Here is a 101,256-nt window from a genome sequence, read left to right on the forward strand (position 1 = left end):
GAAAAAGCGCACGGGACGGCGCAGGCTCGCAGGCGTGTGCTGCGCCACGCGCGCCGCGCCCGACTGCACACGCGTACGTCGCAGCGTCGCGCGCTTGTACCAGACGGGTGTCGTGGCCTGCTTGACGCGCCAGTTCTTGCGTTTGGGGGCAACGGCGCCCGCATTGCCGGAGCGCCATGCGCTGGCGCCGGAACCGTCGGAAATGCCGGGGATATCGAGCGCTGCACCTTCGAGCGAAGGAGAAGCGAGCGCCGGATCGGCGCCGCCGGCGATGCTCGGCGACACGCTCGTGCCGGCGCTCCAGGCGTCGTTCAGTTCGGTCTCATGCTTGCGCAGATTCTCGTGAACGTTCTTCTCGACGTTCTGCGCCGCCTGCTCGAACTCGCCCTTCATGCGGCGCAGTTCGTCCAGTTCGATCTCGCGCGTGACTTCCGCCTTGACGTCGTTGATGTAGCGCTGTGCGCGGCCAAACAGGGCGCCCGCCGTACGCGCGACGCGCGGCAGCCGCTCCGGTCCGAGAACGACCAGCGCGACGACGCCGATCAGCGCCATCTTGGTTAAACCCAGATCGAGCATGAATGGAGCTTTCCGTCAGCCTTTAAGCCACACAAACAGGAATACGCAGGAACACGCGAAACGACGGCTACGCGCTTAGCGGTAGTCGTTCGAACGCGGGGTCTTGTCCTTGGCGTCGACGTCGACCGTGCCGCCGTTCTTGGGCAGCTCGCGCTTTTGCGCATCCGCGCCCGGCTCTTCGCCGTCGCGCATGCCTTCCTTGAAGCCCTTCACCGCACCGCCCAGATCGCTGCCGATATTGCGCAGCTTCTTCGTCCCGAAGACGAGCGCCACGATCAACAACACGATCAGCCAATGCCAGATGCTCAACGAACCCATGATCAAAACTCTCCTTAACCCCGACGCCGCGCGTCATGCACGGCGAGAAAACGTTGGCGCGGCGACGCGCTTCACGCCTGGAATGGTGCCTGCAAGGTATTTCGGCTGCGTGGCATTCTGCCCTTTTTCAGCCGCCTTTTCAGAATCGCCTGTGGCTCAGCCCATGCGCTGCCACGGACGTGGCCCGGCCAGCAGATGCGCGTGCAGGTGATAGACCTCCTGACCGCCGCCCGGGCCCGTGTTCACCACGGTGCGAAAACCGGTCTCGCCGCCGGTGTAGGACACGCCCAGATCGCGGGCGAGCCGCGCCACCAGCACGAACATTCTACCAAGCAGCGGAGCCTCGTTTTCACCGCAATCGGCGAGGGTCGGTATATGTTCGCGCGGGATCACCAGCACGTGGGTCTGCGCGGCGGGCCGGATATCGCGGAACGCGACGAACTCGTCGTCTTCATAGACGCGCGTGCTCGGAATCAGGCCATCGGCGATCTTGCAAAAGAGACAGGTGCTGCGGTCGTGACTCATGAGACTCCCAGACGGCCGGGCACGACTGCGCGCAAGCGGTTAGAACCACGCGCGCGGATCGGCCAGCGGCTTGTTGTCGTGCAGATACAGCCAGCCTTTGATGATACGGTACAACGTCCAGATCGCGACAGCCCACAAAATTGGAATGCCGATCACCACGACGAACAGCGCGATGCCGATCAGGTGCCCCGCAAGACCGTACCAGAAGGTGCGGATCTGCCAGGTGAAATGCTGCTCGTAGGGCGTGCCCGCCGCTTCGTCGCGCTTGAGATAGTTGATGATGATCGCCACGAGCACGGTCACGCCGCCCGTGAGCCAGTAGAACGCGTAGAGCCCGTAGAGGATGTGCGTGAGGGTGCGCAGGCTGCGCAGACGATCCGCGTCGAGCGGATCGCGCAAGGCGGGAGGCGGGTAACCGCCGGACGTGGACATGCGTGGCGTCTCCTGATGGGCGCTCATCCGGAAGCGGACGAGCCTCATTGCTTTCGACAAGCCTGCACGCGTTCAGTTGCCCGGGCCAGTTCCACATCCCGCCGCGCATGCGGCGCGTGCCGCTCAGTCGCCGCTCGCCTCGCGCTCGCGGCTCTTGCGCAGCGCCTTCTCTTCGAGACCCGAGAGGCCTTCGCGACGCTCCAGCTCCGCCAGCACGTCGGCGGGGCTCAGGTCGAAGTGCGACAGCGTGACGAGGCAATGGAACCACAGGTCGGCCATCTCGCCGACCAGCGCCTTCGGCGCGCCGCCCTGGCGCACGTCCTTCGCGGCCAGCACGACTTCGGTCGCCTCTTCGCCGACCTTCTTGAGCACGGCGTCATCGCCCTTGTGGAACAGGCGTGCGACGTAGGACGAGTCCGGATCGCCGCCCTTGCGGCTGTCGATCACGGCCGCGAGGCGCAGCAGCGTGTCGTTGGTGTTCAGTTGCGTCATTTGTAGATGTGTTCGGGGTCTTTCAGCACGGGATCGACGGCGACCCAGCGGCCTTCATCGACGGTGCCTTCGAATTGCTGGAAAAAGCACGAGTGGCGGCCCGTGTGGCAGGCGATGCCGGAGACCTGCTCGACCTTGAGCAGGACCACGTCCTCGTCGCAGTCGAGGCGAATGTCGTGCACGTGCTGCACGTGGCCCGACTCCTCGCCCTTGAACCACAGGCGCTGGCGCGAGCGCGAGAAGTACACGGCGCGGCGCAGCTCGACAGTCTTCGCGAGCGCCTCGCGGTTCATCCACGCGAACATCAGCACGTCGCCCGTGGTGTGTTCCTGGGCGATCACCGGCACGAGGCCATTGGCGTCCCAGTTGATCTTGTCGAGCCAGCCCGCGTTTTCACTGGAAGTCGTGGTCATCGCCTTACATCCTCACCGAAATGCCCTGCTCGGCCATGAAGCGCTTGGCCTCGCCCACGGTGTGCTCGCCGTAGTGGAAGATGCTCGCCGCCAGCACGGCATCGGCGTGGCCCTTGACCACGCCGTCCGCCAGATCCTGCAGGCCGCCCACGCCGCCCGAGGCGATCACCGGAACCGGCACTGCGTCCGAGACGGCGCGCGTGAGATCGAGGTCGAAGCCGCTCTTGGTGCCGTCGCGGTCCATGCTGGTCAGCAGGATTTCGCCTGCGCCAAACTCGGCCATCTTGCGCGCCCATTCGACGGCGTCGATACCAGTGGCCTTGCGCCCGCCGTGCGTGAACACTTCCCAGCGTACCGGTTCGCCCGGGGCCGAGGTGCGCTTGGCGTCGATCGCCACGACGATGCACTGCGAGCCGTACTTGTCGGCCGAATCGCGCACGAGTTGCGGATTCGCGACCGCCGACGAGTTCATGCCGACCTTGTCCGCACCCGCGTTGAGCAGGCGCCGCACGTCGGTGACAGCGCGCACGCCGCCGCCCACCGTCAGCGGAATGAAGACCTGCGAGGCCACCGCTTCGATGATCGGCAGGATCAGGTCGCGCCCGTCGGAGGTCGCGGTGATGTCGAGGAAGGTGAGTTCGTCGGCGCCCTGCTCGTCATAGCGGCGCGCGATTTCGACGGGGTCGCCCGCGTCGCGCAGTTCGACGAAGTTGACGCCCTTGACGACCCGTCCGGCGGTCACGTCGAGACAGGGGATGATGCGTTTGGGTAGAGCCATGATCTTGCCGATGTTGCCAGTCGGTTGAGGTCGGTCGAGGCGGCGCGGGTCCGGGAGCACGGCCGTTCGACGCGCCGCTCCACGGGGTCACCGCGGGTGCCCCATTCTCGCGCTTTGCCGCTGACTCGCGAAATTCGCCAATCCGCAACAAAGCGGGCGAACCAGAGGTTCGCAGGCGGCACGCTCGCCGGCCGCATAAAAGCAAAAGGCCTCCGGTGACGGAGGCCATCTGCGCGACGCTTACGCGTCGTCGGATTCGCGCAGGCTGTCTGCGCGCGTTTGCGCTGCCGCGAAATCGAGGTCGCCCGAGTAGATCGCGCGGCCACAGATCACGCCTTCGACGCCTTCATCTTCGACTTCGCACAGCGCGTCGATGTCGGCGAGGTTGGACAGGCCGCCGCTCGCGATGACCGGAATCTTCACCGCGCGCGCGAGGCGCACCGTGGCTTCGATGTTGATGCCTTGCAGCATGCCATCGCGGCCGATGTCGGTGTAGATGATCGATTCGACGCCGTAGTCCTCGAACTTGCGCGCGAGATCCACGACTTCGTGGCCCGTGAGCTTGCTCCAGCCGTCGGTGGCGACCTTGCCATCCTTGGCGTCAAGGCCAACGATGATGTGGCCCCCGAACGCCGTGCACGCTTCCTGGAGGAAGCCCGGGTTCTTCACGGCAGCGGTGCCAATGATGACGTACGAGAGGCCGTCGTCGAGGTAGCGTTCGATGGTGTCGAGGTCACGAATACCGCCGCCCAGCTGGACGGGGATCTGGTCGCCCACTTCGCGAATGATCTCGCGAATGGCGTCTTCGTTCTTCGGCTTGCCTGCGAACGCGCCGTTCAGGTCGACGAGGTGCAAACGACGCGCGCCGCGCTCGACCCAATGTCGGGCCATCGCCGCCGGTTCCTCGGAGAAAATAGTCGCCTGGTCCATATCGCCTTGCTTGAGGCGCACGCAGTGACCGTCTTTGAGATCGATGGCCGGAATCAGCAGCATAGCTATCGGGTATGTCTGGGAATGGGGTTGAAATCGGCCGGCGTCGACGGAAAAAAGGCCCGATCCGACGCCGTTTCGCTAGTTTAGTACAACTCTTTCGGCGGCCTTGCCGATGAAAGTCGGCTCAGGCGCACTTGAAGGTGGCCCGACCGGCAGCGCCGCCAGTGAATTACGGGTTCCAGTGGACGAAATTGCGGTAGACGCGCAAGCCCGCAGCGGCGCTCTTTTCCGGATGGAATTGGGTGGCGAAGATGTTATCCCGCGCCACGGCCGAGGTAAAGGCAGCGCCATACGGCGTCTCGCCTACGGTGTGCGCCGCGTCGGCGGGCACCACGTAGTAGCTGTGCACGAAGTAGAAGTAGCTCTCGTCGGGCACACCGTCCCAGAGCGCATGCGCGCGCGACTGGCGCACGCGGTTCCAGCCCATCTGCGGCACCTTGAAGCGCGAGCCGTCGTCCTGCAACTGACCTTCCAGGTCGAAGCGCAGCACCTTGCCCGGCAGCAGACCCAGACCCGGGGTGTCGCCTTCGGCGCTCCAGTCGAACAGCATCTGCTCGCCCACGCACACGCCCATCAGCGGCTTGTTGCGCGACGCTTCGATCACCGCATCCTGCAGGCCCGATTCGGCGAGGCTGCGCATGCAGTCGGGCATCGCGCCCTGCCCCGGCAGCACCACGCGGTCAGCCGCGCGGATCGCTTCCGGACGCTCGACTATCTGCACGTCGGCTTCCGGGGCCGCCTGTTTCAGCGCCTGGGCGACCGAACGCAGGTTGCCCATCCCATAATCCACAATCGCAATTGAAGTTTTCATCTCGATTCAGGACCATCCGTCCTGGCTTTCTGACTATCTGGCGTCTTTGCCCATCCGGCATAACGGCGATGCGCAAGACCCATGCGTGAGCGTCCAAACCCGTCAATGTACGCCCTGGCGGCATTGCCTGCACGCCGGGTGCGATGCCGTGCGCGCCGTGAGGGCACGCACGCTCGGTGCAACGGGATGCGTTCGCCGCTTAGAGACTGCCCTTCGTCGACGGAATCTTGCCTGCCTGACGCTCGTCGAACTCGGCGGCCTGACGCAGCGCCCGGCCAAAGGCCTTGAACACGGTTTCCATCTGATGGTGGGCGTTCAGGCCACGCAGGTTGTCGACGTGCAGCGTCACGCCAGCGTGATTGACAAAGCCACGGAAGAATTCGATCGACAGATCGACGTCGAAGGTACCGATACGCTCACGCGTGAACGGCACGTGGAATTCGAGGCCCGGACGGCCCGAGAAGTCGACCACCACGCGCGAGAGCGCTTCGTCGAGCGGCACGTAGGCATGGCCATAGCGGCGGATGCCCTTCTTGTCGCCGATCGCCTGCGCGACGGCCTGGCCGAGCGTGATGCCGACGTCTTCCACCGTATGGTGGTCGTCGATATGCGTGTCGCCATGCGCCTCGACTTCGAGATCCATCAGACCGTGTCGAGCGATCTGGTCGAGCATGTGATCGAGAAACGGCACGCCGGTCGCGAGCTTTTGCTCGCCGGTGCCGTCCAGATTGATCTTCACGCGGATTTGCGTTTCGCTGGTGTTGCGAACGACTTGCGCGACGCGCATGGCAATTTCCTTCAAACAGCCCGTAACAGGAGGGATTACAGAGGGGGCTCGCTCAGGACACGTGGGGACGGTTCACTTGAGAACAAGCTTCAGGGCGGCGAGCAACTGCGCATTTTCGTCGGGGGTCCCAACGGTCAGGCGCACGCAATTCGCCAGCAATGGGTGCATTTTACTCACGTTTTTGACCAAAACCCGCGCCGTCAACAGGGTATCGAACACAGCGGGCGCATCCGGCACGCGCACGAGCAGGAAATTGCCGGCGCTTTCGAACACTTCGGCGCCCGGCAGTTTCGCCACATCGGCGGCCAGTTGGGCACGGCCCGCACGCAGTTGCGCGGCCTGCGCGTCGAGCACATCGAGGTGGTCGAGCAGGAAATCGGCGGCGGCCTGGGTGAGCACGTTGACGTTGTACGGCGGGCGCACCTTGTCGAATTCGTTGAGCCAGGACGGACGACCCGCGAGATAACCGAGGCGGATGCCCGCCAGGCCGAGCTTCGACATCGTGCGCATCACGACCACGTTGTCGAACGCACCGGCGCGCGCCATCCAGCTCTGTTGCGCGAACGGCTGATAGGCCTCGTCGATCACCACGAGACCGCGCGCTTCGGCCGCGGCGGCGATCACGCGCTCGACGTCGGCGTCGGCGAACAGCGTGCCGGTCGGATTGTTCGGATAGGCCAGCCAGACGACAGCGGGCTTATGCTCGCCGATCGCGGCGACCATGGCGTCCGTGTCGAGCGTGAAATCGGCGTTCAAGGGCACGCCCACGAACTCCACCTGGGCGAACTTCGCCGACATCGCATACATCACGAAGCCCGGCACCGGCGCGAGCACCTTGGCGCCCGGCTTCGCGCACGCCATCGTGATCATGCTGATGATCTCGTCCGAGCCGTTGCCGAGCAGCACGTCGCACTCGGGCGGCACGTGCATCGCCACCTTGAGCTTCGCCATCAACGCTTCGGGTCGCGGCGCCGGATAGCGGTTGAGCGCGACGCCCGCGAGACGCTCGCCCAGGCGCGAGGCCAGATCGGCGGGCAGCGGGAACGGGTTTTCCATCGCGTCGAGCTTCACGAAGCCGGTTGCGTCGGGCACCGGATAGCTCGTCATCGCGAGGACGTCGGAGCGGATGATGTCTTGAGGTGTCGTCATGTCTGGGAGGCTCGCACGCTCGAGGCGGCAAGCCGGATCGGACGGCTCAGGGGCAGCGTGAGCCGCTCTGGTGGCTGTCCTGGTTATTGTCGGTCTCTGGCGTGCGGTTACTTCGGTGTTCCAGGCATCGGACCCAGCCACCAGACGCACTCGCGCCTGGCGCGGCCGCATCCGAAAGTCGCCTGCGATGCTTGCAAACGTTCCGTCCTTCACGCGCGGCAAAGCCGCGCCAGCACGCCGCCCGGACACACCGGGCGGCGCGCGACGGATCAGTTCTTCATGCGGTATTCGGCGCTGCGGGCGTGCGCCTGCAGGCCTTCGCCATAGGCAAGTTCCGCCGCGATCTCGCCAAGCGTCTGCGCGCCTTCCGCGCTCACTTCGATCAGGCTCGAACGCTTGATGAAATCATAGACGCCGAGCGGCGACGAGAAACGTGCGGTACGAGACGTAGGCAGCACGTGATTCGGCCCCGCGCAGTAGTCGCCGAGGCTTTCGCTCGTGTAGCGGCCGAGGAAGATCGCACCGGCGTGGCGGATTTCGGCGCCCCACTTCTGCGGCTCCAGCGCCGAGATTTCGAGATGCTCGGGCGCGATGTCGTTGGCGATCGCGCAGGCTTCCGCCATGTCGCGCACCTTCACGAGCGCGCCGCGATTGGTGAGCGAGGTCGCGATCACGTCCGCGCGCGGCATGGTCGGCAGCAGTTCGTTGATGGCGTCTTCCACGCGCTTGATGAAGGCGTCGTCCGGGCACAGCAGGATCGACTGCGCGAGTTCGTCGTGCTCGGCCTGCGAGAACAGGTCCATCGCCACCCAGCGCGGGTCGGTCGTGCCGTCGCACAGCACGAGGATTTCCGAGGGCCCGGCGATCATGTCGATGCCGACCGTGCCGAACACGCGACGCTTGGCCGACGCCACATAGGCATTGCCGGGGCCGCAGATCTTGTCGACAGGCGGGATCGTGGCGGTGCCGTAGGCGAGCGCGGCCACGGCCTGCGCGCCGCCGATCGTGAACACGCGATCGACGCCGCCCAGCAGCGCCGCCGCCAGCACGAGCGGGTTCTTCACGCCGTCGGGCGTGGGCACGACCATGATGATCTCGCGCACGCCCGCGACGCGCGCCGGAATCGCGTTCATCAGCACCGACGACGGATACGCCGCCTTGCCGCCCGGCACGTACAGGCCGACGCGGTCGAGCGGCGTGACCTTCTGGCCGAGCACCGTGCCATCCGATTCGGTGTACTGCCAGCTATGCGAGCCGCACTCGATACGCTGCTTCTCGTGGTAGCCGCGCACGCGCGCCGCCGCCGCTTCGAGCGCCGCGCGTTGCTTCGGCGGCAGGTTTTCGAGCGCCTCTTCGAGTTCGCTGTACGGCAGTTCGAGCGCCGCGACGCTCGCCGCGTTCAGGCGGTCGAAGCGTTGCGTGTAGTCGAGCACGGCGGCGTCGCCGCGCGCTTTCACGTCGGCGAGGATCTGCGCCACCGAGCGCTCGATCGCCTCATCTTCGCTCGCCTCGAACGCGAGCACCGCGTGCAGCGCCTTCTTGAAACCTGCCGCGCTGGAGTCGAGTTTGCGAATCGTGATAGCCATGCTGATATCCATCCGTGTCAGTAATGCGCGTGTTGCGGGCGCGGCGCCTCTTTTGAGATACGCAGCGCGCGGGCGGCGCCCTGGCGCGCGAGTGGTGAACGCTCGCGCGCGGCTTGTTGCCTTGAAAGCGCCTTTATAGCGTTTGATAGCGCCAGATAGCGCTTCGACAACGCCCTAAGCGGCCAGTCAGGCGGCCTGTTCGCCGCGCGATGCGCGTTCGAAGGCGTCGAGGAAGGGCCGCAGCGCGGCGCGCTTCAGTTTGAGCGCCGCCTGATTCACGACGAGGCGCGACGAGATCTCCATGATCTCCTCGACCTCGACCAGATCGTTCGCACGCAGCGTGCCGCCCGTGCTGACCAGGTCGACGATCGCATCGGCGAGACCGACCAGCGGCGCGAGCTCCATCGAGCCGTACAGCTTGATCAGGTCGACGTGCACGCCCTTGGCCGCGAAATGCTGACGCGCGGCTTCGGTGTACTTGGTCGCGACGCGCAGGCGCGCGCCCTGGCGCACTGCGCTCGCATAGTCGAAGCCGTTCTTCACGGCCACCGACAGACGGCAACGCGCGATGTCCAGGTCGATCGGCTGATACAGACCGCCGCCGCCATGCTCGTTGAGCACGTCCTTGCCCGCCACGCCGAAGTCGGCCGCGCCGTACTCCACGTAGGTCGGCACGTCGGTTGCGCGCACGATGATGACGCGCAGGTTCGGATCGGTGGTCGGCAGGATCAGCTTGCGCGAGGTTTCCGGATCTTCGGTCACGTGCACGCCCGCGGCGGCGAGCAGCGGCATCGTTTCTTCGAAGATGCGGCCTTTGGAGAGCGCGAGCGTCAGCGGCGCGCCCGCAGCGGCCGCCGGCGTGGGTTGGGAGACGACCGTACTCATGCTGCGTTCCCCTTGATGCGTCGCACGTTGGCGCCGAGCTTCGTGAGCTTGGTTTCCATACGGTCATAGCCGCGATCGAGGTGGTAGATGCGGTCGATCAGCGTTTCGCCGTCGGCGCACAGGCCCGCGATCACGAGGCTCGCCGAAGCGCGCAGATCGGTTGCCATCACCTTCGCGCCCGAGAGCTTTTCCACGCCCGCCACGAGCGCGGTCTTGCCGTCGATCGTGATGTGCGCGCCCAGGCGGTTCAGTTCCTGCACGTGCATGAAGCGGTTTTCGAAGATCGTTTCGACCACTTGCGAGGTGCCGTCCGCGATCGTGTTGAGCGCCATGAACTGCGCCTGCATGTCGGTCGGGAACGCCGGGTATTCGGAGGTGCGCAGATTCACGGCGCGTGCGCGCTCGTGCATGCGAACGCGCATCCAGTCGTCGCCCTCTTCGATCGACACGCCCGCTTCGCGCAGCTTGTCGGTGACGGCGTCGAGCGTGTGCGGACGCACGTGGCGCAGCGTGACGTCGCCGCCCGCGGCCGCGACCGCGCACAGGAACGTGCCCGCTTCGATGCGGTCGGGAATCACCGTGTGTTGCGCGCCGTGCAGCTTCTCCACGCCTTGAATGACGAGGCGGTCGGTGCCGATGCCTTCGATCTTCGCGCCCATCGCGACCAGCAGGTGCGCGAGGTCGCCCACTTCGGGTTCGCGCGCGGCGTTCTCGATGACGGTCTCACCATCGGCGAGGACAGCGGCCATCAGCAGGTTTTCCGTGCCCGTGACCGTGATCATGTCGGTGACGATGCGTGCGCCCTTCAGGCGCTTCGCGCGGGCTTCGATGAAACCGTGCTCGATGTTGATCTCGGCGCCCATCGCCTGCAGGCCCTTGATGTGCTGGTCGACCGGACGCGCGCCGATCGCGCAGCCGCCCGGCAGCGACACCTTGGCCTCGCCGAAGCGCGCGAGCAGCGGACCGAGCACGAGGATCGAAGCGCGCATGGTCTTGACCAGCTCATACGGCGCCACAAGGCTGGTGACGTTCGAGGCGTCGAGCTGCACGCGCGCACCATCCTGTTCGGTGCGCACGCCCATCTGGCTCAGCAGCTTGAGCGTGGTGCGCACGTCCTGGAGGTCGGGCACGTTGTCCAGATGAACGGGTTCGGCGCTCAGGAGGCCCGCGCACAGAATCGGCAGCGCGGCGTTCTTCGCACCGGAAACGATGACTTCCCCCGCGAGCTTCTGCCCGCCGACGATGACGAGTTTGTCCATGCCTGAAGTTTCCTGATCGATGCGGCCGGCTTGATGGGTCGCGTCTTGATGAGCGGCGCCGCTGGCTGCGGCGCCTTTATCCTGGGTGATTCGCACTGAGATTCCAGATTATGCGTTCTGCCATTCGGCGGGCGTGAGCGTCTTCATGCTGAGTGCATGAATTTCCTGGCGCATACGATCGCCGAGCGCCGCATAGACGAGCTGATGGCGCTGGATCAGACGCTTGCCGTCGAACGCCGTCGAAACGATCGTCGCGAAGAAGTGCTGACCATCACCCTCGACTTCGAGATGCTCGCACGCGAGTCCTGCCGAGATGTACTGCTTGACCTGTTCCGGAGTCGGCAACATGGTTAATGCTCCTGCCTGATATACGCTTAGTGGCGCAGCTTGTAGCCGCTTGCGAGCAGACGCATCGCGAGCGTGGCCAGCACCACGAAAAAGACGAAAACGATCGCCAGACTTGCGAGCGGGTTGATATCGGACAAGCCGAAGAACCCGTAACGGAAGCCGTCGATCATGTAGAAGAACGGGTTAAGCCGTGACACTTCGCGCCAGACCGGCGGCAGCGTATGCGTCGAATAGAACACGCCCGAAAGGAACGTGAGCGGCATGATAAGAAAGTTCTGAAACGCCGCGAGCTGGTCGAACTTCTCGGCCCAGATCCCGGCGATCAGGCCGAGCGTGCCGAGAATCGCCGAGCCGAGCACCGCGAAGGCGATGATGTAAAGCGGCGCGGCGAAGCTCATCGGAATGAACCAGATCGTCACGACGAACACGCCCGCGCCAACGGCGAGGCCGCGCACGATCGAGGCGAGCACGTAAGCCCCAAACATCTCCCATGCGGCCAGCGGCGGCAATAGAACGAATACGAGATTGCCCGTGATCTTCGACTGGATCAGCGAAGACGACGAATTCGCGAAGGCGTTCTGCAACACGCTCATCATCACGAGGCCCGGAATCAGGAAGCTCGTGTACTCCACGCCCGGATAGACCTCGACGTGACCGCGCAGCGCGTGGCCGAAGATCGTCAGGTAGAGCAGCGCGGTGATGACTGGCGCCAGCACGGTCTGGAAAGCGACCTTCCAGAAACGCAGCACTTCTTTGTAAAACAGCGTACGGAAACCGCTCATGCGAGCCCCTCGATCACTTCCGGACCGTTCATCACCTGCACGAAGACGTCTTCGAGATCCGCCTTGCGCACTTCCATCTCTTCGAGCTTGCAGCCGTTGGCGCGGCACAGCGACAGGATGCGCTCGACCTCGTCGTAGCTCGACAGGCGCAGCAGATGCTGGTTGCCGTTGCTGTTGGGCAGGTTCGAGATGTCGACTTCGAGCGAACGCAGCTCCGTGGGCAGCGCGCCTTCCGAGAAGCGCAGATACAACTGCGTGCCCGCGAAGCGTTGCAGCAGCGAACTGGTGCGCTCGAGCGCCACGACCTCGCCACGCCGCAGCATGGCGATGCGGTCGCACAACTCTTCGGCTTCTTCGAGATAGTGCGTGGTGAGCACGATCGTGTGCCCTTCGCGATTCAGGCGCGCGATGAACTTCCAGAGCGTCTGGCGCAATTCGACGTCCACACCGGCGGTCGGCTCGTCGAGCACGATCACGGGCGGACGGTGCACCAGCGCCTGCGCGACCAGCACGCGGCGCTTCATGCCGCCCGACAGCGCGCGCATGTTGACGTCGGCTTTCTCGGTGAGGTCGAGATTGGCCATGACCTCGTCGATCCACGCGTCGTTATTGCGCAGGCCGAAATAGCCGGACTGGATGCGCAGCGTCTCGCGCACCGTGAAGAACGGATCGAATACGAGTTCCTGGGGCACGACGCCCAGATTGCGACGAGCGTTGCGGTAGTCGCCGACGACATCGTGACCGCGTACCGCGATCGTGCCCTCGTCGGGCCGTGCAAGGCCTGCGAGGCAACTGATGAGCGTCGTCTTGCCCGCGCCGTTCGGGCCGAGCAGCCCGAAGAACTCGCCTTCTTCGACCGTGAAGCTGACGCCCTTGAGCGCCTGAAGCTCTTTGTAGCGCTTCTTGACGTTGCGGATTTCTATGGCTGGCATGACTCAGACGCCGCCCGTCTTGAACGGCGCGGCCGGTAAGTGCATCAATGCTGCGGGGAAGACCGCGGGGAAACCTTATTGGGGACGGCTTGAAGCCGTTTTCGCCACCCACGCAAACCGGGGGCAACGCCCAAAAAACGTTTGATTATAGGCCAAGTCGGAAAGCCCGACCCGACCTCGGTCTGAACAGGGAGATTGGGATGCGTCGGCTTGCGGTGACAGCGGCCCACGGCAAGGTGTCGGGGCTGCGCGCCGCAAGACCGGCGCGCGTCAATGTCGCTCGTGCAAGAGCGTATCGACGCCGTAAGCGCGCGCGAGAGCCGCGAGCGCGGTGGGCAGATTGAGGACGCTGAGGGTGGCGCCGCGTTCGCGCGCGGCGCGCTGCCAGGCGATCAACACCGCGAGTGCCGACGAGTCGAAGTGCGTAAGCGGCGTGCAATCGACGGCGGTGGCGCCCGCCTTGATCTGCGCGAGGCCCGCCGAGAGCGCGGCGTTCGCGCTCTCGTGGGTCAGCGTGGCGCCGATGGCGAAGCGATCGCTCACGAAGCAGCCTTGCCCGAAGCGAGCTGCTGGTTACGCTGCGTCAGGAACGAGATCAGGCCTTGAACGCCGCCTTGCTGGATCTTTTCCTGGAACTGCTGCTGGTACGCCTGGATCAGCCATGCGCCGAGCACGTTGATGTCATACACGCGCCAGCCTTGCGGCGTCTTGTAGAGACGGTAGTCGAGCTCGATCGGCTGGCCGTTGTTCAGCACCGTCGAACGGACCACGACGTCGGTGTCGTCCGGGTTCGCGCGGAACGGCTTGTATTCGATCTGCTGGTCGCGGACCTGGGCGAGCGCGCCCGAGTACGTGCGGATCAGCAGCGTCTTGAACTGTTCGATGACCTGTTGCTGCTGGTCCGGCGTGGCGGTGCGCCAGTTGCGGCCCATCGCGAGTTGGGTGGTGCGGCGGAAGTCCGTGTACGGCAGGATCTTCTCGTTCACGAGTTGCGTGATCTTGCTGATGTCGCCGGACTGGATCGACTTGTCGCCCTTGATCTGGTCCATGACCTGCTGGGTGATGGTCTTGACCATCGCGTCAGGGTTGCTGGTGTCGACCGTTTGCGCGGACGCGGTGCCGGCAAACGCAAAGAACATGGCGAAAAGCGGAAACAGAAGGAATTTTTTCATATCGAGTCCTGCAAGATGGGGAGATACGCCCCGTTGGACGCCAACAATATCACGCGAGTTCTATCGCACTGAGTCAAGAAGTGCCAGGAAACTGCGACAAGCGTTTCGACTTGTTACGTCACATGTATGACCCAGGGATGGCAAGCGCCGCGCGTGAATGTACACGGCGGCGCAGCATCCGATGACGGGTTCAGCTCGCGCTCAATGCAGTTTCAGCATCCCCGGATAACCGATGCGCGCCGGCGGGATCATCTGATCGCCGGGGACGCTGGTCGCCGAAGCACCCGACGGCGCTTCCGCTCCGGAGGCCTGCACGGGCGCCGCGGCGCCAGCCGGTCCTTCGAGCGTGGCGGGCGCGCCATTCGGGTAAGCCGGCGGCATGCTGGCCGCGCTCGGCGTAGCCGCACGCGCAGTGCCCGATGCCGGCGCGGCCGCGCCCGCAGCACCGGCCGCACCGTCGTCGGGCTCGCCGTAGTTCGGCGGCGGCGCGCCATCGCCGTAATCGGGCAGATTCGACGACGTGTGGCCGTCCGAGAGCTGATAACGGCGGCGTTGCAGGTAGGTGTTACGCACGAACGAGTACTTGTCGATCGCCGCGCCTTCGAGCAGGTCGCTCGCGCCCAGCAGATTCGCGCGCGTGCTGACGACGTTCAGGCCGTAGAGACCCCACGACAACGCCGCCGGATCCACATAGGTCAGCGGGTTGATGAAGTAGTTACCCACGAGGCCCACGCCGTCACGCACCGTGCTCGGGCCGAACAGCGGCAGCACGAGATACGGACCCGCCGGCACGCCATAGTGGCCGAGCGTCAGGCCGAAGTCCTGGTTGTGCTTGGGCAGCTTCGCGAGCGTCGCCACGTCGAACAGGCCGCCCACACCGAAGACCGTGTTGATCACGATCCGCATGATGTCCTCGACACCATCGGTGATCTTCAACTGCATGAAGTTGTTGGCCGCGTTGTAGACGTCGCCGATGTTGGCGAAGAAGTTCGTCACGCTGTCTTGCACCGGCTTCGGCGTGATCTTCACGTAACCTTTCGCGACCGGCTTGAGCGCGTACTGATCCACCTTGTCATTGAAGGTGTAGATCGTACGGTTGAAGCCTTCCCACGGATCGTCCTTCGACGGCGTCTGCACCGTCGAGCATGCCGTCAGCGCGAGCGCCGCTACGCCGATCGTGATGGCGCGCATGCGTGTGGTGATCATTTTTTTCTCCTTATTGGGCAGCCGCGCCGGACCCGGCCGGCGCCGGTGCGGCGCTCTCGCCGCCTGCCGCCCCGTTCGCGGCCCCGTTGCCTGCGCTACTACCCGCGCTGCTGCCTGATTTCGAGGCGCCCGAATCGGCCGCCTTACTGTAGAGGAACTGACCGATCAGGTTCTCGAGCACGATCGCCGACTGCGTCATGGAGATCGTGTCGCCACCCTTGAGCATTTCCGTGTCGCCGCCCGGCTCCAGCCCGATGTACTGTTCGCCGAGCAGGCCCGCCGTCAGGATCTTCGCCGACGTGTCCTTCGGGAACTGGTACTGCTGGTCCAGATTGATCGTGACGAGCGCCTGATAGGTGTTGGAGTCGAAGCCGATCGACGTCACCCGGCCCACGGTCACGCCCGCGCTTTTCACAGCCGCGCGCGGCTTGAGCCCGCCGATGTTGTCGAATTTGAGCTTCACGGCGTAGGTCGGCTGAAACGAAAGCGAGCTCATATTGCCGGCCTTCAGCGCGAGAAACAGCAGCGCAACGAAGCCCAGCACCACGAACAGGCCGACCCAGAAGTCGAGAGCAGTCTTTTTCATCGTCATCCCAATGAGAATCCGTTGCGGCGGCGCCCGACCCGGGCGTCTGCCGCGTGGCCCGGACGCCGCACCGCGATGGGGGCGTCCCTGGCCGAAGCCTTAGCTGAACATCAGCGCAGTAAGCAGGAAGTCGAGGCCGAGCACCGCAAGCGATGCGTACACGACAGTCTTGGTGGTCGCGCGCGACACGCCTTCGGGCGTGGGCTTCGCTTCGTAACCTTGATACAGCGCGGTGAAGGTGACGGCGAACCCGAACACGATGCTCTTGATCACGCCGTTACCCACATCGGCCCAGACGTCGACGCCGCCCTGCATCTGCGACCAGAACGCGCCCGCGTCGACGCCGATCAGCAGCACACCCACGACATAGCCGCCCAGAATGCCGACCGCGCTGAAGATGGCCGCGAGAATCGGCATGGCGATCACGCCCGCCCACATGCGCGGCGCCACCACGATGCGCACGGGGTCGACCGCCATCATCTCCATGGCCGTCAGTTGCTCGCCCGCCTTCATCAGGCCGATTTCGGCCGTGAGCGACGTGCCCGCGCGGCCCGCGAACAGCAGCGCCGTGACCACGGGGCCAAGCTCGCGCACGAGCGACAGCGCCACCAGCAGCCCGAGCGCCTGCTCGGAACCGTAGCGGTTGAGCGTGTAGTAACCCTGCAGACCCAGCACGAAGCCGACGAACAGCCCCGACACCGCGATGATCAGCAGCGAATAATTACCGACGAAGTGGATCTGCTTCGTGACAAGACGCGGACGGCGCAACAGCGGGAAGAATTCCAGCACGAGGCGCACGAAGAAACGCGTGGCATGGCCCGCGCGCGAAATCGAGTCGAGCACCGAGCGGCCGACCGAGCTGATAGCGCCGATCATGAACGGCCTCCGCCAATGCCGAAGTCCGCGTCGAGCGGCACGTTCGTCGGATAGTGAAAGCGGAACGGGCCGTCCGGCGCGCCGTCGATGAACTGGCGCACGATCGGATCGGTCGAGGCGCGCAGCTCGGCAGGAGTACCCTGCGCCTGCACTTTGCCGTTCGCGACGAAATACACGTAGTCGGCAATGGCGAACGACTCCGGCACGTCGTGCGTGACGAGGATGGACGTCGCGCCGAGCGCGTCGTTCAACGTGCGGATGAGGTTCGCGGTAATGCCGAGTGAAATAGGGTCGAGACCTGCGAAGGGCTCGTCGTACATCATGAGTTCGGGGTCGAGTGCGATCGCGCGCGCCAGCGCCACGCGGCGCGCCATGCCGCCCGAGATCTCCGAAGGCGCGAGATCGCGCGCGCCACGCAGACCCACGGCGTTGAGCTTCATGAGCACGAGGTCGCGGATCAGCTCTTCGGGGAGATCGGTGTGTTCGCGCAGGGCAAAGGCGACGTTTTCGAACACGGACATATCCGTGAACAGCGCGCCGAACTGGAACAGCATGCCCATTTTGCGGCGCAGCGCGTAAAGGCCTTCGCGCGACTGCTTGCCGACGTCCTGGCCCTGAAACAGCACCTGGCCGCGCTGCGCGCGCACGAGGCCGCCGATCAGGCGCAGCACCGTGGTTTTGCCGCCGCCCGAGCCGCCCATGACCGCGACCACCTGACCGCGGCCAAAGCGCATGTTCAGTCCGGACAGGACGAGCCGATCGCTATAGCCGAAGTCGACGTCGCGCAGCTCCAGAAAGGTCTCAGAGGATGAGGGCACGTAAGCTGACAGGTCCATTTACACGAAGGCGGGATTATAGGGCCATCGTGGAATTGCTGCCTTGACGCGCCCAGTACCGCGGATACAGGCCGCGGGCGCCCGAAGCGCCCGTGCCTGCTCGCTCCCCGCCGCTTCGCGCCCCGATTTACCGGGAGCGCGACATGCTGCGAGGCCGGGCCATTATTGCGTAAACGCTTTGCGCAGCGCAGCAACGGCGGCAGCCGGGTCGGCCGCCTCGGTCACCGCGCGCACCACTGCGGCACTGCCCGCGCCAGTGGCGAGGACTTCCGGCAGCACTGCGCCGTCGATGCCGCCAATCGCGACCATCGGCACCACGCCGTCAAGCAGCTGCACATAGCGCGCGAGGCGCTTCATGCCCTGCGGCGCGGTCGGCATCGACTTGGTCGTGGTGGCGAACACCGCGCCGCAAGCGATATAGCTCGGGCGGAAGTGCAGCGCCGTGAGGATTTCGAAGAAGCCATGCGTCGACAACCCGAGGCGAACGCCCGAGGCCGCCAGCGCGTTCAGATCGGCTTCGCGCAGATCTTCCTGGCCGAGGTGCACGCCATATGCGCCCGCGGCCATCGCCGCCTGCCAGTGATCGTTGATGAAGAGCTGCGCGTCGTGCTTGCGGCCCGCCGCGACGCAGCGCTCGATCTCGCGCGTGAGTTCGGGAGATTCGGGCTGCTTGCTGCGCAACTGCACGGTCTTCACGCCGAAGTCGAGCACGCGCTCGACCCAGTCGGCCGTCGGCAGCACCGGATAGAGGCCGAGCTTCTGCGGGCAGGTCGCAAAAGGCCGCGCGGGCGCGTCGGGCAGGCCGAGCACGCGCGGGAAGCGCGCGATATCGACCGGCCAGGCGTCGTCCTTCTGTTCGTCGCCGTCGCGCCAGGCGAGCGCCAGCACGAGCGCGTCGTGCGGATCGAAGCCGCAGTCGAGGAAGGCCGCCAGCGCCGGGATCCAGTCCTCGGCCAGCGTGCCTTCGAGCGCATAGCGTTCGCCGCCCAGATGCAGCGTGACCTGCGCAGCAGCCGGATCATCGCTTTTCGCCTCGATCACGCCCGCGCCTTCGGTCATCCAGCGCGCGATGTCCGCCAGATGCGGCGCGGCGTCGGTCACGACGATGAGGTCGCCGCCATTGGGTGTATCAGGCGCCGTGAGGCACAGGCGCCACGGCGCGAGCGTCGCCGGCCAGTCGCCCAGCTTCGCGCGGATGCGCTCGGTGGTTTCGGTGAGTTCGTCGGCGGGCGGCCAGAACAGTTCGCGGTCCTTCAGTCGTAGCGTGTCGGTCATCACTTGCCTCCATCCTGGTGCCAGAACGGCATGCCGACCACCGGCGTGCTCGCCACAGCGGCTTCGCGCTCGGCCATCGGCCCGGCGAGATACGCGGTGCGGCCCGCCTCCACGCCCAGCGCGAACGCGCGCGCCATCGCCTCGGGATGCGTCGCCTGCGCCACGGCCGTATTGAGCAGCACGCCGTCGAAGCCCCACTCCATCACTTGCGCGGCGTGCGACGGCAGGCCGAGCCCCGCATCGACGATCAGCGGCACATCGGGCAGCCGTTCGCGCAGCACGCGCAGGCCATAGGGATTGATCACGCCCTTGCCGGTGCCGATGGGTGCGCCCCACGGCATCAGCGCTTCGCAGCCCGCGTCGAGCAGGCGGCGGCCGATCACGAGATCTTCTGTGCAGTACGGCAGCACCTTGAAGCCGTCCTTCACGAGGCGCGCGGCGGCTTCGATCAGGCCGACCGGGTCGGGCTGAAGCGTGTAGTCGTCGCCGATCAGTTCGAGCTTGATCCAGTCGGTGTCGAAGACTTCGCGCGCCATGTGGGCCGTGGTCACGGCTTCGTTGACTGTGAGGCAGCCCGCCGTGTTCGGCAGGAGCGGCACGCCGTGGCGCTTGAGCAGATCGAAGAAGCCGGCTTCGGCCGTGCCGTCGTTCATCTGGCGGCGCAGCGCAACGGTGATCATGCCGGGGCGCGCGGCTTCCATCGAATCGGACAGCGATTGCAGCGACGGATAGCGCGAGGTGCCAAGCAGCACGCGGCTCTGGAAGGTTTCGCCGTAGAGCGTGAGCGCGTCGGCGGTGGGTCGGTTGGTCATGGCGTGGAATCCTTGGCGGGTGGCGAGGGCGATGGTTCGGCGCGAGCCGGGGATCAGCCGCCGGCCACCGGGCTCACGACGTCGAGGCGGTCGCCCGCCGAAAGCGTGCGCGCACCATGCTGGCCGCGCGCGACGAAATCGCCATTCACGGCGACGGCGAACGGCGGACGCGCGCCGAAGGCGGTAAGCGCATCGGCGACGGTCGCGCCCTCGGGCAGCGTGAGCGGCTTTTGGTTGATCTGAATGTCCATGGCAAATCGTCTGACTTCGTGTGAATCGTGCGAGGCGCAAATCGCGCGCCCCGGTCTCTGTATTTCAGTGTTGGCGCCTCGAGGCGCTCGCTCAAACGCTCGCGTGAGTGCGCTGGGTTTCGCTTGCGTGCAGCATCGAAGGCCAGCGCGAATCGCCGCGCAGCGCCTCGAAAGTGTCGGCATCGGCAAGACGTCCCGCCAGCAGCGCTTCGGCCATGCGTACGGCTTCGTCGGCCACAGCGGGCGCGATCATGAAACCGTGGCGGTAGAGGCCATTCACGCGCAGCGTCGCGCCGCCGTCCCAGATGAGCGCGGGGCGATGGTCAGGCAACGTCGGGCGGCACTGCGAGTTGAGTTCGAGAATGCGCGCCTCGCCGAACGCCGGATGCACGGCGAAGGCCGCGCTCAGCAGTTCGAGCGCCGAGCGCACGCTCACGGGCGAACGGTCCTCGCCCTCGATTTCAGTGGCGCCGATCACGTAGAGATCGTTCTGCTTCGGCGCGATATAGAGCGGATAGCGCGGATGCAGCAGTCGCACCGGGCGCGTGAGGCCAATGCCCGGGGCGTGCACGCGCGCGACTTCGCCGCGGATGCCGCGCAATGCGGGCAGCGCGGGCTTCGCGCCCAAGCCCCGGCAATCAATCGTCACGCGCGCGGGCGGCAGGTTGGCGTCGTCCACGCTGGTGTGCCAGTGCGTTTCCACGCCGCGCTGCGCGAGGCCTGCGGCCAGCGCGGCCAGCGCCTGGCGGTTGTCGAGCTGACCTTCGCCGTCGAGCAACCAACCGCGCGCGAAGCGCCCGGCGAGCGCCGGCTCAGCGGCGTCGAGTTGCGCGCCCTGGAGCGTCGTGAAGTGCGCATCGGCGAGTTCGCGCGGCGCGTTGGCGCGCACACGGCGCTCGAAGAGCGGTGCTTCGGTGCGATCGGCGTGATGCCAGACCACAAGCGTGCCATTGCGCTGGAAGAAAACCGGCTCGGGCAACTCGGCCAGGATGCGCGGCCAGGTTTCGAGCGAGGCGACGCCCAGTTCGGTGATCAGCAATTCGGCGACGGCCGCTTCCGCGAGCGGCGCGAGCATGGCCGCGGCGACCCAGGCCGCCGCTTCCCCGCCCTCGGGGCCGCCACGCTCGTAGAGCGCCACGCGATGTCCCGCGCCGGCGAGCCGCCAGGCGACGAGACGCCCGCTCAGCCCGCCGCCGAGAACGGCGAAATCAGGCGGCGCGGACGTGCGAACGCCAGCAACTGGGGAATGATCGGAGTGCAAAGAAGAAGAGGCGGTCATCGTATCCTTTCCGTACGGCAACAAGCATGCGTACCCAAGGACGAAACCGGCTGGCAAGGCCGGCCGTGCAACCGATGCGACGCGCGAAACTGCCTGTGCGCGGCACGGAATGCCCGGCGGGAATCTGGACGCCCGAACAATGGAAAACGCGGTTCGCCTGAGCGACCCGCTTCGATTGATCGAAAGCGCCTGCAAGACTTTCCGGAAACTTCCCGCGCCGGTATTACCCGGATCGGGTGCGAAGGGTCTCTCTCAGCCTCACTGCGGCATGCCCGGCATACCGGTGAAGCACCCCTGTTTCGTCAACGGCCATTAGACCACAAAAGGCGCGCGCGCCGCAAACCGCGGGGGCGGGCGCACAATCACTGCTCTGGCACAATGCGCTGAGCCGGGGACAAGCTGCATGGCGGCGGCGGACAGTGGGAAAATGAGCCCCCGATCGCCGCGCGGGCGCAAATCCGATTAAGACTGGCTTAAGCGCTGCGCGACAGAATCGCAGCGCCAACATGCCACGGCGCACGCACTACGCCAGGTTTGGCGGGCATCGTCGACTCCGGCCGCGGGCCGGCACAACATCAGGACGCACATGACCAACCTCACTCCCCGCGCCACGCCCGATCAGGACGAGCATCACCGGATCACGGCCTGGAGCCTGATCAAGCCCTACTGGGTCTCCGAGGAACGCTGGATCGCCTGGGGCCTGCTCGTCGCGATCATCGTGATGAACCTGCTCGTCGTGTGGATCAACGTGCGGCTCAACAGCTGGAACGCGGACTTCTACAACGCCCTGCAGAACAAGGACGTCAAGCAGTTCCCGCATCTGCTGATGATCTTCACCGTGCTCGCGTTCGGCTTCATCATTCTCGCGGTGTACGGGCGCTACCTGCGCCAGATGCTCGGCTTTCGCTGGCGCCAGTGGCTCACCACACGCTTCCTGAGCGAGTGGCTCGGCCAGGGCGCGTTCTACCGCATCGAGCGCGACCGCCTCGCCGACAACCCCGACCAGCGTATCAGCGACGACCTGCAATCGTTCGCCACGACCACGCTCTCGCTCACGCTCGACCTGCTCTCCACGGTCGTCACGCTGGTCTCGTTCATCACGATCCTGTGGTCGCTCGCGGGCGCGCTCACCTTCGCGCTGGGCAGCACGCCCATCACGATTCCGGGCTACATGGTCTGGGCCGCTGCGCTCTATGCGGTGTTCGGCTCGCTCGTGATCCAGAAGGTCGGCCATCCGCTGGTGTCGATCAACTACCAGCAACAGAAGGTAGAAGCCGACTTCCGTTTCGGCCTGATCCGCCTGCGCGAAAACGCCGAGCAGATCGCGCTCTACGACGGCATGGACACCGAACGCGGCAATGCCCAGGGCCTGTTCGCGCACATCCGCGAGAACTGGTGGCGCGTGATGAAGTACACCAAGCGCCTCACCTTCGTGCTGAGCTTCTACGGCCAGATCGCCATCATTTTCCCGCTCGTGGTGGCCGCTCCCCGCTACTTCGCGGGCGCCTTCACCTTCGGCGTGCTGATGCAGATCTCGCAGGCCTTCGGCACCGTGAGCGATTCGTTCTCCTGGTTCATCAACAGTTACGCCACCCTCGTCGAATGGCGCGCCACCGTGAACCGTCTGCGCGAATTCGTGCGCGTGGTCCACTCGCCGCGCCTGAAGGAAAGCGTTTCGCCCGCCACGGAGCACGGCGGCATCAACCTGCATTACGTCGATGCAACTGAACTCTCCACCGAACATCTGAAGCTCTCGCTGCCGAATGGCAAACCGCTTTCGGAAGTGCGCGACGTCGCCATCAAGCCCGGCTCGCGCTGGCTCGTGCGCGGCCCGTCGGGCGCAGGCAAGAGCACGCTGATGCGCGCGCTCGCCGGCCTCTGGCCGTTCGGCGAAGGCTCGATCGACGCGCCCGTGGCCGCACGCATGATGTTCATCCCGCAGCAAAGCTATCTGCCGATCGGCACGCTCAAGGCGGCGCTCACTTACCCCTCGCCCGCCGCCGACTACAGCGACGAGGACTGCCGCGAAGCGCTGCGCGCCTGCCGTCTGGAAGAGTATGCCGACCGCCTGAACGAGTCGGCGCACTGGTCGCGCGTGCTCTCGCCGGGCGAGCAGCAACGGCTTGCGGGTGCGCGCGTGCTGCTGCACAAGCCGGACTATCTGTTCCTCGACGAAGCGACCAGCGCGCTCGACCCGGACAACGAAGGCCGTCTCTACAAGCTCTTCGTCGAACGCCTGCCCAAGGCGGCGATCGTGAGCGTCGCGCATCGCGAGTCGCTTGAGGCGTACCACCACGAAACGCTCGAAATCGAGCGCATGCCCGAAGAGCGGGTCGCGGCATGAGTGACGCGCGGCGCGTCGTGCTGATCACTGGCGCGGGCTCCGGCATCGGGGCCGCGCTGGCCCGCCGACTCGCCGCATCGGACGTTGCGTCATCGCTCGCGCTGATGCTGCACGCGCGTGGCACCGACGACGCTTCGCGCGAACGTCTCGCCGCCATCGCGCGCTAGTGCGAAACACACGGTGCGATCTGCGCGACGGCCTATGCGGATCTCGCCGAAGCGGGCGCCGCCGCGCATCTGGTCGACACCACGCTCGCGCACTTCGGCGCGCTCGATCAACTCGTCGCCAACGCGGGACATGCGCAGCGCCAGGCATTGGCGACACTCGAAGACGACGCACTCAGTGCTGCTTTTGCCGCCATGCCAGCCGCGTTCGCTTCTCTCGTGCGCACCGCCCGACCCGCGCTTGTCGATTCGGCGCGGGGCCGCGTGGTGGCGCTCAGCTCATTCGTCGCGCACCGCTATCGCGCCGATGCGCCTTTCGCGGCCACTGCCGCCGCCAAGGCCGCACTCGAATCGCTCGCCCGAACGGCCGCCGCCGAACTCGCGCCGCACGGCGTGACCGTGAACTGCGTCGCGCCGGGCTACACGCGCAAGGACGCTGGGCCGACAGCTGAAAACGCACCCGCATGGGCGCGCGCGGCCGAACTCACGCCGCTCGGCCGTGTGGCCGATCCCGCCGACATCGCCGAACTCATCGCCTTCCTGCTTTCCGACGCCGCACGTCACATCACGGGCCAGACGATCCACGTCGATGGCGGCCTGACGCTCGGCTAACACGCCGCTAAAGCGTAGCAGCACGCGCACTTTCATTCGCTCGCTACCGAATTTTCTGACGTGGGCCGCGCCCTGCGAGACGCCGCCCGACATCCCGCTTTCAAAGCCCCTCGCCTACGCGGCACATCGCACCGTAGAATAGGCGCCATCCTGCCGCCGGCACGCCGGACACCGCAGCAGATGCACAGCCGCCACCCGCCGCCCCACCCGGCCGTGGCACGCACAACAAACGAGGGGGAGACGACGCGCGATGGGCTCATTCCAATGGTTCAGTGAACTGAACGTACGCGAGCGCCGCACGCTGTACGCCGGCTTCGGCGGCTATGCGGTGGATGCGTTCGACTTCATGATCTACTCGTTCCTGATCCCATCGCTGATCGCCGCCTGGGGCATGACCAAGGGCGAAGCGGGCATGATCGCGACGAGTTCGCTGATCTCGTCGGCCGTCGGCGGCTGGCTCGCGGGCGTCCTGGCCGACCGCTACGGCCGCGTGCGCGTCTTGCAGTGGACCATCGCCACCTTCGCGCTTTTCACCTGTCTTTCCGGCTTTACGCACTCGTTCTGGCAGTTGCTCGTCACGCGCACCTTGCAGGGCATCGGCTTTGGCGGCGAATGGTCGGTCGTGACGATCATGATGGCCGAGACGATCCGCTCGCCGCAGCATCGGGCCAAGGCCGTGGGCACCGTGCAGAGCAGCTGGTCGTTCGGCTGGGCCGCCGCCGCGATCCTCTACTGGGCGTTCTTCGCGCTCCTGCCCGAAGACTACGCGTGGCGCGCGTGCTTCTGGATCGGCATCCTGCCCGCACTGTGGATTCTCTACGTTCGCCGCAATGTGAGCGACCCCGAGGTGTTCCTCGCGACGCGTGAGGCGCGCGAACGCGGCGAAACGCACGGCCACTTCCTGCAGATCTTCGCACCCGCGCATCTGAAGACGACGCTGCTGGGCAGCGCGCTGTGCACCGGCATGCTGGGCGGCTACTACGCCATCACCACCTGGCTGCCCACCTATCTCAAGACGGTGCGCCATCTGTCCGTGTTCAACACGAGCGGCTACCTGATCGTGCTGATCGTCGGCTCGTTCACGGGCTATATCGTGGGCGCGATCCTGTGCGACAAGATCGGGCGGCGCGCCTCGTTCATCCTGTTCGCGATCGGCTCGTTCGCGCTCGGCATGGCCTACACGATGCTGCCGATCACCGACACCGCGATGCTCATGCTCGGCTTCCCGCTCGGCATCGTCGTGCAGGGCATTTTCGCGGGCATCGGCGCCTATCTCTCCGAGCTTTACCCGAACGCGATCCGCGGCTCGGGTCAGGGCTTTTGCTACAACCTCGGGCGCGGTCTCGGCTCGTTCTTCCCGATTCTCGTCGGCACGCTCGCGCACACCACCACGCTCGTCAAGGCGATCGGTACGGTGGCCGGTGCGGGCTATCTGCTCGTGATTGTTTCCGCACTGTGCCTGCCCGAAACCAAAGGCAAGGTGCTGGAGCTTTCCCCCCATCCGGGCCACGCGAAAGCGAGCGCTCAACCTTCTGCGGATTCCACTGCACAATGAGCCTGAACGTGCTGCAATACCGTCCGTCCCCTACGCTACGACCGGCATGAAAACGATCGTCCTCGGCGCCGGTGTAATCGGCGTCGCCACTGCGTGGTATTTGAGCGAACGCGGCTGCGACGTCACGGTCATCGAGCGCGAGCCGGGCGTCGCGCTCGGCACGAGCTTCGGCAACGCGGGCGTGATCGCGCCCGGCTATGTCACGCCGTGGGCCGCCCCCGGCATGCCGGCCAAGCTCCTCAAGTACCTGCTCAAGCCCACCTCGCCGCTGATCTTCCGGCCCGCCCTCGATACGGCCCAATGGCGCTGGATCGCGCGCTGGCTGCGCGAATGCGACCTCGCGCGCTTTCGCGTCAACAAGCAGCGCATGCAGCGCATCGCGTACTACAGCCGCGCTTGCCTGCACGCGTTTCGTGCGCAGCATGCGTTCGAGTACGGGCGTAGCCAGGGCTATCTACAACTCTTTCGCAGCGACGCCGATCTCGAACTCGCCCAACCGGCGCTCGGCGTGCTGCGCGACGCGGGCATCGCGTATCGCGAGCTGGACGCCGCCGCCTGCGCACAGGTGGAGCCTGGTCTTGCGTGGTCGCGCATCAAGCCGCTGGCCGGCATCTATCTGCCCGACGACGAAGCCGGCGACTGCGCGCGCTTCACGCGCGAGTTGCGCGCCGTGTGCGAGAGCAACGGCGTGAAGTTCGTGTTCGATACCGAGGTGCTCGCGCTCGAAGCCGCGGGCGGCAAGGTGACCGGCGTACGCGTGCGGCCCGTGCCAGGGCGCGAAGCGCGCAACCGCCGCGAGCAGCGCCGCGCGCCCGCCGAAGTGCTGCGCCCCGCCGATTTGAGCGAGCCAGCGAGCAACCCCGCGCCACAAACCTTGAGCGCGGACGCCGTGGTGGTCGCGCTCGGTGTGGAGAGCGCAGCGCTGGTCGCGCCGCTCGGTGTGCGCGTGCCGCTTTATCCGGTGAAGGGGTATTCGGCCACGCTGCCCGTGGTCGATGAACAGAAGGCGCCACGCGCCGCACTCATGGACGAATCGCTCAAGACCGCGATCACCCGTTTCGGGCCGTATCTGCGCGTGGCGGGTACGGCGGAACTCGGCAACCATCGCACGACGCTGCGCGAGCAGGCCTTGCAGACGCTCATGAAGGTGCTCGACGACTGGTTCCCGCACGCCGCCACGCCTTCGTCGGCGCAGTTCTGGGTCGGGCGCCGGCCGATGGTGCCGGACGGTGCGCCGCTGCTGGGCGCGTCGGGTGTGGACGGCCTTTGGCTCAACGTCGGTCATGGCTCGACCGGCTGGGCGATGTCGATGGGCTCGGGCCGCGTGCTAGCCGATCTCGTCACGCAGCGTGCGCCGGAGATAGATCTCGATGGGCTGACGTTGACGCGATATCGGCGGTGAAATTCATGCGCCGAGGCTAGACCCGGCGCGCTAAACCGGCATGCTCGCGAGCGCCTGGTAGCGCGCGCCCTGCTTCGCGAGCGTGCTCGAATACAGCACGAGCGAGGTGAACCGCAACGGCGGCAGTGCCGCGCCGTTGCTCGCAGGTGGCCCGCCGTGCGCGTCCCGCGCGAAGCGGGCGAGCGTCACATGCGGGCGAAACGCGCGTGCATCGAGCGACAAACCGACCTCCCCCATCGACGAACGCACCCGCCAGTCAAGCGCCGTGAACGCATCGGACATCGCCAGCACGGCCACCAGCAGGCGCGGTTGCGCATGGCCCGGCCAGCATTCGATCTTCGTCACCGACGCGGGCGGCAGCGGCGCAAGACCTTGCGCCATCGGTTCCGCGAGTCGCTGCACGAGCGCTTCGCCCTGCGCGAACGACATCGCACCGATGAACGCTACCGTGAGATGAAGTTGCGCGTAGGGCACGCGCCGCGCGTTGGGCGGCACATCGAGTGCGGCCAGCGCGTCGCGCGAGGGCGCATCGGGCGTAAGCGCGACGAAGCAGCGCTTCCACTCCTGCGCCTCGGCGGGGGGCTCACTACGGGTCTCGCGCGCTTCGGACATGATCGGCAGCCTCGCAGAGTCGAACAGTCGGGCAATCAGTCGGCCAATCGCGTCATGGTAACCCTGCCGTCAGACGTAAAAAAGCCGGGTCATCCTCACGGATGCCCGGCTTTTTCGCGTTGTGTCTCCTGCCGTCTCCCGCACGTTCTGTCGAAACCGACAGAACGCACCGGATTTAACGGGGCAGCTCCGTGCTGCCCATCAGGAACGCATCGACGGAGCGTGCGCATTGACGGCCCTCGCGGATCGCCCACACGACGAGCGACTGGCCACGGCGCATGTCGCCTGCCGTGAACACCTTGTCCACCGACGTGTAGTACGCCTTCTCGCCTTCGGTCGAAGCGCGCACGTTGCCGCGCGCATCCTTCTCGACGCCGAACGCTTCGAGCACCGGCGACACCGGCTGCGTGAAGCCCATCGCGAGCAGCACCAGATCGGCCTTCATTTCGAATTCCGAATCCGGCACTTCGACCATCTTGCCGTCCTTCCACTCGACGCGCGCGGCGATCAGCTTCTCGACCTTGCCGTTCTTGCCTTCGAGGCGCTTGGTCGCGACCGCCCAGTCACGCGAGCAGCCTTCCTCGTGCGAGGACGACGTGCGCAGCTTGACCGGCCAGTACGGCCACACGAGCGGCTTGTTCTCGGCTTCCGGCGGTTGCGGCAACAGTTCGAACTGCGTCACGTTCTTCGCGCCGTGACGGTTCGACGTGCCCACGCAGTCAGAACCCGTATCGCCGCCGCCGATCACGACGACATGCTTGCCCTTCGCGAGCAGCTGGTTCGGCAGCTTGTCGCCGGCGTTGACCTTGTTCTGCTGCGGCAGGAAGTCCATCGCGTAGTACACGCCTTCGAGCTCGCGACCCGGCACCGGCAGATCGCGCGGCGTTTCCGAACCACCCGCGATCACCACGGCGTCGAACTGTTCCTTCAGCTCGTCCGGCGAAATGGTTTCCTTCGCCGTGTTGCCGATGTAAGCCGGCAGTTCGCCCTTGCCGATGAAGACATTGGTGCGGAACGTCACGCCTTCGGCTTCCATCTGGCGCATGCGGCGGTCGATCAGCCACTTTTCCAGCTTGAAGTCGGGGATGCCATAACGCAGCAGGCCGCCGACGCGATCGTTCTTCTCGAACACGGTCACGTCGTGACCGGCGCGCGCGAGTTGCTGCGCCGTAGCCAGACCCGCCGGGCCCGAACCGACGACGGCGACCTTCTTGCCGGTCTTGTGCTTCGCGACTTGCGGCGCGACCCAGCCTTCGGCCCAGGCCTTGTCGATGATCGCGTGCTCGATCGACTTGATGCCGACCGGGTCGTTGTTGATGCCGAGCGTACACGCTGCTTCGCAGGGTGCCGGGCAGATGCGGCCCGTGAACTCGGGGAAGTTGTTGGTCGAGTGCAGGACTTCGATCGCGTTCTTCCAGTCTTGATGGAAAACGAGGTCGTTGAAGTCCGGAATGATGTTGTTGACCGGGCAGCCGTTGTTGCAGAACGGGATGCCGCAGTCCATGCAGCGTGCGCCCTGGACTTTCGCGTCGGCGTCGGAGAGTGCCGCGACGAATTCCTTGTAGTGCTTCACGCGCGTGAGCGGTGCTTCGTACGCCTCATGCTGGCGCTCGAACTCGAGAAAACCGGTTGCCTTACCCATTTGGTTCTCGTCTATCTAATCTATTCGGTGAGGGGGACCGCGCCCGCCGCTGCGTTTTCAAGTCGCGCAGCGGGCGCTTCGTCATGGAGTCGTCGTCGCGTGAATCAGGCGGCCAGGCTTTCCTGGCTGGCCTTCTTCGCGCCAATCTCGCCCAGTGCGCGCTTGTATTCCGTCGGGAACACCTTCACGAACTGGCGGCGCGACGCATCCCAGTTTTCCAGCAGCGCCTTCGCACGCGGCGAGCCGGTGAACTGGAAGTGACGCTCGATGAGACCCTTGAGCAGCGCTTCGTCGGTCTGGCCCGCGTGCCACAGCGCGCGGTCCACGGTGCGTTCCTGTTCGGCCTGTTGCAGCACCGGGTCGAGCGCGACCATCGAGCGGTTGCACTTGCCGGCGAACGAACCGTCCGGATCGTAGACGTAGGCGATACCACCCGACATACCGGCCGCGAAGTTACGACCCGTCTCGCCGAGCACCACCACCGTGCCGCCCGTCATGTATTCGCAGCCGTGGTCGCCCGTGCCTTCGACGATCGCCGTCGCGCCCGAGTTACGCACCGCGAAACGCTCGCCCGCCACGCCGCGCAGGAAGGCTTCGCCTTCGAGTGCGCCGTACATCACCGTGTTGCCGCAGATGATGTTTTCTTCGGACTTGCCGCGGAAGTCGTTGGTCGGACGGATGATGATGCGGCCACCCGACAGGCCCTTGCCGACGTAGTCGTTACCGTCGCCCACCAGATCCAGCGTGATGCCGCGTGCGAGGAACGCGCCGAAGCTCTGACCCGCCGTACCCTTCAACTGGATATGGATCGAGTCTTCCGGCAGACCGTCGTGGCCATACTTCTTCGCGACCATGCCCGAGAGCATTGCGCCAACCGTACGGTTCACGTTGCGCACCGGCTGGATGAACGAGACGTGCTCGCCCTTGTCCAGCGCGGCCTTGGCCTTCTCGATCAGGGTGTGATCGAGCGCCTTGTCCAGACCGTGGTCTTGCGTATCGACGTGCTTGCGTGCGACGTCTTCGCCCACCGACGGTTGATAGAACACGCGCGAGAAGTCCAGACCCTTCGCCTTCCAGTGTTCCACGCCACGGCGCGTGTCGAGCAGGTCCGCGCGGCCGACCAGATCGTCGAACTTGCGGATACCCAGATTCGCCATGATTTCGCGCACTTCTTCAGCGATGAAGAAGAAGAAGTTGACGACGTGCTCGGGCTGACCCGAGAACTTCGCGCGCAGCACCGGATCTTGCGTCGCGACGCCGACCGGGCAGGTGTTCAGGTGGCACTTGCGCATCATGATGCAGCCCTGGACGACGAGCGGCGCCGTCGCAAAGCCGAATTCGTCCGCGCCGAGCAGCGCGCCGATCACCACGTCGCGGCCCGTCTTCATCTGACCGTCGGCCTGCACGCGGATACGGCCGCGCAGCTGGTTCAGCACCAGCGTTTGCTGCGTTTCCGCCAGACCGAGTTCCCACGGCGTGCCAGCGTGCTTGAGCGACGAGAGCGGCGACGCGCCCGTGCCGCCGTCGTGACCGGCGATCACGACGTGGTCGGCCTTCGCCTTCGCCACACCCGCTGCCACCGTGCCCACGCCCACTTCCGAAACCAGCTTCACCGAGATCGACGAGACCGGGTTCACGTTCTTCAGATCGTGAATCAGCTGTGCCAGATCTTCGATCGAGTAGATGTCGTGGTGCGGCGGCGGCGAGATGAGACCCACGCCCGGCACCGAGTAACGCAGCTTGCCGATGTATTCCGACACCTTGTGGCCCGGCAGCTGACCGCCTTCGCCAGGCTTGGCGCCCTGCGCCATCTTGATCTGGATCTGGTCGGCCGACGACAGGTACTCCGCCGACACGCCGAAGCGGCCCGACGCCACCTGCTTGATCTTCGAGCGCAGCGAGTCGCCATCCTTGAGCGGGATGTCCTTGATGACTTCGTCGCCGATGATCGAACGCATCGTGTCGCCGTTCTTGATCGGAATGCCGCGCAGCTCGTTGCGGTAACGCTTCTCGTCTTCGCCGCCTTCACCCGTGTTCGACTTGCCGCCGATGCGGTTCATCGCAACGGCGAGCGTGGCGTGCGCTTCGGTCGAAATCGAGCCGAGCGACATCGCGCCAGTCGCGAAGCGCTTGACGATTTCCTTGGCCGGCTCGACGTCGTCGATCGAGATCGCGCGCGCCGGGTCGATACGGAATTCGAACAGACCGCGGAAGGTCATGTGACGCTTCGTCTGATCGTTGATCAGGTGCGCGTATTCCTTGTACGTCTGGTACGAGTTGCTGCGCGCCGAGTGCTGAAGCTTGGCGATCGCGTCCGGCGTCCACATGTGGTCTTCGCCGCGCACGCGGAACGCGTACTCGCCGCCCGCGTCGAGCATGTTAGCGAGCACAGGGTTGTCGCCGAATGCATCGTGGTGCGAACGAATCGCTTCTTCCGCCACTTCGAACAGGCCAATGCCGCCGACCTTCGAGGCCGTGCCCTTGAAGTACTTGTTGACCAGCTCGTCGGCGAGGCCGACTGCTTCGAAGATCTGCGCGCCCGTGTACGACATGTACGTCGAGATGCCCATCTTCGACATCACCTTGAGCAGGCCCTTGCCCACTGCCTTGGTGAAGTTGTAGACGGCCTTGTCCGCCGACAGATCGCCCTTCAGGCCCTGCGCCATCTGCGCGAGCGTTTCCATCGCGAGGTACGGGTGCACGGCTTCCGCGCCGAAACCCGCGAGCAACGCGAAGTGGTGCGTTTCACGCGCCGAACCCGTTTCCACGACGAGACCCGTGCTCGTGCGCAGGCCGTGTTCGACCAGGTGCGAGTGGATCGCCGAAGTGGCGAGCAGGGCGGGAATCGCGACGTTGTCGCGGTCCGCGCGGCGGTCCGACACGATCAGGATGTTGTAGCCCGACTTGACCGCATCGACGGCTTCCGCGCACAGCGACGCGAGACGCGCTTCGATGCCTTCCTTGCCCCAGGCCACCGGATAGCAGATGTTCAGCTCGTAGCTGCTGAACTTGCCGCCCGTGTACTGCTCGATCGCGCGGATCTTCGCGATGTCCTTGAAGTCGAGCACCGGCTGCGACACTTCGAGACGCATCGGCGGGTTGATGTTGTTGGTGTCGAGCAGGTTCGGCTTCGGGCCGATGAACGACACGAGCGACATCACCATGTTTTCACGGATCGGGTCGATCGGCGGGTTGGTGACCTGCGCGAACAGCTGCTTGAAGTAGTTGTAGAGCGTCTTGTTCTTGTTGGACATGACCGCCAGCGGCGAGTCGTTGCCCATCGAACCGACGGCCTCTTCACCCGACATCGCCATCGGCGCCATCAGGAACTTCAGGTCTTCCTGCGTGTAGCCGAACGCCTGCTGACGGTCGAGCAGCACGGCGGCTTCGGCGCGCGCGGTCGCGACGTCTTCCGCCTTCGGCTCGATCTCGTCGAGCTTGATGCGCACGGCGTCGATCCAGCTCTTGTACGGCTTGGCGTTGGCGAGGTTGTCCTTGAGTTCCTTGTCGTCGATGATGCGGCCGTGTTCCATGTCGATCAGGAACATCTTGCCCGGCTGCAGGCGCCACTTCTTGACGATCTTCGACTCGGGGATGGGCAGCGTGCCCGCTTCCGACGCCATGATGACGAGGTCGTCATCCGTGACGATGTAGCGCGCCGGACGCAGACCGTTACGGTCGAGCGTCGCGCCGATCTGGCGGCCGTCCGTGAAGGCGATCGCGGCGGGGCCGTCCCACGGCTCCATCATCGCTGCGTGGTATTCGTAGAACGCCTTGCGGTTCTCGTCCATCAGCGTGTGCTGTTCCCACGCTTCCGGGATCATCATCATGACCGCGTGGACGAGCGGATAACCCGCCATCACCAGCAGTTCGAGGCAGTTGTCGAACGATGCGGTGTCCGACTGGCCCGGGTAGATCAGCGGCCACAGCTTCGGCAGGTCGTCGCCGAGCACGTGCGAGGCGATCGCGCCGGTACGGGCGTTCAGCCAGTTCACGTTGCCCTTCACGGTGTTGATTTCACCGTTGTGGGCGATCATGCGGTACGGGTGAGCCAGCTCCCATGCCGGGAACGTGTTGGTCGAGAAGCGCTGGTGCACGAGCGCCAGCGCCGACACGACGCGCTCGTCCTGCAGGTCGCGGTAGTACACGCCGACCTGGCCCGCCAGCAGCAGACCCTTGTAGACGACCGTGCGCGCCGACATCGACGGCACGAAGTATTCCTTGCCGTGCTTGAGCTTGAGCGCCTGGATGCGGTGGCTCGCGGTCTTGCGGATCACATACAGCTTGCGCTCCAGCGCGTCCGTGACCATCACGTCCTTGCCGCGACCGATGAAGATCTGGCGGATCAGCGGCTCACTCGCCTTCACGGTGGGCGAGATCGGCATGGCGTGGTCGACCGGCACATCGCGCCAGCCCAGCACGACCTGGCCTTCTGCGCGCACCGTGCGCTCGAGTTCCTGCTCGCATGCGAGACGCGATGCGTGTTCCTTCGGCAGGAAGATGATGCCGACGCCGTACTCGCCGAACGGCGGCAGCGTCACGCCCTGCTTGGCCATCTCTTCGCGGTAGAACGCGTCCGGAATCTGGATCAGGATGCCCGCGCCGTCGCCCATCAGCGGATCGGCGCCGACGGCGCCCCGGTGGTCGAGGTTTTCGAGAATCTTCAGACCTTGCTGAATGATTTCGTGGCTCTTCTTGCCCTTGATGTGGGCGACGAAGCCGACGCCGCAGGCGTCGTGTTCGTTTTGCGGGTCATACAGACCCTGCGCGGCGGGCACCGCGGCGCGCTGCAGGCGATCGTTCATGGGGACACCGTCCAAGAGGGGCCAGGGGATGGCCGTTGATTCCGTACTTTGTTTTCCCGCCGCTTGCGTGACCGCTGTACGGCGTTGCGCGGGCGATGCTGGCTTCCCGCGTTGTGCGTCCAGGAGAGCCGAAAGGCGAATATACGCGACGAATCAAGGGCATGCAAATAAAACTGCATGTTTAGACCCCAATTATCATCATGGTGCATTGCGTCGTATTTTTATTGGGGCCGTATCATAATTGGGCAAAAGAAAACGGCACCCGAAGATGCCGTTTGTTTTTTAAGTCGTTGATCCGTAACGGGATCAGTGTGTGCCAGTGCCTGGCTTGTGCTCCTGATGGGCCGTGGGCGAGCTGGGCGTGCTTCCCGGGCTCGAAGGCGACGAACCCGCAGAATGGCCGCTCGAACCACCCGGATTTGCCCCTGGCGTTGCGCCGCTACCACTACCGACCGGTGTACCGGCGTGGCCCGCCGCGTTCGAACCGGGTTGCGTGGCGGGAGCTGGCGATGAAAAGGGGCCAGAATGACTGCCGTGCGTTGCACCCTGCCCGCCCGCATTGCCGCCTGCCGCGACAGCGCCGGCACTGGCCGTCCCCGCACTCGCCGTGTGCGCCGCGCCGAGCGCAGCTGCACCGCCTGCCGCCGCAACCGGCGCCGCGGCCGCACCAGGCGCTTCGCGCACCTTGCGGGGCCGCCCACGCGGCAACGGCGAGACGCGCCGGTTCGCGGTGCGCGAAGCCCAGTCGCGGTAGGTATCGCTGCCGAGCACCCAGCCCTTGAGGGTGGCCTGCATCAGCTGATTGGTTTCGCGCTCGTCGAACGGCTGCTCGCAGAGTTCGCGATAGGCGCGCTGGCGCTCGAACGGCGTGTTGCCGAGCGCCCAGTAGAGCGGATGGTCGGTGATGAGGCTATCGACGGTGAGCCCGATGTGATGCCGGTAGCTCGACCATCGGTAATCCTCCGCCGCCGTGACGAGGTGGCTGCGCAGCGGCGCCAGCTCGACGACGCGGCTCGCCAGCAGAAAGAAGCGCTCGCCCTCGATCACGGTCGCGCGGTAGCGCCCTTCCCAGAGCGTGCCGCGACGCGCGTAACGTCGGTTGAAGTGCGCCACATAGCGCCTGCCGACCGCCTGCATCGCCTTGGGAAGGCTCGCTTCGTCGGATGGCGTGACGAGCAGTTGCACCGCGCCGGGCATCAAGACCCACGCATGAACCGCAAGATGGTGATCGCGCGCCGCTGCCTTCAGGCAGTCGATGAACAGTTCGTAGTCCTGGTCGTCGACGAATGCGGGCTGCTGATCCAGTCCGCGCAGAATCACATGCTGCGGCTGGTCGGGGACATAAAGACGTGCAAGCCGTGCCATGCTCGATTTTCCTGGTCCGTTGGTGATTACCCGCAGACCCGCCAAGGCCGCGCCAGCGCTTGTTCTCGCGGGCGTACGACTTAAGCGGAGACCTCGCGGCGCTTAGGGAAAAAGCTCTAACGGTCGCATATGGTTTGTTGCAAACGTTGTGTTCATAATGGGCGGGCCTTTAATGGAGGAGCACATATATGAAATTAAAACAGGCGCTGGCAGCGCTCGGCGCGCTCGCCTGCATGTCGGGGGCTCACGCGCAATCGGCCAACACGTTCTACGTTACAACGGGGTGGTTCCATTTCATGCCGCAAGACGGCAGCGATGCGCTCAAGATCGACAGCGTCGGCGGCAATCCCGTCAACCAGTCATTCCCGGGCACGGGTGCCGGCATCAGCAGCTCCGACACGTTCGGCTTCAGCCTCGGTTACTTCATCACCGACCACCTGGCCACCGAAGTCGAGCTGGGCATTCCCCCCAAGTTCGACCTGGACGGCGAAGGCTCGCTCAGTACCTACGGCAAGATTGGCACCGCCAAACTCTGGAGCCCTGCGCTTCTCTTCAAGTACTACTTCAACAAGCCTGAGGCGAAATTCCATCCGTACCTTGGCATCGGCGTAACGCATGTTTCGTTCTCCGACGCGAAGATCACCAGTAACGCCTTCCTCCAAAGTGCTGCTGTTGGGGGTCCGACCAGCGTTTCGACGGACAGTTCCTGGGCGCCGGTGTTCAACGTTGGTTTTAACTACAACTTTACGAAGCACTGGTTCGCGGGTTTCTCGCTTTCGTACATTCCGGTCAGCGTAATCGCAACGCTCAACACGCAGAAGCAGACGCAAGTGGGTGTGCTCGCGCAGAAGGCCGAAGCGAAGATTCACCTGAACCCGCTCGTCACGTACCTGAAGGTCGGTTACATGTTCTGAAGCGCCTCGCGCTTCGGGGCACGTCCACCGCCTTCCCCGGCCGCCTCCGCCCTGCCCTCGCGGCATCCGGCGGAGTGCGGCGTCTGCCGTCTCCCGCTCCACGTCCTCCTACCACCCTCCTACATCAGCACTGGTTGTTCCTGACAATCAGATCGGCTTTTCTTGATTCTATGCCTCTGGGAAAAACCGTGCTGTCCCCGTAATCATTTATCGCAAACAAAGCGCGTCGAAAAACCGCAAAAGGCCGCCACGCCGCCCGCAAAGCCCCGCCGGATGGACCTGTAGGCGTTTTCCCTTGCGCACCTTGGCGATCCGGGCACCCGATTTGCGCAATACTCGGACTCCTTCTCGAGCGTCCCGCCCTTTTTCGTGCGGACGCCGCGAGCCCCAGAACCTGAGATTGCCAAAACGGAGCCATTTCATGAGCGCATTCCCGAACACGCGAGACGCCCTCGGAGAATCCTGGACCCGCACGGGCCGCCATGCGAAGCGCATTGCGCGCCGCGGCCGCAGCGCCGCCGCCGACATCGCCGACGAACTGAGAGAGCTGCTCGGCGAGCTGGAAACCACGCTGGGCGACGGCACGCAGGCCGACGCCGCCGCCCTGCGCGCGGACGTTCGCAAACGCCTCGATGCGGCGCGCGAACGCCTCGAAGTCGCCCGGGTCGCTGCGCGCGAACGCGCGGGCGAAGCGATGGATAACGCCGACGATTACGTGCACGCCAACCCGTGGCAAGCGATCGCCATCGTGGGCGGCGTCGCGCTGGTCGCAGGCGCGATCCTCGCGCGTTGCCGCTAAGACGAACCTTTCGTTTTGCAGAGGCCGCGCGCGCTGCCTGGCTTGCGCGCTGGAGAGCCGGGCCGGCCGGGCCGCGACTTAGCCGCCGAGCGAGTGCGGCCCGATCAGATCGATACGGTCGGTGCAGATCGTGTCCACACCCCAGCCAGCCAGTTCGCGCGCGCGCTCAAGCTCGTTCACCGTATAGGCGAGGATGAACAGTCCCGCTTCCTTGACGCGGGCAACGAGCGCCTGATCGAGATGCCGATGGTTCGCGTGCAGCGAGACGCAGCCAAGCGCGCCCGTCTGCTCGCGCCAGTCGTCGGGCACCCGGTCGAACAGCAAGCCGCGCGGCAAGTCAGGCGCGATCTCTTGTGCGGCCGCCAGCGCCTCGTACGAGAACGACGACAGCAACGGCGGCACGCCCGCCGCCGCTTTCTTGCCCAGCCAGAGCTTTGCCGTTTCCGCACCGACGATACGGCCCGTCTCCTTTTCCCGCCCCGGGCACGGCTTGATCTCCACATTCGCCGCCAGCCCTTCCTCGCGACAGCATTGCGCGGCCTCGGCGAGCGTCGGCATGTGCTCGCCTTCGAAGCGCGGATCGCACCAGCTGCCCGCGTCGAAAGCCGCGATCTGCGCGTAACGCAGTTGCGCCGCCGCGCCGCGCCCGTTCGAGGTGCGCTCGACGGTGTCGTCGTGCAGCAGGAAGGCGATGTTGTCGGCGGAAAGCTTCGCGTCGAACTCCACCATCGTCTGCCCGAAGCCCGCGCCCACGCACAGGCCTGCAAGGGTGTTCTCGGGCGCGAGCGTGCCGCCGCCACGATGAGCGGCGACGCGCGGATACGGCCAGGTTTTCATTGAATCGACTCCAGATGTTCAGGTGAGCGTAGCGACGCCCGGCGTACCGACGCCCGGCATCTCAAACCTCGTCTCCCACCACGAACAGACGCCGATACTCCTTGAGCGCGTATCGGTCGGTCATGCCCGCGATGTAATGCGCGATCAGGCGAGGCTGCGCCGCTTCGTCGTGCGTCTGGTAGGCAGGCGGCAGGAGACGCGGATCCTCGCTGAACGTCTCGAATAGCCCCTTCACGACGCGCCGCGCCTTGTTCGCCATGCGCATCACCCGGTAGTGGCGATACAGATTGCGGTACAGAAAGCGCTTGAGCGCGGCCGCCTGCGCCGCGACGCGCTCGCTATGCGCGACGATGGGGGGTGCTGCGCGCACGTCGTCGAGCGAGCGCGGCGCATGCACGGCGAGATTGCGGCGCGTCTGACCGATCAGATCGACGATCAGCGTGTTGATGATGCGCCGCACGGTCTCGTGCACTAGCCGCCGCCCATCGATGTGCGGATACTCGGCGCGCGCGGCATCGTAGTGATCTTGCCAAAGCTCGACTTCGGCAAGCTGCTCGATGGTGAGCAGGCCGGAGCGCAGCCCGTCGTCCACGTCGTGATTGTTGTAGGCGATTTCGTCGGCGATATTGGCGATCTGCGCCTCGAGCGAGGGCTGGCGTCCGAGCAGAAAGCGCTCGCCCAGTTCGCCGAGATGGCGCGCATGTTCGCGCGAGCAATGCTTGAGAATGCCCTCGCGCGTCTCGAAACAGAGATTCAGCCCGTCGAACGCGCCATAGTGCTCTTCCAGCTCGTCGACGACCGCGAGACTTTGCAGGTTGTGTTCGAAGCCGCCATGCTCGCGCATGCATTCGTTGAGCGCGTCCTGGCCCGCATGGCCGAACGGCGTATGGCCGAGGTCGTGGGCCAGCGAAATCGCTTCGACGAGGTCTTCGTTCAGGCGCAGGTTGCGCGCCACCGAACGCGCGATCTGCGCGACTTCGAGACTGTGCGTGAGCCGCGTGCGAAACAGATCGCCTTCGTGGTTCACGAACACCTGGGTCTTGTATTCGAGCCGGCGGAACGCCGTGGAGTGAACGATGCGATCGCGGTCGCGCTGGAATTCGCTGCGCGCGGCGGGCGGGGGTTCCGCGAAGCGGCGGCCGCGCGACTGCGAGGAATGCGCCGCATAGGGCGCGAGGCCAGGTTCGAGTGTGGATTCGATATCGGCCTGGGTATCGGCTTCAAATCCGCGTGCAAGCCCGGCTTCGCTCGCGTGACGCGCGAACGCCGGACGGTCTGCCTGAATGCCTGCGGCGCGTGCTTCGTCGTCTGCCGCGCCTCGGATGTCGCTGCGGGTGTCGCTCAACGGGTCCTCCGCAAGGATCGCAAAGTGGACGGCCGCGGCCTCGTGGGCGTGGGCCGCCGTTCAGCTTTACATCGGCACTGCATGTTGTCCGCCGTGTTCGCGCGCCATGTCTTCAGCGCGCGCAGCACGCCAGGCGGCTGACGTCAGCCCTTGACCGTGGCCGCCAGCGTAGCCTGCACGGCGTCGTCGGGCGCAAGGCCAATATGCGTTTCGCCGAAGCGCTTGAGCAGGATGAACTTGATCGCGCCGCCTTCGGCCTTCTTGTCCACCTGCATCAGCTCGACGTAACGCTCGGCGCCCAGCGCCGGCGCCTCGTGCGGCAGATGCGCCGCCTTGACGACATTGACGAGCCGCGCGCGCGAGTCTTCGTCGAGCATGCCCATGCGCACCGACAGTTCGGCCGCCATCACCATGCCACAGCCCACGGCCTCGCCGTGCAGCCACTCACCGTAGCCGAGACCCGCTTCAATCGCGTGACCAAAGGTGTGACCGAAGTTGAGAATCGCGCGCAGGCCGCCTTCGCGCTCGTCGGCCGCCACCACCGACGCCTTGATCTCGCACGAGCGCTTGACCGCGTGCGCGAGCGCAGCAGGCTCGCAACGGTTGAGCGCGTCCACGTTCGCCTCGATCCAGTCGAAGAATCCCGCGTCGGCGATCGCGCCCGTCTTGATGACTTCGGCCACGCCCGCTGCCAGTTCGCGCGCGGGCAGCGTGCGCAGCGCGCCGATGTCGGCGATCACGGCCTGCGGCTGGTAGAACGCGCCGATCATGTTCTTGCCAAGCGGGTGGTTGATCCCGGTCTTGCCGCCCACCGACGAATCCACCTGCGAAAGCAACGTGGTCGGCACCTGGATGAAGGGCACGCCGCGCATGTAGCAAGCCGCCGCGAAGCCCGTCATGTCGCCCGTCACGCCGCCGCCCAGCGCGATCAGCGTGGTCTTGCGGTCGGCGCGCGACGTCAGCAGCGCGTCGAAGATCTGATTGAGCGTTTCCCAGTTCTTGTGGGCCTCGCCGTCGGGCAGCACGACGGTGTTGACGTCCTTGCCGAGCGGCGCGAGCGCACCGCGCAGTTTGTCGCCATACAGCGGATCGACGACGGTATTGGTGACGATCGTCACCGACTTGCCGGCGATATGCGGCGCGAACAGCGCCGTCTGGCCGATCAGGTCGGAGCCGATGTGGATGGGGTAGGCGCGGTCGCCCAGTTCGACGTTGACGGTAATCATGCCAGGCAATAGTTCAAAGTGTGGGGCGCAACGGTGAGGCTCGGCGATGTAGGGCGACGGCGCGGGAAAAACGCTACTCGGGCGCCGGGGAACGCAGAACGCCCGCCATGTCGAGCTGCATGAGCACCATGTTGACGAGACCGTTCACCGACGGCCGGCCAGTCTCCAGCACGAAATCCGCGACTTCGCGATAGAGCGGATCGCGCTGTTCGTAGAGCGCCTCGAGACGCCCCTTGGGATCTTCGGTCTGCAGCAGCGGCCGGTTCTTGTCGCGGCGCGTGCGCAGCCACAGGTCGTGCGGATGGGCGCGCAGATAGACGACGAAGCCGCGCTCCTTGAGCGCCGTGCGGTTTTCGGGCCGCAACACCGCGCCGCCACCGGTGGCGAGCACGATACCTTCGCGCGCGCTCAGCTCATCGATCATCTGGGCTTCGCGCTCGCGAAAACCCGCCTCGCCTTCGAGTTCGAAGATCACCGGGATGCGCGCGCCGGTACGCGCCTCGACCTCGTGATCGGAGTCGAAAAACGGACGCTCAAGCCGGCGCGCGACCGCCCGGCCCACGGTCGTCTTACCGGCGCCCATGAGCCCTACGAAAAATACATTGGCGTTTGCGTCCCGCACTTGCAGCGTTTCCTACGAAAGGTTGGTGCCGCAGCTTACTGGCAAAGCGGCGGCGTTGTCGAGCCTGCGGGCCGCACAGTCCGGCCCCTTTTGGACCCGCTGCGCGACATTTCACTCATTCGGGGACACATTGCGCGCGACATTTGCACGCGTCGCGCGAGCGGTGCTCATTCCGCGCTGACGACACGCGGCGTGATGAACACGACCAGTTCGCTACGTTTGTCCCAATGGGCGCGATGTGAAAAAAGCACGCCCAAAAGCGGTATTTTGCCCAGGAGCGGGACGCGCGTCACATCATCGCGATCATCGCTCGCGTCGATCCCTCCAATCGAGACCGTACCGCCGTCCTCGATTTCCACGCGCGTCTGCACGTGTTTGGTGTTGATCGCCGGCCCCGCGGCGGTTTGCTCGCCCACACTGTCCTTGGCCACGTCGAGGTCGAGGATCACGCGGCCATCGGGCGTGATCTGCGGCTCGACCTCCAGTTTCAGGCTGGCGCGTCGAAATTGCACGCCCGACACGCCCTGCCCGACCTTGGCCTGATACGGCAGTTCGGTGCCCTGCTCGACAACCGCCTTGGTCCGGTCGGCGGTAACGACGCGCGGGCTCGACACGACGCGCCCGCGCCCCTCGGCTTCGAGCGCGCTCAGTTCGATGTCGAGCAGGCGCGTGGCGCGCGCGGCAAGCAAGGTGAGACCCAGTTGCGCGGCCTCGAAACCGTTCAGCGCGCCCGCACCGAGGTCGAACATCTTACCTTCGCCGTCGCCTGTTCCGCCGCGCAACCCGCGCACGGTGCCGTCCACGTTGTACGGACTCACGCCAAGCCGCACGCCCAGCTCGCGCGACAGGCCTTCGTCCCCTTCGACAATGCGCGCTTCGATCAACACCTGGCGCGCCGGTGCGTCGAGTCGCTGGATCAGCGCAGCGATCTGGTCCAGGCGCGCGGGCAGATCCGTGACGAAGAGCAGATTCGTGCGCGTATCGGCCACGGCGGCACCGCGTTTGGACAGCGCGCGCTGCGTGCCCGATCCGCTCAGCAGCTTGCGCAGATCCTCGGCGCGCGCGTACTGGAGCTCGAAGGTGCGGCTCACGAGCGGTTCCAGGTCGGCGGCGCGTGCATGCGCCTCGAAGCGCTGGCGCTCGCGAGCGGCGAGATCCGCGGCGGGGGCGACCCAGAGCACGTTGCCGGTGCGTTCGAGCGCGAGACCGTTCGAGGCCAGCAGCAGATCGAACGCCGCGCGCCACGGCACGCGATCGAGCCGCAGCGTCACCTGACCGCGCACGCGTTCGCTCGCGACGATGTTGAGCTTCGTGAACTGCGCGAAGGCGTGCAGGACGGCCGTGAGCTCGGCGCGCTGGAAGTTGAGCGAGATCGGCCGGTCGGGCGGCAAACCGTCGTCGCCTGGCTTCGCATCGCTCAGACGTGCCGCCGCGGGCAGCGGCGTGGGCGGGCCTTCGAGCGGTTCGGCGGCGGGTGCTGCGGGAACGGTGGCTGCGGTCGGTGCGGCCGCCGTTTCCGATACCGGAGCCGCGACTGCGCCGCCACTGGCGCCGTCGTCAGCACCACTGCCGGACGCGAACGGATTTGCGACCCAGCCGGTGGACGCGGCAGGTTCACCCTCGGGCAACGGCGGCACCTCGGAGCGTGCGACCGACGCCGCAGCCGTGCGCCACACGGGAAGCGGCGGCGGCACGGCAGCCTGCGCGGCCGACGAGGATAGCGCCAACGCGAAGGCAAGCGCACGCGGCATCATCGATCCGCCCCCGCCCAATGCAGCGTCTGGGTCGCACCGTCGAGCGCGAGCACCACACGCGCCGGATTCACTTCCAGCACGCGTGCGCCCGCGAGCGTGGTGCCAGCCTGTACCGCCGTCGTGCCCGAGGCGGTCTCTACCAGCGCAACAGCGCGACCGCGCTCCACCAGCACGCCCGCGAGCCGCATCGCCGCGTCTTCCGTAGCGCCCGAAGCACGCCCCAACCGATCCGCAAAGGGATCGGCCAACGCACCGCCGTCCTGCGCATCTTGCGCAAACGCGATCGCGGGCAAGCCGTCGAACACCTGGAGCGTCGCCGATATCGCGAGACCGCCCGCGCCGCGCCTGAGCGTCAGCTCCACGGGCACGGCGAGTTCGGGCAGTTCCGCGAGGCCATCGAGGAAATCACGCAGTTGCGCAAAACTGCCCTGCGCCATGAGCTTCGTCCCGCGCGACACCGGCATCTTGCCGCTGCCCGGCGAAACGGGTTCCAGAGCGACGAGCGCGAGCCCCGCCTGCGCGGCGAGTTGCGAGACGTCGCGCATGTCGTCGGCGGCGCTGCCGTGGCGCGGGCGCTGCGGCCAGTCCTGCGCGTCGCGCCGCAGGGCAGGCAGGCGTGCCAGCGTCTGGCGCGCCGACACCAGCCGCGCCTGAGCGTCGGCCAGCGCGACGCCCGCGGTTTCGCGCCCACCCACATCCATCGTCACGCAGGCGGCCCCCGTCAGCACGGCGGCGACCACGCCCAGCGTCAGCGCGAAGGCCGCACGGCGGCGCGCGCTCCAGGCATGCAAGGGCCGCCAGCCGCGCAGGCTCGCGCTGAAAGCGCCCCGGCGCCCGCGCGAGAACGCGGGCACACCCATCAACGGCGCAGCGGAACTCAGCTCGGTCATTTCGCCCCCTTTGCATCGACGGTGCGCACCGCGACCGTTTTGTTCGCCACGCGCGCTGCGGCCCCCTTCCATACGAGCCGCGCCACCACCTTGATCGGCGCGCCCTGTGTCATGCGATCGCGCGCGGCAGTTCGGGTGCTACCGGCGTCCTGCCCTCGCGTCATCTCCCGCACATTGACCGCCTCGATGCCGCCGAGCGCGTGCAGGCGTCCGAGCCACGCGGCCGCCGTGGCCTCGTCGGTCGCGCTCGCATGGAGTTCGGTTTCGTCGGCGTGCTGAATGAGTTGATCGAGCACCACGCCGTCCGTGCGCACCTGCGCCAACGCCTCGACGAGCGCGAACAGTTGCGTGAGCGGCCGCGCCTTTTGCTGTGCCTCTCGCAACGCGGCGGCACGTTCGTCGGCTTCGCGGGCGAGCCGCCGGGCCTGCGCGAGCGGTGCGCCCAGTTGCGCCATCTGCTGTTCGATGCTCGCGCGCCGCGCTTCTGCCCGGGCTCGCTCGAACACCTGCCAGCCCGCCACGACCGACCCGAGCACACAGCCGATCGAGAGCGCCGCCAGCCATTCGAGCGCGCGCCGCCTGTGAAGCCGCCGCACGGCGGCGAGGCGCCACGGCAACAGGTTGAAGCCGTCATCCCGGATTCGCGCGCTCATTCGTGCACCCCGCGCATCGCGAGCCCGAACGCCACCGCGCACGCCGGGTCATGCAGTAGATGGGTTTCGAGCGGGTGGTCGGCGTCGGCAAGCGGCGCGCATTCGAACGGCAGCACCGGGCAGCCGAGCACGTCGCCGATATCGGCGAGCGAAAAGTGAACGCCACGCAGCAAGGCGAGATCGCCCGCCACGAATGCGCAACCGGTCTGCTCGCTGCCCGCCAGATCGCGCAACGCCTCGACGAGATCGGTGTGCTCCAGCGCCGGAAAACGCATCGTACGCACGATGGAATCATCAGCGAGGAACCAGCCGTGCACGCCGTCCGATCCCACCCAGAGCGCCGCCCAGGCCTCATGCGGCGGCAGCTCGAAGGCCGCCGCATGACGCATCGCGCGCAGCGCGGCGTGGCCTTCGTCGTCGAGCGCGCAGAGCGCGATGCCCGCCATCGCCGCGCATTCGACGCGCGACTCCAGATAGGCGCGCGCCGTGGCCGCGATCATCACCTTGGCCTCCTGCGCGCAGGCGAGGTTGCAATCGAGCGCAAGCGGCCCCACGCGCCAGTCCACGGCAAGTTCGTGCCGCTCGATCCCGGCGACCCGTTCCGCCTCGGCCAGCACCAATGGCTCCAGTTGCGTGTAGAGGCCCGAGGCGTCGGCGGGTTCCGCAACCCCGTGCGGGTGCGCCGCCAGACGCGCGAGCGGCACGGACGCGAGCAACGTCGCGCCCGTGGGCAGCGCCATCGCGCAGCGCAGCGAGGCCTCGGCGCAGGCGCGCGGCAAGGCGCCGAACGCGGCCTGAAGCGCCGCCACCAGCGCCGCGCGATCGACGATCTCCGCGCCCGCGAGCGCTTCGCGCGCGAGCGGCACGCGACCCAGCCACTCGATGCGCAGCGGCCCGCCGCCGAATACCCGCTGGCTCAGCACGACCAGCGTGACGCCGCGCGCGTGCACATCGACACCCGCCGCGTAACGGCGTGCCCCCAACAACAGTGGATTGAGCAGGCTCATCGCCACCCTCCCTTGTGCGTGGCGCCGCGAACCATTCGCGGCGCGCCCTGGGGGAAATTGTGCGAAGCGGCGCCTGCGGCGAATACTCGGCCAGATGGCCAATCTTCACGGCAAGTTTGCGGCAGGTCCCGCCGCCGATCTTCTCGCGCATTCGAGACGCAGCTAGAGTGCTCCTATATTTCAGTACCCCTGCGCAGCCCCCGCGCGCAACCCGGCCCCGCATTGCTTCAGGCGTAAGCATTTCGAAAGCGCGCCAGGGTGGACGGCTATAATCGCGGGACTGTTTTTCCGGTGTCCGTATGCAAGAAGCCCAGCCTCCCTCGTCCGTCCCGCCGTCCACGCCGCCCGAGCCCGCCGCGCCGAAGAAGCGCCGTCGGCCCTGGTGGTCGCGGCTGCTCATCGGCTTCTTCGTATTGATCGCGGGCGGGCTCGCCTGCGTGGCGCTCGTGCTCGGCTATGCGCTGATCGTCGCCACGCCCAATCTGCCGTCGCTCGACGCGCTCACCGACTATCGCCCCAAGGTGCCGCTGCGCATCTACACGCGCGACCACGTGCTGATCGGCGAATTCGGCGAGGAGCGGCGCGACATCGTCCATTTCCAGGACGTGCCGGACAACCTCAAGAAGGCGATCCTCGCGATCGAGGACGCACGCTTCTACGAGCACGGCGGCGTCGATCTCACGGGCATCGCGCGCGCGGGCATCGTGGCGCTCACCAACGGCCACGCCTCGCAGGGCGCGAGCACGATTACCATGCAGGTGGCGCGCAACTTCTTCCTGTCGAGCGAGAAGACCTACACGCGCAAGATCTACGAGATGCTGCTCGCCTACAAGATCGAGTCGAAGCTCTCGAAGGATCAGATCCTCGAGGTCTACATGAACCAGATCTATCTGGGACAACGCGCCTACGGCTTCGCGAGCGCGGCGCGCGTGTACTTCGGCAAGGATCTGAAAGACCTCACGCTCGCCGAATGCGCGATGCTCGCGGGTCTGCCCAAGGCGCCGTCGGCCTATAACCCGGTCGTCAATCCGAAGCGCGCCAAGGTGCGTCAGGAGTACATCCTGGAGCGCATGCTGGAGCTGCACTACATCACCCAGCAGCAGTACGACGAAGCCGCCGCGCAGCCGCTCGTGGTCAAGGGCCAGGGCAAGGAATTCAGCGTACACGCCGAATACGTGGCGGAAATGGTGCGCCAGATGATGTACGCGCAGTACCACGAGGAGGCCTACACGCGCGGCCTGAACGTCGTCACGACGATCGATTCGGCCGATCAGGACGTGGCCTACCGCGCGCTGCGCAAGGGGCTGATGGACTATGAGCGCCGGCACGGCTATCGCGGACCCGAGGCCTTCATCGACCTGCCCACCGACGCCGACGACCGCGAACAGGCCATCGACGACGCGCTGCTCGAACACCCGGACAACGGCGAGCTGGTCGCGGCCGTGGTCACGGCGGCGAGCCCGAAGGCCGTGCAGGCGACCTTCATGGACGGCAACAATGCCAGCATCACCGGCGACGGCCTGCGCTTCGCGCAGTTCGCGTTGAGCACGCGCGCGCAGCCGAGCCAGAAAATCCGGCCCGGCGCGATCATCCGCGTGGCGCGCAACAACGCAGGCGAATGGTCGATCACGCAGTTGCCGCAGATCGAGGGCGCGTTCATTTCGGTCGTGCCGCAGGACGGCGCGATCCGCGCGCTGGTGGGCGGCTTCGACTTCAACAAGAACAAGTTCAACCACGTGACCCAGGCGTGGCGCCAGCCGGGTTCGAGCTTCAAGCCGTTCATCTATTCGGCCTCGCTCGACAAGGGCCTCGGGCCCGCCACCGTCATCAACGACGCGCCGCTCTTCTTCAGCGCCGCAGAAACCGGCGGCCAGGCGTGGGAGCCGAAGAACTACGGCGGCGGCTTCGACGGGCCGATGTCGATGCGCACGGCGCTCATGAAGTCGAAGAACCTCGTGTCGATCCGCATCCTCAACCACATCGGCACGAAGTACGCGCAGCAGTACATCACGCACTTTGGCTTCGACGCGGATCGCCATCCGGCCTATCTGCCGATGGCGCTGGGCGCGGGTCTCGTGACGCCGCTGCAGATGGCGGGCGGCTACTCGGTGTTCGCCAATGGCGGCTACCGCGTGAACCCGTATCTGATCGCCGAGGTCACCGACCAGCGCGGTGGCGTCGTTGCGCAGGCGCAGCCGCTCGTAGCGGGCGAAAACGCGCCGCGCGCGATCGATCCGCGCAACGCCTACATCATGAACAGCCTGTTGCAGAGCGTCGCCCAGCGCGGCACGGGCGCGAAGTCGAACGTCCTCAAGCGCACGGATCTCGGCGGCAAGACCGGCACGACCAACGATTCGCGCGACGCATGGTTCGCGGGCTATCAGCACACGCTCGCGGCCATTGCGTGGATTGGCTACGACAACCCGCGCAGCCTTGGCGACAAGGAAACCGGCGGCGGCCTCGCCCTGCCTGTGTGGATCGACTACATGCAAACGGCGCTCAACGGCGTGCCCGACTACAAGATGCCGATGCCCGACGGTGTCGTCACGCTCGGCGACGAGCTCTATTACGCCGACTCCACTCCGGGCCACGGCTTTGTCTCGACCGTGGGCATCAGCCAGGCGGCGCTGCAGGCGGCTGCAAGCGGCGACTCTTCTTCAGGCTCGGGCGGCGAGGCCGGCACGGGTGCCGCACCTGAGCCCCAGCAGGTCAACGCCAAGGAAAAGGAAGACATCATGAACCTGTTCCGCGGGCACTGAGCCCGACTCCGCGCAGGCTTCAAAAAGCAGAACGGGCACCCTGGGGTGCCCGTTCTGCTTTCTGGCGCTCATTGCTGCGCGCGCAAAGTCACCCCGTCATCACGGTGCGAACTTCACCGGCTCGCCGGCCTGCTCGGTCGCATACGCCGTGAGCGCCGAGAAGAACTCGGTGCCCGTGCGCGTGTCGTGCCACACGCCGTCGATGAAGCGGTAATGGAAACCACCCGCCTTCGCGGCGATCCAGATCTCTTTCATCGGCGGCTGCAGATTGATGATGATCTTCGTGCGGTTCTCGAATTCGAGCGTCAGAACGTTGCCGCTGCGTTCGAGTTCGATGTCGGCATCGGCCTCGTCCACGGCGCGTTCCACCGCCGCCAGCACGGCCTCCGCGCGGCTCAGGTAGTCACTATCGGGCATGCTAAACTCCACCGGTTAATCATTCAGGGACAATTATGCGTGTCAATTCCCGGATGCGCGCACGGGCATCCCGCGTTTCGACGTCCGCCGCGATTCTAGCCGCTTTCGCGCTCGGCGCAGTGACGCTCACGGGTTGCGGCCAGAAAGGCCCGCTCTACATGCCGACGGTGCCGCCGCTGCCGCAGAAGCCCAACTTCGAAACGCAGCCCGACGATCAGGCGCGCGCAGCCTCGGACGCCCAGACCGGCTCGATCCCCGACACCTCGGGCACGCCGCTTTCGCTGTCCCCGGACCCCGAACTGAATTCCGCACCCGCATCCGCCGCCAGCGCACAGCCGGCGTCCGCCGCGGCACCGGCCCAGTAAGCACCCGCGCCTTCGCGCGCTCAACCTGATTCTTCGCATGACCCAGCCCGCTTTTCACCGCGTCGACGGCCAGCTCTTCGTCGAAGGCGTGTCCGCCGCCGATCTCGCCGCACAACACGGCACGCCGCTTTACGTCTACTCGCGCGCCGCGCTGCTGGCCACGTGGCACGCGTACGCCGACGCCTGTTCGGGTCGCCGCGCGGCGGTCCACGTCGCGGTGAAAGCGAACAGCAATCTCGCCGTGCTCAACGTGTTCGCCCGCGAAGGCGCGGGCTTCGACATCGTTTCGGGCGGCGAGCTCGCGCGCGTGCTGGCTGCAGGCGGCAAGGCTGCAAACACGGTGTTTTCGGGCGTGGGCAAGCATGCCGACGAAATGAAGACGGCGCTCGAAGCAGGCGTGAAGTGCTTCAACGTCGAATCCATTCCTGAACTCGATCGCCTGAACGCCGTCGCGGGCGCGCTCGGCAAGAAGGCGCCGGTGTCGCTGCGCGTGAACCCGGACGTCGATGCGAAGACGCATCCCTACATCTCCACGGGCCTGAAGTCGAACAAGTTCGGCATCGCCTTCGAGGACGCCCGCGCGACCTACCGCGCGGCTGCCGCCATGCCGAACCTGCAGGTGGTCGGCATCGACTGCCATATCGGCTCGCAGATCACCGAAGTGGCGCCGTACCTCGACGCCATCGACAAGGTGCTCGAACTGGTCGACCAGATCGAGTCGGACGGCATTGCGATTCATCACGTCGACGTGGGCGGTGGCCTCGGCATTCGCTACGACGACGAAACGCCGCCGGATATTGGCGCGTTCGTGACCACGGTGCTCGATCGCATCGACGCGCATGGCGCGAAGACGGGCAAGACACGCGAGGTCTGGTTCGAGCCGGGCCGCTCGCTGGTTGGCAATGCGGGCATCCTGCTCACGACGGTCGAGTTCCTGAAGCCGGGCGCGGAAAAGAACTTTGCCATCGTCGATGCGGCGATGAACGATCTCGCACGCCCCGCGATGTACGAGGCGTATCACGCAATCGAGCCGGTCGCGCCGCGCGCGGGCGACGCGCACGCCTATGACATCGTCGGCCCGGTGTGCGAGAGCGGCGACTGGCTGGGCCGCGACCGTACGCTCGCGCTCGAAGCGGGCGACGTGCTGGCGATCCGTTCGGCGGGCGCCTACGGTTTCACGATGAGCTCGAACTACAACACGCGTCCGCGTGCTGCCGAAATTTTGGTCGACGGCACGCGCGCGCATGTCGCGCGCGAGCGCGAGACCGTGCAGCAACTGTTCGCCGGCGAGCATCTGCTGCCCGACTAAGGGCGAACTGCCTCATACGATGAAAAAAGCGACGCCAGGTGCGTCGCTTTTTTGTTGCCTGCGGCGAGCGCGAACGTTCAGGCGCCCAAGGTCTGCCGCGCCTTCACGCGCCCCACGAGCCACACGGCCACGCGCCAGCCCAGCAGCGCCAGCATGATCGCGCCGTAGATTTTCGGCAGCACGAGATCGTGCTTGCCCGACTTCAGCCACCAGAAGTGCAGGATCGCGAGCACGCCGATCGCGTAGATCAGCCGGTGCAGCGTCTGCCAGCGGCGGCCCAGCTTGCGCACCATCGCCTTCGTCGACGTCACGGCGAGTGGGAGTAAAAGCACGAACGCCGCAAACCCCACCGTGATGAAGGGCCGCTTGCCGACGTCCTTGAGCATCGCGGCCACGTCGAACCACTTGTCGAACCAGATGTAGGTGGTGAAGTGCAGCGCCGCATAGAAGAACGCGTACAGCCCTAGCATGCGGCGAAAGCGCAGCAGCGCGTTCCAGCCCGTAAGCCGCCGCAGCGGCGTCACGGCCAGCGTGATGCAGAGAAAAACGAGCGTCCAGAGGCCGGTCGAGCGCGTGATGAATTCGATGGGATTCGCGCCCAGCCGGTCCGTCACGCCGAACAACACCAGACGTGCGAGCGGATACCACGCCGCGACGAACACCGCGACCTTGGCCCAGCGCAGCCAGCGCGAGCCATTCGCCGCCGATGCAGCGGCGGCGGCACGGGCGGACGGTGCGCGTCTGGCGGTGCCGCTTGCGGGTGTGGTCGTCGATTCCATCGTCGGGCTCCGTTGCTTGCTCTAGCTATCCATCAAAAGTTCTTGCGCAGATCCATGCCCTGATACATCGACGCCACCAGATCGCCGTAGCCGTTGAACATCATCGTCTTGCGCTTGGGCGTGAAAAAGCCGTCCTCGCCGATGCGTCGCTCGGTTGCCTGGCTCCAGCGCGGGTGATCGACGTTCGGATTCACGTTCGAATAGAAACCGTATTCGTTCGATGCGTAGGTGTTCCAGCTCGTCGACGGCTGCTTCTCCACGAAACGGATCTTTACCAGCGACTTCGCGCTCTTGAAGCCGTACTTCCATGGCAGCACCACGCGCACCGGCGCGCCGTTCTGGTTCGGCAGCACCTGCCCGTAAAGACCCACGGTGAGCAACGTGAGCGGATTCATCGCCTCGTCCATGCGCAATCCTTCGGAGTACGGCCAGTCGAGAATCGGCTCCGCGAGGCCGGGCATCTGCGAGTGATCGGCGAGCGTGACGAACTGCACGTAGCGCGCGTTGCCGGTGGGCTGCGCGCGCTTGATCAACTCGGCCAGCGGCACGCCGATCCACGGAATCACCATCGACCAGCCTTCCACGCAGCGGTGGCGGTACACCCGCTCCTCCAGCGGCGCGAGCTTGAGAATCTCGTCGATGTCGTAGACCTTGGCGTTCTTGACCTCCCCTTCCACGCTCACCCGCCACGGGCGCGGCCGCAACGTGTGCGCGTTCTGGGCGGGGTCGCCCTTGTCGGTGCCGAACTCGTAGAAGTTGTTATAGGTCGTGACGTCCTTGAACGGCGTGGCCTTGTCGGGCGCGACGAACTTCGCGTTGGTCTTTGCCGCGAGCTTCATGGCCTTCGGGTCGGGCGAAGCGTAAGTGGCGAACGCGTCGCGCGGATCGAAAAGGCCCAGTCCTGCGCCCATCCCGCCGAGCGCGAGCGCGCCCGCCGCCTTCATGAAGCGTCGGCGTTGTTCGAACACTTTTTGCGGCGTGATCTCATGCGCGGCGATATCGTCGCCGTTGAGGATGATCCTGCTGCTGCGCTTGACCCACATGTCGAGACTCCTGTCGATCCGATGATTCGAAGACCTGTAAGCGGGCTAACGCGCGCCAGGCGCAATCCTTCCCGTCACCACGAAAAAAAACCGCCGGTGCGCGAAGCATCCGGCGGTTAGTTCGTTCTGGAGTCTGATCCGGTTACAGCTTGCCGTAACTATGCAGGCCCGACAGGAACATATTGACGCCCAGGAAGGCGAAGGTCGTGACCAGCAGGCCCGTGAGCGCCCACCAGGCCGCCACGCCGCCACGCAAGCCCTTCATCAGGCGCATGTGCAGCCAGGCTGCGTAGTTGAGCCAGACGATCAGCGCCCAGGTTTCCTTCGGGTCCCAGCTCCAGTAGCCGCCCCAGGCCTGCGCGGCCCACAGCGCACCCAGAATGGTGGCGATCGTGAAGAACGCGAAGCCCACGGCGATCGACTTGTACATGACATCGTCGAGCACGTCGAGCTCGGGCAGGCGATCCGCCAGCACACCACGCTCCTTCATGATGTACGCGACGCCCACCATCGCCGAGAGCGCGAAGCTGCCGTAGCCGATGAAGTTCGCCGGCACGTGGATCTTCATCCACCAGCTCTGCAGCGCGGGCACGAGCGGCTGGATCTGCTGCGCGTCGCGCGAGATCGAGTACCACATCAGGAAACCCACGGCCGCGCTGATCACGAGCAGCACGAAGGCGCCGAGCGCACGCGTGGCGTAGTGCTTCTCGTAGTACAGATAGAAGAGCGCCGTGATCAGGCTGAACAGCACGAACACTTCGTACAGGTTCGAGATGGGAATGTGGCCGACGTCCGCGCCAATCAGGTAGGACTCGTACCAGCGCACCATCAGGCCGGTGAAGCCCATCAGCACCGCCGCCCAGGTAAGCTTCGTGCCGATCGCGCCACCCGTTTCCGAGCGGGAAAGCAGGCCGATCCAGTAGAACAGCGTGGCGAGCACGAAGAGCGCGCTCATCCACAGAATGGCCGACTGGCTGGAGAGGAAGTACTTGAGGAAGAAGGCCTGGTCGGCGCGCGCGAGGTCGCCCTGATAAATCTGGATCGCGCCGATCGACATCACCGCGATGGCCGCCATCAGGAGGCGCGAGGGCTTCCAGCGCCAGCCGAGCACGACGAGCGCGGGCACCGTGCCGCACAGCACCAGCTTGTCGTAGTAGTTCATGTGCGCGTGGTAGCGCGAGAGCGCGAAACCCGCGCCCGCCACCATCGCCAGCGCGAACAGCCAGTCCACCACCGTCAGGCGGCGCAGGAAGGGGCGTTCGTCGAAAAGTGTGTCGTGAAGACCGGACGCGCCGTGCGCGTCGTGAGCCGCTGCTGCCGCCGCGCGGTCGGCGCGGCGGGTCTTTGCGGAAGAGGAAACCTGAGTCAAGTCCATGGGCTTACCGGTGTTGATCTTGAGTATCCGAAAAATGCGCGTGGATCGCGTGGATCAAGGGGTACGGTCCGTCCCGCCGTCGCCTGCGCCGGGAGTCTCGGGCCTGGTGCCCAGGGCGCGCGAGACCGCTTCGCGGGTACGGGCAAACTCTTTCTCGAAGTCGAGCGTACGGCGCGCGGTCGACATCGCCATGATGACATCGACGCCCTTGCCGTCCGTCCCGCTACGCTCCTTCAGCCAGAACCACAGACGCCGCTCGCGCACATAGAACATCGAGAAGATGCCGAGCACGAGTAACAGGCTGCCAAGATACACGACTTTCTTGCCCGGCGCGCGCGTCAACTGAAATACCGAAGCTTGCACCTGCTTGAATGAATCGAGCTGTAGATAGACAGGCGATCCGTACAGGAAGCTGTCCGAAACGGCATTGATCGAGTCCTGCACGAAGCGCGCGGATTCGGCGTCGGGCGCGAGCGCGGGCTCGCCCGCCTGGGCGCGCGCGAGCTGCCAGAGGTCCCAGGTCGCGCCTTCGAGCATGCGCAGCAGGAGGCCCGCGGCCTTTTCCTGCTGATCCTTGGGCACCGATTTATCGATGAACGCCGCCACGGCCTGGAAGCCGCCCATCTGCGCCTTCGGTGCGCCTTGCATGGTCGGGTCGGTGCCCGAGAACAGGGTCAGCACGCGCGACGCGCTGTCTTCCAGATGCTGCTGCAACTCACGATTCGAATCGGGGACCGAACGCACCGCGAACTGGTGCGCCGCCTGGGCGCGCAGCGCCGGATCTTCGAAGGCCGCGCGCAACAACATCCACTCCTTCATCGTGCCGCCGCTGTCGGCGGGGATGCGCACGTAGCGGAACGCCTCGTCCGGATTCTCGCGCATGCCCGCGAGGAACATGCGCGCGCCGCCCACATCGACGGGCAGCATGTAGTTGTTGTACTCGCGCGCCTGGCCGTCCTTGTCGCGCACCTTGTATTGCACCGACGGCCCGACGTTATGCAGGTCGAGCGGCTTCGATGTCTTGGCGCCCGAACCCAGACGTTCGTCGAACGCTTCCTTGAGCGTCTGATGCGCCACGCCGCGCACGTCGTTCTGGCCACTGCCGTTCGAGACGTTTTCGACGTTGATCGCACGGAAATCGGCGAATTCGATGGTCTGACCGTCGACGCCCGGCACGCTCTCGCCCGCTGGCAACTTGAGCGGCGCCGAGTTGCCGATGGTGCCGCCGAACGGGAAGCTCTTCGCGGTGGCGCCCGCCATCGGCCAGGCGGTCATCTGCATCTGCGAGCCGCCGTCCTGGAAGCTCGACTGGTAGATCGACACGCCGTCGTATTCGAACGGCTCGTTCACCTCGATGCGCGCCGGGATGCGCTGGCCCGTCTTGTGGTCGATCACGACGATGTCGCTCGCAAACAGCTTGGGCATGCCCGTCGAGTAGTAATCGACGATGAACTTGTTGAGCTGGATGGAGAACGGCAGATCCTGGATGAGCGAGCCGTCGGGCTGATTGAGGATCGCCGTGGAAACGTACTGGCCCTCGGGCACCCACGCGTAGCCGCGGAAGGTCGGATTCGACAGTGACAGGCGATGCTCCGGCGCGATGTCGTTGATGACGGCATTGCTGCGGATCGGCGTCTTGTCGAACAGCCACATCTGGAATTTGATCGGCAGATTGCTGTCCAGCAGCCCGCCGATACAGATCACCACGATCGCGAGGTGGGCAAAGATGTAGCCGATCTTCGTGAGCGCGCCGCGCTTGGCCGCGATCAGCGTCGCGCCTTCGCTCTCGCGCGTGACGAACCGGTAGCCGAGGCGCCCCGCCAGCTTGCCGAGCGTCGCCGCGGTCTCTGCGCGCGTCGTGCCTTCGAGCGCGAACTCGCCCTTGTGATGGAACGCGCGCAGGCTGCCTTCGCGCACCTTGTCCTTCCAGCTCTTCGTGTCGGCGATCATCTTCGGGCCGTTGCGGATCACGCACAGCGAGATCGACACCACCAGGAAGCCGAGGATGGTCATGAACCACCACGCGCTATAGACCGTGTAGAGGCTCAGCGAGCGGAAGATGTCGGCCCAGAACGGGCCGAACTGGTTGACGTAATTGGGATACGGGTCGTCCTGCGTGAGCACGGTGCCGATGATGCTCGCAATCGCCAGCACCACCAGCAGCGAAATGGCGAAACGCATCGAACTGAGCAGCTCGACCGCACTTCTCACCGCCTTCTGGCGGACATTCAACTGCAAACCCTGCGTGGTGACGCTCATTCAAACTCCGCTTCTGGTTCCAACCCGCTGCCATGCGTGGGGGCGCATTGTGGCAACGCATGACAGCAAAAAAGGGTGCAGGACCGCCGCATCCTCACGGCGCCCACACCCTTTTCTTGTTCTTCGACCGACCGCCTGCCTGCCTCGCGCGAGCGGCTCAATGCAGACCGGCTGCGTAATCGGCGACGGCCTTGATTTCGTCATCCGAGAGACGGTGCGCGATCTGGCGCATCGGCTCGTTGTTATTGCGCGTGCCCTGCTGGAACGCCTGCAACTGCGCGACGATGTATTCCGACCATTGACCCGACAGACGCGGATACTGGATCGGAATGCCCTGGCCGGTCGGCCCGTGGCAGGCCGCGCAGGCCGGCACGCCTTTGTCTGCGACCCCGGCGCGCCAGATCTTCTGGCCTTCCGGCACGGTCTTGGCGTCGCGCGCGAAACCGGGCTTGGGCGTCTGCGAGGCGAACCAGGCCGCGACGTTGATCATATCCTGATCGGAAAGCGCGCTGGCGAAGCCGGCCATAATTGCATTATTACGTGCAGGGGGCTTGCCACCGGGCTGCGACTTGAAATCCTTGAGTTCTTTGACGAGATATTCGGCGTGCTGGCCCGCCAGTTTGGGATAGGCGCCGCCCGCGCTGTTGCCGTCGGCGGCGTGGCAGGCGGCGCACACTTGCGCCGCGATGGCCTGCCCGCGGGCGAGGTCGGGTTTGGCCGGGGTCGCCGGGTCCGCCGCCATCGCCATGATCGAAACACCTGCTGTGAGACCTGCCGCTATCGCAAATTCGAGTGCTTTCAATGACTTGCTCAGTCGATTCATTCGCGCACCTTGTTTCGTCTTGTGGGAATCAGGTTCTGCAAACTACGACAGCGACCGATCTGCTCGAAAGGCCCGCGCCGGCCTCACGGGTATTCAGTAAACCGTCGCATTGTACAATAGCGCGCAAGGCGCAACGGCGCCAGTCGGGCCTCTCCCCGATATCTCCAGATCCTTCCCGGGCTCCTCCGGGCCTGGCGGACCCGCCGCCTCGCTTTTTTCTACTGTGGTCCTCACGATGGCCTTCCTGCTGCATCAAGCCCGTTTCTTCATAACGGTGAATCATTTGCGCGACCTGCCCGCCACGGCGCGGCCCGAGGTCGCGTTCGCCGGGCGCTCGAACGCAGGCAAATCCACCGCCATCAATCTGCTGTGCAATCAGAAGCGCCTCGCCTTCGCCTCGAAGACGCCGGGCCGCACGCAGCACATCAACTATTTCTCGGTGGGCCCGGCCGACGAGCCGTCCGGCTACCTCGTCGACCTGCCGGGCTACGGCTACGCCGAAGTGCCGGAAGCGGCCAAGCAGCACTGGCAGCAACTGCTTTCGCTCTATCTGCAAACGCGCGCGCAACTCAATGGTCTCGTGCTGATGATGGATGCACGCCGCCCGCTCACCGAGCTCGACCGCCGCATGATCGAGTGGTTCGAGCCGACCGGCAAACCGATCCACGCGCTGCTGACGAAGTGCGACAAATTGACTCGCCAGGAAAGCGTGCTGGCGCTGCGCGAGACGAACAAGGCGTTCGACGAGTATCGCAAGCAGGGTTATCAAGGCAAGCTGAGCGCGCAGCTCTTTTCGGCGCTCAAGCGCGTTGGGCTCGACGAAGCGCACGCGGTCATCGAAAGCTGGATCGTGCCTCAAGCCGATACCGGCGCCACGGAAGAATCCGCCTCCTGAGGCCACGCGCGGCGGGCGCCAGATTCCTCGACGCATCCTGGGGAATCGGGCGCCAGGCCCGCGCACATGCGCCTTCCGGATCGCCCCTTCGCGGTCAATTCTGACCGCCCTCTCCCCTCTCAGCAGCTTTTTGCTCGCGAGCGTGCGCAAGCCCACATAAGGGGGCAGTACGCGGCGCGGACTCGCCCGTTTTCGGCAGCAAATTGCATGCAAAACGCAAATTTTGGCCGCGCATAAAAAAACCCGCCGTAAGTGCCGGCGGGTTAAACAGCCTTATCGAAAAACGACAGGCACCCGCTCAGGGAGGAGAAGCGGGGAGTCTGGCGCAAGGCGCCTCGCTCGATCGGTATGATATACCATTGTCCTGAAAAGTTTCCTGCGCTCCAAAAGCGCGTTTTGTTTCAAGATAATCCGCCGCCATGAGCTTCTACCCGCATCATCGTCCGCGCCGCATGCGCCGTGACGACTTCTCGCGCCGCCTGATGCGCGAAAACATCCTCACCACCAACGATCTGATCTACCCGGTGTTCGTCATCGCGGGCGAGAACGTGCGCGAAGCCGTGCCGTCGATGCCCGGCGTCGAGCGCGTGTCGATCGATCTGCTGATGGGCGTGGCCGAGCAGTGCGTCGAGTTGGGCGTGCCCGTGCTCTCGCTCTTCCCCGTTGTCGATCCGGCGTTGAAGACGCCCGACGGTATCGAGGCGACCAATCCCGATGGCGTGATCCCGCGCGCGGTGCGCGAGCTCAAGAAGCGCTTCCCGGATCTGGGCGTGCTGTGCGACGTCGCGCTCGACCCGTACACGAGTCACGGTCAGGACGGCGTGCTCGACGAGAACGGCTACGTCATCAACGACGAAACCATCGAGATCCTCGTTGCGCAGGCACGCGTGCAGGCCGAAGCGGGCGTCGATATCGTCGCGCCGTCGGACATGATGGACGGCCGCATCGGCGCGATCCGCGAGATGCTCGAAAGCGAAAACCACATCCACACGAAGATCATGGCCTACTCGGCCAAGTATGCTTCGGCGTTCTACGGTCCGTTCCGTGATGCGGTGGGCTCGGCTTCGAATCTGGGCAAGAGCAACAAGATGACCTACCAGATGGACCCGGCCAACACCGACGAAGCGATGCGCGAAGTGCGCCTCGATATCGAGGAAGGCGCCGATATGGTGATGGTCAAGCCCGGCATGCCGTATCTCGACATCCTGCGCCGCGTGAAGGACGAGTTCCGCTTCCCGACCTTCGTGTATCAGGTCAGCGGCGAGTACGCGATGCTCAAGGCCGCCGCGCAGAACGGCTGGCTCGATCACGACAAGGCGATGATGGAATCGCTGCTCGCGTTCAAGCGCGCGGGTGCGGACGGCATCCTCACGTACTTCGCGCTCGACGCAGCGCGTTTGTTGCGTGCGCAGAAGTAAGCTTCGCTGAGTCGGACGCCATGTGAAAAGGCACGTCGCGAGACGTGCCTTTTTCGATTGTGCTGCCGTGACGGGTGACGATCGTGCGGTCTGCTTACGATTGCCCGCCGGGCAGGTTGAACAGGCTGCGCGGCGGCACCGTCGAGGCAGAAGGAGTCTGTGCATCGGCGCCCGCGCCCGGCGTCGCCACGCGATCGAGACGTGCGAGGAATTTATCGGCGTTCTCATAGCCGACCACGCGCAGCACTTCGTTGCCCTTCGCGTCGAAGAAGATGATGCCCGGCGGCCCGAACAGGCCGAAACGTTTGAGCAGCGCCTGATCGTCGGTGCTATTGGCGGTGACATCGGCGCGCAGCAGCCCCAGTTGCGCGAGGCGCGCCTGCACGCGCGCGTCGCTGAACGTGAACTTCTCCATCTCCTTGCAGCTCACGCACCAGTCCGCGTAGAAGTCGAGCATCGAGGGCTTGCCCGCCGTCTTGAGCGCCGCATCGAGCTGCGCGGACGAACGCACCGGTGCGAAGCTGAGCGCATCGGCCTGGGCGCTCGCGGTCTGCGACGCGCCTGCCCCACCCTCGTGTGCCGCCAGCACCGCCAGCGGGCGCAACGGATCGGTCGAGCCCGCCGCGAGCCCGACGATCAGCGTGGCGGCCCAGATGGCGAACGCCGCACCCACGCCACGGCCGAGACGGCGCCAGACATTGGCCGGCCCCGCATTCGGCGTGAATAGGCCGAGTGCTGCGGCGGCCAGCAGCAGCCAGAGCGCGGCCAGCAACATCTGCGCGATTGCGCCCAGCACCGGCCAGACGATCCAGAGCGCGGCCGCCAGCAACACGACGCCAAAGAACACCTTCACGCCATCCATCCACGTGCCCGCACGCGGCAGCAGCGTGCCCGCCCCCAGGCCAAGGATCATCAGCGGCACGCCAAGGCCGATACCCATCGCGAAGAGCGCGGCACCGCCCAATACGGCGTTGCCCGTATGCGCGATGAAGGCGAGCACGGCGAAAAGCGGCGCGGTCATGCAGGCGCCAACGACGAGTGCCGAGAGCGCCCCCATCACCGCGACGGCGGCGAACTTGCCGCCCGAGCGCCCCTGCGAGGCACGCGAGGCGCCGTCCTGCCAGCGCTGCGGCAGCGCGATGTCGTAACCGGCGATCAGCATGACTGCGAAAGCCGTCAGCAACACGGCGAAGGTCCCCAGCACCCAGGGATTCTGGAGCCAGGCGCCGAGGCTCTGGCCGACCAGCGCAGCGGCGATGCCGAGCACCGTGTAGACGAGCGCCATGCCCAGCACGTAGACGAACGACAGCGCGAAACCGCGCGCACGCGTCACCCGCGCGCCTTCACCGACGATGATCGCCGAAAGGATCGGGATCATTGGATACGAACAGGGCAAGAGGCTCAGCACCATGCCCGCGACAAAGTAGAGACCGACTACGGCGAAGAAGCCGCCGCCTTGCAGGAGCGATTGCGCGTAATCGGCGCTGGTCGCGCGTTCGTACCACGGCTGGGCGCTATCGGTTGCGACGGCGGGTGCGGCGGTCGCCGAAGGCTGCGCGCTCTGGCTCGATCCCGCAGCCTGGAGCGCCGCTGCGCTCACGTGGTAGACATGCTCGGCCGGCGGATAGCAGATGCCCGCATCGGCGCAGCCCTGGGAGGTCACCGCGATGTCGAATGGGCCGCTTGCAGCCTTCACGGGCACGTGGATCGTCAGCTCGTTGCGGTAAGTCTCGACGTTCTTGTTGAAGGTCGGATCGAACTTCACGTGCCCAGGCGGGATCTGCGCATCGCCGAGCGTGGCCGTGCCTCGGGCCGCGAACGCAAAACGCTCACGATACATGTAGTAGCCGTCCGCAATCTTGAAATGCACGTCCACCATGCCCGGCGTTTCGCTCGCGCTGAACGTGAAAGCCTGGTCGGGCGGCAAGAAGTCATCGTCGGCGCGCGCGGGCGCCGCCCCGAACAGCAGCGGCAGCAGACAGCCAATCAATGCGAGGAAAGCCAGCAACGATGCGTACGGCGCGGCGCACGGGCGCCGATCAAAGCGGTTAGACATGAATGGTGCGCTGTGTTTCTGCGTTGACCCACTGGCCATAGGCGCTGGACGCCGTGGCCTGCCACGAGAGGATCTCGGGCGTCTCGTAGGGATGCTGGGTCTGGATGAACTGTTCGAGTTCGGCCGCGCGGGCGAGGCTCGTCTTGAAGAGCAACTGGATCTCGTTGCCGGCCTCGATCTGCCCCTGCCAGTGATACGTGGAGTGCACAGCGCCAAGGCGCGTCACACAGGCGGCGAGGCGCTGGGACAGCGCCCCGGACGTGAGCTTTTCGGCGATGCCTTCGTCGGGCACCGTAGTCAGCATCAGGGTCACATTGAGGGTCACGACGAACTCCGGCGGCGGCGCCCTCTTCCAGAAAAAGGGCTTGAGGCAACATGTGATGCTACCACCGCCCCGACCGGCGCGTGCTACGCGCCGGCCCATACCGCCGTCACGAGACGGGCACAGTCAAAACGGTGCGTTGTGCGCCGGAGCGTCGCACTCGTTCAGTTTCCCGACAGACTGAGCGACGTGCGCACCACCGCGCCCGAGCGCTGCAACTTTGCGAACTCGCGCGCCTGCACAGCGCCCATGAACTCCGCCCAGTCCTGGGCGAGCGCGGCCTTGTCCACCTTGTTGGTGTCGCCGAGCTTGTAGCGCTCGCCGTCCCGATACGGCAGTTCCCAGGGCGCGCGGTGCCACGCGCGCTCGGCCAGCGCGAGCAGCCGCGGATAGACCATGTACTCGAGCAGTTGATCGTTACGCATGACCTCGCCCCATGCCTGCCCCTGCATGCCTTCGATACGCGGCGCGGGCCCCGTGCCCGTCACCTCGAACGGATTGCCATCGCGATCGGGCATGATCTCGGCGTTTTGCGGCAAGTTGTCCGGCGCGAGCGAGAAGACCTTGAAGCTATCCGTCGCATGCGAACCCCAGTAATAGCCCCGCTCGTGCTGGTCGATCGTGTAGGGGAAATCGAAGTACAGGTAGTCGGGCAGTGCAAGGACCGCTCGATAGCCCTTCTGGCTCCACGATTGCGCGGTATCCGCGCCGCCCCAGAAGAGCGTGTCCCAGAGCGTCACCATGACGCTGCTCGTGGCGAAGTCCTGCGGGCCGCTGGCGTGCTTGAGGCCGTCCTGCCACGCCGCCATCGCGCCGATGCCGTTTGCGCTGACGAGCCGGCTGACGTCGATCGCGAACATCGTGGGCAATTCGTCGACGCTCGCCACCTTGCCTTGCCCGATCAGCGCCGCACACCACGGCGAGCGCGCCCACGGCTTGTCCTGAGCCGCAAGGTCGATGCGGCCCTTGCCGGAATCGCTACCGTTGCTCGCCTGAAAGCCCGCGCCGAGCAGAATGTTTTTGGCCTCGTCGCCGCCGAAGTGCCAGATGGAGAGCGGGGCTCCCGCCTCGCGATGCATCGCCGCGATTTCGCCGATGACCTTGCCCGCGAAACGGCGCGCACTATCGGAACAGGGGTTTAGATCGGTTCGCCGATCGTAGAACTGGACGGAGGTGATGTTCGATGTGTCCTGCGGATCGAGCAGGCGATATTCATTGGCGGCTTGTTCGTCGCCCTGCGCATGCAGCTTGCGATAGCGCGCTTCCATCGACACCACGGCAGCGCGAGCGTGCGCCGGCATGTCGATCTCCGGGATGACCTCGATAAAGCGGTCAGCGGCATAGCGCACGAGCGCGACGTAGTCGGCACGGCTCAGATATCCGCCACCCGATTCGTTATTCGGTCCCGACGCGAGCTGAGGTATCAGGCAGCGTGTTTCGTCGGGATCGTGGCAACGCTGGCCCCCAATGTCGGTCAATTCGGGCAAGCCGGGAATCTGGATGCGCCAGCCTTCGTCGTCGGAGAGATGCAGGTGTAGACGGTTGAGCTTGTAGGCGCTCATCTGATCGAGAAGGCGTTGCAACGTCGCCGGATGGTGGAAGTTGCGCGCGAGGTCGACCATCATCCCGCGATGGGTGTAACGCGGCGCGTCCTCGATAGTTAGCGCCGGTACGCTTCCGCCGCCCGGCGGCGTCAGCGAAAAGAGCGTCTGCACGCCGTAGTACAGGCCAGGCGCATCGAAGGCGTCAATCGATACGCCATCGCCTGCGATGGTCAGGCGATAGCCACCCGATATCGCAATGTCTGCCGGCAATACGTTGGGCGCAAGACGGCCCGTCACCTGGAGGGGCGTGCCCGTCAAGCCGAGCACAGCGGCGCGCGCCTGCAACACCGCGAGCTGTGCGCCCGGAAGATCCGGCAACCCAAACGTGACGCCGGATATCTGCACGTTGCCGTTGCCCGCCTGTTCCCGCAAGACAGCCGGAATCGCGCGCGCCGCGACCCGCTCGGCGGACGGCGGCGCGGCCTCTGCATGCGCGCGTTGTATCTGCGCCGGCGTCTCCAGGAAATTGGCTACGCCGTCCGCGCTGGGCGGCAGACTTTCGACATATTGCGTTTCGTCGTCGGTGTCGTTCGCCTTGAGGACGACAGGCGCTGCACCGTCGACAACGACGTAGGCCCGCGGAAGCAAATCGCTATAGCGCCGGTACCAGTATTCGCCCACGAAGGGCACTTCGATACGCTGACCAGGCGCCAGAGAAAATGCGCCTCGCTGCGGTGACAGCGCATACAGATCGCCGGTGATGTGACGCCACGAGATCGCAGCATTGTCGATGGCGAGTACGCGCCGGATGCTGTGTATGTAGAGCGTCCAGCCACCGGCACTGAGGCTTTCGGTACCGCGATTTTCAAGAATCAACCGGCCACGGGCACAGCTCGCCCAATCGGCGCCGAGATTCGCACAGGAAACGCCGCTCTCGCTCGCATCGTTCGTATCGACGGCGACACTAAGCTTGAGGCTTGTGGCGAGCATGCCGGCCTGAGCGTTCGCGGCACCCGTGCTGATGTCGTCGGAGCCACTGCAGGCGGCGAGCGACAGCGTAACGGCAAGCGTCAACAGCGCTGCCAGCGACCGATCGACCGCCTGAAAAATCCTAAGTTGTCCGAATAAAACTCGATAAAAATAAGACACTGTCTCCTCCACGTTTTCTACCCGCGTTTTCGTGCCTTACTATACGTTGACGGAACCGCATCGAAGTCGCGGTACATCAAGGTCAGCGGCATTCGCTCAAGCTGGGTGCGATGAGGAGAGCCCAAAAACAAAAAAGCCAGGCTAGGCCTGGCTTTTTCGCGCGCCGCTCAATCCGGGGATCGAGCGACTGAAAGCTTATTCCGCTTCCTGGATGTTCTCTTCCGTGACTTCCGGACGGTCGAGCAGTTCGACCAGTGCCATCGGTGCGTTGTCGCCAACACGGAAACCGAACTTCAGGATACGCAGGTAGCCGCCCGGACGGTTCGCGAAGCGCGGACCGAGCACGTCGAACAGCTTCGTGACCGAGTCACGATCGCGCAGGCGGTTGAACGCCAGACGACGGTTTGCCAGCGAGGGCTTCTTGCCGAGCGTGATGAGGGGCTCGACGACCTTACGCAGTTCCTTCGCCTTCGGCAGCGTCGTCTTGATGACTTCGTGCTCGATCAGCGAGTTGGACATGTTACGGAGCATTGCCAGACGGTGGCTGCTCGTGCGGTTCAGTTTCCGCAGACCATGACGGTGACGCATTTCAATTTCCTTGAAACAAAGTTTTAGTCCAGCTCTTCTATCGCCTTGCCGGGTTTGACACCCTCATCAAGGCACGGGCCGGTACAGAAAAAAGGCAAGACGCGGATTTTAAAGGAAAATCCGCGTCCGTGCCACATTACTTACTTGTCGAGACCAGCCGGCGGCCAGTTTTCGAGCTTCATGCCGAGCGTGAGACCGCGGGAAGCAAGCACTTCCTTGATCTCGTTGAGCGACTTGCGACCCAGATTCGGGGTCTTGAGCAGCTCGTTCTCGGTACGCTGGATCAGGTCGCCGATGTAGTAGATGTTCTCGGCCTTCAGGCAGTTCGCCGAGCGAACCGTGAGTTCGAGATCGTCCACCGGACGCAGCAGGATCGGATCGATCTGCGGTGCGCGCGACGGGGCTTCCGCCGCCGTTTCCGTGCCTTCCAGTGCAGCGAACACCGACAGCTGATCCACGAGGATGCGAGCCGACTGGCGGATCGCTTCCTCAGGCGAGATCACGCCGTTGGTTTCGATGTTCATCACGAGCTTGTCGAGGTCGGTACGCTGTTCGACACGCGCGCTTTCCACCGAGTAGCTCACGCGGCGAACCGGCGAGAACGAAGCGTCCAGCACGATACGGCCGATGATCTTGGCCGACTCGTCGCCGTAACGACGCACGTTGCCGGGGACGTAGCCACGGCCCTTCTCGATCTTGATCTGGACGTCGAGCTTGCCGCCCTTCGTCAGATGCGCAACGACGTGTTCCGGGTTGATGACTTCACAGTCGTGCGAGAGTTCGATGTCGCCAGCGGTGACAACGCCTTCGCCTTCCTTGCGCAGCGTAACCGTCACTTCGTCACGGTTATGCAGCTTGAAGACCACGCCCTTCAGGTTCAACAGCAGGTTGACCACATCCTCTTGCACACCGTCGAGCGTCGAGTATTCGTGCACGACGCCTGCGATCGTCACTTCGGTCGGCGCGTAGCCCACCATCGACGACAGCAGCACGCGCCGAAGCGCGTTACCCAAGGTATGGCCATAACCGCGTTCGAACGGCTCCATGACCACTTTCGCGTGGTTGTCGCCGAGCGATTCCACAGCGATGATCTTGGGTTTCAACAAACTGGTTTGCATAGGTTTTCCTTTTCAATACCCTCGGCTCGTTACACCGATAAGGCTGAGATGGCCACAACCTGAAAAAAACAGCCGAGGCCACCTCCTGCGCGAAGCACAGAGGCTACCCCGGCCGTCAATTCGATTAACGCGAATACAATTCGACGATCAGGCTTTCGTTGATGTCGCCAGCGATGTCGCTGCGCTCCGGCACGCTCTTGAACGTACCTTCGAACTTCTTCGCGTCGACTGCAACCCAACCTGCCATGCCACCTTGCTCAGCCAGCGAGAGCGCTTCGACGATACGCGCCTGCTTCTTCGCCTTTTCGCGAATAGCGACGACGTCGCCTGCCTTCACTTGCATCGACGGGATGTTCGCGACGACGCCGTTCAGCGTCAGAGCCTTGTGGCTCACGAGCTGACGCGCTTCAGCGCGGGTCGATGCGAAGCCCATGCGGTACACGACGTTGTCGAGACGCGATTCGAGCAGTTGCAGCAGGTTTTCGCCGGTGTTGCCCTTGATACGGTCAGCTTCCGCGAAGTAGCGGCGGAACTGACGCTCGAGCACGCCGTAGATACGCTTCACTTTTTGCTTCTCACGCAGCTGCGTGCCGTAGTCGGACGTACGAGCGCCCGACGTGCGGCCGTGCTGGCCCGGCTTGCTGTCAAGCTTGCACTTGTCAGCGAGCGAGCGGCGTGCGCTCTTCAGGAAGAGGTCGGTGCCTTCACGGCGGGACAGCTTGGCCTTCGGGCCGATATAACGTGCCACGTTGCTTTCCTTCGATAATTGATCACGCTGAGCCTAAAGAGACTCGCGCTAGTCCGGCCCTTTGGACCGAACGGTGGGCTTAGTCAATTCAATAGCGCCGAGAGCCTGGGACGCCGTTACCGGCGGCTCAGGCAGTCGGCAAGCGCGACGCCTTAGATGCGACGGCGCTTCGGCGGACGGCAGCCGTTGTGCGGGACCGGCGTCACGTCGGAGATCGCGGTGATCTTGATGCCAAGACCATGCAGCGCGCGCACCGCCGATTCGCGACCCGGGCCGGGGCCCTTGATACGCACTTCGAGGTTCTTGACGCCGTATTCCATAGCAACACGGCCAGCCGATTCGGCTGCGACCTGAGCTGCGAAGGGAGTCGACTTACGCGAGCCCTTGAAGCCCTGACCGCCCGACGTTGCCCAGGCAAGTGCATTGCCTTGACGATCGGTGATCGTGATGATGGTGTTGTTGAACGACGCGTGAACGTGAACCACGCCCTCGGCGACGTTCTTCTTAACCTTCTTGCGAACGCGTTGCGCCGCGGAGTTGTTCGAAGCCTTAGCCATTACGTTTTCCTGTAACTGTCAGATCCGCTTACTTCTTCAGCGACTGTGCTGCGCGGCGCGGACCCTTGCGCGTACGTGCGTTGGTACGCGTACGCTGGCCACGCAGGGGCAGACCCTTGCGATGGCGCACGCCGCGGTAGCAGCCGAGGTCCATCAGGCGCTTGATGTTCATCGTCACTTCACGGCGAAGATCGCCTTCGACGAGGAACTTGCCCACTTCCTCACGCAGCTTTTCCAGATCCGCGTCGTCCAGGTCCTTGACCTTCTTGTCAAACGAGACACCAGCAGCGACGCAGATGTTGCGCGAACGCGTGCGACCGATACCGAAAATAGCCGTCAGGCCAATTTCAGTGTGCTGGTGATTCGGGATGTTAACCCCTGCGATACGAGCCATTGTTTTTCCTCAAACAAAAAGCGCAAGCGCGCTGATCAGCCTTGACGCTGCTTGTGGCGCGGTTCCGTGCTGCAGATCACGCGAACGACGCCGTTGCGCTTGATGATCTTGCAGTTACGGCACATGCGCTTTACCGATGCCATCACTTTCATGATATTACCCTTTTTCTAAATCATTTCGCCCGGAACACGATCCGCGCACGCGACAGATCGTAAGGCGTCAATTCAACCGTCACCTTGTCGCCCGGAAGAATACGGATGTAGTGCATCCGCATCTTTCCAGAAATATGCCCCAGAACGACATGGCCGTTTTCCAACTTCACCCGGAACGTTGCGTTGGGGAGGTTTTCGATGACCTCACCCTGCATCTGGATTACATCGTCTTTGGCCATATGTCCTTACCGCATCGGGACTCCGCCGCCCTTGAAGTTCGCCTTCTTGAGCAGCGATTCATATTGTTGCGACATTACGTACGACTGGACCTGCGCCATGAAATCCATTGTGACGACGACAATGATCAGGAGCGATGTTCCACCAAAATAAAACGGCACATTCCAGCGCAGCACCAGAAACTCCGGCAACAGGCAGACAAACACGATATAGATCGCACCGGCCAGCGTCAGACGCGTGAGGATGCGGTCAATATAACGAGCCGTCTGATCGCCCGGGCGGATGCCAGGTACGAACGCGCCACTCTTTTTCAGGTTGTCGGCCGTTTCCCTGCTGTTGAACACCAGTGCGGTGTAGAAGAAGCAGAAGAATACGATCGCCAACGCGTACAGCAACACGTACACGGGTTGACCGGGCTTGAGGGCTTCGGCCACATTGTGCAGCGTGTCCGCGAACCAGTTGGAACGCGACCCCGAACTGAACCAGTTCAGGATGGTTGCCGGAAACAAGATGATCGACGATGCAAAGATCGGCGGAATCACGCCCGACATGTTCAGCTTCAGCGGCAGGTGCGACGACTGCCCACCGTAAATCTTGTTACCAACCTGACGCTTCGCATAGTTCACGAGGATCTTGCGCTGGCCGCGTTCGATGAACACTACCAGGTACGTCACGGCTGCGATCAGCGCCACGATGATGATCGCCGAGACGGGGCCCATCGAGCCGGTTTGCACCAGCGAGAAGAGACCGCCGATCGCGTTCGGGAAGCCCGCTGCGATCCCGCCGAAGATGATGATCGAGATACCGTTGCCAAGCCCGCGTTCCGTGATCTGCTCACCAAGCCACATCAGGAACATCGTGCCGGTCACCAGCGTCACGACCGTCGTCAGACGGAACACCATACCCGGATCGATCACGAGTGCCGGCTGATTTTCCAGCGCGACTGCAATGCCGAAGGCCTGAAAGGTCGCCAGCACTACCGTGAAGACCCGCGTGTACTGCGTGATCTTGCGTTGTCCAGCCTGCCCTTCCTTCTTCAGCGCCTCGAGCTGGGGCGAGACGATCGCCATCAGCTGCAAGATGATCGACGCCGAGATATACGGCATCACACCTAGCGCGAAGATCGTGAAGCGAGACAGCGCGCCGCCCGAGAACATGTTGAACATGCCAAGGATGCCGCCTGACTGGCTCTGGAAGAGCTTCGCCAGTTGATCCGGGTCGATGCCCGGCACCGGAATGTGCGCACCGATACGATAAACGACCAGCGCCAGCAGCAAGAACATTGCACGCCGGCGCAGGTCGCCGAACTTCGGAGCGCTGCGACCGGTTTTTGCGAGACTCGGGCTGTTAGCCAAGTAGCTTCTCCGATGCAGATGTTAGTGACGGCGGGCAAGCCCGCACGCACCACTCACAATCACTCGGCAAAAGAACCGCCTGCTGCTTCAATCGCAGCACGCGCATTCTTCGTCGCACCCAGGCCCTTGACCACGACCTTGCGCTTGATCTCGCCAGTAGCGATGATCTTTGCGGTACGGGTCATTTCGCCAACGAGGCCTGCCTGCTTGAGAGCCAACAGATCGATTTCGTCGACCGGCAGCTTCTCGATGTCGGCGAGACGCACTTCACCGACGAATTCCTTCGTCAGCGAGGTGAAGCCGCGCTTCGGCAGACGACGCTGCAGAGGCATCTGACCGCCTTCGAAGCCGACTTTGTGGAAGCCGCCCGAACGCGATTTTTGACCCTTGTGACCACGGCCAGCGGTCTTGCCGAGGCCGGAGCCGATGCCGCGACCGACGCGACGCTTTGCGTGCTTCGCGCCTTCTGCCGGCTTCAGGTTATTCAATTCCATTTTCAACTCCTGGAGTCCTGGTCGAGCGCTTAGCCGATGACCTTGACGAGGTACGAGACCTTGTTGATCATGCCGCGCACTGCCGGCGTGTCCTGCAGCTCGGAAACCGAGTTCAGGCGGCGCAGGCCGAGACCGCGCACAGTGGCACGGTGCGTATCGCGGGTCCCAATCAGGCTCTTGACGAGCTGAACCTTGACAGTTTTTTCAGACATGGTGCCCACCCTTAGCCCAGAATGTCTTCGACAGACTTGCCGCGCTTCGCTGCGATGTCAGCCGGGGTCGACTGCTTGCGCAGACCGTCCAGCGTGGCACGAACGAGGTTGTACGGATTCGTCGAACCGTGGCTCTTGGCCACGACGTTCTGCACGCCCATCACGTCGAACACTGCGCGCATCGGGCCGCCGGCGATCACGCCCGTACCTGCCTTCGCCGGAGCGAGGAGGACGACCGATGCGCCGTGCTTGCCGTGCACTTCGTGTTGCAGGGTGCCGTTCTTCAGGGGCACCTTGAACATGTTGCGGCGAGCTTGTTCCATCGCCTTCTGGACAGCGACGGGCACTTCTTTCGACTTGCCCTTGCCCATACCGACGCGGCCATCACCGTCGCCAACCACGGTCAGTGCGGCGAAGCCGAGAATACGGCCACCCTTCACGACCTTGGTCACGCGGTTGACCGAAATCATTTTTTCACGAAGGCCGTCGTCGCGTTCGTCAGCCTGAACTTTCGCTTGCATCTTTGCCATGACGAATTCCTTCCTTAGAACTTGAGCCCGGCTTCGCGCGCAGCATCAGCCAGCGCCTTGACGCGGCCGTGATAGCGGAAACCCGAGCGGTCAAAGGCGACGGATTCGATGCCGGCGGCCTTAGCCTTTTCTGCGATACGCTTGCCGATCAGCGAGGCAGCGGCGACGTTGCCACCCTTGCCCGACTGGTCAGCCAGTTGCGCGCGCACTTCGGCTTCGAGCGTCGACGCGCTAGCCAGCACCTTGGTGCCGCAAGGCGAGAACACTTGCGCATAGATGTGCGTGTTCGTGCGATGCACCGCCAGGCGTGCGACCTGCAGCTCAGCGATCTTGAGACGCGTCTGACGAGCGCGGCGCAGGCGAGATTGAGTCTTATCCATGATTGCGCACCCTTACTTCTTCTTCGTTTCTTTGAGGATCACAACCTCGTCGGCGTAACGCACACCCTTGCCCTTGTAGGGCTCAGGCGGGCGATAACCGCGCACTTCTGCAGCGGTTTGGCCGACTTTTTGCTTGTCGATCCCCTTGATCACGATTTCCGTTTGCGACGGGGTTTCGGCCTTGACGCCTTCCGGCATCTGGTGCACCACGGGGTGCGAGAAACCCAGCGACAGGTTCAGCTTGTCGCCTTGCGCTTGAGCACGATAACCAACGCCAACCAGCGTCAGCTTGCGCTCAAAGCCTTTCGTCACGCCATGCACCATGTTCGCGACGATCGCGCGCATCGTGCCCGACATCGCATTCGCTTCGCGGCTTTCATCAGCCGGTTCGAACTTCAACGTACCGTTGTCGTTCACCACCTTCACGAGGCGGTTCGCAGCTTGCGAAATCGTACCCAGCGGGCCCTTGACGGTAATCTTCTCGTCGCTGAGCGTCGCTTCTGCACCTTGCAGCGCGATCGGGCTCTTACCTACTCGAGACATATTCTTCTCCTCGGCGTTAAGCGACGTAGCAGATGACTTCGCCGCCCACGCCATTGGCGCGAGCCTTGCGGTCCGTCATCACACCCTTCGGCGTCGACACGATCGCAACGCCCAGGCCATTCATGACCTGCGGGATATCGTTGCGGCCGCGGTACACGCGCAGACCCGGCTTCGAGACGCGTTCGATGCGCTCGATAACGGGACGGCCAGCGTAGTACTTCAACGCGATGTTCAATTCCGACTTCGCACCTTCGGTTTTCACCGCGAAGTCGTCGATATAACCTTCGTCCTTCAGAACCTGCGCAATCGCAATCTTCACTTTCGACGAGGGCATAGCAACCGAAACTTTCTCGACCATCTGCGCATTGCGGATGCGAGTCAGCATATCGGCGATAGGATCACTCATGCTCATTTATGTTTCTCCTATTACCAGCTCGCCTTGGTGACGCCAGGAATCTCACCACGGAACGCGATTTCACGAATCTTGTTACGTGCGAGACCGAATTTGCGGAACGTGCCACGCGGACGACCCGTGATCGCGCAGCGGTTACGCTTGCGGGTCGGGTTCGAGTTGCGCGGCAGTTGTTGCAGTTCGAGGCGAGCTGCGTAGTGCTCTTCTTCCGACTTGCTTTGGTCGTCGATGATCGCCTTCAGCGCTGCGCGCTTCGGCGCAAATTTCGCTGCCAGACGAGCGCGCTTCTTTTCACGTTCGATCAGTGCCAGTTTAGCCACGGTAACCTCAGTTTCTGAACGGGAACTTGAAGCTGGCGAGCAGCGCCTTCGCTTCGTCGTCGGTCTTCGCAGTCGTCGTGATGCTGATATTCAGCCCACGCAGCGCGTCGATCTTGTCGTAGTCGATTTCGGGGAAAATGATCTGCTCTTTCACACCGATGTTGTAGTTGCCACGACCGTCGAATGCCTTACCCGACACGCCACGGAAGTCGCGCACGCGGGGCAGCGCAACCGTAACGAAACGGTCCAGGAATTCGTACATAGCCTGGCCACGCAACGTGACCATCGTGCCGATCGGGTAGCTTTCACGGATCTTGAAACCCGCGATTGCCTTACGCGACTTGGTCACAACAGGCTTCTGGCCGGCGATCTTCGTGAGGTCGCCAACAGCGTGCTCGAGGACCTTCTTGTCAGCGACCGCTTCACCCACACCCATGTTCAGGGTGATCTTGGTGAGGCGCGGCACTTCCATGACCGACTTGTAACCGAACTTCTCGATCAGGCCAGGAACGACCTTCTCTTTATAAAATTCTTGCAAACGTGCCATTTTTTACTCCGCAGCGTCAGGCGCTCAGGACAGCACCGGTCGTCTTCAGGAAACGAACTTTCTTGTCCCCTTCGACTTTGATGCCTACACGCGACGGCTTGCCGTTCGCGTCAACCAGTGCGACGTTCGAAATGTTCAACGGCATCACCTTGGCTTCCACACCGCCCGTCGTACCCTTCATGGGGTTCGGCTTGACGTGCTTCTTGACAACGTTGATACCTTCGACAGTGACGCGCTCTTCGCCCACGGCCAGCACGACGCCGCGCTTGCCCTTGTCTTTGCCGGTAACGACGATAACTTCGTCACCCTTGCGAATCTTGTTCATCGCGGCTCCTTACAGCACTTCCGGCGCCAGCGAAACGATCTTCATGAATCGTTCGCTACGCAGCTCACGCGTGACCGGCCCGAAGATACGGGTGCCGATCGGCTCAAGCTTGGTATTCAAAAGCACGGCGGCGTTGCCATCGAACTTGATCAGCGAGCCGTCTTGACGGCGCACGCCCTTCGCGGTGCGAACCACAACAGCGTTGTAGATTTCGCCCTTTTTCACGCGCCCACGCGGCGTTGCCTCTTTGACGGTCACCTTGATGATGTCGCCAATGCTGGCATAACGACGCTTCGAGCCGCCGAGCACCTTGATGCACATGACTTCACGCGCACCCGTGTTGTCGGCTACTTCAAGCCGAGTTTCGGTCTGGATCATGGTTTATCTTTCCCAACTTAATCCGGGTGCGCCACCATGGCACATCCGGTCAGTCTTGGTCCCGTCAGCCGCGCCGCCACTAGAACGACCGCTCAGCTGCTTGGGTTAGAACAGCAGCGACGGCAAACGAAACCGGCCATCGCATTCCGGTGAATCTTGCAGATTCGGACTGGCGCCCGAACCACCTCCCCCGCTATACCTACCTGCTGCTTTGCCAACAACAGGCGAATAAGGAGGGAAGACCAAGACTATAACTCGATAGTCTTGGTCTAGCAAGCGAAATCTTTAGCGATTTCAATAACTTCTACACCCCGAAGAAAGGCTCCCCGGGGTGTTGCATCATTTTTTAGATGACGCGTGCTGCTTCGAGCAACTTGGACACGGTCCAGGCCTTCGTCTTCGAGAGAGGACGGGTCTCCTGGATTTCAACGAGGTCACCCTCGTTGTACGTGTTTGCTTCGTCGTGCGCGTGGTACTTCTTCGACTGCACAACGTACTTGCCGTAGATCGGGTGCTTGACGCGGCGCTCGACCAGGACGGTGACCGTCTTGTCCATCTTGTTGCTGACGACTTTGCCGACCAGCGTCCGCTTAAGCGAGGTTTTCACGCTTTCGTTCATTTCTGGTTCGCCTTCTGGGTCAGGACGGTCCGCACACGTGCGATGTCGCGACGAACCTTCTTCAGCTGGCTCGTGTTCGTGAGCTGCTGGGTCGCGAGTTGCATGCGCAGGCCGAATTGCGCCTTCAAGAGGTCCGACAGCTCTTGGTCGAGCGCGGCCTTGTCTTTCTGAAGAAGTTCAGATGCCTTCATCAATCACTCCTTAGGCGCCGAGCTGGCGAACCATGAAGACCGTCTTCAGCGGCAGCTTGGCTGCAGCCAGACGGAAGGCTTCACGGGCCAGTTCTTCGGACACACCATCCATTTCATACAGCATCTTGCCCGGCTGAATCTCGGCGACGTAGTACTCAGGGTTACCCTTACCGTTACCCATGCGCACTTCCGCCGGCTTTTGCGAGATCGGCTTGTCCGGGAAGATACGGATCCAGATGCGGCCACCACGCTTGATGTGACGCGTCATTGCACGACGCGCCGATTCAATCTGACGTGCGGTCAGGCGACCACGACCGATAGCCTTCAGACCGAATTCACCGAACGAAACTGCGTTGCCGCGCGTTGCGATACCAGTGTTACGACCCTTCTGCTCTTTGCGATACTTCCTGCGTTTCGGTTGCAGCATCGTTATTCTCCAGTCTTGCCGTCACGACGCGGTGCGCCACGACGGGCACCCGGCGCGCCTTCACGGCCGCGACGGTCGCCACCCGGGCGAGCGTTACGGCGCGGACGCTTTTCTTCGGCGACTTCTTCAACCACCGGTGCGTCGTTACGGCCGAGCGTGTCGCCCTTGTAGACCCAAACCTTCACGCCGATGATGCCGTACGTCGTCTTCGCTTCCGAAGTTGCGTAGTCGATGTCAGCACGCAGCGTGTGAAGCGGCACTCGACCTTCGCGGTACCATTCGGTACGTGCGATTTCGATACCGTTCAGACGGCCGGCGCTCATGATCTTGATGCCTTGGGCACCCAGACGCATCGCGTTCTGCATCGCGCGCTTCATTGCGCGACGGAACATGATGCGGCGCTCGAGCTGTTGCGTGATCGAGTCAGCGATCAGTTGCGCATCGGTTTCCGGCTTGCGGATTTCTTCGATGTTGACGTGAACGGGCACGCCCATGCGCTTTTGCAGTTCGGCCTTGAGGAGTTCGATGTCCTCGCCCTTCTTGCCGATGACCACACCCGGACGCGAGCTGTAAATCGTGATGCGAGCGTTCTTTGCCGGACGCTCGATCACAACACGGCCCACCGAAGCGTTCTTCAGCTTCTTCTTCAGGTATTCACGAACACCGATGTCTTCCTTCAACATCGCCGCGAAATTGTTGTTGTTCGCGTACCAACGCGAAGCCCAATTGCGGCTGACGGCCAAACGGAAGCCAGTCGGATGAATTTTCTGTCCCATCGTATGGCTCCTTAATTCCCGACCGTCACAGTGATGTGACACGATTGCTTCTCGATGCGGTTACCACGACCCTTAGCGCGTGCGGTAAAACGCTTCAGCGAAGCAGCCTTGTCGACGTAGATGCTCTTGATCTTGAGCTCGTCGATGTCAGCACCTTCGTTGTGCTCTGCATTGGCGATAGCCGACAGCACAACCTTTTTCACGATGCCAGCCGCTTTCTTCGGCGAGAACGTCAGAACGTTCAGTGCCTTGTCGACCGGCAGACCGCGGATCTGGTCAGCCACAAGGCGCGTCTTTTGCGCCGAGATGCGGGCACCGCGATGAATTGCCTTCACTTCCATCTTGATTGCCCCTTATTTCTTGGCCTTCTTGTCGGCCGCGTGACCCTTGAACGTCCGGGTCAGTGCGAACTCGCCAAGCTTGTGGCCGACCATGTTTTCCGTGACATACACGGGAACGTGTTGACGGCCGTTATGAACGGCGATCGTCAGGCCGATAAAATCCGGCAGGATCGTCGAACGACGCGACCAGGTCTTGATCGGTTTCTTGTCGCGCGTTGCTGCAGCCGCCTCAATCTTCTTCAGCAAATGGGCGTCGCAGAACGGACCTTTCTTAATAGAACGTGCCATTGCCTACTCCTTAACGCTTGTGACGGCGCTGGACGATCATGCTCGTCGTGCGCTTGTTGCTGCGGGTGCGGTAGCCCTTCGCCGGCGTGCCCCACGGGCTCACCGGATCACGACCAGCAGCAGTCTTGCCCTCACCACCACCGTGCGGGTGGTCGACCGGGTTCATTGCAACGCCGCGGACCGTCGGGCGGATACCACGCCAGCGGTTCGCGCCAGCCTTACCGATTTGACGGAGGCTGTGCTCTTCGTTGCCAACTTCACCGATCGTCGCGCGGCATTCAACGTGCACGCGGCGGATTTCGCCCGAACGCAGACGAACCTGCGCGTAGACGCCTTCACGGGCCAGCAGCATTGCCGACGTACCAGCCGAACGCGCGATCTGCGCGCCCTTGCCAGGCAGCATTTCGATGCAGTGGATCGTCGTACCGACCGGGATGTTGCGGATCGGCAGAGCGTTACCCGAGCGAATCGGCGCTTCCGAACCCGACATCAGAGCCTGGCCAACCGTCGCGCCCTTCGGAGCGATGATGTAGCGACGCTCGCCGTCTGCGTACAGAACCAGCGCGATGTTCGCGCTACGGTTCGGGTCGTATTCCAGGCGTTCGATCTTTGCCGGAATGCCGTCCTTCGTACGACGGAAGTCGATCACACGGTAGTGTTGCTTGTGACCACCACCCTTGTGACGGGTCGTGATACGACCGTTGTTGTTACGGCCAGCCGTCTTGGATTGCGTGTCGAGCAGTGCCGCGTGCGGCTTGCCCTTGTGCAGTTCCTTGTTGACGATCTTGACCATCGCGCGGCGACCCGGCGAAGTCGGCTTAACTTTCACGATTGCCATGATTACTTGGCCTCCGCTTCAAAGTTGATTTCCTGGCCGGGCTTCAGGCAGACGTACGCCTTCTTCACGTCCTTGCGCTTGCCGTTGAAGCGGCCAAAGCGCTTGGCTTTACCCTTCTGGACCAGCACGTTGACGGAGTTGACTTCCACCTTGAACATCAGCTCGACAGCAGCCTTGACTTCCTGCTTCGTCGCGTCCGGCGCGACTTCGAAGACGACTTGTTCGTTCTTCTCAGCCACCAGGGTCGCCTTTTCGGAGATCACCGGTGCGAGCAGGACCTGCATCAAACGATGATCGTTCTTGCGAATCTCGCTCATGACAGCAACTCCTCGATCTGGGCAACCGCAGCCTTCGTGATCAGGATCTTCTTGAAGTAGATCAGCGAGAGCGGGTCGGCAAAGCGCGGCTCAACGACTGCCACGTGGGGCAGGTTGCGCGACGCCAGGAACAGGTTCTCGTCGACCGTGTCGGTGATGACCAGCACGGATTCGAGACCCATGGCCTTGAATTTTTCGGCCAGCAGCTTCGTCTTGGGCGCTTCGAGCGAAAACTCTTCAACGACCGAGATGCGGCCTTCGCGGGCCAGCTGCGAGAAGATCGAGCAGAGGCCTGCGCGATGCATCTTCTTGTTGACCTTGTGAGCGAAGTTTTCTTCCGGCGAATTCGGGAAGATGCGACCACCGCCACGCCACAACGGGCTCGACGACATACCGGCACGAGCGCGGCCCGTACCCTTCTGACGCCACGGCTTCTTGGTGGTGTGCTTGACCTGCTCACGGTCCTTCTGCGCGCGGTTACCGCTGCGCGCGTTCGCCTGATAGGCGACAACGATCTGGTGAATCAGCGCTTCGTTGTAGTCACGGCCGAACACGACGTCCGACGCGTTAACTGCTGCGCCATCCTGACCATTAGCGTTCAGGAGCTTCAGTTCCATTATTGCGCTCCTTTCTTGGCGCGGGCCTTGACAGCCGGCGTCACGAAAACCTTGCCGCCCTTTGCACCCGGGACAGCACCCTTCACGAGCAGCAGCTTGCGCTCTGCGTCGATACGGGCGATTTCGAGGTTTTGCACCGTCACGGTTTCGTCACCCATGTGACCGGTCATGCGCTTACCCGGGAAAACACGACCCGGATCCTGCGCCATACCGATCGAGCCCGGCACGTTGTGCGAGCGCGAGTTACCGTGCGAAGCACGACCCGATGCGAAGTTGTAACGCTTGATGGTACCGGCGTAGCCCTTACCGATCGAGGTGCCTTGCACGTCGACTTTCTGGCCTTCCGAGAAGAGATCCACACCGATCACGGCGCCATTCGACAGTTCGGCGGCCTTAGCGGCGTCGATCTGGAATTCCTTGAGGATTTCACCGGCTTGAACGCCGGCTTTGGCGAGATGACCTGCGATCGGCTTCGTCACGCGCGAAGCGCGGCGCGTACCGAACGCAACCTGCACGGCCGTGTAGCCGTCGGTTTCAACAGTCTTGATCTGCGTCACGCGGTTGTCGGACACGTCCAGCACGGTCACGGGAATCGAATCCCCGTCAGCCGTGAAGATACGCGTCATGCCAACCTTGCGACCTACGAGTCCAAGGCTCATCGTTTTCTCCATTCCCGACTGCGATTGGTCGGGGCTAATTTACAAAGTACCGGCGCGTTTTCGAGGTAAAGGCTCAGAGAACACACCGATTTTTTTGCGCGAATGCGCGAAAAGACGTCAAGTATAACGCCCTCCCACGTTTTCTGCAAGCAATCAAAGACTTAGCGCCACCAGACAATCCCGACAGCGCTTGAGACTCTTACTGCAGCTTGATTTCGACGTCCACGCCAGCCGGCAGGTCCAGCTTCATCAGCGCGTCAACGGTCTTGTCCGTCGGGTCGACGATGTCCATCAGGCGCAGGTGGGTGCGGATTTCGAGCTGGTCGCGCGAGGTCTTGTTGACGTGCGGCGAACGCAGGATGTCGAAACGCTGGATACGCGTCGGCAGCGGCACCGGACCACGAACGATCGCGCCCGTACGCTTTGCGGTTTCGACGATTTCAGCAGCCGACTGGTCGATCAGGCGGTAGTCGAAAGCCTTCAGGCGGATACGGATTTTTTGGTTCTGCATGATGATTCCTTAAAAAGAGCGAGGCGGACTTGCGCCGCCAGACAATATAAAGAGCGTAGGACCACCCCGCGGCAAGGCGCCGCGGGGTGGTCCCTGGGTACATCAACTTCTACAGCAAGCCGATTATTCTACTCGATTTACTCGATGACCTTCGCAACGACGCCAGCGCCGACGGTACGGCCACCTTCGCGGATTGCGAAGCGCAGACCTTCTTCCATCGCGATCGGAGCGATCAGCTTCACCGTGATCGACACGTTGTCGCCCGGCATGACCATTTCCTTGTCCTTCGGCAGCTCGATCGAGCCCGTCACGTCCGTCGTACGGAAGTAGAACTGCGGACGGTAGTTGTTGAAGAACGGCGTGTGACGGCCGCCTTCGTCCTTGCTCAGCACGTACACTTCAGCCGTGAAGTGCGTGTGCGGCGTGATCGAACCCGGCTTTGCCAGAACCTGGCCGCGCTCGACGTCTTCACGCTTCGTGCCGCGCAGCAGGATACCGACGTTGTCGCCTGCCTGACCTTGGTCGAGCAGCTTGCGGAACATTTCCACGCCCGTGCAGGTCGTCTTCACCGTCGGCTTGATACCGACGATTTCGATTTCTTCGCCGACCTTGACGATGCCGCGTTCGATACGGCCCGTCACCACCGTGCCACGACCCGAGATCGAGAACACGTCTTCAACCGGCATCAGGAAGGCGCCGTCAACTGCGCGCTCCGGCGTCGGGATGTACGTGTCGAGTGCGTCGGCCAGGCTCATGATCGCCACTTCGCCCAGCTCGCCCGTGTCGCCTTCCAGCGCCAGCTTGGCCGAACCCTTGACGATCGGGGTGTCGTCGCCCGGGAAGTCGTACTTCGACAGAAGTTCGCGCACTTCCATTTCGACCAGCTCGAGCAGCTCGGCGTCGTCGACCATGTCGCACTTGTTCAGGAAGACGATGATGTACGGAACGCCAACCTGACGCGCCAGCAGGATGTGCTCACGCGTTTGCGGCATCGGGCCGTCAGCAGCCGAGCAAACCAGGATCGCGCCGTCCATCTGTGCCGCGCCCGTGATCATGTTCTTCACATAGTCAGCGTGGCCCGGGCAGTCGACGTGTGCGTAGTGGCGGTTAGCCGTTTCGTACTCGACGTGCGCGGTGTTGATCGTGATGCCGCGCGCCTTTTCTTCCGGTGCTGCGTCGATCTGGTCGTAAGCCTTGGCTTCGCCGCCAAACTTCTTGGTCAGAACCGTCGTGATTGCTGCCGTCAGCGTGGTCTTGCCGTGGTCAACGTGACCGATCGTGCCGACGTTGACGTGCGGCTTGGTCCGTTCGAATTTACCTTTTGCCATGTTTCTCTTCTTTCAAAAAAGTGGTGAATCGGTGACTGTGCGACGCGGACCCAGCCCATGCCGGGCCCGCTGCGAGCGCAAAAGAGCGCCGATGCTTACTTCGCCTTCGCGCTAATGATCGCGTCGGCCACGTTACGCGGTGCTTCTGCGTAGTGCTTGAATTCCATCGTGTACGTTGCGCGGCCTTGCGACAGCGAGCGCAGCGACGTCGAGTAGCCGAACATTTCCGACAGCGGCACTTCGGCGCGAACGATCTTGCCGCCGCCAACCATGTCTTCCATGCCCTGGACGATACCGCGACGGCCCGACAGGTCGCCCATCACGTTGCCCATGTAGTCTTCCGGCGTTTCGACTTCGACGGCCATCATCGGTTCGAGGATGACCGGCTGAGCCTTGCGCATTGCTTCCTTGAACGCCATCGAGCCGGCCATGCGGAACGCATTTTCGTTCGAGTCAACGTCGTGGTACGAACCGAACGTCAGGTGAACCTTGACGTCGACGACCGGGAAGCCAGCCAGCACGCCGGCCTTCAGCGTTTCCTGGATACCCTTGTCGACCGCAGGGATGAATTCACGCGGAATCACACCACCCTTGATCTCGTCCAGGAACTCGTAGCCCTTGCCTTGCTCGTTCGGCTCAAGCGTAATGACAGCGTGACCGAACTGGCCGCGACCGCCCGACTGCTTGACGAACTTGCCTTCGACGTCCTTCGCCGTTGCGCGAATCGTTTCGCGGTATGCAACCTGCGGCTTGCCGACGGTTGCTTCCACGTTGAATTCACGCTTCATGCGGTCGACCAGAATTTCGAGGTGGAGCTCGCCCATACCCGAAATGATGGTCTGGCCCGATTCCTCGTCCGTCTGGACGCGGAACGACGGATCTTCCTGTGCCAGGCGGTTCAGGGCGAGGCCCATCTTTTCCTGGTCAGCCTTGGTCTTCGGCTCGACTGCCTGCGAAATCACCGGCTCCGGGAAAATCATGCGTTCCAGGATGATCGGGTTCGCCGGGTCGCACAGCGTGTCGCCCGTGGTCGCTTCCTTCAGGCCGACCGCAGCAGCGATGTCGCCTGCGCGAACTTCCTTGATTTCTTCACGGTTGTTCGCGTGCATCTGCAGAATACGGCCGAGGCGTTCCTTCTTGCCCTTGGTCGAGTTCAGCACGGTGTCGCCCGAGTTGACGATGCCCGAGTACGCGCGGAAGAAGATCAGCTGGCCGACGAACGGGTCGGTCATGATCTTGAACGCGAGTGCCGAGAACTTCTCGTCGTCGGCTGCGCGGCGCTCTGCCTTGTCACCGTTTTCGAGTTCACCCGTGACCGGGGGAATGTCCACCGGCGACGGCAGGAAGTCGATCACGGCGTCGAGCATACGCTGCACGCCCTTGTTCTTGAACGCGGTACCGCACAGCATCGGCTGGATTTCGCAAGCGATGGTCCGGTCGCGGATCGCCTTGACGATTTCCGCTTCGCTCAGCTCTTCGCCGCCGAGGTACTTTTCCATCAGCTCTTCGCTGGCTTCAGCAGCCGACTCGATCATCTTTTCGCGCCATTCGTTGCACGAGTCAACGAGTTCAGCGGGGATGTCGACGTAGTCGAACTTCGTGCCTTGGGACGCTTCGTCCCAAATGATCGCCTTCATCTTCAGGAGGTCGACGACGCCCTTGAAGTTTTCTTCGGCGCCGATCGGCACCACGACCGGAACCGGGTTCGCCTTCAGGCGGTTCTTCAGCTGGTCGTAGACCTTGAAGAAGTTCGCGCCGGTACGGTCCATCTTGTTGACGAACGCGAGACGGGGAACCTTGTACTTGTTCGCCTGACGCCACACGGTTTCCGACTGGGGCTGAACGCCGCCCACTGCGCAGTAGACCATGCATGCGCCGTCGAGCACGCGCATCGAGCGCTCAACTTCAATCGTGAAGTCGACGTGGCCCGGGGTGTCGATGATGTTGATGCGGTGTTCGGGGTAGTTGCCACCCATGCCCTTCCAGAAGGCGGTCGTAGCAGCGGAGGTAATCGTGATGCCACGCTCCTGCTCCTGCTCCATCCAGTCCATGGTCGCGGCGCCGTCGTGAACTTCACCAATCTTGTGGTTCACGCCGGTGTAAAACAGAATGCGCTCGGTCGTCGTCGTCTTGCCGGCGTCGATGTGAGCGCTAATACCGATGTTGCGGTAGCGCTCGATAGGAGTCTTGCGAGCCACTTTGATCCTCTATGGGGAGGTGCGCGCCGGGATCTGACCTGACCGATTCGATCCCAACACGCCTGAACACAAACGGGCGAGGCGCTGAATTAGCGCACCCGCCCGGAATCTTTTCCGCCTTTTGAGCAAACCCCAGAAGGGGTTTTCTCTTAGAAGCGGAAGTGCGAGAACGCCTTGTTCGCTTCTGCCATCCGGTGAACTTCGTCGCGCTTCTTCATCGCGCCGCCACGGCCTTCGGCCGCTTCGGAGAGTTCACCTGCCAGACGCAGAGCCATCGACTTCTCGCTGCGCTTCTTCGCGGCTTCACGCAGCCAACGCATCGCCAATGCCATACGACGCGACGGGCGCACTTCGACCGGAACCTGATAGTTCGCACCACCAACGCGGCGGCTCTTCACTTCCACCACCGGCTTCACGTTGTTGAGCGCAACAGTGAACACTTCCAGCGGGTCCTTGCCACCCTTGGTCTGGATCTGTTCAAAAGCGCCGTACACGATACGCTCGGCAACCGACTTCTTGCCGGAGAGCATCAGCACGTTCATGAACTTGGCTACATCAACGTTACCGAACTTCGGATCCGGCAACACTTCCCGCTTGGGGACTTCGCGACGACGCGGCATGTTTCTTCCTTTAACTTTTCAGTTGAAGCGCAGGATATTCCCGACGCTCCGCGGCCACCAACTAACCCGATTCATCTATTACGACTTACCAGCCTGGTCGGGTGACCACTTACTCGACAGCACCAGACAACCCGGCACCTGTCGCTTTTATCGCCAGCGCTCAAGAGCGCAGACGACGCTCGACTCTTACTTCGCAGCCTTGGCGCGCTTTGCACCGTACTTCGAACGAGCCTGCTTACGATCCTTGACGCCCTGGGTATCCAGCGAGCCGCGAACCATGTGGTAACGCACACCCGGCAAGTCCTTAACACGGCCGCCGCGGATCAGCACAACCGAGTGTTCCTGCAGGTTGTGGCCTTCACCACCGATGTACGAAATGACTTCGAAGCCGTTCGTCAGACGAACCTTGGCAACTTTACGGAGTGCCGAGTTCGGCTTCTTCGGCGTCGTCGTGTACACGCGCGTGCACACGCCGCGACGCTGGGGGCAGTCCTGCAGGGCCGGCGACTTGCTCTTCGTAACTTCCGAAGTGCGGCCTTTGCGAACCAGTTGATTGATGGTTGGCATTGTTTATTCCTGAAATTGAACAAAATCGACGCATTTATTTCCGGGCAAAGCGGAAAACCACGCATCTAAACTCTTACGAGCACCCCGGCCCCTGAGAATCACGCTACACCTGCATCGAATTAGTCAAACTAACTGACGCGCGCAGCTATCCCAAGAACCGGAACCCAGCATGATATTCCGAAAATACCAAGCGAGTCAACGGGTTGCGGCATTTCGGACGACGGAGAATATGACGAACACGTGACGGTGCGCCCGCATTAAAAGCGCGGCTCACCGTTAATGGTCACGCTCAATGAGCGCGCAGCAACGAAGGAGTCCGGCTGTGATCGCTTCGGTCGCGCCTCAGCCGCGCGTCAATCGTCGCCGACGACTTCGACCAGTTCCTCGCCGAAACGCTCGAGCTTGCGCGCGCCGATTCCCGGAATATCGCGCAGCTCATCGACGGATTCCGGGCCATTGCGCGCAATTTCCGCCAGCGTGGCGTCGTGGAAAATGACGTAGGCCGGCACGCCCTCGCTCTTCGCTGTTTCCGTGCGCCACAGTCGCAGACGTTCCCAGCGCGCGCGCTGGCGTGGGCTCATGCCGAGGGTCGGATCGGCGCGTTCGCTCGTGCGGCTAGACGATGCGCGCGTGCGCGTCGGCTTCACGTAGCGGCGCATCGTGACTTTCTGCTCGCCTTTGAGCACGGACTTGCTGGCTTCCGTGAGTACGAGCGAGCCGAAGCCATCGTGATCGACGGCGAGATAGCCGAACGCCACCAGCTGCCGGAAAATCGCGCGCCACTCGGGCTCCGAAAGCGCGGCACCGATGCCGAACGTGGAAATCTTCTCGTGCCCGCGCTGCAGGATCTTCTCGTTGCGATTGCCGCGCAGGATGTCGATCAGGTGGCCGGCGCCGAAGTTAAAGCCGCTTGCGCGTTGCGCACGGAACACGCACGACAGCGCCATTTGCGCTTCACGCGTGGCATCCCAGGTCGCGGGCGGTTCGATGCACGTATCGCAGTTGCCGCAGGGCTGACTCTCCTCGCCGAAATACGCGAGCAGGCGCACACGCCGGCAGGTGGCCGTCTCGCACAAGCCAAGCAGCGCGTCGAGCTTGCCGGTCTGCACGCGCTTGTGCTGCTCGTCGGCATCGGACTCGTCGATCATCTTGCGCTGCTGCACCACGTCGCCCAGACCGTAGGCCATCCACGCATTGGCCGCCAGCCCGTCACGCCCCGCGCGGCCGGTTTCCTGGTAGTAGCCTTCGACGCTCTTGGGCAAATCCAGATGCGCGACGAAGCGCACGTCCGGTTTGTCGATGCCCATGCCGAACGCAATGGTCGCGCACATCACCACGCCTTCCTCGCGCTGGAACATCTCCTGGTGCTTCTGGCGCACCTCGAATTCCATGCCCGCGTGATACGGCAGCGCGCGCACGCCCTGCCCCTTCAGCCACTCCGCGGTCTCTTCGACCTTGCGGCGCGAGAGGCAATAGACCACACCCGCGTCGGTCGTGCCGTCGGCGCGCGTGTGCTCCGCGCGGATGAAATCGAGCAGTTGCGTGCGCGCATTGTCCTTTTCGACAATCCGATAGCGGATGTTCGGCCGGTCGAAACTCGACACGAAGATGCGCGCGTCGTCGAGTGCGAGCCGGTGCACGATCTCGTCGCGCGTGATGGCGTCGGCGGTCGCCGTGAGCGCGATGCGCGGCACGTCGGGGAAGCGTTCGTGTAGCACCGAAAGCTTGATGTACTCCGGTCGGAAATCGTGCCCCCATTGCGAGACGCAGTGCGCTTCGTCGATCGCGAACAGGCCGATGCGGGTGCGCTCGAGCAACTCGAGAAAGCGCGAGGTCATCAGGCGCTCGGGGGCCACGTAGAGCAGATCGAGGTCGCCTTCACGCAGCGCGCGTTCGGTGGCCGCGGCTTCGGCGCCGCTCAGGGTCGAGTTGAGATACGCGGCTCGCACGCCCACCTCGGTAAGCGCGGCCACCTGGTCCTGCATCAACGCGATGAGCGGCGAAACCACGATGCCCGCCCCCTGACCGGCCTCATGGCGAACGAGCGCCGGAATCTGGTAGCAGAGCGATTTGCCGCCGCCGGTGGGCATGAGCACCAGCGAGTCGCCGCCGCCAGCGACGTGTTCGACGATCTCGCCTTGCTGCCCTCGAAAAGCGGGATAACCGAAGACTTCGTTGAGGATTTCGAGGGAACGGGACATGAAGGCGGCGGCTGAATGATGCGGAGGCAGAGGACCGGATTTTACCAACCCGGATGCCCCCTGACTGCCGGCGCCGCGAAGATTGGCCATTCGGCCTGGTAAAACGGGGGAAAACGAGGAATGACGTGCGCAGAACGCGCACGCCTTATGTGCCGATCAGAGGATGAAGCGGCGCAGCGCGATCAGGCTGCGCTCACTGGATGCTCAGGCGGGCTCAGGTAAAGCTCAAGCCGCGCGCTCGCGCGCCACCTTCAGCGCGCCGAAGATCGTCACGATGCCCGCGACAAACGAGACGACCACGAGCAGGCCGAACGGCAAAAGCACGGCACTGCCAACCATGAACACGAGCGAGCCGAGCGTGAGCAGCAATGCGCCCATCTTCGCCTTGCGCGCCAGTTGCATGATGTAGCCGATGATCAGGAATGCCCACAAAACAAGGAATATCGCGAAAAACGAGGCGGCCTGTTCCTTGCCGACGTGGTGCAGCAGATGCGAAAAGTTGGCGACGCATGCCACCAGATTCAGGATGAGACCGATCCCGACGAACCACATGATTACCGCCTCCAGATTCAAATAAATGCCAACTGCACGGCAGTACGAAACGACGTACGCAATCGGACTTGGCGCGCTACGTTAGCACGCGGCGCCGCGGCGCGCAGCGACCACGCCAGGCCTGCGGCGCGAGGTCGCACGCACGAGCCGCGTCGACGCACGACATGCGCAGAACACCTAAACGAACGTCTGAAACGAATAGCCCAATAAAAAAGCCGTCTGGCGTGAACCAGACGGCTTTGTGTCGCACTGTCGATGCGAGCGCTGCGACAGGCGGCTTACGCCGCCTGCTGCTTTACTCGTCCGTCGTGTGCGGCTGTTGCGGCACTTCGGCAGCCGGGGTTTCCGGCGTTTCCGGCGTACCGAACTCGAACGCTTCTTCCGCTGCGATCTGGTCGAAACGCTCGCGATCCGACGATTCCTTCGCACGGCGCGCCTTGTGGAAGGCGAGACCCGTACCAGCCGGAATCAGACGGCCGACGATGACGTTTTCCTTCAGGCCACGCAGATCGTCGCGCTTGCCCATGATCGCCGCTTCGGTCAGCACGCGGGTCGTTTCCTGGAACGATGCCGCCGAGATGAACGAGTCGGTCGAGAGCGATGCCTTCGTGATACCGAGCAGCACGTTCTCGTACGTTGCCGGACGCTTGTCTTCCGCGTTCATCTTGTCGTTTTCGTCGAGCATGTCCGAACGCTCGACTTGTTCGCCAGGGATGAAACGCGTGTCGCCGTTGTCGGTGATCTGAACACGACGGAGCATCTGACGCACGATTACTTCGATGTGCTTGTCGTTGATCTTCACGCCTTGCAGACGGTACACGTCCTGCACTTCGTCCACGATGTAACGCGCAAGCGCTTCGATACCCTGCAGACGCAGGATGTCGTGCGGATCGGCCGGGCCGTCCACGATCATTTCGCCCTTGTTGACGACCTGTGCATCGTGAACCAGAACCTGCTTTTCCTTCGCGATCAGGAACTCGTGCTGATTGCCTTCGAGGTCCGTGATAACGAGACGCTGCTTGCCCTTCGTGTCCTTACCGAACGACGTCGTACCCGTGACTTCCGCCAGGATACCTGCGTCCTTCGGCGAACGTGCTTCGAACAGTTCCGCCACACGCGGCAGACCACCGGTAATGTCACGCGTCTTCTGTGCTTCGGTCGGGATACGTGCGAGCACTTCACCGACTTGCACTTGCTGACCGTCCTTCACCGTGATCAGTGCGCCGACCTGGAAGCCGATCTGCACCGAATGCTCGGTGTTCGGGATCTTGACTTCGTCGCCGTTCGCGTCGAGCAGCTTGACCTGCGGACGCACGCTCTTCGAAGCCTGCGAACCACGGCGCTTCACGTCGATCACGACGAGGGTCGACAGACCCGTCACATCGTCGATCTGCTTGGCAACCGTCACGCCTTCTTCGACGTTTTCGAACTTCACCGTACCACCGTACTCGGTGATGATCGGACGCGTCAGCGGATCCCACGTAGCGAGCTGCGTGCCGGCCTTGATCACGTCGCCGTCGAGTTGCAGCAGCGTCGCGCCGTACGGCACCTTGTGACGCTCGCGCTCGCGGCCGTGATCGTCGGCAATGATGGCTTCGCCCGAACGCGAGATGACGATCTGCTCGCCCTTCGCATTCGTGACGTAACGCATCGTCGCCGTGAAGCGGACCGTACCGTTCGACTTCGCTTCGACCGACGAAGCCACTGCTGCACGCGATGCCGCACCACCGATGTGGAACGTACGCATCGTGAGCTGCGTGCCCGGTTCGCCGATCGACTGTGCTGCGATCACGCCCACTGCTTCGCCGACGTTCACGCGCGAGCCACGACCCAGGTCGCGGCCGTAGCACGATGCGCACAGGCCGTAACGCGTTTCGCAGGTCAGCGGCGTGCGCACGCGCACTTCGTCGATGCCGAGGCTTTCGATCGTTTCGACAGCGTCTTCGTCGAGCAGGTCGCCCGAAGCGTAGATCGTTTCCTGGGTTTCAGGATTGACGACGTCCGCCACCGCAACGCGGCCGAGAATACGGTCGCGCAGCGCTTCGACGACTTCACCGCCTTCCACGAGGGCCTTCATCGCGACGCCGTTCGTCGTGCCGCAATCTTCCTCGACGACCACGAGATCCTGCGTCACGTCGACGAGACGACGCGTCAGGTAACCCGAGTTCGCGGTCTTCAGTGCCGTATCAGCCAGACCCTTACGTGCACCGTGGGTCGAGATGAAGTACTGCAACACGTTCAGACCTTCGCGGAAGTTCGCGGTAATCGGCGTTTCGATAATCGAGCCGTCCGGCTTCGCCATCAGGCCGCGCATACCCGCCAGCTGGCGAATCTGGGTTGCGGAACCCCGCGCGCCCGAGTCGGCCATCATGTAGATCGAGTTGAACGATTCCTGACGCGTTTCCTTGCCGTCACGGTCGATAACCGGTTCCGTCGCGAGCTGCTCCATCATCGCCTTGCCGACCGCTTCCGACGTGTTCGACCAGATGTCGACCACGTTGTTGTAGCGTTCCTGCGCGGTGACGAGACCCGACATGTACTGACGGTCGTATTCCTTCACCTTCTTCGCGGCTTCGCCGACGATGGTTTCCTTCTGCGGCGGCACGAGCATGTCGTCCACGCAGATCGAAATACCGGCGCGCGTTGCCAGGCGGAAACCCGACTGCATCAGCTGGTCAGCGAAAATCACCGTCTCACGCAGACCGCACTTGCGGAACGCGGTGTTGATCAGACGCGAGATTTCCTTCTTCTTCAGCGGCTTGTTCAGCACCGAGAACGGCAGGCCCGGCGGCAGAATTTCCGACAGGATCGAACGACCGACCGTGGTCGCGTACAGCGTGATCTTCGGCACGAATGCCGGTGCGCCTTCCGACTTGTCCTCGTTGTGGACCATTTCGGTAATACGCACGTTCACACGCGAGGCCAGTTCGACTTCCTTGTTCTCGTACGCGCGCAGCACTTCCGACACGCCCGTGAACGTCAGACCTTCGCCCTTGCCATTGATCGCTTCACGCGTGGCGTAGTACAGGCCCAGCACAATATCCTGCGACGGCACGATCGACGGATCGCCGTTGGCCGGGAACAGGACGTTGTTCGACGCGAGCATGAGCGTACGCGCTTCCATCTGCGCTTCGAGCGACAGCGGAACGTGAACAGCCATCTGGTCACCGTCGAAGTCGGCGTTGAACGCCGCGCAAACGAGCGGGTGCAGCTGGATAGCCTTACCTTCGATCAGCACCGGCTCGAAAGCCTGAATGCCAAGACGGTGCAGCGTAGGCGCACGGTTGAGCATGACCGGATGTTCGCGGATCACCTCTTCCAGGATGTCCCACACCACCGCCGTCTGGTTCTCGACTTCCTTCTTCGCAGCCTTGATGGTCGTCGCGACGCCCATCGTTTCCAGCTTGTTGAAGATGAACGGCTTGAACAGTTCGAGCGCCATCAGCTTCGGCAGACCGCACTGGTGAAGCTTGAGCGTCGGACCCACCACGATGACCGAACGGCCCGAGTAGTCCACGCGCTTACCCAGCAGGTTCTGACGGAAACGACCGCCCTTACCCTTGATCATGTCGGCGAGCGACTTCAGCGGACGCTTGTTGGCGCCCGTCATCGCCTTGCCGCGACGGCCGTTGTCGAGCAGCGAGTCAACCGCTTCCTGGAGCATCCGCTTTTCGTTGCGGACGATGATCTCCGGCGCCTTCAGCTCGAGCAGACGCTTCAGACGGTTGTTACGGTTGATGACGCGGCGATACAGATCGTTCAGGTCCGAAGTCGCGAAGCGGCCACCGTCCAGCGGCACGAGCGGACGCAGTTCGGGCGGCAGCACCGGCAGCACTTCGAGCACCATCCATTCGGGCTTGATGCCCGAACGCTGGAAGGCCTCGAGCACCTTCAGGCGCTTCGCGTACTTCTTGATCTTCGCTTCCGAGCCGGTGTTCTTGAGCTCGGTGCGCAGCGTCTCGACCTGTTCGTCGATGTTGATCGCGCGCAGGAGTTCACGCACGCCTTCCGCGCCCATTTCAGCGCGGAATTCGTCACCGTACTCTTCGACCTTATTGTAGTAATCCTCTTCGGTCATGATCTGACGCGCCTTCAGCGGCGTCATGCCCGGTTCGATCACCACGTACGCTTCGAAGTACAGCACGCGTTCGATGTCGCGCAGCGTCATGTCGAGCACCATGCCCAGACGCGACGGCAGCGACTTCAGGAACCAGATGTGCGCGACCGGCGAGGCCAGTTCGATGTGGCCCATGCGTTCGCGACGCACCTTCGCCAGCGTGACTTCAACGCCGCACTTCTCGCAGATCACGCCACGGTGCTTCAGGCGCTTGTACTTGCCGCACAGGCACTCGTAGTCCTTGATCGGCCCGAAGATCTTCGCGCAGAACAGACCATCGCGTTCCGGCTTGAACGTACGGTAGTTGATGGTCTCCGGCTTCTTCACTTCGCCGAACGACCACGAGCGGATCTTGTCCGGCGAGGCCAGACCGATCTTGATCGCGTCAAAAACTTCTTCTTGTTGGACTTGCTTGAATAGATCGAGCAGAGCTTTCATTGCCTTCTCTCCGTAGTCCGATTAGTTGCGGTCGAGGTCGATGTCGATACCGAGCGAGCGGATTTCCTTCACCAGCACGTTGAAGGATTCCGGCATGCCCGCATCGATCACGTGGTCGCCCTTGACGAGGTTCTCATACACCTTCGTCCGGCCCGTCACGTCATCGGACTTCACCGTCAACATTTCCTGCAGCACGTACGAAGCGCCATACGCTTCGAGCGCCCACACTTCCATTTCACCGAAGCGCTGGCCACCGAACTGCGCCTTACCACCCAGCGGCTGCTGCGTGACGAGCGAGTACGGACCCGTCGAACGCGCGTGCATCTTGTCGTCGACCAGGTGGTGCAGCTTCAGGTAGTGCATGTAACCCACGGTCACCGTGCGCTCGAACATCTCGCCCGTGCGGCCGTCATACAGACGCACCTGGTTCTTCGACGGCGTCATGCCGAGGTTCTGTGCGATGTCGTCCGGGAATGCCAGATCGAGCATCTTGCCCATTTCCTCTTCGGTCGCACCGTCGAACACCGGCGTCGCAAACGGCACGCCCTCGCGCAGATTGCGCGCGAGTTCGAAGATGTCGTCGTCGCTGAAGCTGTCGAGGTCTTCCTTGTGGCCCGACTCGTTGTAGATCTTCGTGAGGAACTCACGCAGTTCTGCAATCTTCGTCTGACGCGCAAGCATCTCGCCAATACGCCAGCCCAGACCCTTGGCGGCCCAGCCCAGGTGCACTTCGAGAACCTGACCCACGTTCATCCGCGACGGAACGCCCAGCGGGTTCAGCACGACGTCTGCCGGACGGCCATCGGCCATGTACGGCATGTCTTCGATCGGAACGATCTTCGACACGACACCCTTGTTACCGTGACGGCCTGCCATCTTGTCGCCAGGCTGCAGACGGCGCTTCACTGCCAGGTAGACCTTGACCATCTTCAGCACGCCCGGCGGCAGTTCGTCGCCTTGCGTGAGCTTCTTGCGCTTCTCTTCGAACGCCAGATCGAACTGGTGACGCTTTTCTTCGATCGAGTTCTTGATGGCTTCGAGCTGCGCCGCTGCTTCTTCGTCCGCGAGGCGGATGTCGAACCAGTGGTAGTGGTCCAGATCGCTCAGGTAAGCCTGGTCGATCTTCGTGCCCTTCGCGAGCTTCTTCGGACCGCCGTTCGCGACCTTGCCTTCGAGCATACGTGCGAGACGCTGGAACGCGTCGCCTTCCACGATGCGCAGCTGGTCGTTCAGGTCGAGGCGATAGCGCTTCAGTTCATCGTCGATGATCTGTTGTGCACGCTTGTCGCGCGTAATGCCTTCACGCGTGAATACTTGCACGTCGATGACCGTGCCGCTCATGCCCGACGGCACGCGCAGCGACGTATCCTTCACGTCCGAAGCCTTCTCGCCGAAGATCGCGCGCAGCAGCTTTTCTTCCGGCGTGAGCTGGGTTTCGCCCTTCGGCGTGACCTTGCCCACCAGCACGTCGCCAGCTTCGACCTCCGCGCCGATGTACACGATGCCCGACTCGTCGAGACGGCCAAGCTGTACTTCCGCGAGGTTCGAAATGTCGCGCGTGATTTCTTCCGGTCCGAGCTTCGTGTCGCGTGCCACGACATTCAGTTCTTCGATGTGGATCGACGTGTAACGGTCGTCCGCAACCACCTTCTCCGAGATCAGGATCGAATCTTCGAAGTTGTAGCCGTTCCACGGCATGAACGCGATCAGCATGTTCTGGCCGAGCGCGAGCTCACCCAGATCGGTCGATGCGCCGTCAGCCAGCACGTCGCCGCGCGCAACCTTGTCGCCCATCTTCACGATCGGACGCTGGTTGATGTTCGTGTTCTGGTTCGAACGCGTGTACTTGATCAGGTTGTAGATGTCGACGCCAACCTCACCAGCCACCGCTTCGTCGTCGTTCACACGAATCACGATACGGCCTGCGTCGACGTAGTCGACCACACCGCCACGCAGTGCCTGAACCGTCGTGCCCGAGTCGACCGCAACGGTACGCTCGATGCCCGTACCGACGACCGGCTTTTCCGGACGCAGACACGGCACAGCCTGACGCTGCATGTTCGAGCCCATCAATGCGCGGTTCGCGTCATCGTGCTCGAGGAACGGAATCAGCGAAGCTGCAACCGAGACGATCTGCGACGGCGCCACGTCCATGTACTGGATGCGGTCCGGCGTGACCATCAGCGTTTCGCCCGCTTCACGCGACGAGACGAGTTCGTCGGTCAGCGTGCCGTCGTCGGCCACTGCCGCGTTCGCCTGAGCGATCACGTAACGGCCTTCTTCGATCGCCGAGAGGTAATCGATCTGGTCGGTCACCTTGCTGTCCACGACCTTACGGTACGGCGTTTCGAGGAAGCCGTATTCGTTCAGGTGCGCGTACAGAGCGAGCGAGTTGATCAGACCAATGTTCGGACCTTCCGGCGTCTCAATCGGACACACGCGGCCGTAGTGGGTCGGGTGCACGTCGCGGACTTCAAAGCCAGCGCGCTCGCGCGTCAGACCGCCCGGGCCAAGTGCCGAAACACGGCGCTTGTGGGTGATTTCCGACAGCGGGTTGGTCTGGTCCATGAACTGCGACAGCTGCGACGAACCGAAGAACTCGCGAATCGCCGACGAAATCGGCTTCGAGTTGATCAGGTCGTGCGGCATCAGGTTTTCGCTTTCGGCCTGGCCGAGGCGTTCCTTGACTGCACGTTCGACACGCACGAGACCTGCGCGGAATTGATTTTCCGCGAGTTCGCCCACGCAACGCACGCGACGATTGCCCAAGTGGTCGATGTCGTCCACTTCGCCCTTGCCGTTGCGCAGCTCGACGAGGATCTTGATGGTCGCGAGGATGTCGTCGTCCTGCAGCGTCATCGGGCCGACGATTTCGTCACGGCCGACGCGGCGATTGAACTTCATACGACCCACCTTCGAGAGGTCGTACGCTTCTTCGCTGTAGAACAGACGGTTGAACAGTGCCTCGACCGCTTCTTCGGTCGGCGGCTCGCCCGGACGCATCATGCGGTAGATCGCGATGCGTGCGGCCATCTTGTCGACGGTTTCGTCGATACGCAGCGTCGACGAGATGTAAGGACCTTGATCCAGATCGTTCGTATAGAGCGTCTGGATGTCCTTGATCTTCGCCTCACGCAGCTTGTCGAGCACGCCTTCGGTGACTTCGTCGTTCGCGTTCGCGATCACTTCGCCCGTATCACCATCGACGACGTTCTTCGCGAGAACGCGGCCGAGCAGATAATCTTCGGGGACCGAAATGTAGGTAGTCTTCGCGCTTTCGAGGTCGCGGATGTGCTTGGCGTTGATCCGCTTGTCCTTCTGGACAATGACCTTGCCATCGCGATCGCTGATGTCGAAACGCGCGACTTCGCCACGCAGACGCTCCGGCACGAACTCCATCTGCGCGCCTTCCGGCATCAGCGTGAAGTTGTCGAACACGAAGAAGTTCGCGAGGATCTGTTCCGGCGTGAGGCCGATGGCCTTCAGCAGGATCGTGACCGGCATCTTGCGGCGACGGTCGACGCGGAAGTACAGCACGTCCTTCGGGTCGAACTCGAAGTCGAGCCACGAACCGCGGTAAGGAATGATACGTGCCGAGAACAGCAGCTTGCCCGAGCTATGCGTCTTGCCCTTGTCGTGTTCGAAGAACACGCCAGGCGAGCGGTGCAGCTGCGAGACGATGACACGTTCCGTGCCGTTAATGACGAAGGAACCCGTCGGCGTCATGAGCGGAATTTCGCCCATGTACACTTCCTGTTCCTTCACTTCCTTCACGACCGGCTTGCTCGGCGATTCCTTGTCGAGCAGGACGAGACGGACCTTGGCACGCAGAGCCGAACAGTACGTCAGACCGCGTTGCTGGCATTCCTTGATGTTGAATGCCGGCGACGACAGCATGTAGCTGACGAACTCTAGACGAGCAAAGCCGTTATGGGAAACAATAGGAAAAACAGACGTGAACGCAGCTTGCAGACCTTCCGGTTTGCGCTGCGCCGAAGCCACTTCCGCTTGCAGGAAGGTGCTGAATGATTCAAGCTGGGTTGCCAGCAGGAAAGGAACTTGGTGAACGATGGGGCGTTTCGCGAAACTCTTGCGAATACGCTTCTTCTCGGTGAAGGAATATTGCATACGATCTCCGAATCACGGCGGGTAGGACGACCCGAGTGTTCACCGACTGAGACCCGATGGCTGCGCGAGCCCTGGAAGCTTGGTGGTTGGCCTCTACCAACCGCTGGCTGACGGCAGCGGATACCGGCTTGTCATAACTTGCCCGCTGCCCGACCAAACTTGCCTTCTGCAGTCGCTTCAGAAGACAAAGAGAAGCGTCGTGCGCACAGGCGGTCCAAATCACACCCTGCGTAAGACGTTTTTCTTTGGCTTCTGGGTCCCGCATCCCGCCTCCGATCTTCAACAAATCGAACACAAAAACGCAGAACCCACAAAGCACAAAAAGGCCGGCGGTGTAAAAACCGCCAGCCTTCGCACAGCGCGCTGAAACTTACTTGATTTCAGCCTTCGCGCCGGCTTCTTCCAGCTTCTTCTTCGCTTCTTCAGCAGCAGCCTTGGGCACAGCTTCCTTAACAGGCTTCGGTGCACCGTCAACCAGGTCCTTCGCTTCCTTCAGGCCGAGACCCGTCAGTTCGCGAACAGCCTTAATGACCGAAACCTTGTTTGCGCCTGCTTCGAGCAGGTTGACCGTGAATTCGGTCTGCTCTTCAGCAGCAGCAGCTGCGCCGCCGCCTGCCGGGCCAGCGACTGCCACAGCAGCTGCCGACACGCCAAACTTCTCTTCGAATGCCTTGACCAGTTCGTTCAGTTCGAGAACCGACATCGAGCCAACGGCTTCGAGGATGTCTTCTTTTGCGATTGCCATTTGAAATTACTCCAGATTTGAATTCGGAAACAGCTAGCGATCTTTCTCGCTCGCTCTTGCTCGTTCGTCTGCCTGAAATCAGGCAGCTTCTGCTTGCTTCTTCTCCGCCAGCGCGGCGAGAGCACGCGCGAAGCCGGAAACAGGAGCTTGCATAACGAACAGCAGCTTCGAGAGCAGTTCTTCGCGGCTCGGGATGCTGGCCAACGCTTGCACGCCTGCCTTGTCCATCACCTTGCCTTCGTAGGAACCAGCCTTGATGACCAACTTGTCATTGCTCTTTGCGAAGTCGTTGACGACCTTCGCAGCAGCAATTGCATCTTCCGAGATGCCGTAGATCAGGGGGCCAGTCATCTGCTCTGCCAGCGGAGCAAACGGGGTACCTTCGACGGCGCGACGCGCCAGCGTGTTCTTCAACACGCGCAGGTACACCTGCTGCTCACGCGCTTGCGCGCGCAGCTTGGTCAGATCGCCAACCGCGATTCCACGATACTCGGCCAACACGACGGTCTGAGCCTTCGCGACTTGCGCGGAGACTTCAGCCACGACGGCCTGCTTACCTTCTTTGTTCAGTGGCACGGTTAACCTCCAGATTCGACACACTTCGCTTTCGCTCATGTGCCGCGTTCAACAACGGCGACCGACCAGTCCGGAGTAAATCAGCTTGCATTGTCAGGCGTTGCCGCCTGCTTTGCTCACATCAACACTTCAAAACTTTTTCGGGTTCGCCATCTGCGTTGGCTTTGCATTAAGGATGCGCCCAACTGCTGCACGTCCGCCAACGGTCTTTGACAACCGGTTGCGCGATGCGGTACTTGCCACCGCACAACCGCCCAAAGCCCTTTAAATCCGCGCTGCCGCCCTTGCGGGCCTCAACGCGGCAAAACAGTTACGACGCTTACGCTGCCAGCGACGATTGGTCGACGCGAACGCCAACACCCATCGTGCTCGAGACAGCGACCTTGCGCAGGTACACGCCCTTGCTCGTTGCCGGCTTGGCCTTGGTCAGCGCTTCGAGGAGCGCATCCAGGTTGCTGCGCAGCGCGGTCGATTCGAACGATGCACGGCCGATGGTCGCGTGGATGATACCGGCCTTGTCGACACGGAATTGCACCTGACCAGCCTTCGCGTTCTTGACCGCGGTCGCCACGTCCGGCGTCACGGTGCCGACCTTCGGGTTCGGCATCAGGCCGCGCGGGCCGAGGATCTGACCGAGCGTACCGACGACGCGCATCGTGTCCGGCGAAGCGATCACGATGTCGAAGTTCAGGTTGCCGCCCTTGATCTGTTCTGCCAGATCTTCCATACCGACGATTTCTGCGCCAGCTGCCTTGGCTTGCTCAGCCTTTTCGCCTTGGGCGAACACAGCAACGCGAACCGACTTACCCGTACCTGCCGGCAGAACGACCGAACCACGAACGACCTGGTCCGACTTCTTTGCATCGATGCCGAGCTGGACCGAGACGTCGATCGACTCGTCGAACTTCGCCGTGGCGCATTCCTTCACGAGCGACAGTGCGTCGGCGATCGGGTATTGCTTCTGACGGTCGATCTTGGCAGCCAGTGCCTTTTGACGCTTGGAAACCTTAGCCATTTACACGCCCTCCACGGTGATGCCCATCGAGCGGGCGCTACCAGCGATCGTGCGGACCGCTGCGTCCATATCGGCTGCCGTAAGGTCCGGCATCTTGGTCTTGGCGATTTCTTCAGCTTGAGCGCGCGTGATCGAAGCGACCTTGTCGGTGTGCGGCTTGGCCGAACCCTTGTCGATCTTCGCTGCCTTCTTGATCAGGATCGTAGCCGGCGGCGTCTTCAGAATGAACGTGAAGCTCTTGTCCGCGAAAGCCGTGATCACGACCGGCGTGGGCAGACCCGGTTCCATCGCTTGAGTCCGCGCGTTGAACGCCTTGCAGAACTCCATGATGTTCAGGCCGCGTTGACCCAGTGCGGGGCCGACCGGCGGCGACGGATTGGCTTTACCTGCAGGAATCTGCAGCTTGATAAAGCCGATGATTTTCTTTGCCATGTTGAAAACCTCATTGGAACGCGTGAGCGTTCAGGTGAGTGGTAGCGCGCTCTCGCACAATCTTCGCTGTACCAACAAACTGCTACAGCCGATTGCGCTACTGGCGCTCCTCTACGGTCATGACGCGGACCGTAAGCGCGGAAAAACGGACCGCACCCGAAAGTGCGATCCGTCGTATTCGATTTACAGCTTTTCGACCTGGCCGAATTCGAGTTCGACTGGCGTAGCGCGACCAAAAATGGTGACGGAGACCCGGACGCGCGACTTTTCGTAGTTGACTTCTTCGACGCTGCCGTTGAAATCCGTGAACGGGCCTTCTTTTACCCGGACCATCTCGCCGACTTCGAACAGGGTCTTGGGGCGCGGCTTCTCAACGCCTTCCTGCATCTGCGACATGATCTTTTCGACTTCGCGCGGCGAAATCGGGCTTGGGCGGTTGCGTGCTCCGCCGACGAAACCGGTTACCTTGGCCGTGTTCTTCACGAGGTGCCACGTTTCGTCCGTCATTTCCATCTCGACCAGGACATAGCCTGGGAAGAAACGACGCTCAGTCACTGATTTGTGACCGCCTTTCACTTCGACTACTTCTTCAGTCGGCACAAGAATCTGGCCAAACTTGTCTTGCATGCCGGCACGATCGATGCGCTCTTGAAGCGCACGTTGCACGCTCTTCTCCATGCCGGAGTAGGCGTGCACCACATACCAACGTTTTCCGCTCGGGGATGCCGGTGTATCGCTCATATCATTTCCAACCCAGAATCGCCGAGAAAATCACCCATTCGATGGATTTATCGCAAACCCACAGAATGATGGCCATTACCAGCACAAAACCGAAGACCACCAGCGTCGTTTGCGTAGCCTCTTTGCGAGTCGGCCAGACGACCTTGCGAACTTCCTTGTACGAGTCTTTGGCAAACGCGATGAAGCTCTTGCCGGGCGCCGAAAGAAGACCGACTACCACCCCCGCGATGACGCCAACTGCAAGCGCTGCACCGCGGACATACCACTCCTGGCTACCGAGCCAGTAGAACCCTACGAACCCGGCCACAACCAACAATACACCCGCTACAAGCATCAGCTTGTCGCTGGAAGTATTAACAGTTTCGACGGAAGGATTCGCCATAACACCTTAAAGAACAACGCGCCTGAGGCGCGGAGAGTTGGCAGGGGCAGAGGGAATCGAACCCCCAACCTTCGGTTTTGGAGACCGACGCTCTGCCAGTTGAGCTATACCCCTAAACCATTTTGGGGTGATGGTCACACCACCCCGAAACCACTTAGTCGATCACCGAGACTGGCAAAAACTTACTCGATGACCTTTGCAACGACACCAGCACCGACGGTACGGCCACCTTCGCGGATTGCGAAGCGCAGACCTTCTTCCATCGCGATCGGAGCGATCAGCTTCACCGTGATCGACACGTTGTCGCCCGGCATGACCATTTCCTTGTCCTTCGGCAGCTCGATCGAGCCCGTCACGTCCGTCGTACGGAAGTAGAACTGCGGACGGTAGTTGTTGAAGAACGGCGTGTGACGGCCGCCTTCGTCCTTGCTCAGCACGTACACTTCAGCCGTGAAGTGCGTGTGCGGCGTGATCGAACCCGGCTTTGCCAGAACCTGGCCGCGCTCGACGTCTTCACGCTTCGTGCCGCGCAGCAGGATACCGACGTTGTCGCCTGCCTGACCTTGGTCGAGCAGCTTGCGGAACATTTCCACGCCCGTGCAGGTCGTCTTCACCGTCGGCTTGATACCGACGATTTCGATTTCTTCGCCGACCTTGACGATGCCGCGTTCGATACGGCCCGTCACCACCGTGCCACGACCCGAGATCGAGAACACGTCTTCAACCGGCATCAGGAAGGCGCCGTCAACTGCGCGCTCCGGCGTCGGGATGTACGTGTCGAGTGCGTCGGCCAGGCTCATGATCGCCACTTCGCCCAGCTCGCCCGTGTCGCCTTCCAGCGCCAGCTTGGCCGAACCCTTGACGATCGGGGTGTCGTCGCCCGGGAAGTCGTACTTCGACAGAAGTTCGCGCACTTCCATTTCGACCAGCTCGAGCAGCTCGGCGTCGTCGACCATGTCGCACTTGTTCAGGAAGACGATGATGTACGGAACGCCAACCTGACGCGCCAGCAGGATGTGCTCACGCGTTTGCGGCATCGGGCCGTCAGCAGCCGAGCAAACCAGGATCGCGCCGTCCATCTGTGCCGCGCCCGTGATCATGTTCTTCACATAGTCAGCGTGGCCCGGGCAGTCGACGTGTGCGTAGTGGCGGTTAGCCGTTTCGTACTCGACGTGCGCGGTGTTGATCGTGATGCCGCGCGCCTTTTCTTCCGGTGCTGCGTCGATCTGGTCGTAAGCCTTGGCTTCGCCGCCAAACTTCTTGGTCAGAACCGTCGTGATTGCTGCCGTCAGCGTGGTCTTGCCGTGGTCAACGTGACCGATCGTGCCCACGTTCACGTGCGGCTTGGTCCGCTCAAACTTACCCTTGGCCATTTTCGACTCCTAAGAGGATTTTTCCGTACGTTGCGCGGGGCGCGCAAACAATCACTATTGCTGCACTGCCTGCTCGATGCGAGGCCCCTGAAGGCCTGCTAGATACTGACTGGTGCCCATGGGCAGGATCGAACTGCCGACCTCTCCCTTACCAAGGGAGTGCTCTACCACTGAGCCACATGGGCACTGACTGCTGCTTTACAACGGTTTCGCTGGAGCGGGTGAAGGGAATCGAACCCTCGTCGTAAGCTTGGAAGGCTTCTGCTCTACCATTGAGCTACACCCGCAAGGACTGCCGATTCCCGACACACTTAACTTCAGCTGAATTCTGGTGGAGGAGGTTGGATTCGAACCAACGTAGGCGTAAGCCAACAGATTTACAGTCTGCCCCCTTTAGCCACTCGGGCACCCCTCCGTAGAGAACTGATGATTGTAGGTTAAGTTCCGATCAGTGTCAAGCACTTTGTTCGGCACCGAAACTACAACGCTCTCACTTATAGGGAGAGCGGAAAAGCAAAAACCCCGGCTTTTTAGGGCCGGGGTTTCGCA

General features: G+C 63.5%; 100 protein-coding genes, 4 tRNA genes, 3 pseudogenes and 1 riboswitch (1 of these 108 only partly in view). Of the genes and pseudogenes, 11 read left to right on the forward strand and 96 right to left on the reverse strand.

Going from position 1 to position 101,256, the window contains the following annotated elements:
• From tatB to U5782_RS27995, 27 genes are all read right to left on the reverse strand, one after another.
• Positions 1 to 576 carry the 5' portion of a Sec-independent protein translocase protein TatB gene (gene tatB / locus U5782_RS27865; RefSeq protein WP_322047112.1) on the reverse strand. It extends 3 nt beyond the left edge of the window, so the window shows 576 of its 579 coding nt (coding positions 1–576); its start codon is at positions 574 to 576; its stop codon lies beyond the left edge, outside the window.
• A gap of 75 nt (positions 577 to 651) precedes the next feature.
• Entirely contained in the window at positions 652 to 894 is a 243-nt protein-coding gene (tatA, locus tag U5782_RS27870) for a Sec-independent protein translocase subunit TatA (RefSeq protein ID WP_027819281.1), read from the reverse strand.
• Between the two features lie 156 nt (positions 895 to 1,050).
• Positions 1,051 to 1,419 (reverse strand): histidine triad nucleotide-binding protein, encoded by a 369-nt coding sequence (locus tag U5782_RS27875; protein WP_322047113.1) that lies wholly within the window; start codon positions 1,417 to 1,419, stop codon positions 1,051 to 1,053.
• Between the two features lie 39 nt (positions 1,420 to 1,458).
• On the reverse strand, positions 1,459 to 1,851 hold the full coding sequence (locus tag U5782_RS27880) for a DUF4870 family protein (RefSeq protein ID WP_322047114.1): 393 nt from the start codon (positions 1,849 to 1,851) through the stop codon (positions 1,459 to 1,461).
• Positions 1,852 to 1,974: 123 nt separating this feature from the next.
• Complete coding sequence (locus U5782_RS27885) at positions 1,975 to 2,343, reverse strand: phosphoribosyl-ATP diphosphatase (protein ID WP_322047115.1); 369 nt, start codon at positions 2,341 to 2,343, stop codon at positions 1,975 to 1,977.
• Complete coding sequence (hisI, locus tag U5782_RS27890) at positions 2,340 to 2,756, reverse strand: phosphoribosyl-AMP cyclohydrolase (protein ID WP_322047116.1); 417 nt, start codon at positions 2,754 to 2,756, stop codon at positions 2,340 to 2,342. The genes U5782_RS27885 and hisI overlap by 4 nt, the downstream gene beginning before the upstream one ends.
• Before the next feature lie 4 nt (positions 2,757 to 2,760).
• Positions 2,761 to 3,534: an imidazole glycerol phosphate synthase subunit HisF gene (hisF, locus tag U5782_RS27895; protein ID WP_322047117.1), complete on the reverse strand. Its 774-nt coding sequence runs from the start codon at positions 3,532 to 3,534 to the stop codon at positions 2,761 to 2,763.
• A 240-nt stretch (positions 3,535 to 3,774) separates the two neighbouring features.
• Entirely contained in the window at positions 3,775 to 4,527 is a 753-nt protein-coding gene (gene hisA, locus U5782_RS27900; protein WP_112174866.1) for a 1-(5-phosphoribosyl)-5-[(5-phosphoribosylamino)methylideneamino]imidazole-4-carboxamide isomerase, read from the reverse strand.
• 169 nt (positions 4,528 to 4,696) lie between these two features.
• Entirely contained in the window at positions 4,697 to 5,338 is a 642-nt protein-coding gene (gene hisH / locus U5782_RS27905) for an imidazole glycerol phosphate synthase subunit HisH (protein WP_322047118.1), read from the reverse strand.
• 199 nt (positions 5,339 to 5,537) lie between these two features.
• Positions 5,538 to 6,125 carry an imidazoleglycerol-phosphate dehydratase HisB gene (gene hisB / locus U5782_RS27910; protein WP_322047119.1) on the reverse strand — a complete coding sequence of 196 codons (588 nt, stop codon included), beginning with the start codon at positions 6,123 to 6,125 and terminating at the stop codon, positions 5,538 to 5,540.
• A 72-nt stretch (positions 6,126 to 6,197) separates the two neighbouring features.
• Positions 6,198 to 7,274, reverse strand: a complete 1,077-nt coding sequence (hisC, locus tag U5782_RS27915; RefSeq protein ID WP_322047120.1) for a histidinol-phosphate transaminase — start codon at positions 7,272 to 7,274, stop codon at positions 6,198 to 6,200.
• Positions 7,275 to 7,543: 269 nt separating this feature from the next.
• Positions 7,544 to 8,860, reverse strand: a complete 1,317-nt coding sequence (hisD, locus tag U5782_RS27920; RefSeq protein WP_322047121.1) for a histidinol dehydrogenase — start codon at positions 8,858 to 8,860, stop codon at positions 7,544 to 7,546.
• Positions 8,861 to 9,046: 186 nt separating this feature from the next.
• A complete protein-coding gene (gene hisG, locus U5782_RS27925) occupies positions 9,047 to 9,745 on the reverse strand; it encodes an ATP phosphoribosyltransferase (RefSeq protein ID WP_322047122.1) in 699 nt (232 codons plus the stop codon).
• The gene (murA, locus tag U5782_RS27930; RefSeq protein WP_322047123.1) at positions 9,742 to 11,004 is read right to left on the reverse strand and encodes a UDP-N-acetylglucosamine 1-carboxyvinyltransferase; all 1,263 of its coding nucleotides are present in this window, start codon (positions 11,002 to 11,004) and stop codon (positions 9,742 to 9,744) included. Before murA ends, hisG begins: the two co-directional genes overlap by 4 nt.
• 108 nt (positions 11,005 to 11,112) lie before the next feature.
• Positions 11,113 to 11,352 (reverse strand): BolA family protein, encoded by a 240-nt coding sequence (locus U5782_RS27935; RefSeq protein ID WP_322047124.1) that lies wholly within the window; start codon positions 11,350 to 11,352, stop codon positions 11,113 to 11,115.
• A gap of 26 nt (positions 11,353 to 11,378) precedes the next feature.
• A complete protein-coding gene (locus U5782_RS27940) occupies positions 11,379 to 12,134 on the reverse strand; it encodes an ABC transporter permease (RefSeq protein ID WP_322047125.1) in 756 nt (251 codons plus the stop codon).
• Positions 12,131 to 13,066: an ABC transporter ATP-binding protein gene (locus tag U5782_RS27945; protein WP_322047126.1), complete on the reverse strand. Its 936-nt coding sequence runs from the start codon at positions 13,064 to 13,066 to the stop codon at positions 12,131 to 12,133. The genes U5782_RS27940 and U5782_RS27945 overlap by 4 nt, the downstream gene beginning before the upstream one ends.
• A gap of 270 nt (positions 13,067 to 13,336) precedes the next feature.
• On the reverse strand, positions 13,337 to 13,609 hold the full coding sequence (locus tag U5782_RS27950; protein ID WP_322047127.1) for a lipid asymmetry maintenance protein MlaB: 273 nt from the start codon (positions 13,607 to 13,609) through the stop codon (positions 13,337 to 13,339).
• Positions 13,606 to 14,238 (reverse strand): ABC transporter substrate-binding protein, encoded by a 633-nt coding sequence (locus U5782_RS27955; RefSeq protein WP_322047128.1) that lies wholly within the window; start codon positions 14,236 to 14,238, stop codon positions 13,606 to 13,608. The genes U5782_RS27950 and U5782_RS27955 overlap by 4 nt, the downstream gene beginning before the upstream one ends.
• Before the next feature lie 201 nt (positions 14,239 to 14,439).
• The gene (locus U5782_RS27960) at positions 14,440 to 15,444 is read right to left on the reverse strand and encodes a VacJ family lipoprotein (protein ID WP_322047129.1); all 1,005 of its coding nucleotides are present in this window, start codon (positions 15,442 to 15,444) and stop codon (positions 14,440 to 14,442) included.
• 10 nt (positions 15,445 to 15,454) lie between these two features.
• Positions 15,455 to 16,036 carry an outer membrane lipid asymmetry maintenance protein MlaD gene (gene mlaD / locus U5782_RS27965; protein WP_322047130.1) on the reverse strand — a complete coding sequence of 194 codons (582 nt, stop codon included), beginning with the start codon at positions 16,034 to 16,036 and terminating at the stop codon, positions 15,455 to 15,457.
• 93 nt (positions 16,037 to 16,129) lie between these two features.
• Entirely contained in the window at positions 16,130 to 16,906 is a 777-nt protein-coding gene (gene mlaE / locus U5782_RS27970) for a lipid asymmetry maintenance ABC transporter permease subunit MlaE (RefSeq protein WP_322047131.1), read from the reverse strand.
• Positions 16,903 to 17,724: an ABC transporter ATP-binding protein gene (locus U5782_RS27975; protein WP_415914419.1), complete on the reverse strand. Its 822-nt coding sequence runs from the start codon at positions 17,722 to 17,724 to the stop codon at positions 16,903 to 16,905. Before U5782_RS27975 ends, mlaE begins: the two co-directional genes overlap by 4 nt.
• A gap of 180 nt (positions 17,725 to 17,904) precedes the next feature.
• Positions 17,905 to 19,017 carry a thiamine phosphate synthase gene (thiE, locus tag U5782_RS27980; RefSeq protein WP_322047133.1) on the reverse strand — a complete coding sequence of 371 codons (1,113 nt, stop codon included), beginning with the start codon at positions 19,015 to 19,017 and terminating at the stop codon, positions 17,905 to 17,907.
• Positions 19,017 to 19,829, reverse strand: coding sequence for a thiazole synthase (locus tag U5782_RS27985; protein ID WP_322047134.1), 813 nt, complete (start codon positions 19,827 to 19,829; stop codon positions 19,017 to 19,019). Before U5782_RS27985 ends, thiE begins: the two co-directional genes overlap by 1 nt.
• A 53-nt stretch (positions 19,830 to 19,882) precedes the next feature.
• The gene (gene thiS / locus U5782_RS27990; RefSeq protein ID WP_322047135.1) at positions 19,883 to 20,080 is read right to left on the reverse strand and encodes a sulfur carrier protein ThiS; all 198 of its coding nucleotides are present in this window, start codon (positions 20,078 to 20,080) and stop codon (positions 19,883 to 19,885) included.
• A 91-nt stretch (positions 20,081 to 20,171) separates the two neighbouring features.
• On the reverse strand, positions 20,172 to 21,359 hold the full coding sequence (locus U5782_RS27995) for an FAD-dependent oxidoreductase (RefSeq protein ID WP_322047136.1): 1,188 nt from the start codon (positions 21,357 to 21,359) through the stop codon (positions 20,172 to 20,174).
• Positions 21,360 to 21,551: 192 nt separating this feature from the next.
• A riboswitch (TPP riboswitch) is annotated at positions 21,552 to 21,665 on the reverse strand.
• A gap of 280 nt (positions 21,666 to 21,945) precedes the next feature.
• On the opposite strand from U5782_RS27995, the gene U5782_RS28000 reads away from it, so the two are divergent.
• The 4 genes and pseudogenes from U5782_RS28000 (at position 21,946) to U5782_RS28015 (ending at position 27,436) form a co-directional block, all read left to right on the forward strand.
• The gene (locus U5782_RS28000; RefSeq protein ID WP_322047137.1) at positions 21,946 to 23,703 is read left to right on the forward strand and encodes an ABC transporter ATP-binding protein/permease; all 1,758 of its coding nucleotides are present in this window, start codon (positions 21,946 to 21,948) and stop codon (positions 23,701 to 23,703) included.
• Positions 23,700 to 24,479, forward strand: a pseudogene (locus U5782_RS28005) (SDR family NAD(P)-dependent oxidoreductase). Before U5782_RS28000 ends, U5782_RS28005 begins: the two are co-directional and overlap by 4 nt.
• A gap of 250 nt (positions 24,480 to 24,729) precedes the next feature.
• Positions 24,730 to 26,034, forward strand: a complete 1,305-nt coding sequence (locus U5782_RS28010; protein ID WP_322047138.1) for an MFS transporter — start codon at positions 24,730 to 24,732, stop codon at positions 26,032 to 26,034.
• A 46-nt stretch (positions 26,035 to 26,080) separates the two neighbouring features.
• On the forward strand, positions 26,081 to 27,436 hold the full coding sequence (locus U5782_RS28015) for a D-amino acid dehydrogenase (RefSeq protein ID WP_322047139.1): 1,356 nt from the start codon (positions 26,081 to 26,083) through the stop codon (positions 27,434 to 27,436).
• 30 nt (positions 27,437 to 27,466) lie between these two features.
• On the opposite strand, the gene thpR is transcribed toward U5782_RS28015, so the two are convergent.
• The 4 genes and pseudogenes from thpR to U5782_RS28035 form a co-directional block, all read right to left on the reverse strand.
• Positions 27,467 to 28,048 (reverse strand): RNA 2',3'-cyclic phosphodiesterase, encoded by a 582-nt coding sequence (gene thpR / locus U5782_RS28020; protein WP_322047140.1) that lies wholly within the window; start codon positions 28,046 to 28,048, stop codon positions 27,467 to 27,469.
• A gap of 175 nt (positions 28,049 to 28,223) precedes the next feature.
• A complete protein-coding gene (locus U5782_RS28025; protein ID WP_322047141.1) occupies positions 28,224 to 29,690 on the reverse strand; it encodes a glutamate synthase subunit beta in 1,467 nt (488 codons plus the stop codon).
• Between the two features lie 104 nt (positions 29,691 to 29,794).
• Entirely contained in the window at positions 29,795 to 34,495 is a 4,701-nt protein-coding gene (locus U5782_RS28030) for a glutamate synthase-related protein (protein ID WP_322047142.1), read from the reverse strand.
• 675 nt (positions 34,496 to 35,170) lie between these two features.
• Positions 35,171 to 35,860: pseudogene (locus U5782_RS28035) on the reverse strand (transposase); the annotation flags it as partial.
• Positions 35,861 to 36,048: 188 nt separating this feature from the next.
• On the opposite strand from U5782_RS28035, the gene U5782_RS28040 reads away from it, so the two are divergent.
• Together U5782_RS28040 and U5782_RS28045 are read left to right on the forward strand one after the other, a co-directional pair.
• Entirely contained in the window at positions 36,049 to 36,774 is a 726-nt protein-coding gene (locus tag U5782_RS28040) for an OmpW/AlkL family protein (protein WP_322047143.1), read from the forward strand.
• 421 nt (positions 36,775 to 37,195) lie between these two features.
• Positions 37,196 to 37,573 carry a glycine zipper domain-containing protein gene (locus U5782_RS28045; RefSeq protein WP_322047144.1) on the forward strand — a complete coding sequence of 126 codons (378 nt, stop codon included), beginning with the start codon at positions 37,196 to 37,198 and terminating at the stop codon, positions 37,571 to 37,573.
• Between the two features lie 78 nt (positions 37,574 to 37,651).
• On the opposite strand, the gene ugpQ is transcribed toward U5782_RS28045, so the two are convergent.
• From ugpQ to pilM, 8 genes and pseudogenes are all read right to left on the reverse strand, one after another.
• On the reverse strand, positions 37,652 to 38,410 hold the full coding sequence (ugpQ, locus tag U5782_RS28050; RefSeq protein WP_322047145.1) for a glycerophosphodiester phosphodiesterase: 759 nt from the start codon (positions 38,408 to 38,410) through the stop codon (positions 37,652 to 37,654).
• A 61-nt stretch (positions 38,411 to 38,471) separates the two neighbouring features.
• A pseudogene (locus U5782_RS28055) lies at positions 38,472 to 39,599 on the reverse strand (deoxyguanosinetriphosphate triphosphohydrolase); the annotation flags it as partial.
• A 299-nt stretch (positions 39,600 to 39,898) separates the two neighbouring features.
• On the reverse strand, positions 39,899 to 40,990 hold the full coding sequence (aroB, locus tag U5782_RS28060; protein ID WP_322047146.1) for a 3-dehydroquinate synthase: 1,092 nt from the start codon (positions 40,988 to 40,990) through the stop codon (positions 39,899 to 39,901).
• A gap of 64 nt (positions 40,991 to 41,054) precedes the next feature.
• Positions 41,055 to 41,609: a shikimate kinase gene (locus U5782_RS28065; protein WP_322047182.1), complete on the reverse strand. Its 555-nt coding sequence runs from the start codon at positions 41,607 to 41,609 to the stop codon at positions 41,055 to 41,057.
• Positions 41,610 to 41,770: 161 nt separating this feature from the next.
• Complete coding sequence (locus U5782_RS28070) at positions 41,771 to 43,357, reverse strand: type IV pilus secretin PilQ (RefSeq protein ID WP_322047147.1); 1,587 nt, start codon at positions 43,355 to 43,357, stop codon at positions 41,771 to 41,773.
• The gene (locus U5782_RS28075) at positions 43,354 to 44,247 is read right to left on the reverse strand and encodes a hypothetical protein (protein ID WP_322047148.1); all 894 of its coding nucleotides are present in this window, start codon (positions 44,245 to 44,247) and stop codon (positions 43,354 to 43,356) included. Before U5782_RS28075 ends, U5782_RS28070 begins: the two co-directional genes overlap by 4 nt.
• Positions 44,244 to 44,900, reverse strand: a complete 657-nt coding sequence (locus U5782_RS28080; protein ID WP_322047149.1) for a fimbrial assembly protein — start codon at positions 44,898 to 44,900, stop codon at positions 44,244 to 44,246. The genes U5782_RS28075 and U5782_RS28080 overlap by 4 nt, the downstream gene beginning before the upstream one ends.
• Positions 44,897 to 45,907, reverse strand: a complete 1,011-nt coding sequence (gene pilM, locus U5782_RS28085; protein WP_322047150.1) for a pilus assembly protein PilM — start codon at positions 45,905 to 45,907, stop codon at positions 44,897 to 44,899. Before pilM ends, U5782_RS28080 begins: the two co-directional genes overlap by 4 nt.
• A 299-nt stretch (positions 45,908 to 46,206) precedes the next feature.
• Here pilM and U5782_RS28090 point away from each other — a divergent pair, with 299 nt between their 5' ends.
• Positions 46,207 to 48,666, forward strand: a complete 2,460-nt coding sequence (locus tag U5782_RS28090; protein ID WP_322047151.1) for a penicillin-binding protein 1A — start codon at positions 46,207 to 46,209, stop codon at positions 48,664 to 48,666.
• 99 nt (positions 48,667 to 48,765) lie between these two features.
• Here the strand turns inward: U5782_RS28090 and cyaY are convergent, their stop codons facing one another.
• Positions 48,766 to 49,083 carry an iron donor protein CyaY gene (gene cyaY / locus U5782_RS28095; protein WP_322047152.1) on the reverse strand — a complete coding sequence of 106 codons (318 nt, stop codon included), beginning with the start codon at positions 49,081 to 49,083 and terminating at the stop codon, positions 48,766 to 48,768.
• Between the two features lie 35 nt (positions 49,084 to 49,118).
• Here cyaY and lptM point away from each other — a divergent pair, with 35 nt between their 5' ends.
• Positions 49,119 to 49,448, forward strand: a complete 330-nt coding sequence (gene lptM / locus U5782_RS28100; protein WP_322047153.1) for an LPS translocon maturation chaperone LptM — start codon at positions 49,119 to 49,121, stop codon at positions 49,446 to 49,448.
• 37 nt (positions 49,449 to 49,485) lie between these two features.
• Positions 49,486 to 50,757, forward strand: a complete 1,272-nt coding sequence (lysA, locus tag U5782_RS28105; protein WP_322047154.1) for a diaminopimelate decarboxylase — start codon at positions 49,486 to 49,488, stop codon at positions 50,755 to 50,757.
• 77 nt (positions 50,758 to 50,834) lie between these two features.
• Here lysA and msrQ read toward each other — a convergent pair whose 3' ends face one another.
• The 5 genes from msrQ to U5782_RS28130 form a co-directional block, all read right to left on the reverse strand.
• The gene (gene msrQ, locus U5782_RS28110) at positions 50,835 to 51,536 is read right to left on the reverse strand and encodes a protein-methionine-sulfoxide reductase heme-binding subunit MsrQ (protein WP_322047155.1); all 702 of its coding nucleotides are present in this window, start codon (positions 51,534 to 51,536) and stop codon (positions 50,835 to 50,837) included.
• A 32-nt stretch (positions 51,537 to 51,568) separates the two neighbouring features.
• Positions 51,569 to 52,579 (reverse strand): protein-methionine-sulfoxide reductase catalytic subunit MsrP, encoded by a 1,011-nt coding sequence (gene msrP, locus U5782_RS28115; protein ID WP_322047156.1) that lies wholly within the window; start codon positions 52,577 to 52,579, stop codon positions 51,569 to 51,571.
• Between the two features lie 142 nt (positions 52,580 to 52,721).
• Entirely contained in the window at positions 52,722 to 53,954 is a 1,233-nt protein-coding gene (ccsB, locus tag U5782_RS28120; protein ID WP_322047157.1) for a c-type cytochrome biogenesis protein CcsB, read from the reverse strand.
• 54 nt (positions 53,955 to 54,008) lie between these two features.
• Positions 54,009 to 56,213: a cytochrome c biogenesis protein ResB gene (locus tag U5782_RS28125; RefSeq protein WP_322047158.1), complete on the reverse strand. Its 2,205-nt coding sequence runs from the start codon at positions 56,211 to 56,213 to the stop codon at positions 54,009 to 54,011.
• Between the two features lie 157 nt (positions 56,214 to 56,370).
• Positions 56,371 to 57,036, reverse strand: a complete 666-nt coding sequence (locus tag U5782_RS28130; RefSeq protein ID WP_322047159.1) for a c-type cytochrome — start codon at positions 57,034 to 57,036, stop codon at positions 56,371 to 56,373.
• Between the two features lie 235 nt (positions 57,037 to 57,271).
• Here U5782_RS28130 and yihA point away from each other — a divergent pair, with 235 nt between their 5' ends.
• Positions 57,272 to 57,931: a ribosome biogenesis GTP-binding protein YihA/YsxC gene (gene yihA / locus U5782_RS28135; protein WP_322047160.1), complete on the forward strand. Its 660-nt coding sequence runs from the start codon at positions 57,272 to 57,274 to the stop codon at positions 57,929 to 57,931.
• A 419-nt stretch (positions 57,932 to 58,350) separates the two neighbouring features.
• Positions 58,351 to 59,349, forward strand: coding sequence for a porphobilinogen synthase (gene hemB / locus U5782_RS28140; protein WP_322047161.1), 999 nt, complete (start codon positions 58,351 to 58,353; stop codon positions 59,347 to 59,349).
• 94 nt (positions 59,350 to 59,443) lie between these two features.
• Here the strand turns inward: hemB and dsbD are convergent, their stop codons facing one another.
• From dsbD to U5782_RS28395, 51 genes are all read right to left on the reverse strand, one after another.
• Positions 59,444 to 61,405, reverse strand: coding sequence for a protein-disulfide reductase DsbD (gene dsbD, locus U5782_RS28145; protein ID WP_322047162.1), 1,962 nt, complete (start codon positions 61,403 to 61,405; stop codon positions 59,444 to 59,446).
• A complete protein-coding gene (gene cutA, locus U5782_RS28150; RefSeq protein ID WP_322047183.1) occupies positions 61,398 to 61,709 on the reverse strand; it encodes a divalent-cation tolerance protein CutA in 312 nt (103 codons plus the stop codon). The genes dsbD and cutA overlap by 8 nt, the downstream gene beginning before the upstream one ends.
• A 182-nt stretch (positions 61,710 to 61,891) precedes the next feature.
• Positions 61,892 to 64,327, reverse strand: coding sequence for a family 20 glycosylhydrolase (locus U5782_RS28155; RefSeq protein WP_322047184.1), 2,436 nt, complete (start codon positions 64,325 to 64,327; stop codon positions 61,892 to 61,894).
• Between the two features lie 288 nt (positions 64,328 to 64,615).
• On the reverse strand, positions 64,616 to 65,008 hold the full coding sequence (rplQ, locus tag U5782_RS28160; protein WP_027819334.1) for a 50S ribosomal protein L17: 393 nt from the start codon (positions 65,006 to 65,008) through the stop codon (positions 64,616 to 64,618).
• Positions 65,009 to 65,148: 140 nt separating this feature from the next.
• Positions 65,149 to 66,126, reverse strand: coding sequence for a DNA-directed RNA polymerase subunit alpha (locus tag U5782_RS28165; RefSeq protein ID WP_322047163.1), 978 nt, complete (start codon positions 66,124 to 66,126; stop codon positions 65,149 to 65,151).
• Positions 66,127 to 66,250: 124 nt separating this feature from the next.
• Positions 66,251 to 66,874, reverse strand: coding sequence for a 30S ribosomal protein S4 (gene rpsD / locus U5782_RS28170; RefSeq protein WP_322047164.1), 624 nt, complete (start codon positions 66,872 to 66,874; stop codon positions 66,251 to 66,253).
• Positions 66,875 to 67,026: 152 nt separating this feature from the next.
• Entirely contained in the window at positions 67,027 to 67,431 is a 405-nt protein-coding gene (gene rpsK, locus U5782_RS28175; protein ID WP_006052224.1) for a 30S ribosomal protein S11, read from the reverse strand.
• Between the two features lie 28 nt (positions 67,432 to 67,459).
• A complete protein-coding gene (gene rpsM, locus U5782_RS28180) occupies positions 67,460 to 67,825 on the reverse strand; it encodes a 30S ribosomal protein S13 (protein ID WP_322047165.1) in 366 nt (121 codons plus the stop codon).
• Positions 67,826 to 67,860: 35 nt separating this feature from the next.
• Positions 67,861 to 67,977 carry a 50S ribosomal protein L36 gene (gene rpmJ, locus U5782_RS28185; protein WP_205986955.1) on the reverse strand — a complete coding sequence of 39 codons (117 nt, stop codon included), beginning with the start codon at positions 67,975 to 67,977 and terminating at the stop codon, positions 67,861 to 67,863.
• Positions 67,978 to 67,997: 20 nt separating this feature from the next.
• Positions 67,998 to 68,216, reverse strand: a complete 219-nt coding sequence (gene infA, locus U5782_RS28190; protein WP_004521905.1) for a translation initiation factor IF-1 — start codon at positions 68,214 to 68,216, stop codon at positions 67,998 to 68,000.
• Between the two features lie 6 nt (positions 68,217 to 68,222).
• The gene (gene secY / locus U5782_RS28195) at positions 68,223 to 69,569 is read right to left on the reverse strand and encodes a preprotein translocase subunit SecY (protein ID WP_322047166.1); all 1,347 of its coding nucleotides are present in this window, start codon (positions 69,567 to 69,569) and stop codon (positions 68,223 to 68,225) included.
• Between the two features lie 59 nt (positions 69,570 to 69,628).
• A complete protein-coding gene (gene rplO / locus U5782_RS28200) occupies positions 69,629 to 70,063 on the reverse strand; it encodes a 50S ribosomal protein L15 (RefSeq protein ID WP_322047167.1) in 435 nt (144 codons plus the stop codon).
• Between the two features lie 29 nt (positions 70,064 to 70,092).
• On the reverse strand, positions 70,093 to 70,275 hold the full coding sequence (rpmD, locus tag U5782_RS28205) for a 50S ribosomal protein L30 (RefSeq protein WP_027819341.1): 183 nt from the start codon (positions 70,273 to 70,275) through the stop codon (positions 70,093 to 70,095).
• Between the two features lie 11 nt (positions 70,276 to 70,286).
• The gene (rpsE, locus tag U5782_RS28210) at positions 70,287 to 70,805 is read right to left on the reverse strand and encodes a 30S ribosomal protein S5 (protein ID WP_028206522.1); all 519 of its coding nucleotides are present in this window, start codon (positions 70,803 to 70,805) and stop codon (positions 70,287 to 70,289) included.
• A 14-nt stretch (positions 70,806 to 70,819) separates the two neighbouring features.
• Positions 70,820 to 71,185 carry a 50S ribosomal protein L18 gene (gene rplR, locus U5782_RS28215; RefSeq protein ID WP_027819343.1) on the reverse strand — a complete coding sequence of 122 codons (366 nt, stop codon included), beginning with the start codon at positions 71,183 to 71,185 and terminating at the stop codon, positions 70,820 to 70,822.
• A gap of 12 nt (positions 71,186 to 71,197) precedes the next feature.
• Positions 71,198 to 71,728 carry a 50S ribosomal protein L6 gene (gene rplF, locus U5782_RS28220; RefSeq protein ID WP_322047185.1) on the reverse strand — a complete coding sequence of 177 codons (531 nt, stop codon included), beginning with the start codon at positions 71,726 to 71,728 and terminating at the stop codon, positions 71,198 to 71,200.
• Positions 71,729 to 71,744: 16 nt separating this feature from the next.
• Positions 71,745 to 72,140, reverse strand: a complete 396-nt coding sequence (rpsH, locus tag U5782_RS28225; RefSeq protein WP_124152991.1) for a 30S ribosomal protein S8 — start codon at positions 72,138 to 72,140, stop codon at positions 71,745 to 71,747.
• A gap of 14 nt (positions 72,141 to 72,154) precedes the next feature.
• Positions 72,155 to 72,460 carry a 30S ribosomal protein S14 gene (gene rpsN, locus U5782_RS28230; protein WP_322047168.1) on the reverse strand — a complete coding sequence of 102 codons (306 nt, stop codon included), beginning with the start codon at positions 72,458 to 72,460 and terminating at the stop codon, positions 72,155 to 72,157.
• Between the two features lie 7 nt (positions 72,461 to 72,467).
• Complete coding sequence (gene rplE / locus U5782_RS28235; protein WP_322047169.1) at positions 72,468 to 73,007, reverse strand: 50S ribosomal protein L5; 540 nt, start codon at positions 73,005 to 73,007, stop codon at positions 72,468 to 72,470.
• A 16-nt stretch (positions 73,008 to 73,023) separates the two neighbouring features.
• The gene (gene rplX, locus U5782_RS28240) at positions 73,024 to 73,332 is read right to left on the reverse strand and encodes a 50S ribosomal protein L24 (RefSeq protein WP_322047170.1); all 309 of its coding nucleotides are present in this window, start codon (positions 73,330 to 73,332) and stop codon (positions 73,024 to 73,026) included.
• A 9-nt stretch (positions 73,333 to 73,341) separates the two neighbouring features.
• Entirely contained in the window at positions 73,342 to 73,710 is a 369-nt protein-coding gene (gene rplN, locus U5782_RS28245; protein ID WP_006998478.1) for a 50S ribosomal protein L14, read from the reverse strand.
• A 346-nt stretch (positions 73,711 to 74,056) separates the two neighbouring features.
• Positions 74,057 to 74,329: a 30S ribosomal protein S17 gene (rpsQ, locus tag U5782_RS28250; RefSeq protein ID WP_158951570.1), complete on the reverse strand. Its 273-nt coding sequence runs from the start codon at positions 74,327 to 74,329 to the stop codon at positions 74,057 to 74,059.
• A complete protein-coding gene (gene rpmC / locus U5782_RS28255) occupies positions 74,326 to 74,520 on the reverse strand; it encodes a 50S ribosomal protein L29 (RefSeq protein ID WP_027819350.1) in 195 nt (64 codons plus the stop codon). The genes rpsQ and rpmC overlap by 4 nt, the downstream gene beginning before the upstream one ends.
• Positions 74,521 to 74,530: 10 nt before the next feature.
• Positions 74,531 to 74,947: a 50S ribosomal protein L16 gene (rplP, locus tag U5782_RS28260; protein WP_035531725.1), complete on the reverse strand. Its 417-nt coding sequence runs from the start codon at positions 74,945 to 74,947 to the stop codon at positions 74,531 to 74,533.
• Between the two features lie 2 nt (positions 74,948 to 74,949).
• The gene (rpsC, locus tag U5782_RS28265; RefSeq protein WP_205986962.1) at positions 74,950 to 75,723 is read right to left on the reverse strand and encodes a 30S ribosomal protein S3; all 774 of its coding nucleotides are present in this window, start codon (positions 75,721 to 75,723) and stop codon (positions 74,950 to 74,952) included.
• An 11-nt stretch (positions 75,724 to 75,734) separates the two neighbouring features.
• Positions 75,735 to 76,064 carry a 50S ribosomal protein L22 gene (rplV, locus tag U5782_RS28270; protein ID WP_004199272.1) on the reverse strand — a complete coding sequence of 110 codons (330 nt, stop codon included), beginning with the start codon at positions 76,062 to 76,064 and terminating at the stop codon, positions 75,735 to 75,737.
• 12 nt (positions 76,065 to 76,076) lie between these two features.
• Entirely contained in the window at positions 76,077 to 76,352 is a 276-nt protein-coding gene (gene rpsS, locus U5782_RS28275; protein WP_293036675.1) for a 30S ribosomal protein S19, read from the reverse strand.
• A gap of 10 nt (positions 76,353 to 76,362) precedes the next feature.
• Complete coding sequence (gene rplB / locus U5782_RS28280) at positions 76,363 to 77,190, reverse strand: 50S ribosomal protein L2 (RefSeq protein WP_322047171.1); 828 nt, start codon at positions 77,188 to 77,190, stop codon at positions 76,363 to 76,365.
• A gap of 2 nt (positions 77,191 to 77,192) precedes the next feature.
• Positions 77,193 to 77,507, reverse strand: coding sequence for a 50S ribosomal protein L23 (gene rplW / locus U5782_RS28285; protein WP_322047172.1), 315 nt, complete (start codon positions 77,505 to 77,507; stop codon positions 77,193 to 77,195).
• Positions 77,504 to 78,124, reverse strand: coding sequence for a 50S ribosomal protein L4 (gene rplD, locus U5782_RS28290; protein WP_027819355.1), 621 nt, complete (start codon positions 78,122 to 78,124; stop codon positions 77,504 to 77,506). Before rplD ends, rplW begins: the two co-directional genes overlap by 4 nt.
• The gene (gene rplC / locus U5782_RS28295; RefSeq protein ID WP_027819356.1) at positions 78,124 to 78,783 is read right to left on the reverse strand and encodes a 50S ribosomal protein L3; all 660 of its coding nucleotides are present in this window, start codon (positions 78,781 to 78,783) and stop codon (positions 78,124 to 78,126) included. Before rplC ends, rplD begins: the two co-directional genes overlap by 1 nt.
• A 199-nt stretch (positions 78,784 to 78,982) precedes the next feature.
• A complete protein-coding gene (gene rpsJ / locus U5782_RS28300; RefSeq protein WP_027819357.1) occupies positions 78,983 to 79,294 on the reverse strand; it encodes a 30S ribosomal protein S10 in 312 nt (103 codons plus the stop codon).
• A gap of 137 nt (positions 79,295 to 79,431) precedes the next feature.
• On the reverse strand, positions 79,432 to 80,622 hold the full coding sequence (gene tuf, locus U5782_RS28305) for an elongation factor Tu (RefSeq protein WP_175045554.1): 1,191 nt from the start codon (positions 80,620 to 80,622) through the stop codon (positions 79,432 to 79,434).
• A 95-nt stretch (positions 80,623 to 80,717) separates the two neighbouring features.
• The gene (fusA, locus tag U5782_RS28310; protein ID WP_322047173.1) at positions 80,718 to 82,820 is read right to left on the reverse strand and encodes an elongation factor G; all 2,103 of its coding nucleotides are present in this window, start codon (positions 82,818 to 82,820) and stop codon (positions 80,718 to 80,720) included.
• Between the two features lie 149 nt (positions 82,821 to 82,969).
• Positions 82,970 to 83,440, reverse strand: a complete 471-nt coding sequence (rpsG, locus tag U5782_RS28315; protein WP_006053291.1) for a 30S ribosomal protein S7 — start codon at positions 83,438 to 83,440, stop codon at positions 82,970 to 82,972.
• 186 nt (positions 83,441 to 83,626) lie between these two features.
• Positions 83,627 to 84,007, reverse strand: coding sequence for a 30S ribosomal protein S12 (gene rpsL / locus U5782_RS28320; RefSeq protein WP_027821136.1), 381 nt, complete (start codon positions 84,005 to 84,007; stop codon positions 83,627 to 83,629).
• Between the two features lie 353 nt (positions 84,008 to 84,360).
• Positions 84,361 to 86,208: a DNA helicase RecQ gene (gene recQ / locus U5782_RS28325; RefSeq protein ID WP_322047174.1), complete on the reverse strand. Its 1,848-nt coding sequence runs from the start codon at positions 86,206 to 86,208 to the stop codon at positions 84,361 to 84,363.
• Positions 86,209 to 86,433: 225 nt separating this feature from the next.
• The gene (locus U5782_RS28330) at positions 86,434 to 86,760 is read right to left on the reverse strand and encodes a hypothetical protein (protein WP_322047175.1); all 327 of its coding nucleotides are present in this window, start codon (positions 86,758 to 86,760) and stop codon (positions 86,434 to 86,436) included.
• A 295-nt stretch (positions 86,761 to 87,055) separates the two neighbouring features.
• The gene (gene rpoC, locus U5782_RS28335) at positions 87,056 to 91,315 is read right to left on the reverse strand and encodes a DNA-directed RNA polymerase subunit beta' (protein WP_322047176.1); all 4,260 of its coding nucleotides are present in this window, start codon (positions 91,313 to 91,315) and stop codon (positions 87,056 to 87,058) included.
• A 21-nt stretch (positions 91,316 to 91,336) separates the two neighbouring features.
• Positions 91,337 to 95,443: a DNA-directed RNA polymerase subunit beta gene (gene rpoB, locus U5782_RS28340; protein WP_322047177.1), complete on the reverse strand. Its 4,107-nt coding sequence runs from the start codon at positions 95,441 to 95,443 to the stop codon at positions 91,337 to 91,339.
• Positions 95,444 to 95,813: 370 nt separating this feature from the next.
• The gene (gene rplL, locus U5782_RS28345) at positions 95,814 to 96,188 is read right to left on the reverse strand and encodes a 50S ribosomal protein L7/L12 (protein ID WP_027821097.1); all 375 of its coding nucleotides are present in this window, start codon (positions 96,186 to 96,188) and stop codon (positions 95,814 to 95,816) included.
• Positions 96,189 to 96,266: 78 nt separating this feature from the next.
• Positions 96,267 to 96,764: a 50S ribosomal protein L10 gene (gene rplJ / locus U5782_RS28350; protein ID WP_322047186.1), complete on the reverse strand. Its 498-nt coding sequence runs from the start codon at positions 96,762 to 96,764 to the stop codon at positions 96,267 to 96,269.
• A 319-nt stretch (positions 96,765 to 97,083) separates the two neighbouring features.
• Positions 97,084 to 97,779, reverse strand: coding sequence for a 50S ribosomal protein L1 (gene rplA, locus U5782_RS28355; RefSeq protein WP_322047178.1), 696 nt, complete (start codon positions 97,777 to 97,779; stop codon positions 97,084 to 97,086).
• Complete coding sequence (rplK, locus tag U5782_RS28360) at positions 97,780 to 98,211, reverse strand: 50S ribosomal protein L11 (RefSeq protein ID WP_322047179.1); 432 nt, start codon at positions 98,209 to 98,211, stop codon at positions 97,780 to 97,782.
• Between the two features lie 183 nt (positions 98,212 to 98,394).
• A complete protein-coding gene (gene nusG, locus U5782_RS28365) occupies positions 98,395 to 98,952 on the reverse strand; it encodes a transcription termination/antitermination protein NusG (protein ID WP_027821101.1) in 558 nt (185 codons plus the stop codon).
• Position 98,953: 1 nt separating this feature from the next.
• Positions 98,954 to 99,334, reverse strand: coding sequence for a preprotein translocase subunit SecE (secE, locus tag U5782_RS28370; protein ID WP_322047180.1), 381 nt, complete (start codon positions 99,332 to 99,334; stop codon positions 98,954 to 98,956).
• A 38-nt stretch (positions 99,335 to 99,372) separates the two neighbouring features.
• Positions 99,373 to 99,448 (reverse strand) — tRNA-Trp (locus U5782_RS28375).
• Positions 99,449 to 99,516: 68 nt separating this feature from the next.
• Positions 99,517 to 100,707, reverse strand: coding sequence for an elongation factor Tu (tuf, locus tag U5782_RS28380; RefSeq protein WP_175045554.1), 1,191 nt, complete (start codon positions 100,705 to 100,707; stop codon positions 99,517 to 99,519).
• A gap of 110 nt (positions 100,708 to 100,817) precedes the next feature.
• Positions 100,818 to 100,892, reverse strand: a tRNA-Thr gene (locus U5782_RS28385).
• Positions 100,893 to 100,920: 28 nt separating this feature from the next.
• Positions 100,921 to 100,994: transfer RNA gene (locus U5782_RS28390), tRNA-Gly, on the reverse strand.
• 42 nt (positions 100,995 to 101,036) lie between these two features.
• Positions 101,037 to 101,122: transfer RNA gene (locus U5782_RS28395), tRNA-Tyr, on the reverse strand.
• Between the last annotated feature and the right edge of the window lie 134 nt (positions 101,123 to 101,256).

The sequence above is a fragment of the Paraburkholderia sp. J67 genome (assembly GCF_905220265.1).
Lineage (GTDB): Bacteria > Pseudomonadota > Gammaproteobacteria > Burkholderiales > Burkholderiaceae > Paraburkholderia.

Bases quoted from the DNA above. Each gene is read 5' to 3' on its own strand.
- tatA (WP_027819281.1), bottom strand. From the start codon at position 894: ATGGGTTCGTTGAGCATCTGGCATTGGCTGATCGTGTTGTTGATCGTG.
- U5782_RS27875 (WP_322047113.1), bottom strand. From the start codon at position 1,419: ATGAGTCACGACCGCAGCACCTGTCTCTTTTGCAAGATCGCCGATGGC.
- U5782_RS27880 (WP_322047114.1), bottom strand. From the start codon at position 1,851: ATGTCCACGTCCGGCGGTTACCCGCCTCCCGCCTTGCGCGATCCGCTC.
- U5782_RS27885 (WP_322047115.1), bottom strand. From the start codon at position 2,343: ATGACGCAACTGAACACCAACGACACGCTGCTGCGCCTCGCGGCCGTG.
- hisI (WP_322047116.1), bottom strand. From the start codon at position 2,756: ATGACCACGACTTCCAGTGAAAACGCGGGCTGGCTCGACAAGATCAAC.
- hisF (WP_322047117.1), bottom strand. From the start codon at position 3,534: ATGGCTCTACCCAAACGCATCATCCCCTGTCTCGACGTGACCGCCGGA.
- hisA (WP_112174866.1), bottom strand. From the start codon at position 4,527: ATGCTGCTGATTCCGGCCATCGATCTCAAAGACGGTCACTGCGTGCGC.
- hisH (WP_322047118.1), bottom strand. From the start codon at position 5,338: ATGAAAACTTCAATTGCGATTGTGGATTATGGGATGGGCAACCTGCGT.
- hisB (WP_322047119.1), bottom strand. From the start codon at position 6,125: ATGCGCGTCGCGCAAGTCGTTCGCAACACCAGCGAAACGCAAATCCGC.
- hisC (WP_322047120.1), bottom strand. From the start codon at position 7,274: ATGACGACACCTCAAGACATCATCCGCTCCGACGTCCTCGCGATGACG.
- hisD (WP_322047121.1), bottom strand. From the start codon at position 8,860: ATGGCTATCACGATTCGCAAACTCGACTCCAGCGCGGCAGGTTTCAAG.
- hisG (WP_322047122.1), bottom strand. From the start codon at position 9,745: ATGAGTACGGTCGTCTCCCAACCCACGCCGGCGGCCGCTGCGGGCGCG.
- murA (WP_322047123.1), bottom strand. From the start codon at position 11,004: ATGGACAAACTCGTCATCGTCGGCGGGCAGAAGCTCGCGGGGGAAGTC.
- U5782_RS27935 (WP_322047124.1), bottom strand. From the start codon at position 11,352: ATGTTGCCGACTCCGGAACAGGTCAAGCAGTACATCTCGGCAGGACTC.
- U5782_RS27940 (WP_322047125.1), bottom strand. From the start codon at position 12,134: ATGAGCGGTTTCCGTACGCTGTTTTACAAAGAAGTGCTGCGTTTCTGG.
- U5782_RS27945 (WP_322047126.1), bottom strand. From the start codon at position 13,066: ATGCCAGCCATAGAAATCCGCAACGTCAAGAAGCGCTACAAAGAGCTT.
- U5782_RS27955 (WP_322047128.1), bottom strand. From the start codon at position 14,238: ATGAAAAAATTCCTTCTGTTTCCGCTTTTCGCCATGTTCTTTGCGTTT.
- U5782_RS27960 (WP_322047129.1), bottom strand. From the start codon at position 15,444: ATGATCACCACACGCATGCGCGCCATCACGATCGGCGTAGCGGCGCTC.
- mlaD (WP_322047130.1), bottom strand. From the start codon at position 16,036: ATGACGATGAAAAAGACTGCTCTCGACTTCTGGGTCGGCCTGTTCGTG.
- mlaE (WP_322047131.1), bottom strand. From the start codon at position 16,906: ATGATCGGCGCTATCAGCTCGGTCGGCCGCTCGGTGCTCGACTCGATT.
- thiE (WP_322047133.1), bottom strand. From the start codon at position 19,017: ATGACCGACACGCTACGACTGAAGGACCGCGAACTGTTCTGGCCGCCC.
- U5782_RS27985 (WP_322047134.1), bottom strand. From the start codon at position 19,829: ATGACCAACCGACCCACCGCCGACGCGCTCACGCTCTACGGCGAAACC.
- thiS (WP_322047135.1), bottom strand. From the start codon at position 20,080: ATGGACATTCAGATCAACCAAAAGCCGCTCACGCTGCCCGAGGGCGCG.
- U5782_RS27995 (WP_322047136.1), bottom strand. From the start codon at position 21,359: ATGACCGCCTCTTCTTCTTTGCACTCCGATCATTCCCCAGTTGCTGGC.
- U5782_RS28000 (WP_322047137.1), top strand. From the start codon at position 21,946: ATGACCAACCTCACTCCCCGCGCCACGCCCGATCAGGACGAGCATCAC.
- U5782_RS28010 (WP_322047138.1), top strand. From the start codon at position 24,730: ATGGGCTCATTCCAATGGTTCAGTGAACTGAACGTACGCGAGCGCCGC.
- U5782_RS28015 (WP_322047139.1), top strand. From the start codon at position 26,081: ATGAAAACGATCGTCCTCGGCGCCGGTGTAATCGGCGTCGCCACTGCG.
- thpR (WP_322047140.1), bottom strand. From the start codon at position 28,048: ATGTCCGAAGCGCGCGAGACCCGTAGTGAGCCCCCCGCCGAGGCGCAG.
- U5782_RS28025 (WP_322047141.1), bottom strand. From the start codon at position 29,690: ATGGGTAAGGCAACCGGTTTTCTCGAGTTCGAGCGCCAGCATGAGGCG.
- U5782_RS28030 (WP_322047142.1), bottom strand. From the start codon at position 34,495: ATGAACGATCGCCTGCAGCGCGCCGCGGTGCCCGCCGCGCAGGGTCTG.
- U5782_RS28040 (WP_322047143.1), top strand. From the start codon at position 36,049: ATGAAATTAAAACAGGCGCTGGCAGCGCTCGGCGCGCTCGCCTGCATG.
- U5782_RS28045 (WP_322047144.1), top strand. From the start codon at position 37,196: ATGAGCGCATTCCCGAACACGCGAGACGCCCTCGGAGAATCCTGGACC.
- ugpQ (WP_322047145.1), bottom strand. From the start codon at position 38,410: ATGAAAACCTGGCCGTATCCGCGCGTCGCCGCTCATCGTGGCGGCGGC.
- U5782_RS28070 (WP_322047147.1), bottom strand. From the start codon at position 43,357: ATGATGCCGCGTGCGCTTGCCTTCGCGTTGGCGCTATCCTCGTCGGCC.
- U5782_RS28075 (WP_322047148.1), bottom strand. From the start codon at position 44,247: ATGACCGAGCTGAGTTCCGCTGCGCCGTTGATGGGTGTGCCCGCGTTC.
- U5782_RS28080 (WP_322047149.1), bottom strand. From the start codon at position 44,900: ATGAGCGCGCGAATCCGGGATGACGGCTTCAACCTGTTGCCGTGGCGC.
- pilM (WP_322047150.1), bottom strand. From the start codon at position 45,907: ATGAGCCTGCTCAATCCACTGTTGTTGGGGGCACGCCGTTACGCGGCG.
- U5782_RS28090 (WP_322047151.1), top strand. From the start codon at position 46,207: ATGCAAGAAGCCCAGCCTCCCTCGTCCGTCCCGCCGTCCACGCCGCCC.
- cyaY (WP_322047152.1), bottom strand. From the start codon at position 49,083: ATGCCCGATAGTGACTACCTGAGCCGCGCGGAGGCCGTGCTGGCGGCG.
- lptM (WP_322047153.1), top strand. From the start codon at position 49,119: ATGCGTGTCAATTCCCGGATGCGCGCACGGGCATCCCGCGTTTCGACG.
- lysA (WP_322047154.1), top strand. From the start codon at position 49,486: ATGACCCAGCCCGCTTTTCACCGCGTCGACGGCCAGCTCTTCGTCGAA.
- msrQ (WP_322047155.1), bottom strand. From the start codon at position 51,536: ATGGAATCGACGACCACACCCGCAAGCGGCACCGCCAGACGCGCACCG.
- msrP (WP_322047156.1), bottom strand. From the start codon at position 52,579: ATGTGGGTCAAGCGCAGCAGCAGGATCATCCTCAACGGCGACGATATC.
- ccsB (WP_322047157.1), bottom strand. From the start codon at position 53,954: ATGGACTTGACTCAGGTTTCCTCTTCCGCAAAGACCCGCCGCGCCGAC.
- U5782_RS28125 (WP_322047158.1), bottom strand. From the start codon at position 56,213: ATGAGCGTCACCACGCAGGGTTTGCAGTTGAATGTCCGCCAGAAGGCG.
- U5782_RS28130 (WP_322047159.1), bottom strand. From the start codon at position 57,036: ATGAATCGACTGAGCAAGTCATTGAAAGCACTCGAATTTGCGATAGCG.
- yihA (WP_322047160.1), top strand. From the start codon at position 57,272: ATGGCCTTCCTGCTGCATCAAGCCCGTTTCTTCATAACGGTGAATCAT.
- hemB (WP_322047161.1), top strand. From the start codon at position 58,351: ATGAGCTTCTACCCGCATCATCGTCCGCGCCGCATGCGCCGTGACGAC.
- dsbD (WP_322047162.1), bottom strand. From the start codon at position 61,405: ATGTCTAACCGCTTTGATCGGCGCCCGTGCGCCGCGCCGTACGCATCG.
- cutA (WP_322047183.1), bottom strand. From the start codon at position 61,709: ATGCTGACTACGGTGCCCGACGAAGGCATCGCCGAAAAGCTCACGTCC.
- rplQ (WP_027819334.1), bottom strand. From the start codon at position 65,008: ATGCGTCACCGTCATGGTCTGCGGAAACTGAACCGCACGAGCAGCCAC.
- U5782_RS28165 (WP_322047163.1), bottom strand. From the start codon at position 66,126: ATGCAAACCAGTTTGTTGAAACCCAAGATCATCGCTGTGGAATCGCTC.
- rpsK (WP_006052224.1), bottom strand. From the start codon at position 67,431: ATGGCTAAGGCTTCGAACAACTCCGCGGCGCAACGCGTTCGCAAGAAG.
- rpsM (WP_322047165.1), bottom strand. From the start codon at position 67,825: ATGGCTCGTATCGCAGGGGTTAACATCCCGAATCACCAGCACACTGAA.
- rpmJ (WP_205986955.1), bottom strand. From the start codon at position 67,977: ATGAAAGTGATGGCATCGGTAAAGCGCATGTGCCGTAACTGCAAGATC.
- infA (WP_004521905.1), bottom strand. From the start codon at position 68,216: ATGGCCAAAGACGATGTAATCCAGATGCAGGGTGAGGTCATCGAAAAC.
- rplO (WP_322047167.1), bottom strand. From the start codon at position 70,063: ATGGAATTGAATAACCTGAAGCCGGCAGAAGGCGCGAAGCACGCAAAG.
- rpmD (WP_027819341.1), bottom strand. From the start codon at position 70,275: ATGTCTGAAAAAACTGTCAAGGTTCAGCTCGTCAAGAGCCTGATTGGG.
- rpsE (WP_028206522.1), bottom strand. From the start codon at position 70,805: ATGGCAAAGATGCAAGCGAAAGTTCAGGCTGACGAACGCGACGACGGC.
- rplR (WP_027819343.1), bottom strand. From the start codon at position 71,185: ATGGATAAGACTCAATCTCGCCTGCGCCGCGCTCGTCAGACGCGTCTC.
- rplF (WP_322047185.1), bottom strand. From the start codon at position 71,728: ATGTCTCGAGTAGGTAAGAGCCCGATCGCGCTGCAAGGTGCAGAAGCG.
- rpsH (WP_124152991.1), bottom strand. From the start codon at position 72,140: ATGAGCATGAGTGATCCTATCGCCGATATGCTGACTCGCATCCGCAAT.
- rplE (WP_322047169.1), bottom strand. From the start codon at position 73,007: ATGGCACGTTTGCAAGAATTTTATAAAGAGAAGGTCGTTCCTGGCCTG.
- rplX (WP_322047170.1), bottom strand. From the start codon at position 73,332: ATGAACAAGATTCGCAAGGGTGACGAAGTTATCGTCGTTACCGGCAAA.
- rplN (WP_006998478.1), bottom strand. From the start codon at position 73,710: ATGATCCAGACCGAAACTCGGCTTGAAGTAGCCGACAACACGGGTGCG.
- rpsQ (WP_158951570.1), bottom strand. From the start codon at position 74,329: ATGAACGAAAGCGTGAAAACCTCGCTTAAGCGGACGCTGGTCGGCAAA.
- rpmC (WP_027819350.1), bottom strand. From the start codon at position 74,520: ATGAAGGCATCTGAACTTCTTCAGAAAGACAAGGCCGCGCTCGACCAA.
- rplP (WP_035531725.1), bottom strand. From the start codon at position 74,947: ATGCTGCAACCGAAACGCAGGAAGTATCGCAAAGAGCAGAAGGGTCGT.
- rpsC (WP_205986962.1), bottom strand. From the start codon at position 75,723: ATGGGACAGAAAATTCATCCGACTGGCTTCCGTTTGGCCGTCAGCCGC.
- rplV (WP_004199272.1), bottom strand. From the start codon at position 76,064: ATGGAAGTGAAGGCAATTCATCGCGGTGCCCGCATCTCGGCGCAAAAG.
- rpsS (WP_293036675.1), bottom strand. From the start codon at position 76,352: ATGGCACGTTCTATTAAGAAAGGTCCGTTCTGCGACGCCCATTTGCTG.
- rplB (WP_322047171.1), bottom strand. From the start codon at position 77,190: ATGGCAATCGTGAAAGTTAAGCCGACTTCGCCGGGTCGCCGCGCGATG.
- rplW (WP_322047172.1), bottom strand. From the start codon at position 77,507: ATGAGCGAGATTCGCAAGAACGATCATCGTTTGATGCAGGTCCTGCTC.
- rplD (WP_027819355.1), bottom strand. From the start codon at position 78,124: ATGGAACTGAAGCTCCTGAACGCTAATGGTCAGGATGGCGCAGCAGTT.
- rplC (WP_027819356.1), bottom strand. From the start codon at position 78,783: ATGAGCCTTGGACTCGTAGGTCGCAAGGTTGGCATGACGCGTATCTTC.
- rpsJ (WP_027819357.1), bottom strand. From the start codon at position 79,294: ATGCAGAACCAAAAAATCCGTATCCGCCTGAAGGCTTTCGACTACCGC.
- tuf (WP_175045554.1), bottom strand. From the start codon at position 80,622: ATGGCAAAAGGTAAATTCGAACGGACCAAGCCGCACGTCAACGTCGGC.
- rpsG (WP_006053291.1), bottom strand. From the start codon at position 83,440: ATGCCGCGTCGTCGCGAAGTCCCCAAGCGGGAAGTGTTGCCGGATCCG.
- rpsL (WP_027821136.1), bottom strand. From the start codon at position 84,007: ATGCCAACCATCAATCAACTGGTTCGCAAAGGCCGCACTTCGGAAGTT.
- recQ (WP_322047174.1), bottom strand. From the start codon at position 86,208: ATGTCCCGTTCCCTCGAAATCCTCAACGAAGTCTTCGGTTATCCCGCT.
- U5782_RS28330 (WP_322047175.1), bottom strand. From the start codon at position 86,760: ATGTGGTTCGTCGGGATCGGTCTCATCCTGAATCTGGTGGCATGCGTC.
- rpoC (WP_322047176.1), bottom strand. From the start codon at position 91,315: ATGAAAGCTCTGCTCGATCTATTCAAGCAAGTCCAACAAGAAGAAGTT.
- rpoB (WP_322047177.1), bottom strand. From the start codon at position 95,443: ATGCAATATTCCTTCACCGAGAAGAAGCGTATTCGCAAGAGTTTCGCG.
- rplL (WP_027821097.1), bottom strand. From the start codon at position 96,188: ATGGCAATCGCAAAAGAAGACATCCTCGAAGCCGTTGGCTCGATGTCG.
- rplA (WP_322047178.1), bottom strand. From the start codon at position 97,779: ATGGCTAAGGTTTCCAAGCGTCAAAAGGCACTGGCTGCCAAGATCGAC.
- rplK (WP_322047179.1), bottom strand. From the start codon at position 98,211: ATGGCAAAGAAAATCATCGGCTTTATCAAGCTGCAGATTCCTGCAGGT.
- nusG (WP_027821101.1), bottom strand. From the start codon at position 98,952: ATGAGCGATACACCGGCATCCCCGAGCGGAAAACGTTGGTATGTGGTG.
- secE (WP_322047180.1), bottom strand. From the start codon at position 99,334: ATGGCGAATCCTTCCGTCGAAACTGTTAATACTTCCAGCGACAAGCTG.
- tuf (WP_175045554.1), bottom strand. From the start codon at position 100,707: ATGGCCAAGGGTAAGTTTGAGCGGACCAAGCCGCACGTGAACGTGGGC.